We start from the raw sequence: 112,583 nt of genomic DNA on the forward strand, positions 1-112,583 counted from the left end.
AGCGATCGATTCCAGTCATGGCAAGTCCTCACTGAGTCCGGGAAAATTCGACTAACAGTGTGAAGCCTGCCACCCACATCACCCTCCATCAAGCCGCAGTGCGTGATTTAGCCAGAATTCAATCCACACCTGACATTCGCAACAAAGCTGTAACACCCGCCGCGCCCACCACCACCACGACGAAGGGCAACTTCCGCCACGCCAGCACGGCGCCAGCGAGCACCCCCGCCGGACGTGCCCAACCCGAGAAGCCCCCATTCGACGTCAGCGTGGCCGTGGCCACCAGCGCGGTGAGCAACGCAATGGCGGAGAGGGACAGCAGGCCCTGGACCCGCGCGGACACCTGCAGGCGCTGGCTCAGCAGCGGGCCCGCGAGCCGGAAGGCATAGGTGCCCGCCGCCAGAATCAGGATGGGGAGCAGCGTCATCGCAGCACCAGCCCGAGCGCCAGCAGCGAGAGCAGCACGGGCACCCCCGTGGGGAGGAACGGCGTGGTGGCGAGCGCGATGAGCGCCGCGCCCCCCGCCACCCAGCGCGCCCGGGCAGCCGCCGCGCGGGCTTCGTGGGCGCGTGCTGTCTCAGCCCCATCCTCCGCGGCACCGGGCTCGACGTGCGGAGGTTTGGATGGAGCCGTCAGAGCCGGCAGCAGCAGCGCCAGCAATCCGGCGGGAAACGCGGCATCGAGTCCCATCGCCTCCGGGTTGCCCAGCGCCGCTCCCGCCAGGGCGCCGATGATGACGCCCACGTTCCAGGCGATGAACAGCGCCCCACCGCACAGCCAGTACGCCGCCTTCCGGCGCTCCGGCGTGGGCTGCGCGAGGGCGAACGCTACGGACTCGTCCACCATCAGGTGCGTGCCCATCAGCCGCACGGGCCAGCGCTTTCCCAGCACGTCCGAAATCGCCAGGCCGAACGGCAGGTGCCTCGCGTTGAGCAGCAGCCCCGCGATGACCGCGGCCACGGGGCTGCCACCGCCCGCCACCACCCCCACGGCCATGAACTGCGAGCCGCCCGCGAAAACGAGCAGGGACATGGCCGACGCGACCCACACCGACAATCCCGACGCCACCGCGATGGCGCCGAACGAAGCCCCGATGACGCCAGAGGCGGCGGCAATCGCCGCGACATCCCGAACCAGACTTCGATCCACATGCCCCATGGCGCGCATCCATGGAACGGCGACACCGTCCGGTCAACGACGAACATCGGCACGGACCTCGCGGCTCCGGCATTCGAGCCGGCGAGCCCCCGCGTGCGCGCCGCGCCCACCCAGCGGCACATTTCTACTGCCCGTCGCCGCCCACCGCCGCCGCGGAGTGAAGCGATGAGCAACCGGGATTCAAGTGACCCACCCACGCTGTACTCGGGGGCGCTTTCAGGGGCTGAACGTGCCCACGGGACGTGGGAGAGTCAGCGGTGATGAGTACGGGCTCCATCCTCGGCATCGACTTCGGGACCACCAACACCGCCGCGGCCTTCTTCGACAAGGCCGGCAAGCTTCGCGTCGTTCCGGTGACGGACAAGAGCGTCACGCTGCCTTCCGTCGTCTGGTTCCACGCGGCGGACAAGGCCATCGTCGGCCACGCGGCGCGCCGGCAGATCATCGACGACCCTCGCCACACCGTCTTCGGCGCCAAGCGCTTCCTGGGCCGCCGCTTCCAGTCCGAGTACGTCACCCAGCACAAGGACAAGTACGCCTTCGGGCTCGTGGAGGCCGAGGACGGCTACACGGCCGTGACGATGTACGGGAAGCAGACGTCGCTGACCGACGTGGCGCACCTCATCATCAAGCAGATTCTCACGTTGGCGAACCACGCCGCCGGCACGCCCTTCCGCGAGTGCGTGCTCACCGTGCCCGCGCACGCCAGCAGCCGCCAGCGCGCGGCGGTCCGCCACGCCGCGGAGCAGGCCGGGCTCCAGGTCCGCGCCATCGTCAACGAGCCCACCGCCGCCGCGCTCTACTACGCCAACCTGCGCAACCCCGAACAGACGGTGATGGTGTTCGACCTGGGCGGCGGCACCTTCGACGCCACCCTGCTCGCGGTACAGAACAAGGTGGTGAAGGTGCTGGCCACCGGCGGTGACGCCTTCCTGGGCGGCGCCAACTTCGATGAGCGCATCGTGGAGATGCTGGTGGACGACTTCCAGCAGAAGCACGGCATCGACCTGCGCGGGAACAAGGTGGTGATGCAGCGGCTCGTCTTCGCCGCCGAGTCCGCGAAGATGTCGCTGAGCCAGCGCGATGCCACGGTGCTCCGCGTGCCGTGCATCGCGCAGAAGGACGGCGGCTTCATCGACTTCGACTACACGCTCACCCGCAAGCGCCTGGAGGAGATGGTCTTCCAGCTCATCGAGCGAACCGCGTCCGCCTGCGACGACGTGCTGGAGCGCGCGAAGCTGAAGCCCGACCAGGTTGACGAACTGGTCCTCGTCGGCGGCCAGACGCGCATGCCCGCCATCCGCCAACGCTTCTCCCACTTCAAGCGCCTGTCCTCCGACAAGGAGGTCAACCCGGAGCTCGGCGTCGCGGTGGGCGCGGCCATCCTCGGCCGGAACCTGGCGCGCGGCATCACCGGCCTGGCGGACGTGGTGCCCATGCCCATCAGCATCATGGTCCCTGGCGGCGCGCAGCACGAGGTCATCCCCGCAAACACCCCCGTGCCCGCGACGAAGTCCGTGACGCTGGAGCTGCCGATGATTCCCGGCCCGCTCTCCATCGCCCTGTTCGAGGCGCTGGACACCACCACCGTGGACCGCGAGCTGCTGGGCACCGTCCGCGTCGAGCTGGACTGGCGCACCACCCACAAGGGCCCCACCACGCTGGAGCTCCGCATGGGCCAGGACTTCATCCTCAGCGCCGCACTCGTCTCGCCTCAGGGCGCCCGGCATCCTCTGGTCATCAGCGACATGCGCGCGCCCAAGCGCTCCGCTTGAGTCGAGGCATTCGCCAGGAGTTCCCTTGGGTTCCCCGACCGCCGGGGGCTCGACTCCTGGCAGCACCGGTCTGCGCCTCAAACCTGTCTACCCTGAACGAGGCATGGCCATGGACGATCGGCTCCGGCGCATCCAATTCGTGACGCGGTACTACGACTGACTCCAGGGACTGCGGTTCCTTCCCTTTGGCGTCTTGATGTCTGGCTTCGCCCTGTGGCTGGCCTTGCTGCCTCCCTATGGAGGCACACCCGCAGCAGTGGGCGCCATCGCGCTGGGGGTGGGAACGGTGGCCACGCTGGTGCTCTATCCCCTGGTGGGCGGCTACTACCAACCAACGCCGGTTCGGTGAGGTGCGGCCGAGCCCGGCCATGAAACGGACCCGGCTTCGGCTGGTGTTGCTCTTCGCACTGGCGGGGCTGGCGTTGGGCTTCGAGCTGGGGGCGCTGGGAGTCCGCGGCGCGAGTCCCGGGGTGCCCATGAGTGGGGCACTCGCGCTCAGTGCGGGAACACTGGTGGCGTACTGGGCGGCCATTGGCCGCTTCGTTCCACATTACCCGCCCATCGCGGGTGCCGTGTTCCTCGTCGCGGCCACGGTGCGGTGTGACATGGTGACCTTCCATGCCGCATGGGGTGTGGCGCTCATCGTGCTGACGCTCATGGACCACCGCCTGCTTGTCCGGACGTTGGGCCCAGCGCCCACCGATGCGGCGGAGCTGGAGGCCACGGGATGAACGCCCCCTTCGAACAGTTGGCCACGTTGGATCGGCTCATCCACGAGCCCGCCCGGCTGTCGCTCCTCACGGCCCTGGCCGCCTGTGACAGCGCGGACTTCCTCTACCTTCAAGGCCTCACGGGCCTCTCCAAGGGCAACCTGTCCAGCCACCTGTCCAAGCTGGAGGAGGCCGGCCTCGTCACCGTGGAGAAACAGTTCAAGGGCAAGACGCCGCACACCCTGCTGCGCATCACTGACACGGGGCGTGAGGCCATCGAGCGCCATTGGGAGCAGCTCGAAAAGCTGCGCAACCGCGCCCAGCGCTGGGTCCCCGAAGAGGGCAGCGGGTAGGCCACCAGGGGCCCGCCCATCATCGCCACCGCGTGACGCACGCCGCCGTGCGAGGATGCGCGGGCAACCTGGGAGGTACACAGCATGGTGGGTAAGTCCGCGGTGGGTTTGACGCTGATCCGCGTGGTGTTCGGTCTCTCGCTAGCGCTGGGGCACGGCCTGCCCAAGCTCACTGGCGACATGAGTAGATTCGCGGCGGGCGTGGCGCAGCTCGGCTTCCCGTTCCCGACCTTCTTCGCCTGGTGCGCCACGCTGGCGGAGCTCGTGGGCGGGCTGCTGGTGGCCGTGGGCCTCTTCACGCGCCCGGCGGCGGCGATGGCGGGCTTCACCATGGTGGTGGCGCTCTATCGGCACCGCGCGGACCCCTTCGGCCGCATGGAAATGGCGCTGCTCTACCTCGCCGTCATGGCCGGAACCGCGCTCATCGGCGCGGGGCCGTGGAGCCTCGACGCGAAGGTCCGCCGTCGCGGCTGAGGCGCGCGGCTCAGGCGGCCACGCGCTCCACGCATGCCGGGGTGTCGTTCGCGGGGGAGTTCACCACGCGCGACACCTCGTAGGCGTCCAGTGACTCCTCGGCGAAGGGCACCAGCAGCGGGAGCAGCACCGAGGAATCCTGCGGCTCCGGACGCAGCCACACCTCCTGGGCCTCCGGTTCGAGGATGACGGGCATCCGGTCGTGGATGGGCGCCATCAGCGCGTTGGGCCCGGTGGTGATGATGGTGCAGGTGTTGAGCACCTCGCCCGTGTCAGGCGCGGTCCACTCCTCCCACAGCCCCGCGAGCGTCAGGAGCTGCCCGTCCTTGCGGTGGAAGTGGTACGGCGTTTTCGGCTTCGTGGACTGCTTCCACTCGTACCAGCCATCCACCACGACGAGGCACCGGCGCCGCTTGAGCGCGGAGCGGAAGCTGGGCTTCTCCGCCACCGTTTCGCCTCGGGCGTTGATGAGCTTGTTGCCAATGGCGGGGTCCTTCGCCCACGACGGGACGAGCCCCCATCGGAAGGCATCCAGCATCCGCGCGCCATCATTAGTCACCACGGGCATCAACTGCGTGGGACAGAGATTGAAGCGCGGCCGTTCCACGGCGGTACGGATGCCCGCGAGGCCCAGCCCGGTGACAATCTGCTCAGGAGAGGTTCGAACGGTGACACGGCCACACATGGGCAGGAAGTATCGCCCTGGCTGGCCGAATGCCCAAGAAGACGCCTTGCCGGTGCAGCCAAACAGGCGGGTGGCCGCTGCGGTAGCATGAGCGGCATGAGCGACGGCCCCAAGAAGAACCCAAAGGTGTTTGGCGTTCCGGTGAAGATCGACCCGTACACGTCGGTCCGGCCTGAGCACCCCACCGGCGAGTTCGGCATGCCGAGCGCGAAGAAGAAGGATGACAAGCCCTTCGACCCCTTCGCCGTCGTCATCGAGTCACCAAAAGGCGGCGGTTGAGCAGCGGAATCCGGAGCCTGCCGCCTGTCCGCTGGACTACAACGGGCGGGCCATGAACCGGACTTCTCTGCTTTCTCTCTGTGTTGCCGCCTCGCTCGTCGCCTGCACCGAGCGAACCCCGAGCCCTGCCGCCGGAGTCGACTCCGGTGTCGCCGCCGCGCCTGTCGCCCCTGCCGCACCGGGCAAGGGACAGACGCCCTCCCCCGCTCCGAGCACGGAGTCCCAGGGCGCGGGCAGCCCTGATGCCGTGGTGCCAGACTCGGCAACGGCCGAAGCGGCCAACGCCGATTCGGGCGTCGGCGAGTACACGGGAGCGCCGGCCGCGGAGAAGGGCACCTGCTCAGCGGCGAGCTTGTCTCCGCGCGTGGCACCAGCCTCTCCGGCGTTGCCAGCGCCCGTGGAGTCGATGCGTCAGCGCATCATCGCCGCAGCGGTGGCCTGTGACTACACGGCGCTCAACACCCTGGCGGACGAGAACGGCAAGGCCGTTCGGTTCACCTTCGGCGACGGCACCGACGCGGGAGAGTACTGGCGCGCCGCGGAGAAGCTAGGCAACCCGGAGTTGGCCCGCATCGTCAAGGTCCTGAAGCTGCCCTACGCGAAGCAGGACAATCTCTACTTCTGGCCGGCCGTCCACGTCACCGGCGCGACGTCCGACAAGGATTGGGGCGCGCTCAAGGGCATCTACCCGGATGAGGAAATCGCAGGGATGAAGGACCAGGGCAGCTACCTCGGCCTGCGCGTGGGCATCACCCCCGAAGGCGACTGGCAGATTGCCGTCGCCGGGGACTGAGGCACGCCACGCGAATCACGTCGGCAGCTTGATGCCTGACAGCCGTTGGAACAGCTCCACGGCGAAGCCGTCTGTCATGCCGGAGATGTAGTCCGTCACGCACAGCAGCCGCTGGTACTTCGACAGACGGGCCACCGCCTCGGTGATGGCTTCGTCCCGGGACGCGGGCTCTTCCGCCGTGTCCCGGACGTGCTCCGGACGCTGGAAGAGGTCCAGTGGCAGCAATTGCCGCAGCTTCTTCTCCTCGCGGTTCGGCGTGTCGGTGACGACCGCCATCGCGAACATGTCCAGCAATCCGCCCAGCGTCTTGAAACCCGCGCTCTCAATCTGGAGCACGCGTTCGCTTTCATAGCCGTAGCGCCGCGTGAGGTTGCGGATGGCATCCAGCGGCTTCTTCACGTCGTCGCGCGCGGAGGCCAACGGCTTCTCCCACCGCCCCTCCTCCATCGCCTCCACGTTCTCCAGGAACACCTTCACGCACGCCTGGATGAGCTCGCCAATCGCCCGCGCTCGCGCCTGCGCAAGCCGCGTTTCCGGATGCGACGGTGGCGGACGCACCGGCCCCTTCACCGGCTTTGGCAACACCGCGTCCAGCAACTCACACGCATCCTTGATGGGAATCAGCCCCAACTTCGCGGAGTCTTCCAGGTCGATGACCGCGTAGCAGATGTCATCCGCCGCCTCGACCAGGAACGCCAGAGGATGCCGGGAGAACACACCGGCCTCCCGCTCCACCAACCCCACCGCGCGGTACGCCTCCAGCGCAAGGGCCTCGTCGTCCTGGAAGTAACCGAACTTCTTCTCAGACACGCGCCCCTTGTCCCGCTCACGCCCGCCCGGCAGCACCGACGCGCGCGGGTACTTGCTCATGGCCCCCAACGTCGCCGCCGTGTAGCGCAGGCCGCCCCGCCGCTCGCGCGACTGGAGCCGGTTGAGAATGCGGAAGCCCTGCGCGTTGCCTTCGAAGGCCTCCAGGTCCTGCCACTGCTCCACCTTCTCGAAGGGGCTCTTCCGCCCGTCCACCTCGGCACCGGGCCGCGCCAGCCGCTGCGACACCCAATGCTGGATGGCCGCCTCCCCGGAGTGGCCGAAGGGCGGATTGCCAATGTCATGCGCCAGGCACGCCGCCGCGACGATGGTGCCCAGGTGCGAGGGATTCACCATGACGTCCCGCGCCCGCAGCCCCCGCCCCGCCAGATTCCCCAGCGAGCGCCCGACACAGGAAGCCTCGATGCTGTGGGTCAGCCGCGTGCGCGTGTAGTCGCTCGTGGACAGCGGAAACACCTGCGTCTTGTCGTGCAGGCAGCGGAACTCCGCGGAGAAGACGATGCGGTCATAGTCCCGGTCGTAGTCGGTCCGCTCGTCCTGGAGCAGCGCGTCCATGTCACTCAGGACGGGCGCCGGCTCCTCCACCGGCTTCTTCTCCGAGCCCACCCGGTAACCTGAAAGAAGCTGCCGCCAACGCTCCGTTCGACTGCTGCTGCTCACGCCTGCCTCGCTGTGCGAAGGGACCCGGAGCGACATGCTGCTCCCCTCACGCACCGAGGCAAGTTTTACCAGCCGGGCGGACGGGCCCCCGTCACCCTTCCCATGAGACACCGCGCCGCTGGACGAAGGCGCGGCCCCCGGGCAGCCTCCCGACCGGCGAACACCGCCCATCTGACGGAGGCGTCCTCACGTATGAAGCTCAAGGCCCTGTGCATCACCGTGTCGCTACTCACCCTTCCCGGCGTGGCCGCCGCGCAGGGCGGGTTCGGCGCCCTCACCAAGGCGGCGGGCGATGCCGGCAAGTCCGCCGTGGAGAAGCGCGTCAACACCAAGCTGATGGACGAGGGCCGGCAGAACCAGTGCAGCTTCAAGACAGGCACCGCTCAGCTCGATGCCGGCTGCGACGCCAAGCTCAAGAAGCTGACCAACGCGCTCGTCGACGCCAAGAAGCAGCTCGTCGCCGCCGGCGTGAAGTCCTACAAGTTCGAGGTCTCCGGCCACACCGACTCCACCGGTGACGCGGCCAAGAACAAGAAGCTCAGCGAGCAGCGCGCGGAGACCATCGTCAAGGAGCTCATCGCGCGCGGCATCCCCCGGAGCGAAATCGTCGCGGTGGGCTACGGCTCCGAGAAGCCGCTGGTGAAGCCCGACGACACCGCCGCCAAGAAGGCGAAGAACCGCCGCTACGAACTCCAGGTCCGGCTGTAGCCTCAGCCCGCGCGAGCGCCCGAGGACGCGGGCACCTCGGGCACTGCCACCTCGTCCCGCGGCGCCGTCCGGGCCGCGGGAATGAAGGTCATCGCGCGCTCGGCCAGCGCCGTAATCGTGAGCGACGGATTGACGCCCGGGTTGGCGGAGATGGCGGAGCCGTCCACCACATACAAACCCTCATGGCCGAACACGCGGTGCCGCGAATCAATGACGCCCGTCTCCGCCGAGTCGCCCATGCAGCAGCCGCCCAGGATGTGCGCCGTCGTCGGGATGCCCAGCAGGGTCTCGCTGACGATGGTCATCGGATAGCCATCCAGCTTGTCGGCCACGCGCCGGGCCAGGTCGAACGCCTCCGGCATGTTGGCGCTCGGCGCCGGGCCCTCCTGGAGCGCCGTGCTCAGCCCCAGCCTCCGGGAGCGCTTCATGCGCAGGTGCCCTTCCAGGGTGCGCATGTAGAGCAGAATCATCGTCCGCCGCGCGAAGTCAGGGACGAACCACGCCTTGAGGAAGCGCAGCGGATGCCGGACCAGCAGGCCCACCAGCCGCGCGAAGCGCTGGAGCATCGTGGCCCCGGACACCTGCGGCGCCATCAGAAGCCGGAAGAAGCCCGAGCCAGCCGAGTAGCGCACCGGCTCCAGGTGGGACTGGGCATCGGTGTGCAGGATGGAGCCGATGGCGATGCCCCGTGACAAATCCTGCCCCTTGCGGCCGCTCACCACACCCACGAGCGCCTCGGAGTTGGTGCGCACGCCGTCTCCCAGCCGGTCCGACAGGCGCGGCAGCCCGTCGGGGCTCGCCTTCAGCTTGAGCAGCAGGTCCAGGGTGCCCAGCACGCCCCCCGCGAAGACGACGTGCTTCGCGGTGAAGCGCACCTTCTTCCGGAAGAAGCGCCGCGCCCCTTGGAGCGCTTCGACCTCGTAGCCCCCTTCCGGCAGTGGCCGCACCCAGGTGACTTCGGTGTCCGCGTGCAGCGTGAGGCCGCGCCGCTCCGCCAGGTGGAGGTAGTTCTTGTCGAGCGTGTTCTTGGCGTCGAAGCGACACCCCAGCATGCACCCGCCACACGCGTTGCAACCCGTCCGGTCCGGTCCCTCTCCGTTGAAGTATGGGTCCTTCACGGTGACGCCCGGCTCGCCGAAGTACACGGCCACGGTGGTGGGCTGGAAGTCGGTGCGGCCCAGGTCCGTGCCCACGTCCTGGAGCACCTGGTCTGGGACGGTTCGCACTGGATTCGGCGTGGCGCCCAGCATCCTCCGCGCGGTGGTGTAGTGCGGCGCCAGCTCCTCCTTCCACGCAGCGAGATGGCCCCACGAGGAGGCCTGGAAGAAGTCGTCCCGGGGGATGGGGAGCGTGTTGGCGTACACGAGCGAGCCGCCGCCCACGCCCACGCCCGACAGCACGGTGACGTGGCGGAAGAACGTCATCTCGAACAGGCCCCGCCACCCCAGCGTGGGCATCCAGAGCCAGCGCTTCAGCTCCCAGTTCGTCTTCGGGAAGTCCGGGGCGCGCAAGCGCCGCCCCTTCTCCAGCACCACGACGCGGTAGCCCTTCTCGGTCAGCCGGAGCGCGCTGACGCTGCCGCCGAACCCCGAGCCGATGATGAGCCAGTCGCAGTCCATGGCCATCCTGCCTCCCGTCGGGCACCACGCCACACAGGTCACGCACCAGCGCATGCCGGCGGCGCCACTCTACGACAAAGGGATGCATCACCCCTGCGCGAGATTCAGGCGGTGCGGGGAACGAAGCGCCTGCCCGCCCAGCTCGACTTCACCCTGGGCATGTCTTCTTTTCCACACTCCAACCAGGACTCAGAAAGCCTTTATTTCTCGAAAAGCAGAGGCTCCTCCCCGCAGCCCGTCCCCCGTGCTGCGACGCAACGCCGTCTCCCTGGAGGAGCAATGCGGATGAAGACCTGGATGCCGGTCTCGCTGTTGCTGCTGAGTGCCCCGCTGGCCCTTGCCGAGCCGATCAAGGCAAAGCCAGATGACAAGACTGTGTGGATTGCGATTGGCACGGATGCCATCGCGCCCATGCAGGAGACCTTCGCGGCCGAAGGCTGGAACGTGCCCACCGCCCTCAAGCAGCAGGAGCACGCGGGCGTGTTCCAGATGAAGGAATCCCAGCTGTCGCGGCTGGCGCTGATGATGCACGAGAAGTTCGACCGGTGCGCGGGCTTCATCACCTACGAGACACAGGAGGAAGCACTGGCGTCCCTGGCGCCCGTAGCCCCCAAGGCGACCCAGAAGGCCGTCAGCTATACCCTCACCAACGCCGCGACCGTGAACACGCTGGTGGGCGCGCTCTCGGCCGCGAACATCCGCACCACCATCGCCGAGCTGTCCGCCTTCCCCACGCGCAGCCAGAGTTCGCAAGGGGGCGTGGACGCCGCGGCCATGCTCCTGACGAAGTGGCAGGGCTACGTCACCGGAGCGGGGCGCACGGACGTCACCGTGGCGTACTACCCGCACACGGGCTGGCGGCAGCCCTCGGTCATCCTCACCATCCCCGGTACCACCCTGGCCAACGAGGTCGTCGTGGTGGGCGGACACCTGGACTCCATCAGCTCCACCAGCGCCGCACCTGGCGCCGATGACGACGCGTCTGGCATCGCGACGTTCACCGAAGTCATCCGCGCCGCCATGGCCCACGGCTACCGGCCCGAGCGCACGGTGAAGTTCATGGCCTACGCCGCGGAGGAGACGGGCCTGCGCGGCTCACGGGAGATCGCCACCTTCCACAAGACCAACAACATCAACGTCGTGGGGGTGATGCAGCTCGACATGACGAACTACAAGCACCCCAACGCCACAAGGGATGTGGGCATCGTCACCGACAACACGAACGCCGCCCAGAACCAGTTCATCCGCAACCTGATAACGACGTACGTCGGCGTGCAGTTCACCGACACGACCTGCGGCTACGGGTGTTCGGACCACGCCTCCTGGCACAACCAGGGCTTCGCGGCCTCCATCCCCTTCGAGGGGACCGTCGTCCAGAAGAACCCCAACATCCACACCCCCAGGGACACCCTGGCGAACTCCGACAGCACCGCCGCGCACGCGCTCAAGTTCTCCAAGATTGCCGCCGCCTACGTCGCCGAACTGGCCAAGGGCACCGCGCAGTAGGCCCTGAAGCCCAGGGGCCCCGGCGCGAGACATGCGCCGGGCCCCTGCATCACCAGTTTTGTCGGGATTACAACTTTGGCGGCATCTGGACTAGCCTGCGTGCAATGGGCTTGATTCAGAATCCGCCGCTGAGCCACGCATCCCTTCGTCGCGTCCTGGCACTGGCTCGTCCCGAGTGGAGGCTGCTCTTGCTCGGTACGTGCTTCCTCTTCATCGGGAGCGCGGGAGGCCTGCTCTTCCCACAGGCCATCCGGGTCATCCTCGACGAAGCATTGACCACCGCCACGCTCGAGATGGTGAACGACACCACCCTGTGGATGCTGGGGGTGTGTCTCATCCAGTCGGTGGCCATCGGGCTGCGCTTCGCCTTCTTCAACATCGCGGGTGAGCGCATTGTCAGCGACCTGCGGGAGCTGCTGTATCGCAGCTTGCTGGAGCAGGAGATTGCGTTCTTCGACCAGCACCGCACTGGCGGCCTCACCAGCCGGCTGTCCACGGACACCGCCCTCATCCAGGGCGCCGTCAGTACGCACATCGCCATCATGCTCCGCAACGCGACCACGTTGATTGGAGGGCTGGCGCTGCTGCTCTACACCTCGCCCCGGTTGACGCTCGTCATGTTGGCGGTCGTCCCCCCCGTGACGCTGGGGGCGCTGTTCTACGGCCGCAAGGCCCGACAGCTCGCGCGAGACGCCCAGGCCGCGGTGGCCGAAGCCAATGAAATCGCCGCCGAGTCACTCTATGGCATTCAGACCGTCCAGGCCTTCGTCGCCGAAGACGCGGAGCGCCGGAGCTATGGCCGTGCCATCGGCAAGGCCCTGGCGCTGGCGCGCACGAGAATCGTCTCCTCGGGCTTCTTCATGGGAGGAACGGGCTTCACCGGCCTGGCGTCGACCCTGCTCGTCTTCTGGTACGGCACGCACATGGTCGTTTCGGGCGACATCACGGTGGGTGGACTGACCTCCTTCCTGATGTACACGCTGATGGTCGTCATGGCCGTCGGCGCCCTGAGCGAGCTGTGGGCGGAGTTCATGAAGGCAGGAGGCGCCACCGAGCGCGTCTTCGAGCTCATCGACCGTACGCCCGCCATCTCCGTCAACGGCGGCGAGCGGCCCGCGAGCATGGAAGGCCACCTGCGCGTCCGCGACGTCAGCTTCAGCTACCCCACGCGCCGGGACGTGCCCGTCCTCCAAGGCCTGGATCTGGACGTCGCCCCCGGTGAAGTCGTGGCGCTGGTGGGACACTCGGGCGCGGGCAAGTCGACTGTCGCCTCGATGTTGATGCGCTTCTACGATCCGGACAAGGGGGCCATCCTCGTCGATGGGACGGACCTGCGAACGCTCGACGTCCGCTGGCTCCGTCAGAACATCGGCATCGTGTCGCAGGAGCCCACGCTCTTCTCGGGCAGCATCGCCGACAACATCCGCTACGGACGCACCGACGCCACCGATGCGGAAGTGGAAGCCGCGGCCCGCGTCGCCAATGCCCACGACTTCGTGAGCCGGTTTCCAGAAGGCTACCGCACGCGCGTCGGCGAGCGGGGCATCCAGCTCTCGGGAGGACAGAAGCAGCGCGTCGCCATTGCCCGCGCGGTCCTCAAGGATCCACGGCTGCTCATCCTGGACGAAGCCACCAGCGCGCTGGACTCCGAAAGCGAGCACCTGGTCAAGGAGGCGCTGGACCGGCTCATGGTGGGACGCACCACCCTCATCATCGCCCACCGCCTGTCCACCGTGGCAGGCGTCGACCGCATCTTCGTGCTGGACCAGGGCCGCGTCGTCCAGCACGGAAACCACGAGGCGCTCATCACCCAGGACGGCCTCTACAAGCGCCTCGTGGAACGGCAGTTCATCGCCGCCTGAGCCCTCACTCCTCGCGCATGGCCATGCTGGGCGGGACGCGCGCGGCGCGCCAGGCGGGCACGTAGCCCGCCACCAGCGCCACGAAGAGCAGCACGCAAGCCGTCCCGAGGAAGACGAGCGGGTCCGCGGGGCTGACCTCGAAGAGCAACTTCGACAGGCCACGCGCCAGGACCAGCGCCAGCACGGAGCCGATGATGACCCCCAGCCCGGCGAGCCGCAGCGCCTGGCTCAATATCAACCAGAAGATGCTCCCCTCCCGCGCGCCCAGTGCCATGCGCACGCCAATCTCAGTGCGCCGCTGGGTGACGGAGTAGGCCATGATGCCGTAGACGCCCCCGGCGGCCAGCAGCAGCGCCACGCACGCGAAGAACCCCAGCAGCGCGGCCAGCAGGTGCCTGGAGCCGAACGACTCCGCGATGAGCTCCTCCAAAGGCCGCGGCGACGGCGGTGGTTGCTCGGGGTCCAACGACGCCATTCCCTCACGCAAGGACAGCGCCAGCGACGACGCCGCCGCCCCCGTCCCTCCCACGGTCACCATCATCACCATCGCGTCACGCGGGGCCTGCGCCAGCGGCAGGTAGAACTCCGGCACGGATGAACGCACCTGCCCGCGCCACAGCGTCCGGACGTCACCCACGACGCCAATGACCTCCCACGGCTCGGTGCCTCCCGTGAAGAAGCGCTTGCCCAGCGGCGACTCTCCGGGCCAGAAGCGCCGCGCCAGGGCCGAGTTGATCATCGCGACCCGGGGCGCATCCTCCACGTCCAACGCGTTGAAATCGCGCCCCTCGTGCAAGGGGATGCCCATGGTCCGGAAATAGCCCGGGGAGATGACGCGCTGACTGGCCTCGGGCAGTTGCCCGGGCAGCGGCTTCGGCTGCCCCTCCAGATAGATGTTCGAGCTCTGACTGCGACGGCTGATGGGCGGCAGGCTGGCCGCCGAGACGGCTTGGGCTCCCGGCATGGAGGACAACCGCTCCTGCAGCGCATGGAAGAAGCGAACCCGCTCGGCGTCCGTCGGATACTTGGTCTCCGGCAGCGTGACGTCGAAGTAGAACACGCGTTCGGCGGCGAAGCCGGGTGAGGTCCCCTGGAGTTGGTAGAGGCTCCGAAGCATCAGGCTCGCGCCGACGACCAGCATCAAGGCCAGGGCCACCTCCGCCGTCACCAGGGCCGAGCGGATGCTCTTTCGCCCCGCCGTGGCGCCCGCCCCCTCCCGCATCGCCTCCAGCGGGTTCTGCCGCGACATCTGGAACGCGGGCGCCAGACCAAACAGCACCCCGGTGATGGCGGACAGCCCGACACAGAACAGCAGCGCCCCTCCATCCACCTGGATGGATTGCCACCCAGGCAGGCGCTCCGCCAACCCGGGCGGCAGCATGGTTGCAATCATGTGCGTGCCCCACAGCGCGCCCAGGATTCCCAATCCCCCTCCCAGGAGCGACAGCAAGACGCTCTCGGTCAGGGCCTGGACCATCAGGCGCGTCGGGCTCGCCCCCAGTGCCCCACGAATGGCCAGCTCCCGCCGCCGGGCCGCCGCGCGCGCCAGCAGCAGGCTCGCGACGTTCGCGCACCCGATGAGCAATACGAAGCCCACCGCGCCCGCCAGGGTGATGAGCAGCGGCCTCAAGGGCCCCAGGTAGGCCTCGCGCACGGACGTCAGCCGCACGGTGCGCTCCGAATCCGTGTCGGGGTACCGCTCCGCCAGTTGCCCCGCGAGGACCCGCAGGGCGTCCTCCGCCATCGACACGGAGAAGCCAGGCTTGAGGCGGCCCACCACCCGCACCTTCCGGTCCCCGCGCGCATCCAGCTCCGCCTGCGTCGGCGCGAGCGGCACCCAGGCTTCGGCGCCAGGCGGGAAGTCGAAGCTCTTCGGCATCACGCCCACGACCGTGTAGGGCGCACCATCCAGCGTCACGGACTCACCCAGCACGGTGGGCGCGCCACCAAACCGGCGCCGCCACAACCCGTCCGACAGCACCACCACCGCCTCGCCACCCACGCGGTCTTCTTCCGCGGAGAACGCCCTGCCCAGCGAGGGCCTCGCCTCCAGCGCGGGGAACAGCGCGGCACCCACCCGAAACGCCTGAAGCCGCTCCGGCTGCAGCGCGCCGCCCAGGTTCAAGCTCCGCGGGACAATCCCCGCCACGTGCTCGAAGACCCCCGCCTGCGCGGTCCAGTCCTCCAGCGTCGCCAGGGACGTCTCGCTCCGCTCGACACCCGCCTTGGGAAGCGAGTCCCACACCATCACCAGACGCTCCTCATGCGGGAAACGCATGGGCTGCAGCCAGATGGAGTTGACCACGCTGAATATCGCCGTGCTCGCGCCAATCCCCAGCGCCAGCGTCATCATCGCGACCAGGGTGAACGTCGGACTCTTGAGCAACAACCTGGCGCCAAACCGGATGTCCTGACGAATTGTATCCATGACCCTCTCGCGCAAGAGCATGCCATGCGGCATGCACCTCGGCGACGCGCATCACCACGAAAGCCCAGGCCCGGCGCGCGAGAACACCCAAGTCCGCGAAATTCCACAGCTGGCAGACATTTCATTAAAAACATGTCTGAGTCTGGACATCCGTTCGAGGTTCGCCGTACTCTTGGAGATCCGAGCTGAAGGCATCAACTGGCGTCAGGCTCGGCACGTTCGGCGACAAGTTCGTGCCGCGCGTGTGTTTTGATTCACCTCCCCAGGAGTTCCTCATGGTTGAGAGCAACATCGTTCTGAAGCCCGAGGTGGTGACGTTCAAGCAGCTGGATCCCGCGAAGGTGGACGCGCTCCGCGGCCAGCTGAGCATGATCCTGGGCCGTGGCGATTTCGCCACGCTCTCCGCTCGCGCGGGCGCCGTCGTCGTCAAGGAGCCGCAGGATCACACCAGCCACACGTCTGACGGCTGGTTCTAGCAGGTTCCTGCTCCCCGGCGCTCATCCCTGGGCACCGGGGAGCAGGTTGTCTTGACGCAAGGATTGCCCCCTTCCCGCCGCAGGAGCATCACTCGCTCCGAGCCCCGGTGGTGTTCACCTGGATGGGATTGGAGACCGGCTCCTCGCCCTCCCCGACCCGCGACCCCTGAGTCAGCCGTACCCGGGTCAAGCGCGCCGAATCTCACGTGTAGCAGTTGTTTCAGCGAAAACACGTCTACGCCTGGACATTCGTTCGAGGGACGCCGTACTCTTTGGGATCCGAGCCGCTGACATCCACGGGTGTCAGGCTCGGCACGTTCGGCGACAAGCTCGTGCCGCGCGTGTGGTTTGATTCACCTCCCCTGGAGTTCCTCATGGTTGAGAGCAACATCGTTCTGAAGCCCGAGGTGGTGACGTTCAAGCAGCTGGATCCCGCGAAGGTGGACGCGCTCCGCGGCCAGCTGAGCATGATCCTGGGTCGTGGCGATTTCGCCCAGATCACCGCGCGCGCGGTCGGCCCCGTCAAGGACCAGGAGCCGCAGGATCACACCAGCCACACGTCTGACGGCTGGTTCTAGCAGGTTCCTGCTCCCCGGTGCGCATCCAGGGGCACCTGGGAGCAGGTTGTCTTGACGCAAGGATTGCCCCCTCCATGCAGCAAGAACTTCGTTCTGCCCAAGCCCCCGTCGTATTTCACCTGAATGGGATTGGGGACCGGCTCCTCGCCCTTCCCGCCCTGCGAGCCCTGAGTCAGCTGTACCCGGGTCGAATCAGACTGGTGGGTGCGCCAGGTGATTCAAGCCTGTTCTTCTATCAAGAGCTCGGGCTCATGAAGATTCACGAGGTCCGCGCGACCACGCAGGGCACGGAGCGGAGCATCGACGCCGAGACGCTCCGGCAGGCGGTGGGAGCCTGCGACTTGTTTGTCTGTTTCAACACCTGGCACGCGACAGGTGTCTCCGAGCTGCTCGAGGGGTTTCCGGCGGCCACCGAGACGGTGGGCCTGTATCGCCGTTACAAGCAATGGGTCCGGAGTGAAGAATCCCAGCATTCCGCGGACCGGCTCTTCTCGCTGGCCCAGCAGGTGGATCCCTCCCTGCGGCTGGAGGACTTCGCCCAGGCCCCCGTGCTGACGGCCGAGGCCACCGAGGCCGCCAGGCACTTTCGTGACAGCGTCCCCGATGGGGCCAAGGTGCTCGCGCTCCATACGGAGACCGGCGCCCGGAAACAGTGGCCCGTCGCCCGCTACCGTGCGGTGCTGGATGCCTTCCTGACAGCCCATCCCGAATGGCTCGTGCTCAACGTGGACTACAACGCCACGGAGCTGGCGCCCATGGTCCATGAGGGCCGCGTGCTGTCCGTCCCAGGCGCCCCACTCGATGTCGCCATGGCGCTGCTCGGCGCCTGTGATGGCTTCCTCGGCATCGACTCCTGCATGCTGCACGCGGCGGACTTCTTCCGGCTCCCATCGGTGGGCCTGTTCGGAACGACCTCCCCCCAGCAATGGGGCTTCCGTTTCACTCCGGCCTTCCGCGAGCCCACCGGGAACGGGAGCATGGACGACATCACCGAGGAAGAAGTCCTCGGCGCGCTCACGGACCTCGCCGCCGGGCGGCTGCGCCCCGCCTGAGCGGCGGCGAGGGCGCCAGCCCCGGCTGGCCTCAGCCGCTCTGCACGCTCAGCATCGGCGGCATGGCCTGCGAGGAAGGCTCTGTCGGCAGACCGTTGGCCATCTCCACCAGGGCGGCGTCCATTCCAGGCATCATCCGCAACAGGGGGATGGGGTCCTCCACGAGCTTGCGCAGGACCCACTCCACCACCGCCAACGTCTGCAGGCATTCCTCGGACGCATGGGGGCGCGGCGTCGCGTCCCCGGTCCGGGCATAGTCGAGCACCGGCAGCACGCCGCAGTAGGGATTGAAGGCGCACTCGCGGCACTGCGGGTCACGATCGCGCAGCGACAGGTTCATGGACCGGAACGTGGCCTTGTTGCGGATGAGCGCGTCATAGGTCGTCCCCTTCACGTTGCCCAAGCCGAACTCGGAGCGCATCGAACGGGCTTCGTCCGACGGCAGGATTTCGCCGTCATGGTCATAGGTGATGGCCGAACCGAAGTCCCCCACCGGGTTGCGCCAGTCCACGAAGCCCGTATCCGTCGACTGGAGAATCTTGGCCAGGACGACCCGGACCACGCGCTCGGAGTAGTTCTCGTTCTCCTGGCGGTTCTTCTCGTAGATGTAATCGAGCGCGTCCAGGTAGTAGTGGAGGAAGTCCTGGATGTCGAAGGGCAGCTTCTCCTTGCGGGCGTTGCCCAGGGCCTTGAGCTTCAGGATGGCGAGGTCCTTGAAGCCCTCCGAATGATAGAAGTCGATGGTGCGCTTCAACTCCTTGGCGTTGGAGGCCCCCACCACGCACAGGGGCGACGCGCTGAGCACGCCGGGGAATCGGTCGCGGAAGTGGGTCAACCGCTCCATGACCTTGCGGAAGCTGCCCGCCCCGCTCCGCGTGACTCGGAATGAGTCGTGAATGTCCTCGGGACCGTTCAACGAATACGACACGTTGATGCGGTTCTCCTTGCAGTACGCGATGTGCTCGTCGGTGGCGACCATGAGGTTGCTCACCACGGAGAAGCGGAGCCGCTTGCCCACGGCTTCGTTCTGCCTGCGGGCCTCCTCGACGAAGTACTTCATGCCCTCGAAGTTCAAGAAGGGCTCGCCGCCCTGGAACTCGAAGCCCAGGAAGGGGGCCGGAGAGCCGAGCGCGAAGCGGATGATGGCATCCGCGACGTCGGGCTGCATGTCGAAGCGCTTGGAATCCGCGGAGATGTTCTCCGGGTTCATGTGGCAGTAGGTGCAGTTGAGGTTGCACCGCTTGGACAGCACGACGATATGGAGCCCCGGCCCCGCGTAGGTCCGGTCATGCCAGCGCTTGAGGTCCTCCAGCACGCGCGACGAGTTCTGCGCGGTGATGAGGTGGCTGGTCTGCTCGAGCCGCTCGAACAGGGCCTCATCCATGGAGATTTCGTCGAGCTGGGCATTCTCCGCGCCGGACAGCAGCTGCATGGCGCCCGTCCGGGACAGCCGCACGAAGTGGTCCGGGCCCACCTGCTTCGCGGGGAAGAAGTTGGGCAGCCACTCGTCGCGATAACGCAACCCTGGGACCCTCATGCGGCACCTCCGGCGTGCTGGGTATAGCGGGCCGCGAGCACTGCCGTCTCGCGCCAGTCCATGTATGTCTCGGCGTCATTCACCACGGGGCCGCTGGCGGCCACCCGCGAGAAGTGCTGCTTCATCCAGGCATCGAAGGCCTGGTCCATGTCCGCATCCGCGACGCGCTCGATGAGCGGGTGCTGCTCGCTCAGGGCCTGGGCCATCTGCGCGAGGAGCACGCGCCCTGCGGGCGTGGGACGCTCGAAGTCCAGGAGGGTCCGGAAGGAGAGCAGGTTGCAGCGGTGTGATTTGAGCAACTGGAAGCGCCACTCCCGCTGCTTGAACTCGGGCCTGTCCAGCGCCAGCAGCCGGAGCCGGTTCACCGCCAGGAAGGAGTGCAGGCCCAGATGCAAGCCCCGGAGGGGGCGAGGGTCGGTGCGGTAGGCGGAGACGAACTCGGGACGTGAGTCGTCCCACCGCCCGAATGCGCGCGAGTCGAGCAGCAGGTACATGCGCTCGTGTTGCAGTTCGTGGACCAGGTCCTCCGCATGCTCCAGGCCGTTGGCCACGCGCGTGAGGAAGACGGGCGTGCCAGCCCCATACGAGGACGAGCAACGCACGCTTCGGTTCTCCGGGCCCCCCATGTCGACGAGCGCGGGGAGCAACACGCGGGCCCAGTCGAGCACCTCGGGCCACAGCTCCCTCAGGATGTGGAAGGCCTCCTCCGTGCTTCGCAGCAGGGGCATGGGCCGCCAGGTGCCCGTGCTCCCATCGTCCGGGATGCCCGCGTGCTCGCGCCGGCCGGTGATGCCGAGCATCTCGCTGTCGTCCAGCACCGGAACGTTCCAGGTCTCGGACCAGGGCAGCGGCTGGATGCTCACGGGCGCATCGCCCGTGAGCGGCAGCGGGATGCGCAGCCCGGGGCCGGCGTGCCCCTCGGCGGAGAGCAGACACTCCGCGCCAGAGAAGTGCCACACGAGGCGCCCCTCGCCGGGGCCGCGCACGTCGAGCCGCTCACCCCGAGGCAGGCAGTAGAGGGTCCGCGGCGTCACGAAGAAGGCTTCGCCGTGGGTCACCTCTCCCCGCAGCCGCTGGACGATGAGCAGGGACGCGAGGTTGCCCATCAGGCACTGAATCAAGCCAGGCCCGACGACGGCGGGCCCCAGCAAGCGGCCGAGCAGCACCGTCGTGCTCCAGTGCTCCAGGAACTCGCGCGCCAGCGCCGGCGCGCGCTCGACGAGTTCGAACGCCTCGGAGAGGAGGGACTGGAGCTCCGTGGCACATCCCCCCAACTTCCCGAGCCGCTCTGGCTGCTGGACCCAGCCCATGAGCAAATCGAGCTGCCCCATCTGCTGCGCACGCAACAGCTCCCGCGCCGAGGCTTCCGTCTCGGGGGACAACGGCGTCGGGAACGTGAATGCATCTTGGAATTGCATCAGTGACTCCAGTCGAGCACCAACGGCGACTCGTGCGTCAGATGGGACAGGAACGTGAAGATGGCTGACCGGACGTCGTCGTGAGGCAGGGAGAGGGCCGCGCTCACGTCGCCGACCATCTCGGCGACCGTGCGTCCGTCACATTGGTCCAGCAGGAGCGCCTCGAGCGTCGACAGCGGCTGATAGCGGATGCCCGCCGGGCTCGCGTAACAGAGGACCTCGGACGTCTCCGGCGACAGCGGGCGCGCGTCCAGCAGCCGCGCCAGGTCTCGCGTGACTCGCAGGTGGTAGGGCCCCAACACCGGGCGGCGCTGATGGAGGCTGTCACGCAGGACCGACAGGTGGCTCGCGCGAAGCGCCTCGGTGCGCTCGTCACGGCGGGCCAGTTCCTTCATCCGGCGTGACATGCACTGAATGTGGAACAGGCCCCGGTCCATCCACAGGCAGGCCGCCAGGTCCTCCCGCAGCGGATCCTCGAGCGCCGGCTCGCACTGAAGCGCGGCTTCGACAGCGGCGAAGTAGCCAGCATCCATGTCCGTGGGCTCCGAGACCTTCGACGGGAGGAGCGAGACCAGCCTCGCCGCGAGCTCGAAGGCCTTGCCCTCCACGAGGCAGCGGAGCGTCCGGGGCACCAGGACCGCCGCGGGGGTCTTGTTGACGGACACCTGGCACCGCTCCAGCAAGTAGCGCAGGTCGCGGGTGGATGCGCGAAGCACTTCCCGGATGGCCTCGAACGGCTCCAGCCAACGCACGAGGTCGTTGCTGTCTCCCCATCCCCAACGCTGAATGGGTTTGCCCGGGTGATATCCCGTGAAGAAGGTCGTCAACAGGGCCTGAGGGCGCCGCTGCCCCCGCGCCGGTTCGAAACGACGGCCGGGCTGCAGCAGCGCGCAGCGCTCCAGGACGTGCTCGCCATAGACGAGCCGATAAGGGGGCTTCCAGGGCAGGAGCGCCGAGTCATGAGCGCGCGTGACCGCGGCGGCCATCCAATGCGCCCGGTCGACCGGGTAGCGCTCCAGGCGGTCTTCCCGCGGCCGCCCCGCCATGGACAGCGTGCCCCCACAGGTCGCGATACGCGCTGGCTTCAACCAGTCGCAGAACGCGAGCGCTCCCACGGAGTCCATCTGATTCCAGAAGCCCTGCCACTGGACCGAGGCCCCCGTGGGAACGAAGGCGACATCAACCCGGCCCCGGAAGGCCTCCAGCGCTTCGCGCGTCCGGGGCGAATCCGTCACGTCCACCGCGTCCAGCGCCAGCACATCCGGCGTCTCCACCAGCAGGGCACATTGCTCCTCGCCCTCCCCGGAGCACTGCGCGGGAAGGATGTGGATGCGCAGGTCCTGGGCCAGTTCGACGACGTCCCCCTCCAGGAAGGGATGGAGATTGCGAAAGCCCAGCGCCGTGAGAATCGCGCGAGCGCTCGACTCGGGTGCCGCGCCCGGCTTCGGCCTGTCGAGGAAGTAGAGGGCGACGTCTTCGCGCAGCCCCAACAGGCTGGGTGGATGGAGATGGTCGTCGTGCGCGTGGGAGAAGAAAACCGCGTCCACCGACGACAGGTCATCGAAGAACCACGCGGGACACGCAGGCTGCCGAAACTCCAGCTCCCGCAGCACCAGCACCGGGTCGATGAGAACCCTCAGAGGACCGCGCTGAATGACAAAAGAGGTGTGGCCCAGGTGCTCGATGAAAGTCTGCACAGCCTGCCCATTATGAATATTCAGAATTCAACGTATCAATTCGTATCCCCGAGCGTCAATCCAGGCCACGGGGATGGCGACTCAGCGCGGCCGGAGCAGCTCGGACGTGCGGTGTGTGGCCAGATAGGCCTTGGCCTCAATCACCGGGGCCCCCGTCAAGCCCAGCTTGACGTGCGCGAGCCGCTTATCGAAGACACTCTCTCGCGTGGCCGAGCCAGCGGGCAGGTTGACCTGCGTGCGCCCCGGCCACGCCAGCAGCGCGTCACGCCGTGAGGGTGCGCAGAGCCCCCGCGTCACCAGTTCGTCGAGCAGGCGTTGCCACCGGGGCTCCTCGGCGGGCTGCGCACGTCCCTGGAATGAGCATTCAAGCCCCAGCGTCGGCAACAGCTGCGGCGCCAGGTCCAGGTTGAGCATGAAGCGATTGACGCCGAGCGGGAGGACCCACGCGAGGGTGTCCCGCAGCTGCTGGAAATCTCCTGGCCACGCCACGGCTTCCAGGTACGCCACCACGCGCTCGGGAGGCACGTTCTTGAGCGTGAAGCGCAGGTTCTTGCTGCGCCGCGACATCATCACGCAGGCCGCATAGAGGTGTGCACCGGGAGGCAGCGCCTCGATGCAGACATCCATTCCCCGCTGAAGCTCTGGCGTGAGCGGCGCCTCATCCCCACGCAAGAGTGGAAGCCCCGCGTGGAGCGTCGCGCGGTAGGTATCCGACTTCTGCCGGTGGAGTTCTTCGTTGACGGCGACAGGCTGGTCCCGTGTGCAGAGGAACACGATGGGCAGCGGAGGCGAGGCGACTGGCGCATCCAGGTCGAACTCCAGCCAGAACGCGTCGACTTCCCGGTCGAGCAGCCCGCCCGGCTCAGCCCACGCTCGTGCGAAGTCGCGAATGCGCCGCCACTCGGGAGCGGCGAACAAGGGCGATGGGAGTTCTGAGTGAGGATGCCTGCCAGCAAGCAGCGCCTGACCGTCGTGTTTGATCCCCAGGATGAAGTCCACCCGAGGCGTCCCCTCCAGCAGCCGGACCTCGAAGCCCCCATCCCCCTCCAGCGCCGCGGGCAGCCATTCACCCAGCGCGAGCAGGCGGGCTCGCGACTCGGGAGAAAACAGCGCGGGCGGATAATCATTGTCGAAGGCCGCCAACGTCTCCTTCCAGGTGCCCGACCGAGGCGGGAGCGCCCCCGGGAGGAAGTTGTCGGTCCGGTCCGCCGCGATGCGCGCGATTCGGACGTACCGGACGAGCGCTTCGACACACAGCGCCGCCGATGCCTCGAGCGAGCCGTAGACGACGTCCCCGGCCTCGTACAGCGGCGCCACGGGCCAGAGCCCCTCCTCGCTCTGCTCGCTCAGCAGCAGGGACGCCATGGAATCCAACGTCCGCTCGAAGAGGTTGACGTCCGTGGGGCGCCCCAGGTTCATCAGGGCGCTCATCGCGAGGGCGACATTCACCGCGCCGCGAACCTCCCCCTTCTCCCAGAGCGAAATGAGTTCTGCCCGAAGGGGCACCGCGAGCTGCCAGTGGTCACCCACGTTTCGAACCCAGCGCGTCAGCAGGTAGCCCAGCAGGAAAGGCGAAACCGCGGGCTCTCCGCGTGCGCAGCCCAGAAGCCCCTGGGTTCGAACCTTCTCGGAAACAAGCGCGGCGCGGCCCGGTAGCGACCGCCCTTCGTGCGCCGACAGGAGCAGGAGGTCCGCGGTCGTGGCGACGTCCGCTTCAGGAGGAACGCCCTCGATGGCCGCCGCCCCTGACTCGGACGATGTCTGGCCAGGCTCCCGCGCTGCGTCGCGCGACAGGAGTTCAGCGAGCGCCGGGGGTGGGTCCAGCGGGATGTTCCATTGCCTCAACGCCACCAGCGCGCGAGCCGACTCCCCCGCTGCCGACCGTTCCGAATCAGGGGAGAAACGCCAGAAGCCTGTCGACGCGCGACTGGAGAGCAGCCGCCGCACGCAGGACGCCCCATGCGAATGCCCAGCCCCCTCGCTCTCGGCCAGCGCGAGGAGGACCAGCGTTGCCGCCGCCGGGGAGTCCACCTGATGAACGCCCGCTCCCGTGGAGGCCAGCATCTCCGCAGCGGGAAGCTGCTCCAGTGCGGCAACCGCCGCGCCAATCGCGCCATCCAGCATCTCTGCCGTGGGCCGGATCGGCTCTCCTGGAATCTGAACAGACACGGCTTCCTCCGAGCGACGCTGGCGAATGGACGCAAAGCGTGCCCGAGCGCGAAGCCCAGGGTCAATCATCTCTCCATGTAAATTGATGAAATCACTTTAGACCCCCACTCCGTGTAAAATCGGCGAACTGATACTCTCGCGGCGCCACATCCTCCACCCGGCAGCGAAGGCCCGAAGCCCCGGCGCGAGACACGCACCGGTGCCCCCGGCGGGACTACGTGTCCGCCAGCGTGAAGCCGATGCGGGTGTTGCGCGCGGGCTTCCGACTGCTGCTGCACGGACTGTCCGCGGAGTCGCTCCACGGGTTCCTGGTGGAGTGCAAGCACGGCCGCATGCCGCGGCTGGCGAAGCGGGTGCCCCCCGCGCTCAACGTCCAGCGCCCCGCCATCACGGGGACGAACTGAGCGGCACCGTGTATTGCCTCACGCGGACCAGATGGCTTCCACGCGGGAGCGCACCCTGCGCCGCGCCTCCGCGAACCCGGGCTGCGCGCGCAGGGGCGTCAGCGCCGGGCAGCGGTCCATCCACTCCAGGTCGATGAGCGCCAGGTCCGCCGCCTGCTGGAGATAACGCAGCGCCTCGGCGGGCGCGCCCCGGATGCACATCAGCTCCGCAGCGAGCTGACACACCATCGACGCGAAGCGCGAGTTCACCTGCTGCCGGGTGAGCATTCCGTCCAGGGTGGCCATCGCGGCCTCCACCGACACCTCGCCCAGCGCCGCCGAGCAGTAGGTGGCCACGTAGGAGGCCATGTGACTCGGGTCTTCGTTCAACGCGTCCCTGCACTGGCGGACGTCGTCCATGTCGCCCTTCCAAGCCGCGACCCGCATGCGGAGGATGAGGACCGCCATGCCCAGCAGGGGCTGACTGTTCAGACGCCCCATGCACCACTGGTAGGTCGCATCGTCGCCACGCAGAGCACTGCAACGCGCCACCTCGACCAGGCAGATGGCCATGCCCGGCTCCAGTGCATAGGCCAGCTTCAAGCGCGGCAGGCCTTCGTCCGCGCGCCCCGCCTCACATTGGAGGTTGCCGAGGAGTTGGAGCGCGGGCGCGAACGTGGGGGCCGTGTCGAGCGCCATGCGCAAGGCCACCACCGCGTCCCGCCACCGGCCTTCGCGGGTGGCCAGGATGGCCTGGGCCAGCTTCGTCTCCACGAGCTCCGGCGCCACCTGCCGGGCCCGTTCCAGGCTCGTCCGCGCCAGGGCATCCCAGTCGACCTCGTCCGCCAGGGTGCGGATGAAGCCCGCCCGAAGCGTCGCCACCGCATGCTGCGCCGCCGCATGCGGGAAGCCAGGCGCCGAGTCGCGAAGTTGTTCGAGCGGCGTGATGACCTCGTCCTTCAACTCCCGCGTCATCGAGTGCGCGAGCATCCGGGAGAGCACCTGCCGGTAGAGGGCCAGCGCCTCCGCTGGCACCGTGGTGCGGTAGGCCAGGATGGTCAGCTCGCCGCGCAGGGCTTCCGCCAGCCGCTGTCCCAGCCGGTCCTGGAGCTGGAATGGGTCGTCATCCGCATCGTCGAAACGGCCGCTCCACAGCTGCGTGCCCGACGCGCCCTCCACCACCCGGAGCGTCACGCGCACCGTCTTGCCCGCGGCCTGGAGCGTCCCATCCACCAGCAACTCCACGCCCAGCTCGCGCGCCGCGACGCGAGGGTCCCGCTCCTGCCGGAAACGCTCCGTGGCCCCGCTGCTCTGAACCCGGAGGCCCCGCGTCCTCGACAGCACGTCGATGAGCGCCTCCGTCACGCCGTCGCCCAGGAACGCCTGGTCCGGAGCACCCAGGAAGCGCAGCGGCAACACCGCCAGCGATTGCTCATCCGGACGCAACGGCGTCCGAGAGACCAGCGCGCCCGAGGACATCGAGTCATGGCCGAAGCCGCTGGGCTGCGGCGTGGACGCGCCATGGGTAGCAGCCGAGCGCACCGAAACCTGGGAAGCGCCGCTGGACCTCGGCGTGGACGTGCCGTGAGTTCCCACCACGGAGGCCACGCTGTCGCGGCCCGCTGCGTGCCCACTCGCTCCGAGGTGCACGCCATGCGCATGTTCGGGCTCGATGGACTCACCGACAGAACCAAGCCACTGACTCAGTGCATCCGCCACACAGGCCGCGTCCTGCGGCCGGCCGGAGGGCTCACGTGACAAGCACGCGAGCACCAACTCCGCCAGCGCATCCGGCACCGCCGCCAGCAGGCGCGGATCGGGCGGCGACTGCCTCAGACGGGCCACGGCCACAGCCATGGGCGAATCACCGGCGAACGGAGGCGCTCCGGTGAGCAACTGGTAGAGCACCAGGCCCGTGGCGTAGAGGTCGGCGCGGGCATCCACCTCGCCACTCTCCAGTTGCTCGGGCGCCATGTACATGGGCGTGCCCACCAGTCCCTGCGTGCGCGAAGCCCCCTCGCCCGCCAATGCCCGGGCAATGCCGAAGTCGGTGAGCACCACGCGGCCACGGACATCCACCAGCACGTTGGCCGGCTTCAAGTCCCGGTGCACGACGCCCGCGGCATGCGCCGCCGCCAGGCCTTCACAGAGCGCCAGGACCAGCCGCGCCGCCCGCGCGGGAGGCACCGTGTGCTCGCGCTCCATCAACGTTTGAAGACTCTCTCCCTCCACGTACTCCATGGTCAGGTAGAGGCGGCCCGAGTGCTCGCCCAGGTCGAAGGTCCGCGCCACGTGACGGTGGGTGATGCGCCGGGCCAGACGGACCTCGCGGCGGAAGCGCTCCAGCCACTCCGGCGCGGGCGAAGCGCCCAACTCCAGCAACTTCAACGCCACCACGTCGCCCACCAGCGTGTCCCGCGCCCGGTACACCGCGCCCATTCCACCGCGCCCGGCCAACTCCTCGAGGACATAGCGCCCGGCGAACAGCGCGCCCTCCGTCACGTCGGTGATGGCGGGACGCGGGTGGGGCGATAGCAACGTCGCATCGGGCCCCTCGGGTGGCGCACTCCGGTTTTTCTCCTCGGACACAGCGCGGAATCTACCTTGCCGGGAGTCGGAGCGCCCGGCATTCAGGCTCGGCCCAGGATTCCTGGAATATCGAGACCGACCTCAACGGGACACCGGGGGCGTCTCCGGCGGCTTCGGCTTGAAGAGCGCGCACGCACGGACCGGCTGCGGCGGGTACTTCTGCGGCAGCAGCGGGCAGAGGATGAAGGTCGTGGTCCTCGACTGGACGTAGCGAGGTGGCGCGGCGCAGCGGTGGCAAAGGCTGTCGGGAAACGGCGGCGATTCGGGCGGGGGCGTCGTCATGGCCTTCGACCCTGGAGCATCGCACGAATCCCAAGAGCCATGTCCGCCCGGCTGCGAGAAGGTGATGGTGTCTCCCTCCCGCGTCATCGGAGAGCGGCCATGCAAGCGATGACATGGCCGCTCGCGAATACCGCTTCAGTCGCGCAGCTCGAGCCACACGGGAGCGTGGTCCGAGGGCTGCTTGCCCTTGCGCTCCTCGCGGTCCACGTCCACGACCGTCAGCCGCTCGGCCACGGGCGCTGTCACGTAGAGGTGGTCGATGCGCAGGCCCAGGTTCTTCGGGAAGCCGAGCATGCGGTAGTCCCACCAGGTGAACTTCTGCACGCCGGGGTGCAGCCTGCGGAAGGCATCCGAGAGCCCGAAGGCGCCCAGGTGCTGCAGGGCGTCCCGCTCCTTCAGCGTGAAGAGCGTCTGGCCCTCCCACAGCTTCGGGTCATAGGTGTCGATGTCCTCGGGCGCCACGTTCCAGTCCCCGCCCAGCACCAGGGGCTCGTCGGGCTTGTGCCGTGTGTCCAGGTAGCGCCGCAGCCGGCCGTACCACTCCAGCTTGTACTGGTACTGCGGCGAGTCCACCGACTGGCCATTGGGCGCGTATGCGCTCACCACGCGGATGCCGCCCACGGTCGCCGCGATGAGGCGCGCATGCGAGTCATCCACGCCGTCGGACAGACCCTTCACGACGTCCTTCGGCTCCTCCTTCGCGAGGATGGCGACGCCGTTGTACGTCTTCTGCCCGTGGACGGCGGCGTGGTAGCCCAACTCGCGCACGGCCTCCATGGGGAAGTCGTCGTCCACGCACTTGAGTTCCTGCAGGCAGAGGACATCCGGCTGGGCCTTCTTCAACCAGGCGAGCAGCCGTTCCTGACGGGCCCGCACCGAGTTCACGTTCCAGGTGGCGATCTTCATCGCGCGGACCGTCGCATGCCGCCCGCGCCCCCCGCCATGCTTTTCCCCGGCCCTGTGGCCACAGGGCCACACAGCCCCCTCCGTCCCTCTGGGAGCATGCGTGGCACGCCAGTCGCAATGACGCCGGGTGGGAGGCCGGCACACGGCGCCCCAGAGTCCCCGTCCCGGGAGCTCCGCCAGCAGTCGAGGTCGCCGCCATGCGCCGCAACCACACGAAGCCCACGTCCCACACCCGATTCCGCCTGCCGACCTCCGTGCGGCGCGCGCTGGTGCTGGCAAGCCTCGTGGTGCTCGGACTGACCCTGGCGTGGGCGGATGCGCCGCTGCCCCGGGCGCTGCGCGCGTGGCTGGCCACGGAGGAGCAGTCCACGTCCAACGCGGACGCCGCGGCACCGGATGCAGCCAGCCCTCGGGGTGACGCCGCCGCGTTCCCGCCGCCTTTCGAGCAGCGCGCGACGCGTGGAGACATCGGCATCGCGCACGTCGGCGCCGCGTCCGGAGCCGCGTCGGAAGGTTCGAACATCGCTCCGGACGCCGAGCTCGCGTTGCCACACAGGCATGGTCGGCGCGTGGACCACCTGAGCCGAGCCCACCTGTTGCGCGACTGGGACGACCTCGCTGGCGCGCTCACCGAGTGCCGCCGTGCGATTCATGACGCCCCCGACGACGTGGCCGCCTTGGCGCTGGCGGCGGAGCTCGCCGGGCTCACGGGCCGGACGGACCTGGCCGTGCGTGCCCATGGCCAGCTCGGCCGCCTGCTTCCCCTGGATGCCCGCCCCTTGGTGCGTCAGGCGCGGCTGCTGGTGTCCCTGGGCCGCCACGCTGAAGCAGTGTCCGTGGGCGAAGAGGCCGTGCTGCGCAATCCCGAGTACGTGGAGGCCTATCAGGTGCTCGGGCGCGCGCACCTGGCGCAGGGTGAGCTGGCGAAAGCGATGCTGCGCTTCGAGCAGGCCGTCCACCTCCACCCCGAGCACGGCTACGCCCTCAACAACCTGGGCCTCACCTACCTGCGTGCCGGAGAGGCCCAGAAGGCCGCGGACGTGCTCGTCCGGGCGGCGGAGCTGCTCCCGCACGTGGCTTATGTGCACAACAACCTGGGCGTGGCCTACGAGCGGCTCGGACAGGTGGAGGAGGCCCGGGCGGCCTATGCCGCCGCCATGCACCTGTCACCGCGCTACGTCCAGGCCCGCGTCAACGCGGACCGGATGCGCCGCACGGCCCACGCCGAAATGGCCGGCGCCCGGACGGAGCGTGGGCAGCAGCGACCCACCCAGGGTGAGGCGCCTGCTTCCCGGTAGCGCCTTCCTGCCTGGAAGCCCTGCGCCGGGCGGGCCTCCAGAGCGGTTCCCGTTCGGTGTCCCCCGGTCTAACCTGCGGACTTTCTTCCAGCGCAATGACCACGGCTCCCCAGATGCCCTCTTCGCCCGATTCCTCCACACCCACTCCCCCCGCGCCGCTTTCGCGACCGGGGTTCGGTGCCCGGCTGTGGCGCTGGACGAAGCGGCTGCTCATCACCGGCCTCGTGTGCCTGGTGCTCGTCGCCATCACCGTGGCGGGCGGCTACGCGTACTACAGCCAGGACCTGCCCTCCGTGGACGCGCTGCGCAACTACCAGCCGCCGCAGGTGACGAAGGTGACGTGCGGTGACGGCACGCTCTGCGCCGAGTTCGCGCACGAGCGGCGCACATTGATTCGCGTGGAGGACCTGCCGCCCCACGTCCGCAACGCCTTCCTGGCCGCCGAGGACGCGGACTTCTACAAGCACGAGGGCCTGGACTTCTTCGGCATCACCCGCGCGGCCATCAAGAACCTCATCCCCAACAGCCGCAAGTCCGGCGCGTCCACCATCACCCAGCAGGTGGTGAAGAACCTGCTGCTGTCCCCTGAGCGCAGCTTCTCCCGCAAGGCGCGCGAGTGGATTCTCACGCCACGCGTGGAGGAAGCGCTCACCAAGGACCAGATTCTCTCGCTCTACATCAACCAGTCCTACTACGGGCAGCGCCGCTACGGCATGGAGGAGGCGGCGCTCTTCTACTTCGGCAAGCACGCCAAGGACTTGAACGTGGGCGAGGCCGCCGTGCTCGCGGGCACGGTGCAGCTCCCGCACCGCATCAACCCGGTGACGAACATCACGCGGGCGAAGTCGCGTCAGCGCTACGTGCTGGGCCAGATGGCGCGCAACGGCTTCGTGTCCGCGGACGTGGGGGAGGCGGAGAAGGAGAAGCCCATCGTCCTGGCTCCCCGGCGGGGCAAGGTGGTGGGGCCGTATTACACGGAGGAGATTCGCCGCACGCTCATCGCGCGCTACGGCGAGCAGGCGGTGATGGAGGGCGGGCTGCGCGTGGACATCGCCATGGTGCCCAAGCTCCAGCTCGTGGCGGAGCAGTCGGTGCGCGACGGTCTGGAGGCGGTGGACCGGCGACAAGGCTACCGCGGCCCCCGTGGCTCGCTGGAGAAGGGCCAGTGGGAGCGCTACCGGGCCCTCATCGTCACGCGCATCGAGGAGGCGGGCCGCCGGCAGAAGGACCAGGGCTACGTCGCGGACCTGTCCTCGCTGGCGAAGGTGGAGAAGGAAGAGCCGAAGACGCCCGAGACCGCGGGATCGCCCCTGGACCCGCTGGAAGAGGAAGGCACCGAGGAGCAGCGGCCGGACCTGTCGCCCGAAGACGAGGCGCCCCTCTCCGCGGACCAACTCCTGGCGCAGTCGGTGCGCCTCAAGCCCATGGAGGAAGGCCTGCGCCTCACGGGCTACGTCATGCAGGTAGACGACAAGCGCAATGTGGCGCGCGTGGACCTGGTGGGCCGCACGGCCGAGGTGGCCTTCGCGGCCGTCTCCTGGGCACGGCAGAAGGGCAAGAGCGCGCCGAAGAAGATTTCCGACGTCTTCACGGAGGGACAGCTCGTCTTCGTGCGCGTGCTCAAGGCACCGCCCGCGCCAGCCTTCGTGGAAGCGACGCTGGATCAGGTTCCCGAGGTGCAGGGCGGGCTGGTGGTCATCCGTCCGGAGAACCGGCACGTGGTGGCGCTGGTGGGCGGCTACGACGCGGAGCGCTCGTCCTTCAACCGCGCCACGCAGGCGAAGCGGCAGCCTGGCTCGTCCTTCAAGCCGTTCCTCTACGCCGCCGCCATGGGCAGTGGCCGCTACACGCCGCTGTCCAAGGTCAATGACGCGCCCGAAGCCGTCCGCGACCCGTACACGGGCAAGACGTGGAAGCCGCAGAACTACGACCGCCAGTTCCATGGGCCGATGACGCTGCGCGAGGCGCTCACCAAGTCGAAGAACACGGTGTCCGTGCGCCTCATCGAGGCGCTCACCCCGGCCACCACCATCGACTTCGCGCGCCGGGCTGGCATCCACTCCCCGCTGCCGGAGAACCTCACGCTGGCCCTGGGCACCGGTGAAGTGACGATGCTGGAGGCCGCCAACGCCTACGCCACGCTCCAGGCCAGTGGCCGCTATGCGGAGCCCTTGATGCTGCTGCGCGTGCGCGACGCGCGCGGCAAGGTGCTGGAGGAGCATCAGCCGGCCTTCGAGGAGACGCTGCCGCCCGCGGTGGCCTACCTCACCACGTCGCTGATGCGCAGCGTGGTGGAGGACGGCTCGGGCCGGGCCGTGCTCGCGCTGGAGCGCCCCGCCGCTGGCAAGACGGGCACCACGCAGCAGTCCCGCGACACGTGGTTCTCCGGCTACACGGCGGACTGGGTGGCCAGCGCGTGGGTGGGCTTCGACAACAACGCGCCGCTGGGCGGCAGTGAGACGGGTGGCCGCGCCGCGCTGCCCATCTGGCTCCAGTTCATGCGCGTGGCCCACGAAGGGCTGCCCACGCGGGAGTTCGAGGTGCCCCCCGGTGTCGTGCAAGTGCGCATCGACCCCATCAGCGGACTGCTGGCGGGCAACTCCGTCCCGGGCCGGCTGGAGCCCTTTCTCGAAGGCACGCAGCCCACCGCGGAGGCGCCGCCGCCGGGGCAGGTGACCACCGACCAGTTCTTCCTCGACGAAGGCAACAGGCGGGGATTGTGAGCCCTGCCCGAGCCCTGCTGCTCGCCCCCGTGCTGGCCACACTCGCGGCGCGGGCGGCGCCTGCGTCCGACACCACCGCCGCCATTCCCCGGCTCGCCCGGCAGGTGACGGGGGCCGTGCGCGCGCAGCGCGGTGTGGAGTCGCCGGTGGCGGTGAATGTCACGGGCGGCTCGGCCGAGCTCCGCCGCGCGGTGAGCACGATGCTCGCCTCGCAGCTTTCCTCCGCGGACCTGTCGCCCGTGGTGCTGGATGCACCCACGGCCGATGCCGCCGAGACGCTGGCGCGCGCGCAAGGTGCACGGACGCTGGTGCGACTCTCGCTGAACGTCGAAGGCGGCGAACTGCGCGCCCGAGGTGATGTGATTGGCACCTGGGTGAACTTCTGGTCCGGCCGCACGCCCACGCGGCCGCCCAAGCCCGCCGCCACGCTGGTGGAGACGGTGCCCGCGGACCCGACCGTACTGGCGCTCGCGCTGGAGGGCGGAGGCACTTCGCCCACGTCGCCCCCGGAAACGGGCCCTCAAGGCATCCGGCTGCTGGGCGCGGCGCTGGCGCGGCTGGAGCATCCCCTGGCGGCGCTCGCCGCCGGGGACCTGGACGGAGATGGCCGCGATGAAGTGGTGGCCCTGACGGAGCATGACGTCTCCGTCTTCGACGCGGAGGGGCGGCTCGTCGCGCGCAAGGAGCTGGACTCCCTGCCCGCTGGAAGCGCCACCACCCGGGAGCCCTTTGGCGCGTTGGCGTTCCTGCCAGGGCCACCCCGGCTGGCCGCGTGGAGCACCCGCCATGCGCACGGCGAGCTGCTGGCGCTGGACAAGGCCCGCGCCACCCTGCGCGCCGTGGGGACGCTGGACACGGCGCCGCTGGGTGCCACCGAGCGAGGCACTTTCGTTCCGGGACAGACAGCCTTCGCGCCCACCCTGAAGCTGGCGGAGGGCCGCGCGCTGACGGTCCCCGCGCCCTTCACCACCGCGAGCATGGATGCCCAGCGGATGCTGTTCGTCCACCCGGATGGCACCGCGGCCTTCTACGCGCACGCGGGCGCGGCACCGGCGCGCTGGACGAACCTGGGCGCCGGCAGCGCGCTGGGAGACCTGGACGGGGACGGCGTGCCGGAGCTCATCACCACCTCGACTCAGCTCACCCCCACCCCCGATGTGCTGCGCGTGCACGGCACCTCCGGGGACGACCCCGGCACGCACGAACCGCTGTGGCAGGGCGCCCTGCCCACGGGCCGCGCGCTGTACGTGGTGACGGCCCGCCTGGACGGCGACAAGCGCCGCGAGGTCATCGTGGGCCTCTGGAAGCCGGACGGCACCAGCGAGCTGTTCCTCCTGCGCCAGGGGGCGCCATGAGACTCCGCTCCACCCTTGCTTGCCTCGCGTTGCTCGCGTCCGCGTCCGCGCAGGCGGCCGGCCGTCCTCGTTACGGGGGTGAGCTGCGCGTCGCCCATGGCGGCCCGCCGGAAGTGGCCGAGCCCGCGCTGGCCGACACGCCCCTGGAAGCCACGCTGCTGGGGCTGCTCTCCCCACCGGTGTGCCGTGCCACGCGGGACGGCGGCTTCGAGCCCGCGCTCGCGCGGGAGCTGTCACGCCCCACGCCCCAGTCCCTGCGCATCACCCTGCCCGGCCCCGCGTCCGCCACCGCGCTCGCGCGTGCATGGATGCGGCTGGCGAGCAACGACGGTGCATCACCGTACCGGGCCCTCTTCCATCCGCTGCGCGGTGAGGCGCGGCAGGTGACGCCCCAGGGCGCCACGCTGGAGCTGACGCTGGCCTACCCCTGGCCGGACCTCGAGCGCGCGTTGTGCCACCCGGCGCTGGCGCCGCCCGCCTCCGCCAACGCGCTTGGCCCCTTCACCGCAGCGGGACGCGGGGCCCTGGAAGCGCAGACGGCGTGGCCGCAGGGGCGCCCGTACCTGGACCGGCTGCTGCTCACCGCCACGGACCAGCGCGGCCTCTCTCGGCTGTGGTCGTCCCGGCAGGTCCAGGTGGAGCTGGGCGTCGCGTCGGAGACGGACACCACGGCCGGCGCGCCGCTCTACGCCACCTTCCTGGCGTTCTCCCCACGGCGGCTGCCCCCGGACTTCCGGCAGGCCGTGGAGAGCGCCATCGACCGCGAGGACCTGACCCGCCTCTTCGTCCAGGCGCCCGCGCAGCCCATGCCGCACCTGCTCCCGCCGGTGATGCTGGACGCGCCCGCGCGCCCCCGGCCGGCCGCGCCGCCGGCGAGCCCCGCGAGGACGGTGACGCTGCGCTACGATGCATCGGTGGAGGACCAGCGCGCGGTGGCGGAGCGCATCCAGGTGAAGCTGCACGAGCGCGGCTACACCGTGGCGTTGGAGGCGCTCCCACGCGCGGCCCTGCGCGCCCGCTGGGCCCAGGGTGACTTCGAGCTGATGCTGCACGCGCTGCTGCTGCCCCCCATCCCCGGTCCCGCGCTGGCGGTGGTGCTGGACGCGGGTGGGCGCAAGGACTTGCTGGGCGTGGAGTTGCCCGCCATCGGCGCGCTCCCGTCCTCCGCGGCGCGTGACGCGCGGGCACGCGAGCGGGCCCTGGCCCTGGCCGCGTCCGTGCCCCTGGTGCCCCTGTACGCGCAGGGGCTGGGAATGCGCTTCGCTCCGGACGTGGGCGGGGTGATGATGGACGCACAAGGCCTGCCCTCGCTGGACGGACTGCACGTGCTTCCAGCGGAGGGGACGGCGATGGGAGGACGTCCTTGAGGAGAACGGCATGCGCTTGAGGACGCGGCTGGCGCTCGCCTTCGCCCTGCTGGCCCTGGTTCCGCTCGCGGTCGTCGTGCCCCCCACCCTCACCCGCCTGCGCGACACGTTGTCGCGCGAGTTGGACGCGCGCATGGAGGCCGCCACCGCCTCCGCGCAGGAGTCACTGGAACGCTCCGGCGCCACGGCCCGCCGCGCGGTGGAGGAGCTGGTGGACAGCACCAGCATGGAGGACCTGGCCCGCGAGGCCCGCGACCGCCCCACCCGCGCCATCCAGGCCGGCACCGCCGAGGCCCTGATGAAGAGCCGCGGCCTGAGCGTGCTGGCCCTCTTCGACCGCGAAGGAAGAGTGCTCTCCTCCGGCCACCTGCCCGCGCGCCGGGGAGACCCGGACCCGGCCCTCTTCGCCGTCACCCGGCTGAAGTCACCCCGTCCCGTGCCAGTGCGCGTGGAGGTGCGCACGGCCTCCGGACTCCGTCAGCTCCCGGCGCTCGTCACCGCGCGCCCGGTGGACTTCGGGGACTTTCGGATGTGGGCCGTGGGCGGCGTGCTGCTCGATGAGAGCCTGGCGCAGCACCTGGCCCGCCTCACCCAGACGCAGGTGACACTGCTTGCGGGTGACACGCCCCTGGCCAGCGCGGGCACCGCCGAACCGCCGACGGTGACGAAGGCGCTGCCGCTGGGAGAAGCGGCCACGGTGCAGCTCGTCTTCAGCCGCGCGGCCGCGCGTGAAGCGGAACAGGGCGTCATGCGCGCCTTCCTCCTGCTGGCGGCGCTGGGCGGCACTTTCGCGGTGCTGCTGGGCCTGCTGGTGTCCCGGTGGATGACGCGGCCAGTGGAGGCCCTCACCGAGGGCGCCCGGCGCGTGGCCGAAGGCGCGCTGGAGTCCCAGGTGACGGTGGAGGCCAGCGGCGAGGTGGGCGAGCTCGTGCGGACGTTCAACCGCATGACATCCGAGCTGAAGGCCACCACCGAGCGGCTGATGGCCAGCGAGCGCATCGCCGCGTGGCAGGAAGTGGCGCGGCGACTGGCCCACGAAATCAAGAACCCGCTGACGCCCATCCGCATGTCGCTGGAGACGCTCCAGGCCGCGCAAGAAGCGAAGCACCCACGCTTCCCAGACATGTTCAAGGAGAGCGCGGGCGTGGTGCTGGAGGAAGTGGACCGGCTGCGCCGCATCGTCGACGAGTTCAGCCACTTCGCGCGGATGCCCAAGCCGCAGCTGGCGCCCGTGGACCTGGGCGAGCTGGCGCAGAGCGTGCTGGCGCTGTACGCCACGCCTCCGGCCGGCATCCAGATTCTGCCCACGCTCCAGACGGGCGTGGTGGCGCGGGCGGACCGCGACCAGCTCACCCAGGTGCTGGTGAACCTGGTGAAGAACGCCGAGGAGGCCATGGCGTCCACGGGCGGCACCCTGCGCGTGCGCGTACGCTCCACCGAAGCCGACGCCATCGTCGAGGTGGAGGACAGCGGCCCCGGCATTCCCCTGGAGCACCGCGCTCGCGTTTTCGAGCCCTACTTCACCACCAAGGACGGCGGCACCGGCCTGGGGCTGGCCATCGCCTCGCGCATCCTCCAGGAGCACGGCGGCAAGCTGGAGCTTGGCGGAGAGCCCGGCCACGGCGCGCGCTTCAGCCTCGTGCTGCCGCGCGCGGCCTGACTCAGACGCCGCGCTCCGCGAAGCGGACGTGGACCAGCGCGGGCAACCGCTCCTTCACCCAGGGCAGCACGTTGAGGCCGTTGTAACCGTACCGGAAGAAGCCCCGCGGGAAGGTGTAGGGCTTCAATTCCACCTGGCGGATTCGCGGCTCCCACCGCCGCAGCGTCGCCTCCAGCGCGTCGCGGTTGATGCCCCAGGGCATGGGTGGCACCTGGTACGCGCGGGTGCGGCGCAGCCCCTTGAGCGTGCGCCGCGAGAACCAGCGGGGAATCGAGTCGAAGAGGAGCTCGGCGCCCGGGAAGCGCTCGGCGATGTCCACGATGAGCCGACGGACATCGTCTTCCTCGAAGTACATGAAGAGGCCCTGGGCGACGATGAACACGCCCTTGCTGGCGTCCACGCGGTTCATCCATGCGTGGTCCAGGGCGCTCACCGGGAAGTGCATCAGCCGCTCGTTCGGCGTGAGGAAGCGCTCCCGGATGGCCACGGCTTCCGGAAGGTCCACGCTCAGCCAGCGCAGCTGCCCGTTGTCCAGCCGCTGCGCCTGCGTCTCCAGCCCTTCTCCCAGCGACACCACGAAGCCGTCAGGGTGCGTGGCCAGCCACGCGCGAATGCCCCGGTCCATCGCCACCGCGCGAATCGCGAGGGACGGCTCCGCACGGCCAAAGGACTTCTCGAAGTCGTAGTCGATGGCGCCGTAGATGCGCAGCGCCTCCGCGTCCTTCAGGACGCCGTCCGGCCGCTTCGCCTCCCCTGCCCGGCAGTGCAGCGTCCAGAGCATCGTCTCCGGAATCCCCGTGAGGTTCGGCACGTACCGCGTCTGCATCGTCGTCCTCCTGGCAGGTTGCCCCGGATCAATGACGCCTCCCCAGAAGGAAACCCGCCAGGCGCCTCAGTGCGCCGCCGACTTGGAGAAGGTGTTGATGACGATGACGCCCGCCAGGATGAGCCCGATGCCTACGAGCGCGGGGACGTCCAACCGCTGGCCATGAAGGAGCCACGCCACGCCGGAGACGAGGACGATGCCCGCCCCGGACCAGATGGCGTAGGCGATGCCCGTGGGAATGGTCCGCAGCGCGAAGGACAGACAGAAGAAGGCCACGCCGTAGCCCAGCACCACGAGGATGGACGGCCCCAGCCGCGTGAAGCCGTTGGAGCTCTTGAGCGCCGAGGTCGCCACCACCTCGGCCACGATGGCAATCCCCAGATAGACCGCGTTGTGCATGAGCCGCCTCCGCGGGCCTCTATAACCACCGGCTCCGAAGGCGGCCCGCGCGAACGTCCGAAACGAGAAGGCCCGCGGTCTCTCAAGGAGACCACGGGCCTTCGGAACTTCAGCAGCGGCCAGGGCCGCGCTCGGGCTCAGTCCTTGACGGGCGTGGCCTTGAGGGCCGCCTTGCCTTCCTTCACGTAGACCTGGAAGCGCACCGTCTTGCACGCGTACTTCTGGACGAGCTGCTCCTTGTTCTTGCGGAGCTTCTGCACGAACTTGTCGTACGTCAGGCCGTCCGCCGCCTCGCCACACCGCTCACGGGTGGTGAGGAACTCACGGAAGACCTCCTGGAAGTGCTGCTCGTCGGTGAGCGCCACCGCGGAGTTGCCCAGGCCCGGCAGCGGAATCGCGGCGGGCTGAGGGGCGGAGCGCGGCGGCGGCATGGGAATGGCGTCCGACGTCGGGGGCCGCGCGCTGGCCTGGAGCAGCTCGCGCGGAATCGCCGCCACGCGCGTCGTCTCCGGGCTGTCCGGTGCGGCCTGGGAGGCCGCCAGGGCGAAGGGGTCCGCCGCCTGCTGCAGCGAGTACGCCGCCGTGGGCTGGTCCTCGAAGGCGAACGCACCCCGGCGAGGGGATGCGGGCGACAGCGGCTCGGGCCCACCGAAGGCCTCGGACGAGGACTCGAACGGCATCGCCCCCGCGTGCGCGGGCGGATGCTGCGGCGGCGCGGGGAACGGGAACGCCTCGGCCGAGCCGAAGGGGTCCGCTGCGGGCGCGGGCGCCGGAGGGGCAAAGGCGAACGGGGCCGCCGCGGGGGCAGGAGGCGGCGGGGCGAACGCGAACGGATCGCCCAGGGGCGCCTGCGCCGGGGGCGACATCGCGAACGGGTCTCCCGACGGCGGCGGCGCCTGCAGCGCGAACGGGTCGGCGGCGGGCGCGGGGGCCGGGGGGGCAAAGGCGAACGGGTCGGCGGCGGGCGCGGGGGCCGGGGGGGCAAAGGCGAACGGGTCGGCGGCGGGCGCCGGAGCGGCCGGCGGCGGCGCGAAAGCGAACGGGTCCGCGGCGGGCGCCGGAGCCGCGGGCGGCGGGGCGAAGGCGAACGGGTCCGCGGCAGGCGCCGGAGCGGCCGGCGGCTGCGTGACAGCGGCCGGAGCAGGCACCGCGGCCATGGCGGCCGACAGGCTCAGCGTGTCGGAGCTGCCACTGGACGCCTCCGCGTCAGCCGCCTTGCGGCCGGAGCCCATCATCAGCGTCCACAGGAGGCTCAGGCCCAGCAGGCCCGCCAGGGCGAACAGCGCGTTCTGCTGATACGCGGCCAGCGTGCCCAGCACCGGCTGCGTGCTGGCGATGGCGAGCACCTCCAGCGGCGTGCTGGCCAGCGCTCGGCGCGAGCCCACCATCAACGGCGCGCTCCCGCCCAGGGGATCATCCTGGGTGAAGACGGGCAGCGCCACCGGGCCCAGCTCCAGGAACTTGCCGGTGCTCAGCACCACACCCGAGGCATCCGCGGCGACCTTCGTCAGCGAGCCTTCCGCCAGCAGCTTCTGCGGACCGGCGACGCCTGCCAGCGCGTCGCCCTTCACCAGCGCCAGCGCGGCCACGCCCGACGCCTGGACGGCGGCCTCCAGCCCGCCCTCGTCCAGCAGCGGCGCCCCCAGCACCAGCGTCACCGCCGGCGACCCGGCGGTCCACGCCAGCGGCACCGCGGCGAACGCATGCGGCGCACCGAAGGCATCCACCACGCTGGCCCCGGACTTGACGAGGCTCACCACGTCCAGCTTCGCCGCGTCCGAGGACGGCTCGGCCCCGGCCACCGCGTGGAACTGCATGTCCTGGGCGACCACGGCCACCACCGCGCCCTTGAGTTCCTGGGGAATCAAGGCTTCGACGGCGCTGCGCACCGCGGCGAAGCGCTCGGCGGTAAAGGCGCGGGCGGCGCCAGCTTCCGCCTCGGCGCGCTCACGCTCGCGCTGGTTGCGCGGCGCGGGCTGCTCCGGAAGCGGCGGCGCGGCGGCGGACACCACTTCCGGCATGGCCGCGAGCTTCAGCGCCAGCGACTGCACTTCGGCACGACGAGAATCCACACGGCGCGCCACCTCGGCGGCGCCCGCGGAAGCCTGGGCCGATGCTCCGGCGACGGCGCGCTCGCGCAGCGGTCCCGACAGCATCGGCAGATGAGCAACGCCCAGTCCGATGACCAGGAATGCGAAGACGAGGAACTTGAGGCGGACCATCGCCGTCCTTTTAGCCCGAGGTTGAAGGGTTCCGCTTATAGCGTTCACCGTTCGGCCCCAGCAAGATTCGGGCACTGGACAAGACAAGCCCGGCCGCCAGGTGTACGACCTGGAAGGCCGGGCTCTTGCCGCCGCCAACCGCGATTAGTAGGTGGGAACGTCGGCCGCCACGTCCTCGGGCAGGCCGTTGGTGTGGACATCGCGCCGCTTCCCCAGCATGCGCTTGAGGCTCGTCTCCAACCGGTCACGCGATGCGTCGATGGCGGGGAACAACGAGTCCGCCGTCTCCGTCACATGCACCGAGGAGAGCCCGGGCAGTCGCACCGTAACCCGGCATTCCTTGTCCATGCCGCCCTTGGGCCCATTGGTGTCCACCAGCGAGATGTCGATTTCCGCTGCCTCGTCATCCGCGAACCGTTCGATATGGCGCACCAGGTGTTCGTCGACATACGACTTGAGAGCATCCGACAGGTTCAGGTGCACTCCACGCAGCAACACCTTCATGGCATTTCCTCCGAGCCCAAAGATGGGCAGCCTGACGCCCGGTGGTGAGCCACCCCCTCCCTATTCATGGAGCCCCCATGGCGCTCCCCTGCTCTCCGGCCGGCTGGGCAGCGAAGCGCTCGCATCCGGGAAGGACGAATCCCCACCGCCGCGCGGGTTTCTCAAGGGCATGGGCGCCGAACGAATCAAGGTCTTGCTGGTCGAGGACGACGGGGACAGCCGGGAGCTGCTGGCGGAGCTGCTGGAGTCGGAGTTCGACGTGAAGACGGCCACGGATGGCCTGGCCGGCCTCAAGATGTTCGAGGCCGAGCACCCGGACGTGGTGGTGACGGACGAATCCCTCCCAGGCATGTGCGGCACCGAACTCGCGCAGAAGGTCAAGGAGCGCGAACCCCGGGCCCGCGTCATCCTCGTGTCCGGTTACACACAGGTGCAGGGCTCCGAACACTGTGACGTGGTGCTGCGCAAGCCCATCGACGTAGAGCGCCTCAGCGCCGCGGTGTGCAGGCTGGGCGACGAAGCGCGACACTGAACAAAGTGACGGGCCCTGGGTGCCGTCCACGGAACCCAGACCTACTATTTCCCTCCAGACACCCACGGGCAGGAGGGACGGCGATGAAATACTGTGCGAGGTGCGGCTCCGAGTATCAGGACGGCGTCAACGCGTGCGCTGACTGTCCAGGCAACCCGCTCCTCGTGAGCGCGGAGGAGATGCGCAGCAGGGGGCTGCCGCTCCCGCATGAGCTGGATACCCGCGTCTTCGTCCGGGCCGGCTCCGCGGAGGACCCCTTCACCGCCGAGGTCTACACGCAGCTCCTCCAGGACGCGCACATCCCCGTCCTGGTACGCGCTGGCCGCTCGGGCGTCGTAGACAAGCTGACCACCGGCAACGTGCTGCCCTGGTGGGAAATCCACGTCCCCGCCGACCAGCAGGTCCGGGCCACGACGCTGATTGAGCAGGAGCGCCTGCGGGAGCTGGCCACCAACGACGAGGCCGCGGCCGCCGCCGAGGCCGAGGAGCGGGAGACCGAATCCCCCGCCGCCGAGGCCGAGGAGCGGGAGACCGAATCCCCCGCCGCGCCGCCACCGGCCTACTGAACGCGCTCAGGGCACCGGGCGCGCCACCGAGCCGCCGCTCGCCATATCGGGGCGGCGCGGCTCGAAGAGGCTGACGCCCGTCACCTTCCACTTCGAGTAGCGGCCGTTGCGGGCCAGGAACGTCTCCAGGTCCTCGTCCACCACGCGGTTGTAGCCGCCGCGTGAGGCGTGGCGAAGGTACGTGCGCTTCTTGCGCTGCACCACGAAGCCCAGGTGGGTGATGCGGGTGGCCTTCAGCGGCAGGTCCTCGCGCATCACCACCAGGATGGTGCCCGAGGGGATGTCGCGCGCGTGCGCCATCACCCGCTCCAGGGGCAGCATGTTCAGCGGGTACGTGCCCACCACCTGCTGCGCCTTGGGCAGGCCCAGCGCCTGCGACGAGCGCGACTGCCAGGTGACCTTCGTCAGTGACTTCGTCACCGTGACGGCGTCATCCCCCGCGTAGCGCCGCGTCACGTCCGACAGGAAGCCCTTGCGGATGTTGTTGGGCAGCCACTGCGCCTCCATGAGGTGGTTGCGGTCCTCATAGGTGGGCGCGCTCGCGTAGCGGATGCGCTCGAGCAGCGACGCCACCTCGTCCTCGCTGCCCGCGAGGCTCAGCGCCATCGACTGCTCCACGAAGGTGAGACAGTCCACCGCGTCCAGCCGGAAGGTGGGGTCGGGGTCCACGCCCTGGCCCTCGCCCAGCGGCGACAGGACATAGGGCGTGTTGATGAAGCGCTCGCTCATCCGCAGCAGCCGCCCCGCCAGCGGCGCGTCCGCGTCCTCCGACACGAGCGCGGCGCGCGCCTCCGCGCTGAGCCCCACCCAGCCATTGGGCTTCACCGGCCGGGCCGTGGCGAGCTGCTTGGACGCCGAGGGCGATTCCAGAAGCGCCTCGGCACCGGGCCGGGCGTCCACGTCCTCCGAGGGCGTGGGGGCCGCGGGCGCCTGCGACAGCAGGGCCGCGGCCAGGACCGCGACGACGTTCATTGCGCGACACCCGCCTTGCGGAGGATGGCCTTGCGCCGGTCGTCACGCAGTTGGAGCGTCTCCAGCTCCCGCTCGTACGCGAGCTTCTCGTCGGACTTCGCGTTCCACGACGCCAGCACCAGCCACTCCAGCATCGACGCGTCCCCGCCCTCGTGGAGGATGCGGGCGGCGCTGGCGGCCAGCGCGCGGTCCTTGTCCTCCAGCAGCGGCTTGAGCGCGGGCGAAGCCTTCTTCGCGCTGACGCCTTCGTAGAGCTCCAGGCCCTGCCGGCGCACGAAGCGGTCGTCCGAGCCGAGCAGCTTGCCCGCGAAGGCGAAGCCCTCCGGCGAGCCCAGCCGGCACAGGCCGCGCGCCGCCGCGAAGCGGGTGCTCTCCGAATCGCTGGCGAGGAACTCCTTGAGGGCCGGCGCCTGCTTGGCGTCCCCGGCCTCCCCCGCGGCGGCGAGCAGGGCCGCGCGCACCTCCAACTCCGGCTCCTTCCGGGCGGTCTTCACCAGCAGGACGCCCATCTTCGGATTTCGCGAGGCGCCCAGGGCCCGCGCCGCCTCGCGGCGGACCCCGCTGCTCTTGTCCTCCAGCAGCGGCACCAGCACCTGGGTGAGCCGGCTGTTGAGCTTCGCCAGGCCCTGCGCGGCGTACATCCGCACCGCGCTGTCCTCGTCCGACGCCAGACCCGCGAGGGTGGGCTCGGCGGCGCGCGTTCCCAGCCCCGCCAGCACCGCGGTGAGGTTGCGGCGCAGCCGCTCCTCGTGGACGGTGCGCAGCGTGGTGGCGATTTCCCGGGCCGCGTAGGCCTCCTCGCGCAGGAAACGCAAGCGGGAGACGGCCGCGGGGACGGCGCCCCCCTGCACCACGGTCTGGATGACCGCGTCCGTGTCCGCGCGCCGGGAGTTCCGCTTGGCGGCGGACGCCGGTCCGGACAGGGCGGTCCAGGGGAGGAGCAGCGAGAGCAGGAGGACGAGGCGGACGGACGGAGGCACGGGCCCCCGACGATGGCAAGGGCGGCGCCGGCCGTCAAAGTCCCGCCACATGCCCGGTCCCCCGGCCGGCACGTCTGCCCGATTCTTGACCCTCCAGGGGGCGATTGATACGACCGCGAGGTTTCACCTCTCTCTCAAGGCGCCACCCTATGAAGAAGCTGATGGCGTTGGTGGCGGTGTCGGGGACGCTCACCGCGTGCGGCCCCGTGAAGTCCACCGCGAATATCCTGGACGCTGAAGTGCAGATTCAGGCCGCGCGCACCGCCGGGGCGGAGAAGCTCGCGCCCTACGAGTGGACCGCCGCCAACCTGTACATCGGCAAGGCCCGCGAGGAGGTGGGGTACTCCGACTATCAAGCCGGCGTTGACTTCGCCGTGAAGGCCTCCCGCTACGCCAACGAGGCCCGCGAGAAGGCCATGGCCGTGGCCGGAAGCACCGAGCCCGGCGGCCGTACTCCGAACCCGTGATGACCGAGCGCTTCCCGATGACGCGTCCTTCCCTGGTCACGCTGCTTCCCCTCCTCTTCTCCCTCTCCTGTGTCAGCGGCAGCAAGATTCGCGCGGACACGGAGGTGCTCTCGGCCAACGTGGAGCGCGCCCGCCGTAGCGGCGCCCTGCGCTGCGCGCCCGTGGAGTTGGCCACCGCCGAGGCCCACCTCGACTTCGCCCGTGGCGAGCTGAGCCAGGGCAACAGCGGCCGCGCCGACACCCACGCGCGCACCGCCGACGCCGCGGTGAACCGCGCGCTGGAGCTCTCCAAGAACTGTGGCCCGCGCCAGGTGCTGGTCCGCGACCGGCCGGAGGCCTCGCAGCCGCAACAGCCCCAGCAGCCGCAACAGCCGCAGGTGGTGGTCCGTATCGAGGAGACGGACAGCGACGGCGACGGCATCCTGGACAAGGACGACCCCTGCCCCGACCAGGCCGAGGACATGGACGGGTTCCAGGACGAGGACGGCTGCCCCGACCCGGACAACGACAACGACGGCGTGCTGGACGGCAACGACAAGTGCCCGCTCACCCCTGGCGTGCCGGAGAATCAGGGCTGCCCGGCCGAGGCGCCCAAGGACCGCGACGGCGACGGCATCCCCGATAACGAGGACAAGTGCCCCGACCAGGCCGAGGACAAGGACGGCTTCCAGGACGAGGACGGCTGCCCCGACCTGGACAATGACGGCGACGGCATCGTCGACACGGCCGACAAGTGCCCCAACGAGGCCGGCCCCATGCAGAACCTGGGCTGCCCCATCGTCGACAAGGACGGTGACGGCATCCTCGACGTGGACGACAAGTGCCCGGACGAGCCCGAGGACAAGGACGGCTTCCAGGACGAGGACGGCTGCCCCGACCTGGACAATGACGGCGACGGTACGCCGGACGTCCAGGACAAGTGCCCGAACGACGCCGGCCCGGCGGAGAATGGCGGCTGCCCGGACAAGGACACCGACGGTGACGGCATCGTGGACCGGCTGGATGCGTGCCCCGAGGAGCCGGGCGTCCAGGAGGAGCGCGGCTGCGCCAAGCAGTACAAGATGGTCGTCATCAAGCGCGACCGGATTGAAATCAAGAAGCAGATCCTCTTCAGCTCCGGCTCGCACAAGATCTACGGCAAGCAGAGCACCGCGGTGCTCGACGACGTGGCGCAGGCCCTGCGCGACGCGCCGTGGATCAAGCGCATCCGCATCGAGGGCCACACCGACTCGATGGGCAATGACGCCTCCAACCTGCGGCTGTCCCAGCGCCGTGCGGACGCGGTCATGGCGCAGCTCATCCGCCGCGGCATCGACCCGGGCCGCGTCCAGGCCGTGGGCTTTGGCGAGACGCAGCCCATTGCCCCCAACAGCACCAAGACGGGCCGCGCGATGAACCGCCGGACCGAGTTCAAGGTGGCGGAGTAGCAGCCGCCCTGCCCCGGCCGCACCTGGCCGGGGCACGACGCACCAGACGCCTCCGGGGCCTCGCGCCCGCGGAGGCGTCGTCGTTTCGGGGCTCAGCCGTCCTTGAGCAGCTCGTGGAGGACCTCGGTGGCATACGCACCCCGAGGCAGCTCGAAGGTGAGCCAGAGGTCCTCGCCGTCCGCCGTCTTCTCCACGGTCAGCTCGGGCGAGCCCAGGCGGACGCGGTAGGGGCGGCGGCTGCCTTCCGTCTCACCACCGCCGCGCTTGAAGTCCTCCGGCGTGACGCCCGCTTCCGTCAGCAGCCGCGCCTCGAGCTCGGCCACGGCTCCGGCGGAGGCCGTCATCTTCGGCCCGAAGAGCGGGCCTGCCGGGCTCACCTCGAAGGCGGCCACGCGGGGGCCGTCCACCTCGGGTGACTCGCACACGAAGAGGCCGCCCGTCTCCTCCTTGCGCAGCACGTCGCCGGCGAGCGCGGTGGCCAGCGTCCCCGCGTGCAGCCGCGCCGCCAGCGCCTGGTTGAAGAGGCGCGACTGGAAGGCGGACAGGTACAGCTTGCGCTGGAAACGGTCCGGCCGCTTCGGCAGCCGCTGGCCCAGCACCAGCAACCGGCCCAGGTCGGCGTTGTCCCCTGCCCGGCCGAAGCGCTGCTCGCCGAAGTAGTTGGGCACGCCCTGCGCCACCAGCCGGGAGAACGTCTCCCGCGCCGCGCCGGAATCCTTCACGTCGCGCAGGCGCAGGCGGAAGCGGTTGCCCCGCAGGTGCCCGGTGCGGAGCTTGTTGCCGTGGCGCTTCGTCCACAGAACCTGGACGCCGTCCAGGGCGAACTCCGGCACCTTCGGCTCGGCGCGCGCGGGCACGGACACCAACTGACGGGTGATGGCGTGCCGGTCCTTCATCCCCGCCACGCCGATGTCGTCCTCGGACACGCCCAGCGCCGCGGCCAGCGCGCGCACCAGCTCGCGCGTGTCACGGCCCCGCTTCTCCACCCAGAGGTAGAGGTGCTCGCCCTCGCCGGAAGGCAGGTAGGCGGGAACCTCCTCGACCTCGAAGTCCTCGGGAACCAGCTTGAAGGCGCCCCCACAGCCGGGCACCTCCGCCGTCAGGCGCGGCCAACCAGAATCCGTCACGATGCCTCGAGCGTGGACAACAGTTCCTTCACGCGGCGGGCCAGGTCCTCGTCCGCGCGAGACTCCAGCAACTCACCGGCCTGGAAGAGCAGGAAGAACATCATGTCGCTGAGCGCCTGCCTGAAGGTCGCCAGGGGCTCACTGCCCAGCTGCGCGCGGTGGCGCTCGAAGCTCTCGATGAGCTTGTTCTCAGGGAGGCTGCCGTCCGGAGCGAAGGCCAGCCCCTCCAGCACCGGCGACGACGACAGGCCCTGACCGGAGAGGGCCGCGTTGGCCGCGGCGATGAACTCGCGATCCATGCCCTGCTTGGCCACCTCGTCGCGAATCTCCCGGAAGATGAAGTTGAAGACGCGGGCCACCGGGCGCGGATCCACCGTCACCACCGGACGCGCGGGCGAGCGGGCCGGAGCCTGCGCCGTGCGCTCGGCCGGCTGGGGAATCGGCGTCGGGACGCCCGGGCCAGGAACCATCAGCGGCTTGTCCGTCACCGAGGCGAAGCCGCCCTCCAGCAGGCGGAAGACCACCTTGGTGATGTCGAACTCCGACAGGCGCGCTGCGTGCCCCAGCTCCAGAATCGTGCGCCGGCCGTCGAGCAGGCCCAGCACCCGGTCCTCGTCCTCCTCCAGCTTGCCGTCCGAGGCGCGCTTGCGCGTCACGTACAGCCGGCCGTGGGGGATGCGCTTCCGGAAGTGCGCCATCTCGTCAATCTTCCGGATGCTGTCCATCAGCAGGCTCTGCGTGGACAGCTGGATGATGTGACCGGACTTGTCCTCCACCGGCTGGTCGATGAGGAAGAAGTTCCCCTCCCGGCACAGGACGATGGCGTGGAAGATTTCGCTCACCTGGTGGGTGACGCACTTGAAGAGGTCGTGCGACTTGAGCAGCCCCTTCTCCACCAGCGAGCGCCCCACCTTGGAGGGCGGTTGCTCGCGCAGCGCCGCCTCCACCTGGGCGCGCTCCACGTAGCCCATCCGTACCAGCACCTCGCCCAGCCGGTCGGCCGGGTCGTCGGAGGAGGCGCCGCGCACCTCACCCTCGCGCAGGGTGACGGAGCGCTCTCCGCCCGGCGAGTGGACGCGCACCACGCCGCTCCAGCGCGACTGGCTGAGGAAGGCGATGAGGTCCGACAGCGGGAAGCCGCCCGCGTCCCCCGCCAGCACCACGCGCGGCGCCGGGATGGAGCCGCCCTCCGCGGGCGTGCGGGAGAACACCAGCAGGTCGGGCGCCGTCGCCATCAGCGCGTACGTCCCCGAGCGTCCCGCCAGCGGTGAGGGCACATGCCGGTCCTCGGGGACGAGCTGCGCCGACGCGTCGATGCGGAAGCGGGGTGTCATGGCGGCGTCAGTCAGCCGCCCAGGCGTTCTTGTTGGCGGACCACTCCAGCTCGTCTTCCAGGCTGTGCGACAGCATCTCCGCCTCCACGAAGGACAGGTCCAGCGCGCGTCCGTTGAAGTACACGGAGGGCGTGCCGCCAATGCCCGCCGCGCGGCCCTGGCCGCGGTAGCCGTCCAGCTCTTCCTTATACGCGTCCGTCTTCAGCAACGCCGCCAGCTTCGCGCCATCCAGGCCCAGCGACGTCGCCAGGGCGGCAATCGCATCTGGCTTGAGGTTGGACTGGTGCTCGAAGAGCGCGTCGTGCATCTGCCAGAACTTGCCCTGGTCCCGCGCCCACAGCGCCGCCTGGGCGGCCGCCTTCGCGTTGGGGTGCATGGACAGGGGGAACGGCAGGTAGCAGAAGCGCACCTGCTGCGCGTGCTTCTTGGCGAAGGCCTCCAGCACCGGGCGGGCCTTGGCGCAATACGGGCACTCGAAGTCGGAGAACTCCACCACCGTCACCGGCGCGCCGGCCGGGCCCATGCACATCCGGTCATCCACCTTGAACTGCGCCCGCGGGTCGCGGAAGGCGGAGTAGTACGTCGACAGGGAGAGGATGACCTCGGTGGCCGGGCTTCCCTCCGACACCCTGCGCGCGGCCAGCTGCGCCATGCGCCGGGCGTGCTTGCAGGGAGTGTGCGACTTCAGACAGGCGCCCAGCGTGTGGGGGCAGCCGCAGTAGCAGAACTCGTCATTGAAGACCGTGCCCAACTCCCGCTTCGCCGTGGGAGACAGCGAGGAGAAGTCCATGCCCGGGATGCCCGACACGGCGGCGGCCGGGTCCATGGGCGCGGCGGCCGGCTCGGCCGGGGCCGGAGCGGCGGGAGCCTGCGGGGCCGGGGCGGGCGACGCCGACTGCCCCCCCGTTGGGGCCGCGCTCTCGGGATTCTTGCACCCCGTGGCCGTCAGGACCGCGGCGGCCAGCAGGGGAACGACACGCTTCCAGCAGGAAAGGAGCACGCGGCGGGTCTTAGCGATGCGCGCGGGGCTTGTAAAGCAACGCCAGCCTTGGCAGGGAAGCGCCTGTTCATCATGCCCAGAGTCCTGCTGTTGCATACCGGGGGTACGCTCGGAATGGCCGGGGGGCGCCCGTCCGCCCTGAAGCCCGCGGCCTTCTTCAAGACACTCAAGGCCCGCGTGCCGGAGCTGTTCGAGCTGGCTGACATCGAGCTGGAGCTGTTCAGCAACCTGGACAGCTCGGAGATGCAGCCGGAGCTCTGGAGCCGGATGGCCGCGCACCTCCATGCGCGCCTGCCCCACTTCGACGGGGCCGTGGTGACCCATGGCACGGACACGCTCGCATACACCGCGAGCGCCCTCTCCTTCATGTTGCGCAACCCGCCCTGCCCCGTGGTGTTGACGGGGTCGCAGCGGCCGCTGGGCAAGATTCGCTCGGACGCGCGGCTCAACCTCATCGACGCGGTGCTGTCGGCACTGCAGGGCCCCCGCGAGGTCACCATCTGCTTCGACTCGCGCCTGTACCGGGGCAACCGCGCCCGCAAGGTGAAGGTGTCCGAGTACGACGCCTTCGACAGCCCCAACTTCCCCGTGCTGGGCACCCTGGGCGTGGACACCACCTTCGAGCCGGGCCTCAAGCCCCGCGGGGCCTTCCGCCTCTATGAGCGGTTGGACCCCAAGGTCTTCCTCCTCAAGGTATACCCGGGGCTGGACCCGGCGCTGCCTCTCCAGTTGCTACCGCACGTCCGGGGACTGGTGCTGGAGGCCTACGGGGCGGGCAACTTCCCCATCGCCCCGGAGCTGGGGCGCTCGCTGAAGCCCCTCTTCCTCCAGGCGCGCGAGCGGGGCGTCCCGGTGGTGGTGGTGAGCCAGGCGCACCGGAATGGCGTGGACCTCTCCCTGTATGAGTCCGGGGCGGCGGCATTGGAGGCCGGGGCGATGGGCGGCGCGGACATGACGCCGTCGGCGGCCCTGGTGAAGCTGATGCAGGGGCTGGCCTACCACTCCGGCGCGTCCGGGGCCCTGGCACGCTACATCCAGGGCCCGGTGGCCGGAGAATTGACCGTCGGAAGGCCGACAGTCGCCCCGGAGGCCCCCGCCGGCCCCCCCGCCACCCGGCGGTCCCGAGGAGAGTAGTGGAGAGTCGGGCAGTATGCTTGCCGCCGCGAAAAGGCGGCCCGTAAGATGGGTGCCGCGATGTCCGAGGAGAAAACTTCCGTCCATTCGATTTCGGACCTGCTGGGCAGTGCCCAGCAGCAGAGTGCCTATCTGATCGTCATCAGCGCCAAGTCCGCGGCGGGCATCGGGCGCATGTTCAAGCTGGACCGCTCCGAGGTCGTCCTGGGGCGCAGCTCCGAGGCGCAATTCCAGGTCGAGGATGACGGCATCTCCCGCAAGCACGCCAAGGTGGTGGCGCTGGGAGACGGCCGGTTCCAGCTGGTGGACCTGGCCAGCACCAACGGGACGTACCTCAACGGCCTGAAGGTCAACGCCGCCCCGCTCTACGACGGCGACAAGATCCAGATCGGCTCCAACACCGTCCTCAAGTTCTCCATCCAGGACGCGCTGGAGGAGCAGTACCAGCGCAGCATCTATGAATCCGCCACGCGTGACGGCCTCACCCGCGTCTACAACAAGAAGTACTTCCTGGAGACGGTGCGCAAGGAGTTCAGCTACTGCCTGCGCCACCGGGTGCCGCTGTCGCTGGTCCTCTTCGACGTGGACCACTTCAAGAAGATCAACGACGCGTATGGCCACCCGGCCGGTGACTACGTGCTGACGCGCATCGCCCAGCGGGTGAGCGACACGGTGCGCACCGAGGACCTGCTCGCGCGCTACGGCGGCGAGGAGTTCGCGCTGATGCTGCGCGAGTCCGCCGAGGACCAGGCCCTGGCGTGCGCGGAGCGCTGCCGGTACGCCGTGGACAAGGCCGACTTCGTCTTCAGTGGCACGCCCATCAAGGTGACCATCAGCCTGGGCGTGGCCACGCTGCTGGACTCGGACTTCTCCCAGCCCGAGGACCTCATCGCCGCGGCGGACAAGTACCTGTACCGGGCCAAGCGCGCGGGCCGGAACCGCGTGGATGCGAAGGCCATCAGCGGGCTCTGAGTTTCGGGCGCGGGCCCTCCCCGCCCCCTACTGACCGAAGCCCAGCCTCCGCAGCGCCTCGCGCGACACGTGCTTCACATGGGAGTCCGGATCGCGCGCCGCTGCGTCCGACAGCGCGGCCGCGGCCTGCGCTCCACCAATCCGGCCCAGGGCCGTTGCCGCGGCCACCCGCACAGCGGCCTCCGCATCCGCCCGCAGGCACCCCGCCAGCGCCTTCACGTGCGAAGCGCGCCCAATCTGCTCCAGCGCCTCGGCGGCAGCGGCGCGCACCACCGCATGGTCCGACTCCAGCAGCATCGCGGCATCATCGCCCCGGGACGTCTGCCGCTGAAGCGTCAGCAACTCCAGTGCAGCGCTCACCACCTCGGGAGCCCCATCCCCCAGCGCACGCGAGGTGGCCTCTGACACGCCTGGGTGCCGCGTCGTCAAACCGCTCAAGGCCCGCACGGCCCCCGCGCGAAGCAGCGGCTGCTCATCTGCAAGGAACGGCTCCACCGAGGACACCCTATCCCGAGCCCCCTCGCTACAGTCCGCCAGCTGTGCCAACGCAGCGCCTCGGACGGACGCGGCCAGCGCCTGGTCCCGAGCCATCCCCAGGAAGAAGGCCGCACACCCCTTCTCCCTCGCCATGGCCTCCAGCCACGGCCGCGCCTGCATCGCGTCACTCGACTCGATGCGCCGCTCCGCCGCCGTGCGCAGCGGGACGCCTTCCGCATCGGCCAGCGCCCGCGCCGCATCCCGGCGCACCCACCGGTCGGAATCGCCGAGCGCCCGCTCCAGCTCCCGCATCGCCAGCGGCCCATACACCCGCAACGACTCCACCGCGCGTCGGCGCTGGAGTGGATCCGCCACGGTCAGCTCCGGCTGCATCCCCTCCAGCTCCTTCGAATACACAGCGAAGAGCCGGTTGATGCGCGCCTCCTCCGCGGGCTTCGCCTCGTCCAGCAGCATCCGCCCCACCGACGACCGGCTGCGCCCCGCCACCACCTTGAGCGCGCTGGCGCTGACCGCATCCACGCTCTCCGGCCGCGTCGCCATGGCGTCCAGAAGAACGCGTGCGGGCTTGCGGCCCAGGAACCCGGCCAGGTGGGCCAGCGCCGAGCTCCGAACCGCCAGGTCCTCCGCGTACAGCTCCAGCTCCAGCGCTTCGCGAATGGCCTCCCGCCGCCCCCACACGCGGGCCGCGGCATTGGCGCCGCGAGGTCCGGCATCTCGCAGGAACTTCGCGGAGGAAGCCCCGGCCTCCGCCGCGGCGCGAGCCGCCGTCAGACACGCAGTCAGGTTGGACGACACCGGCTCCGCCATGACCCAATCCGCCAGGGCCCGGCGATCCGTGACGCCCTGACGCCTGGCATCCGCGCGCACCGCCGCCCACCTCACCCGCCAGTCCGGATCCTTCATGGCGGAGACGAGCGGCGCACGAGGAATGGGCCGCTGCCCCGCCAGGCCCTGCACCCAGGAATCCACGCGGCCTCCCGGCAGGCAGCTGCCGCAGGTCCGAGCGCGCAAGGCCGCGTCCGTCACGTGCCGCTGGCAGGACATCCAGCATTCTCGGGTCGGGGTCCCACCTTGCTGCTGGCCGGTCGTCAGGAGTACCACCAGGAGGAGGGCTGGGCTCACGAGGCGGACAGTGTAGTTCATCCGACTTAGCGTTTTCGTCCAGCGTCCTTGCGTTTTCCCTCCCAGTGGGTCATACCCGCTGCCCCTTTTGATCTACACCCACATCTACGTACGGCGGAAGGAGGTGACTGCATGCCCGGTATCCGAGTGAAGGAAGGAGAGTCCATCGAGAGCGCCCTCAAGCGTTTCAAGAAGGCCACCGAGAAGGCTGGAATCCTTTCCGAGATCCGTAAGCGCGAGCACTACGAGAAGCCTTCCGTGAAGCGGAAGAAGAAGGCCCTCGCCGCCAAGAAGCGCGCTGTGAAGAAGGCCCGCAAGTCGTTCTAGGCGCGTGCCTCGCGCGTGGAGCCGGGGCGCCACCGATGTCAGGTGCCCTGGCTCCCGCCGTCGAAGTCCCCCTGAACAACGTCTTACCCTCCGGAGCTGCGACCATGGCCACCCTGAAGGAGCGGATCGACGCGGACCTGAAGGACGCGATGCGGTCCAAGAGCGAGCTGACGCTGAGCGTGCTGCGGATGCTCAAGAGCGCGGTGAAGTACAAGGAAGTGGAGCCCGGCGCCTCCGCCCTGGATGACGCGGGAGTCCTCACTGTCATCGCCGGCCTCATCAAGCAGCGCCGTGATTCCGTGGAGCAGTTCAAGACGGGTGGCCGCCCGGAGCTGGCGGAGAAGGAAGAGGCTGAAATCAGCATCCTCCAGAACTACCTGCCCAAGCAGCTGACCGCCGACGAGCTGGCCGCCGAGGTCCGCGCCGCCATCGCCGAGACGAGCGCCAAGGGACCCAAGGACATGGGCGCGGTGATGAAGAACCTCAACGCCAAGATTCACGGCAAGGCGGAAGGCCGAGCCATCTCCGAGGCAGTGAAGTCGGAGCTCGCGAAGCTCTCCTGAGCCCTCCACCGTTCTGAGGTCAGCGCTGGCGCTGTCGGGAAACCGGCGGCGCCTTTGCATTGAAGGGCTGGACAGGGATGCGGAAACTTGCTCCCTCGGCCCCCCGTCATTAAGTGCCTGGGTCAGTCCCGCCGCGCCACCCGCTCACCCCAGCGGAAGTCGCGTGCAGGGGCCTCAGGAGTCCACCCCATGCCGCAAACACCCCCTGCCTTCGCGAGCGCTCCGGCTTCCGCCCCCATGGGGATGATCCGCCAGGTCGGCGGGTGGGCAGGCGACGTCAGCCCTGTCAGACACGATGCAGGCGCTGGGCCCGCCCAGGGGTGGGCCAGGGGGTGGGAGTCGTGATTCCTGAGCACAAGATCCAGGAGGTCCTCGAACGGGTGGACCTCGTCGGGCTCATCTCCCGGCATGTCGACCTGAAGAAGGCCGGGCGCGAATGGAAGGCCTGCTGTCCCTTCCATCAGGAGAAGACGCCCTCTTTCTACGTGGTGCCGGAGAAGCGCTTCTATTTCTGCCATGGCTGCCGCGCGAGCGGCGACGCGGTGTCATTCGTCCAGCGCTACCTGGGCAAGACGTTCCTGGACGCGGTGCGGGACCTGGCGCGCGACCTCGGCGTGGACCTGGAGGCCGAGCAGGACCCCAGCATGCGGGAGCGGCAGCAAATCAAGGAGGCCACGGACCAGGCCGCCGAGCACTTCCGCGCCATGCTGTGGCAGCAGGACGAAGGCCGCTCCGCCCGCGCCTACATCGCCAGCCGCGGCGTCTCCGAAGAGACGGCCATTGCGTTCGGCCTGGGCTGGGCGCCCCTCGAATGGGCCTCACTGACGGAGCGCTTCCAGAAGCTGGGCATGCTGGAGTGGGCGGCGAAGGCCGGCCTGGTCCTCAAGCGCAACAGCGGCGACGGCTACTACGACTTCTTCCGCAGCCGAGTCATGGTGCCCATCCGCGCGCCGGAGGGCCGCCCCATCGCCTTCGGTGGCCGTCTGGTTGGCGCGGATGAAGGGCCCAAGTACCTCAACTCGCGCGAGTCCCGGCTCTACAACAAGAGCGAGACGCTCTTCGGCATGGACCAGTCCCGCGACGAGATTCGCAAGCGCAAGGCCGCCGTGCTGGTAGAGGGCTACTTCGACGCCATTGGCCTGCACCAGGTGGGCGTGCGGCACGCGGTGGCGCTGTGCTCCACCAACCTCACCGCCGGACACATGCAGGTGCTGAAGCGCGCCGAGGCCCGCGAGCTGATTCTGCTGTTGGACGGCGACTCGGCCGGCCTTGCCGCTGTCGAACGGCTTTCCGGTCCCCTGCTCGCCGCAGGGGCGACCGCGCGAGTTGCCCTGCTGCCGCAAGGGGATGATCCAGACACCTTCGCGCGTCGAGAGGGCCAGGAGGGCGTGGAACGGCTGCTGGAAGGCGCCCACCCGCTCACCGGCCACCTGTTCGCCTCGCTCCTCCCGGAGGGCAAGGCCGCGAGCTTCGAGGAGAAGATGGCAGCGCTCGATCGGCTCAAGCCGGTGGTGGGACAGGTCCCCGTCGGCCTGGTGCGCGCCACCCTCTTCAGCGCGGTGGCCGAGCACTTCGGCTGGCGGCCTGCGGACGTGGAGGCGGCCCTGCGCAGCAAGGTGCCCCTGCCCAAGCCCGCCGGCGGGGACGCACCTCCTTCGAGCCCCAACCGCCCCGCCCCGCCCCTGGAGAAGCCTCCCCCCGCGCTGGAGTGCTTCTACGTGGGCGCGGTGTTGAAAGAGCCACGGTTGATGGCGCGGGACACCTTCCGCGTGTGTGACGAGCTGTCCCACATGGGCCTGCGCATGGCGCTGGCGCATGCGACGTCGGGGCACGGCGCAAACGATGCGCTCTTTGAATCCTCGGAAGCCGTGAAGCGCGGCATTGAAAGCGCGCTGCGGCAGCTCCCCTCGGAGCCTGTTCCCCTGGAGGCGGCGTTCCTCTCCATCTGCAGGGAAATCATGGTGCGGCGCATCGACGAGCGGCTCGTTTATATAAAGCGGGCGACAGAGCAGACCCCGGGGGCGTTCGACCTGACAGAGGAGACGCGCCAGCTCCTGGCGGAGCGCGTGGAACTGTTGGCGCTCAAGAAGCGTGTCCTGGAGGAGCTCAAGCCTGCCTCCTCGGGAACAAAGGCGCCCATGCAACCGGTTTGAGTTCGCGTTTGTAAGAAACCCTGACTTTGCGGTAGATCGGCCGGCTCGCCCAGGCCTCAAGCCCCTGAATTTGCTCAAGGAGAAGTACCCGAATGCCGACGCAGAAGCCCTCGAAGGCGTCCGTGAAGCCGACCAAGAAGAAGGTGGATCCGGTGATCCGCAAGAAGAAGGCTCCGGACGGTGCCGCGGCGAAGGGGGCCAAGACGGGCGCCGAGGAGAAGGAAGAACTCGTCGCGAGGGACGTCGTCGCCGAGGCGACGGAGAAGCTCAAGAAGAAGAAGAAGGGCGTGGCGCCGGCCATGGGCGATGACGTGGACCCGGAGGAGGCCGCGGAAGAGGCCGCCGCCGCCGTCCAGGTGGACCCCGACGCCGTCGAGGACGACATCGAGGAGGATCCGGTCGCCGAGCGCAAGGAGGTCAAGGACCTGCTCGCCGCGGGCCGTGAGAAGGGCTTCCTCACGTACGACGAGGTCAATGACGCGCTCCCCGCCGACATCGTGTCGTCCGATCAGATCGACGACGTGATGAGCATGTTCGGCGACAACGACATCGAGATTGTCGACGCGCAGAAGGCCGCTCAGAACAACGAAATCAAGCCCACCGTCACCGTCGAGGAAGAGAAGGAAGACGCCGACGAGGACGAGAAGGACGAGGACGACGAGCCGGGCGGCAAGTCGAACGACCCGGTGCGCCTGTACCTGCGCAAGATGGGCAGCGTCAGCCTGCTCACCCGCGAGGGCGAGGTCGAAATCGCCAAGCGCATCGAGGACGGCGAGAAGGAAGTCCTCCGCGCGCTGCTGGCGTGCAAGGTGGCCGTCGAGGAGATCCTCGACATCGGCAACAAGCTGAAGACGGCCAAGCTGCGCGTGCGCGACGTCATCAAGGACGCGCCGGAAGAGGCGCAGTCCGAAGGTGCCGAAGAGGCGCCCGAGGAAGTCGGCGAGGGCGACGCTCCGGCGCAACTGGCGCAGAGCGAGCTCAACAAGATCGAGCAGATCTGCAAGCAGATCGAGCGCTTCCGCAAGTTCGCCCAGGACTGCGACGTCCTGGAGGAGGAGCTGTCCTCCAAGAAGAAGCTGACCGAGGTCCGCAAGAAGGAAGTGAAGCAGGAGATCAAGGACCTCCGGACCAAGATGATGGAAGTCCTGGAGGAGATGCGGCTCAACAAGAAGCAGGTGGACCGCATCGTCATCAACCTCAAGGCCCTCATCGAGCGCGTCGACAAGGCCGAGGACGAGCTGCGGGATTTGGAGCGCCGCTACGACTGCTCCATGAAGGAGCTGCGCCCGCAGTTGAAGGAGTCGCGGGAGAACCCCAACATCGGCAAGAAGCTGCAGAAGCAGCTCAACCTCACGCCGGAGCAGTTGGAGGTCCTGGACCGCGACGTGCGCACGGCGGTGCGGAAGATCAAGAAGGTCGAGGAGGAGGCCAACCTCCCCGTCGAGTCGCTGCGCCGCAACTACGACGCCATCCGACTGGGTGAGCGCCGCGCCGAGCGCGCCAAGAGCGAGCTGGTGGAGGCCAACCTGCGCCTCGTGGTGTCCATCGCGAAGAAGTACACGAACCGCGGCCTGCAGTTCCTGGACCTCATCCAGGAGGGCAACATCGGCCTGATGAAGGCCGTGGACAAGTTCGAGTACAAGCGCGGCTACAAGTTCTCGACCTACGCCACCTGGTGGATTCGTCAGGCCATCACCCGCGCCATCGCGGACCAGGCCCGCACCATCCGCATCCCGGTGCACATGATCGAGACCATCAACAAGCTCATCCGCACCAGCCGCTACCTGGTGCAGGAGATTGGCCGCGAGCCGACGCCGGAGGAGATCGCGGAGAAGATGGAGCTGCCGCTCGACAAGGTCCGCAAGGTCCTCAAGATTGCGAAGGAGCCCATCTCCCTCGAGACGCCGATTGGCGAGGAAGAGGACAGCCACCTGGGCGACTTCATCGAGGACAAGAGCCTCGTGTCGCCGGCCGACGCCGTCATCAACATGAACCTGGCGGAGCAGACCCGGAAGGTGCTCGCCACGCTGACGCCGCGTGAGGAGAAGGTGCTCCGCATGCGCTTCGGCATCGGCGAGAAGTCCGACCACACGCTGGAAGAGGTGGGTCAGGACTTCGAGGTGACGCGCGAGCGCATCCGTCAGATTGAGGCCAAGGCGCTGCGCAAGCTGCGCCACCCGAGCCGCTCCAAGCGCCTGCGCTCCTTCGTGGAGAGCTGAACCGCGCCTGAGCTGAGCTGAAACGTGGGCCCCCGCTCCATTCGTGGACCGGGGGCCTTCGTGTTTCTAGAGTCCGAGGCCGTGGCGCTCCGAGCGAAGACGAAGACAGCGAAGGCCGAAGCGAAGAAGGCTTCCCTCCCCTTCTCCAAGGCGGTGTGGCAGGCGGTCCGGGCCATTCCGCGCGGGCAGGTGCGCTCCTATGCCCAGGTGGCGCTCTACGCGGGCCGTCCTGGGGCGGCGAGGGGCGTGGGCCGGGAGATGGCCACCCTGCCCCAGAAGCCCGAGCTGCCGCTGCCCTGGTGGCGCGTCACGCGCTCGGACGGAACGCTGGCGCCCCAGGTGGCGCAGGAGCAGGCACGGCGCCTGAGGGCCGAGGGCATGGAAGTGGCACAGCGTGGGGACACCTTCCGCGTGAAGGTGCCCCGCGAGGCACCGGCCCCTGGACTGGCAACGAAGCGGAAGCGCTGAGGGTGGGTTGAACGAGGCCCCTTGCCAGGACTGCGCGCCCAGGGATATTCAATCCGTTACGCGGTTGGTTGGCGCATGAGGGCCCTTAGCTCAGCGGTTAGAGCTGTCGGCTCATAACCGATTGGTCCCTGGTTCGAATCCAGGAGGGCCCACTCCCCTCAATGCCTTGCAATTTCTCGGGAATCTCTCCGGGGGGGGTCTGTCCATTGAGCGGCATCCGCTGAGTTCCGCACCACCGGCGCCTAAAGCGGACCGCCCACCAATAAGCGAGAGCACCTGTGCAAGGGACACATTGGACCACAGGAATAGCTGCGCTGGCCCAGACCCGCACGCATGACCTCCATAACGAGGTGCCCATAGGCACCTGCTGTGACGGTGGGCGAGCATGTGGAGAACGGCGCGGACGTAGCGGCTCTGCTGCTCTTGCAAGGGCGTCCCAGTGGCGAACCCGTCATCCACTACGGCCCGTTCGCGATGAACTCGCGGCAAGAAATCCAGCAGCTTCGTCAGCTGCCCGTGGCCGAGCAACAACCCCGTCAACCCGCTCAAGGAAGGCAGCTTCGCGCGGCACTCCAACGGCCGCCTCGAACGGCTGGCTTGACGGGCATGAGGGGAATCCGCCGCAGAATCCCCCCCTCAACCGGGCTAGTGACACGTCCGACCGGCAAAAAATCGCACAAGCCCTTGATTATATTGGACTTTTCGAACGCAAAGCCGCTCCTGATGTGTTGTTTAAAAACAGAGCAGTGTGACACCGTCTGGAGGTCCCGCGATGGCTTCTTCGCTCCAGGAGTTCCTGCGCCAGTCAGGCCCCACCCTGTCGTCCCACCTCTGCACGTTGCTCCAGGGACAAGGCATTCCAGCCGCCACGGCTCGCAAGCGCATTGAGCGCGCACCTCCGGAGGTTCAGAAGATCAAGAACCTCCGATTTCCCCACAACGAGCGCTTCGTCTACCTGAAGGAGCAATGGAACACGGAGGAGTTCTGGCAAGCCCTCCTCAAGGCGCTGGACGACACCGGCTCCGTCTACGGGCTTGCGCTCCACGCGCTGAAGGCGAGGGGAGGCCTCGTCCCCAGGAAGCACTTCAGCATCATCTGTGGCAGCCCGGAGTTCCTGAAGAAGCATGTCCCTGCCCAGGGCGTGCTGGAGCGTGGGCTCGATCTCCGCCTGTTCCGTCTCCAGACACACGCCCGGCTCGGAGAGTGCGTGACCTTTGGGGAGCGCCTCCCGCTTCCGTCAATTCCCCTGAACGCGGTTCGCGCCCGGCGACTGACCGAGGATCTGCTCCTCAATGCACTAAAGGAGTGGCTCCGGAACCTCGGCCTGGGCAGCTACGAGTCGGTGAAGCTCCGGAGCGATGAGGCTCCGGCGGAGGAGCAGCCTCGCTTCGGGCAGTTCCGATGGGACCTGACCGCCCCTTCCTACATGCATCCGCTGCTCACATTCGACCGCCGGAGCAAGTCGGGCGGGAACCCGGGATTCATCGTGGCAGACGTCGTCCTCGGAACGACGCTGACCGAGCAGCAGGTCGAGGTTTTCCTCCACAAGTGCGAGGTGATGCGTTACCAGAGGAAGACCCGGCCATTCCTCGCCTTCTTAATTGCCGACCACTTTGAGCGGCAGGCATTCGCGCTTGGCAGGAACCGGGGGCTGGTCCTAGCCACGCCGGGGGCCGTGCTGGGGGAGGACGTGGGGACCGCGCTGCAGACCCTCCTCTCCACGCTTACCCATGCCACCGACGCGGTGGTCCAGAATCCGCTCGTGGTCATCGACCTAGTGAACCGACTCAGCAAGATCGAAGGCGCAGCGGGAAATCTTCGCGGCGCACTTTTCGAGATGATCATCGCGCACCTAGTCCGTGTGAACGAGGGAAATGAGACCCAGCTAGGCGTGGGAATCACCGATCCGACCACGGGTGCACGGGCCGAAATTGATGTCCTGCGCACCAAAGGAAGCCAAGAAGTAGCGGTCTACGAGTGCAAGGGCAAGTCGCCGAACACGCGAGTCTCCCGTGAGGAGGTCGAGAAGTGGCTCAAGATCAGCGTGCCGCGCATTGACGCATATCTGCACGCCCACCCGAACCATCACGCCTGCCGAGTCCGCAAGTTCGAGTTCTGGACCAGCGGCACCTTCGTCCCGGAGGCGCGCCAGCTACTGCAGCAGGCCAAGGCGTCAACAAGAAAGTATCAGATCGACTTCCGCGACGGCGAGGGCGTGCTGGAGTACGCGCGCGACATCCGGGACACGCACTTCCTCGAGCTGCTCAGTCAGCACTTCCTGAAGCATCCGCTCGCCCAATTGGAACCCGTGCCCTCGAACAATGCCACTGCCCCATCGGCGCCTCCTCCGGCCAACGCTCCGCAGATGCCGCCCCCCACCGCGCCTGTGAGTTCCGTCGCCTTATCGAATGAGGTGCGCGCCCCGTGAAGCATCAGGTGAGCGTCACCCGCTTCCGTGGACACCCCCGATGTGATGGAAGGGTGTTCGATGTCGGAGCGCGAGAAGAAGAGGCGGCAGCGACGTAGCTTCACCCCGGAGTTCAGGTCCGGAGCGGTGAAGTTGGTGCTTGAGGAGGGCAAGTCCGTCGCGGAGGTGGCGAGGGACTTGGACCTGACAGAGACGGCCTTCCGGCGGTGGGTGGAGCAGGCCCGGACGGACCGGGGCGAGGGCAAGCCGGGTGCCCTCACCAGCGAGGAGCGGGCGGAACTCTCCCAGCTGCGCAAACGCGTGCGGCAGCTGGAAATGGAGAAGGAGCTACTAAAAAACGCGGCGGCCTTCTTCGCGAAGGAGATGAAGTGAAGTTCCGCTTCATCCACGTGGAGAAGGCCTCCCTGTCAGTCGCATTCCTGTGCCGCCAGTTGGGCGTCTCCCGCTCCGGATACTACGCCTGGGCGAAGCGGCCTGAGCCCCAGCGCCGACAGCGCGACCGCGAGCTGTCCGTGGAAGTGGCGGCCATTCACCAGCAAAGCCGAGGTACCTACGGCAGCCCCTGAGCTGCCCCCGGTCGTCGGAGAAGGCGCGGCGCGGCTTCTGCTCGACGTGCGGGGCCTCCCTCTTCTTGGACCCGCTCGACACGCGCATGCACGACTGGATCGGCATCGCGATGGGCGCCTTCGAGGGACCCACGAACACGACGGTGAAAATGCACATCTTCGTCGAAGAGAACGGCGACTCCTACGAAATCACCGATGGGTTGCCGCAGCATGAGAGGTGATTGTTATTTGTCACTTCTCTGCCGAGCGCATATCGCGAATCGATCGCTTCACCGTCGGCCGGACGCGTCGCGCTCGCGATCGGCTGGGGCGAGCAGCCCCGCGACCGCGAGCGCGCGTAGCGCCAGGGCGCTTACGGGGTCGGCGGCACGATCTCGCGTGCCGAGGGGTAGGCGAAGTCGACCCGCCGCCAGCCGTCCACGCGGAACGTCGTCTCCCAGCCGGCCCACGTGGCCGCCCGATCGTAGTGACCGGTGCTCTCGCCGTCGCGGTCGTGCCATTCGGTGAAGAGGCGGAACTCGTTACGCGGCGTGCCGGAGGCGTCGAAGGGATTGGTGTCGAGGAACAGCAGGTTCCGGGTGCCGCCCTCGACCAGATACGAAACCACCTTCACGCCGAGCCAGCGACCTTCCTGCAGTTGGTAGTCGAAGGAGGGTGTGAGCGAGAGGTGGTCGTAGGTCGGGTGGTCGAGCTCGCGGTAGGCCTGGGGCGAGGCGCCGCCGAACGGGACGTCCATGCCGACGCAGCTCGAGCGCGCCACCTCGGGCTTCGTGTGCTGGCCGCCGCGCATCTTCCAGGACATGGAGTGGTGCGTGCCGTTGTCCTCGTGGACGCGCACGTAGACGGTGGCCTCGAAGTTCAGGAGATCGTCGGGGCTGCCGATGAAGCCGTTCTCGAGGGCGCCGTCACGCCAGGTGAAGGACTGCTCGCCGCCGCCGGGACGGAGGTGGAGCCGCACCGTCTTTCCGGCGGGCTTGCCGCTCGCGTACGTGACGCGGTGGCCGGTGGTCGACCAGTAGGGGACGCCGGATTCGAGGCCGGGCGTGGCCTCGTCGCCTTCCATGTCGAAGAATGGCTCGGAGTCGGTGGGGTCGCCGTCGCCGAGGTGGAAGCTGCTGCCGGAGGGCTCGGAGGGGAACAGCATCCCCACTCCGTGCGGACCGACCTCCGCCACGGGAGCGGGAGGAGTGGCCGGGGCGGCGAGCGCAGGAGCGGCGGTGCCAATGACAAGCGCGGAGATGAACGAAGCTCTGAAGAAGTTTGGGATCGTCATGGACGGCGCGAACCGCGTGCGGTGACGAGATCATCCCGAACGGGGGGGCGGCGAAGCGTGCGGGTAGGCGAGCACGCGGCTCTATGCGCGGAGCCCGTTCGACTGCCTTCCCGGGTGCGTGCGTGCTCCGTACAGCCGACGAGCCGAGCTTCTCACTCGGGGAAGTCCTTCAGCCGCGGCGGCTCACCCAGAGGAACGCTGCTCCTGGACGAGAGGAGCACGGAGCTCTCGTGGTCGGCGCGCGCACCGCGCTCCGACCACGAAGGTAGCGGAAGCGCCGCCTGCGACGCTGCCGATGATGTCGATGGTGGGCACGAAGACGAGCGGACCGAGGGGAACGGGAACGAGGGAGATGGAGGCGACGTAGAAGTCCCGCTCGGAGTCGAGCGTGGCGGCGCCGCGGGCCTCGATGTCCGCCCAGAGCGATGGGCTGACAGCGAACTCCGCCCGCGCCTCGGGGAGCAGAGCCTGGATCGCGCAGTTGGGGGACTTCGCCGGAGCTCAGCCGGGGGTTCTCCACCGGCGACGAGAACGACTCGCCGCTCTTCGACACCGGCGTCGGGACGCTGCTCTTCAGCGCGGACGGCGGCGGGACGGGGTTGGAGCCCTGGGTGACGGACGGCACGCCCGGACGGACGGGGCTGGTCGCGGACCTCTCTCCGTTGGGGGGCTCCAACCCACAGGCCTTCACCCGAGTGGGCAGCACCCTCTTCTTCCGGGCCCGCTCTGACACGCGAGGCGACGCGCTGTGGGCCATGCCCGTCACCGTGGACTTGCCCCACGCAGGAAGTCCACGCCCGCTGATGCACCGCGATGTGCGAGGCTGGGGCCATGTCCCCGGAGGTCCTCGCGCTCCTGCTCCAGAACCGCCAGCGCTTCCTCGCCTTCCTGACACCCCACGTCGGGAGCGTCGAGGCGGCGGAGGAGGTGCTCCAGGCCGCGCTGCTCAAGAGCGTGGAGCGCGGGAGCACCCTGCGTGAGGAGGAGCGGGCGGTGGCCTGGTTCTACCGCCTGCTTCGCAACGCGCTCATCGACCGCTACCGGCACGAGCAGCGCCAGGGGCGCGCCCTGCGGGCCTTCGCCGAGGAGAGCCCCCTGTCCACCGCAGACGCGGCGGAGCTGGAGCGGACCGTCTGCGCCTGTGTCTCCACGCTCACCACCACCCTGAAGCCGGAGTACTCCGACGCGCTCCAGCGGGTGGACCTGGACGGGCAGACCCTGGCGGAGTTCGCGGAGGCGGCCGGCATCACCCACACCAACGCGAAGGTGCGCCTCCACCGGGCCCGGCAGGCGCTGGGCCGGAGGCTGGAGCAGTCGTGCGGAACCACTTGCTGCCGCAAGGGCTGCGTGGACTGCCCCTGCGAGGAGGCGGGCGGACTGTAACCGGGGCCCAGGCGCGTCGTCAGGAGGGAGAACTGGAACGAAGGAGCCGTTCTCCATGGCGGGACACTCGCACTCGCACTCGCACTCCCACTCCCACTCGCACTCTCACGGGCACGCGCACGCCGCGCCCGACTCGCACAGCCGTGCCTTCATGCTCGGCATCGGTCTCAACCTGGCCTTCGTCGGCGTCGAAGCCACGTATGGCATCCTGTCCGGCTCGCTCGCCCTGCTGGCGGATGCGGGGCACAACCTGAGTGACGTGCTGGGGCTCGTCCTCGCCTGGGGGGCGAGCGCCCTGGGCCGGCGCAAGGCGACGGAGCGCCATACCTACGGCTTCCGGAGCGCCACCATCCTGGCCGCGCTGCTCAACGCCTTGCTGCTGCTGGTCGCGGTGGGCGGCATGGGCTGGGAGGCGGTGCGGCGGCTGGGGCAGCCCGCCACCGTGTCCAGCTTCACCATCATGTCGGTGGCGGGCGTGGGCATCGTCGTCAACGCGGCCACGGCGCTGCTCTTCTGGAAGGGCCGCGAGCGCGACCTCAACATCCGAGGCGCCTTCCTCCACCTGGCAGCTGACGCGGCCGTGTCGCTGGGCGTCGTCCTGGCGGGTCTCCTCATCTACTACACGGGTTGGGCGTGGCTGGACCCGGTGGTGACACTGGTCATCGCGGGCCTCATCTTCGTGGGGACGTGGGGGCTGCTCAAGGACTCCGTCAACCTCGCGCTCCAGGCCGTGCCGGGACACATCGACGTGCGTCAGGTGCGCGAGCGGCTCATTCAGACTCCAGGGGTGTCCGAGGTCCATGACCTGCACGTCTGGGCCATGAGCACCACCGAGGCCGCGCTCACCGCGCACCTCGTCATGCGGGAGCCGCGGCTGGACGACGCCTTCCTCGACGACGTGAAGCGGCGGCTCCATGACGAGTTCGGCATCGAGCACATCACGCTCCAGGTGGAGGAGGGGGCGCTCACGGGTTGCTGCCAGCTCGCGTTCGAGCCTGCCTGACGCGGCGGCGCGGAGCCGGCCGTGGTGCGTGGCGAAGGCCTCGTAGGTCTCTGGGATGTCCCGGATGCACATGTGGCGGCCCATGGCTTGGAGATGTCGTAGGCGCATAGCGCATAAGACGAATAGGGACTCAGTTGAGGGTGGCGGGCAAGCTGACGGAGATCGCCACCGCGTATATACGCCTGCCCATGCCGCCTGCGCGGCGAGCCGTGACCTGGTCAGAGCACAGCCATGGCCGCCTTGAACGTCAGTCCGAACAGCACCAGTGACGACAGCACGAAGAGCGCGAAGCGCAGCTCGATCTTGTTGATGAGCGCCTGCACCAGGCTATGCACCACGCGCAGGCCCACATAGCTCCAGGCCAGTAGCAGGTTGAGGCCAGTTCCTTCGCCCAGCAGGGCCAGTGCCAGGGTGATGGCGTAGAAGATCGTCGGCTGCTCCATCAGGTGGTTGTAGTTGTCGGCCTTCCAGCGCACCTTGGCCGGCAGTTGGCTCATCTGCTCGCCGCGCGGTGCATACGGGTCGGGTTTCATGCTGACCTTGAACATGGCCGGCAAGCGAGTGGCATACATCCATGCCCACATGACCATGGACCAGGACACGAGCGCGACGATGGGAGCGAGAATGGGGCTGTGCATGGTTCCTTCCCTGCCCCATGCCGCGGCACGGCGCAACTCGTGGCTGGCCACCTGAATCCGGCACACTTGCCTCCGGGTACGCGGGGGGCCATTCGACAGAGGGTGGAACGCTGGCTGACGACCACGCTTCTCGCTCTCAGGGCTAGCTGACCCGCCTGCAGTGAGACACCTCGCCGAAGGTGCAGGTCGTCGAAGCAATCGAAGTGGCGAAGACATGGACCAGTCGACCCGTGGGCCATGTTCGAGGCTGAGCCCGGGCGCACCGGGAACGGAATAGTCCCCGGAAATATCCGGCGCGGGCTCCGTTCCCATCGCTGACAGCCTTCACGACCCCGCCGAGGGCCCTCGCTCCTGCCAGAGCCTGGGCCCGCGCGGTGCACCTTCACGCTGACCCAGTGGCCCACGTACATCGCCAAGGCAGACGCGGCCTGTGGTGCGTCCACGGGCCCCCCCCGTGCCCCGACCCGTCCAAGCCCATCTCCACCACGAGCCGTCACAACAACTTCGGCAATGACGTGGCCACCGCCTGCAACGCGAACCCGCTGTTCCACCCCGCGGACACCTCACTGAACTCCGTGAAGCTGGCGGCAGCCGCGAAGTGGGCGACGATGACGCCGAAGAACTACGAGCCCTCGCCGCTCTATGTGCAGCAGCCGCTCTGCCGCGCGTGTGACGACCTGGCGCTCACTGCCGCATCTGCCGCCGTGCAGGTCACCGCCAAGTACGACTGTCTGGTGAAGCAAGGGCTCGCCTCGGGTCTCCCTGCCGGAGCCGGTGGCGCGCAGCTTCGCACGGAGGTCGTCTCCCGGCTGAAGCTGCTCTTCGAGGCGCACGGGCACCAACTGACGCCCGCGCAGGTGCAGTTCATCCGTGGTCTGTACCTGTCCGACCCGTCCGCCAACACGAACTGCAGCGCGGGCTTCATCCCGCCGTCCACGCCCGGCTGCGGCACGAGCCTGACGGCGCTCACCGCCCCCCTCCTTCATGTGCGCCAGCACCCACCGCCAAAGCCGCCCGGGAGGCAGGAGGGGGACAGCGGGGCGGTCAGCTTGGAATGCAACGGGCGAGCGTGTCGCAGATTCGCGTAAGCTCGTCCGGCGTGTGCGCGGCGAACCCGAGCCGAACGGCGTCCAGGCGCCCCTTGGGAAGATAGGTGGAGCCTGGGGCCATCAGCAGGTGCTCCTCACGCGCCCTTGCCACCAACGAGTCGATGCTCCCCCTGCGCAGGGTCAGCCACAGCGCCAACCCACCCGCCGGCACGGAGTAGTCGAAGCACTCGTCGAGCGCAGGCGTCGCGCGGAGCCGCGAGAGGAGGTGATCTCGGCGTGCTTTGTATTCTCGACGGGCTCGCCTCGCGTGACGCTGGAGTGTCCCGTCTTCGAAGAGCTCCGCGATGGCGTGCTCGAGGACGACGTCACCTTGTCGTTCGAGCAGCTCACGCGTTTCCTTCAGCTTGCGAATGCACTCCTCCGACGCGACGAGGTAGCCGAGCCGCACGGTCGGCGCGAGCAGCTTGGACAGCGACGCGATGTAGACGACGCGCCGCGAGCCTCCGGTCGCGTGGAGCGGCAGCAGCGGCTCACCTTCGAAGTGGTACTCGTAGTCGTAGTCGTCCTCGACGATGGTGAAGTCGAAGTGCTCGGCAAGCTGCAGCAGCTTTATCCGTCGTTCCGGCGTCATGGAGACCGACGTCGGGTACTGATGATGCGGCGTCACGTAGACAGCCTTCAACTTGCCCGACAACCTCCGCGCCGTCTTCTCGAGGACGTCGGTCCTCAAGCCCTCGCCATCGATGGGGATGTACGAGACCTTAGCCCCCGCAAACTCGAACGCGCGCCACGCAGGTGCGTAACCTGGCACCTCCACAGCGACCACGTCGCCACGTTCGAGCATCGCCAGTGCGTAGAGACCGAGCGCGCCCTGCGCTCCACGAGCGAGGAAGATCTCATCGATGGTTGTGGAGAGCCCGCGAGCCTGATTGACGAAGCTCGAAATCACTTCGCGGAGGCTCGGATCTCCTGCTGCGTCGCCGTAGCCCGCCGCCGCTCGGCTGAGTGAGCGAAGCGCCCGCGCGTATGCGCGCGCCAACTCCGCCTGCGGCGCGAGCCGAGGGTCCGGCAACCCATCGGTTATCGACACGAGGGAGGTGTCCCGACGGGGCCAGGCCGTCTTGCGCTGCGTGGGCAACTCGACGTCAGCGATCGCCGAGCGCGGTAGGGAGGCCGCCACGCGCGTTCCAGAGGCGGGGCGCGTCTCGAGCCATCCCTGGGCGACGAGCTCGTCAACCGCCGCGACGACCACCTTCCGATTCACCCCGAGCTGGTCTGCGAGGGTTCGGCTTCCTGGTAGCATCGAGCCCGGAGGGAGCCTCCCGCGCTGGATCTCGTGGATGAGCGCTCGGGTGAGCTGCGTCTGCTGCGTTACGGACGTGTCCCGTTCGAGGGTGAAGTCGAAGCGCCACGGTCGCCTAACTGGACCCTCGCCATTATTGACTCTGGGGCTGTCCATGGGGCCAGTCTCCCGCTACTCACGAACTCGCGCAAGGACGTGCGCGCTCCAGGAGGTAGCCATCAGCACCCCGGCATATTCACCTGCGTACAGCGTCGAGGACTTTCGGCGCAACCTGGCGACTGTTCGCGGGCGCATCGCCGCTGCGTGCGCGCGCGTCGGTCGCGATCCGGTCGAGGTCCGTCTCCTGCCGGTCAGCAAGACCATGCCCAAGGCCCGCATCCGCATGGCCTACGCGGCTGGCTGCCGCGAATTCGGCGAGAACAAGGTCCAGGAGGCGTTGGGTAAGGCCGAGGCGATGGCAGATCTCACCGACCTGCGGTGGTCGGTGATCGGGCACCTCCAGACGAACAAAGCGAAGGTCGTCGCGCGCTTCGCCAGCGAGTTTCAGGCGCTGGACAGCCTTCGCGTCGCGGAGGCGCTCGATCGACGCTTGCAGGTGGAAGGGCGCGCGCTCGACGTGTTGGTGCAGGTCAACACGTCCGGTGAGGCCAGCAAGTTCGGCCTGCCGCCGGATGAGGTCGCCCGCTTCGTCCGCGAGTTGCCCGCCTTCTCCTCGCTGCGCGTCCGTGGGCTGATGACTCTCGCGCTGCTGTCGGCCGATCCGACGCGTGTGCGTCCGTGCTTCACGCTGCTTCGGGAGCTGCGCGCGCGGCTGCGTGAGGAGGCGCCGGCTGGCATCACGATGAACGAGCTCTCGATGGGGATGTCCGGCGACTTCGAGTTGGCTGTCGAGGAGGGAGCTACCATCGTGCGCGTGGGGCAGGCGATCTTCGGCCCTCGCGAGCTGCCCGACAGCCACTATTGGCCTGAGCCGAACGCGACCTCAGACCACACGTCGTAACGACCGCCGAAGCCCCCGCCTCATCCATGCCGAGGGCCTCAAGCACAGCCGAGACGCGCTTCGACGGTCATCTGTCGATCAAGCGAGCGACATCCGATATTCGATCACACCAGGCTTCTCTCCGATCCAATCGTAGAGTCGTTGCGCCGTGAGATTGGTTTCTTGAGTATGCCAGTAGAGACGCCCGCAATCCTTTGCGCGGGCGCGCTGCTGTACGAACTCGATGAGCTTCTTGCCTACTTGGCGTCCCCGTGTCTCTGGAGCGACGAAGAGGTCTTCGAGGTAGCAGAAGTCATTCTGCGCCCACGTCGAACGGTGGAAGAGATAGTTGACAAACCCAACGATTCGTTCGCCGTCCACCGCGACGGCCGAGTGCATTGGCTCGCGGTCGTCGAAGAATCGCTCCCAGGTCGCCTGGGTCACTTCCTCCGGCAAAGTGATCTTGTAGAATTCCAGGTAGCTCTTCCAGTACGGCAGCCATTGTTCAAAGTCGCCCCTCTCAACGGGGCGAACGATCGTGTGATTCTTCTCGCTCATTCCAGCGCTCCTTGTCGTTGGTTCTTGTCAATTTCAAACGTGAAGGCGCGCGATGCTGGGCATTGCCCTCGTCGCTCGCCTGCGGGAATCGAACCTTCCACGGTCGGGGCTATTACCCTGTCGCAAGTCCCGTGACATGCTCCAGAATTGAGAACTGGACGGGTCCAGATGGACGGGCGCTCCAATGGCTCGCCGCCGGGGTGTTCTCATTCTGGAGTCTCCCTCGATCCGACACGTTCTCCACGCGCACGACAACGGCATACGTGCGGCAGCACGGCCTCACCCGATTCCTCGAGGACGCGCGCATTCCGCTGGGCTCCAACCCTGTGGAGAGAGCGCTCCGCGGCGTTGTCCTCGGTCGCAAGAACCACTACGGGAGCCGCTCGCATCGGGGCACCGAGGTGACCGCCGTGTTCTACTCCCTGCTTGAGTTCGCGAAGCTGTGCGACATTGAGCCCAAGGACTACCTCCTGTCCCGTCTTCTTCTCGAAGGCGGCGCTCGCAACAGTCAGGAGTGCCTCGAACTCGATCCCCTTGGGGACTTCGCGCATGAGACGAATAGGGACTCAGTTGAGGGTGGCGGGCAGGAGCAGAGGGGACGAGGAGGGCAGCTGACGGGGGCGTCCGAGCTGTGAGCCAGGCCGGTGGAGAGGCCGCTTGAGCCCCCTTGGGGTACACGCCTGTCCAAGCCGCCCTCCCACGAGGGACGCGGCAGCGCGTCGCGGTTGATGCTCGCGTCGCCGGTGAGCATGCCCACGCTCTCCAGCGCCTTCTAGAGCAGCCACCGATTCGAGTCCGCTGGGAAATCCGACACTCGTGCCTCACGGACGGTCCGGGCCCCGACGAAGGCGCTGGGGCTCGGTCCACCCCGCGTCATTGTCCACGCACGCCAGAACGATGTGGCTCGCAAGGGCCGTGTGCCTACCGTTGCGCGACCTTTCAACCAACAAAGGGGCAGCCTGATGTTCCATCCGTGGCGTCTTGCCTTTCTCGCTGCCTGGGCCTCGTTATCGGTCGCCCAGGCACAACCAGCCTCCGTGGGACAATGGACCCCCGTCCAGAAGTGGCCGTACTCCGCGGTCCACACCCACGTGCTCCCCACCGGGAAAGTGATGTTCTTCTCCGAGTTCGGGGACGGAGACACCCCCACGCTCTGGGACCCGCAGACCAACGTCCTCACCACGCTGCCCAAGGCGGGCTTCAACATCTTCTGCGCGGGCCATGCCTTCATGCCGGATGGCCGGCTGCTCGTGGCCGGTGGCCACATCACGGATGACTCCGGCCTGCCCTACGCCGCCATCTTCGACCCCTTCAAGCTCACCTGGACGCGGCTGCCGAACATGAACGCCGGCCGCTGGTACCCCACCGTCACCACGCTCCCCAATGGGGACATGCTGGTGATTGGCGGCGCCAAGGAAGACAGGACCAAGAACCTGATTCCCCAAGTCTGGCAGACGTCGAAGAACTCCTGGCGCAACCTGACGGGCGCGAGCTTGGAGCTCATGTACTACCCGTGGATGTTCGTGACTAGCACGGGAAAGACGCTCATGGCGGGGTACTGGAAGCCCGCGCGGTACCTCGACACGAATGGCACCGGCGCCTGGACCTCCGGGCCTCGCACCAACTACGCCCGCAGCCGCAACGCGGGCAGCGCGGTGATGTATGACGACGGCAAGGTGCTGATCACCGGTGGCGACAATCCCCCCACCAACAACGTGGAGGTTCTCGACCTCAACGCCGCGAAGCCCGCCTGGCGCACCGTGCGGCCCATGCGCTACGTGCGCCGCCAGCACAACAGCACCGTGCTCCCGGACGGCACGGTGCTCGTCACCGGCGGCCACAGCGGCCCCGGCACCGACAACCCCAAGTTCCCCCGCCTGGAGACGGAGCTGTGGAACCCCGTCACCGAGCAGTGGTCGGTGCTGGCGCCCGCGTCGGCCTATCGCGGCTATCACTCCACCACCGTGCTGTTGCCGGACGGACGCGTGCTGTCCGCGGGCAGCCGCAACGTCAAGACGATGCAGGTCTTCTCCCCGCCGTATCTCTTCAATGGCCCGCGCCCCACCATCTCCTCCGCGCCCGCGTCCATCGCCTATGGAGAGACCTTCCGCGTCAACACCCCCGAGGCGGCCAGCATCACCATGGCGTCCTGGGTTCGCCTGGGCTCCGTCACCCACGCCTTCGACGAGAACCAGCGCTTCATGAAGCTGCGCTTCACCGCCAGCGGCGGGGGGCTCAACGTCGTCGCGCCGCCCAACCCGAACGTGGCGCCGCCCGGCCACTACATGCTGTTCCTGCTCAACTCGAAGAAGGTGCCGTCGGTCGCGAAGATCATCCGCATCGGCGGAGGAGGCACGACGCCGCTCCCGACCGAACCTCCTCCCAACACCGGCTTCACCGCGGTGGCCTTCGGCTCCGAGTGGAAGTACGACGACCGCAACGTCGACCCGGGCTCCGCCTGGACGTCTTCTGGCTTCAGCGACGCGTCCTGGAAGAAGGGCCCGGCCCAGCTCGGCTATGGCGAGACGGACGAGGAGACGGTGCTGACGAAGACGACGCCGGCGCAGCCCACCGTCTACTTCCGCCGCAAGTTCACCGTCCACGGCATGGTGGAGCAGGCCACGCTCCAGGTGATTCACGACGATGGCGTGGCGGTGTTCCTCAATGGCACCCAGGTGTTCTCCAAGTATGTCGGCTCAACCGCGCACTCGGCCTATGCCTCCGGCACAGCTTCCGACAACACCTTGAGCCAGACGCCCGTCTCCGGCGCCCGCTTCGTGATGGGTGAGAACACGCTGGCCGTCATGGTGAAGCAGGCGAACGCCACCTCCAGTGACCTGTCCTTCGACCTGGAGCTGAAGGTGACCACCGACGGCATGCAGCACGATGCCCTCTTCATGGAGAGCCCCAACGGCGGCGAGACGCTGCGCCCGGGCAACGTCCAGATGCTCCAGTGGATGACCCACGGCGCGGGCGTCGACAACGTGCGGGTGGAGTTCTCGCCCGACGACGGGGCCAACTGGACCCTGGTCGACCAGGGTGTCCCCAACATCGGCTTCTATGAGTGGACGGTGCCGAACACCGAGACGTCCAAGGGCGTGCTGCGAATCTCGGACGCCTCGCGTCCGGACATCAGCGACCGCACGGACCTGCCCTTCACCATCTCCCGGACGCCCCAGTTCCAGGCCATCGCCTTCGGCGAGTACTGGAAGTTCGATGACAGCAACGTGAACCCGGGCACGCAGTGGACGTCGGTCAACTTCGACGACGACGCATGGCGCTCGGGCCCCGCGAAGCTCGGCTATGGGGACGGGGACGAGCACACCGTGCTCAACAAGACGAAGCCCCTTCAGCCGAGCGTCTACTTCCGCAGGAAGCTCACGCTCGGCGAGGCCATCCGCACCGCCAACCTCCGCGTGCTGCATGACGACGGCGTGGCCATCTGGGTGAACGGGACGCTCGTCTACTCGCGGTACGCCGACGACGGCCTCGGCCATGGCACCTTCGCCAGCCGCGTGTTGAAGAACGCCGTCATCAGCACGGCCCGCTTCGACGGCTCTGCCTTCGTCGTGGGGGAGAACATCATCGCGGTGATGGTGAAGCAGGCCAACGCGGAGTCGAGCGACGTGGCGTTCGACCTCGAACTGAACCTCGAAGCGAAGTAGCCACCTCGCGGCCCCGGATGTGACTCAGAGCACCTTCACCGCTTTGACCATGTCCGGGGCCAGCTCCTCGTGGGGAGGATGGAGAACCCCAGCCGCTCGTGCGCCACGCGCGTGCTCAACTGCATCAGCCCCGCGTAGCGCAGGAACACCGTCTGCTCGGAGAGCGTCCGGAGGAAGCGCTCCATCTTCGGCTCGTCCTCCGGACGGATGGGCCGCAGCAGCTCCTCGCCACTCTTCATCTTGAACGGGGACACGTACTGCTGCGGATAGGGCTCGATGGCGAGCCTGGGCAACTCCGCTTCCGTCACGTCGGGCGCATCAGACGAATAGGGACTCTGTTGAAGGTGGCGGGCAGGAGCAGAGGGGACGAGGAGGGCAGCTGACGGGGGGCGTCCGAGCTGTGTGCCAGGCCGGTGGAGAGGCCGCTTGAGCCCCCTTGGGGTACACGCCTGTCCAGGCCGCCCTCCCAGCCTCGGGAGTCGATGTTGCTCGACGCGGCGGAGATGCTGATGGCGCGGCATGGGCTGTGGGGACATGACCCCGCGCGCAAGGAGGAGCAGCTGGCGCTGTTGCGAGCACTGATTGGAGAGGACGCCACCGCGCGGGATGCGGCGCTGCGGCGCGTCCTCGCCGAGCCCGTCAAGCCCTGGCCCTGAGCGGAGACGGCCGCTCTCGGATGTCTGCAATCACTCCGTCAGGACGAACTCGACGCGCTCCTGCTTCTCGGGGTTCTCCTTCAAGAAGTCTTCGAGGAATCCACGGACGACCGCGTCGTCCGCATGCCCGAGCCGAGCAACCCGGTACGCCCTCGTGAACTCATCCGAGCTGAAGATGCGCCAGTGGATGACCTCCAACCAATCCCGGGCCCGTCCCCGCAGGACGCCGAGCATCCCGATGACCGCTGAAACATAGTCATCGGCGCCGAACGACTCCGCCATGCCGATGATCACCTTCATCACGTCGCCCGCTTCCGCGTCATCATCGAGATACGACAGCATCACGGGCAGGTAGCGCCGGTCCTTGCTGCGCGCCATGTCTCCCAGGACGCGCGAGAAGGCATCGACCTCCGAAGGCGTACTCAACTTCGAACAGGACTCCAGCTCCTTGATCCACTCCACCGTGCCTCCATCCCACCGCGTGGCGCGTCCCGCTCGCAGGGTCAGCGCGCCCGCTTCACCGCGACGAGTCAGCCCGGGCTCGAAGGTCTCTCGCGTGTCATCCGGCGCCACCAACGCCACGCCGCCAGGCGCCACGTGCTCGGCCGCCGTCGCCAGCGCGGCGCGCAGGTCCTCTTCCGACGCCATGTACTCGATGGCGTCGTGGATGAAGACGGCGTCGAAGGTCCGCCCCAGCCGCACGGTGCGCATGTCTCCCAGCAGATGCTCGCACTCGGGGTTGAGCGCGATGCTGTGCGCGCGCATCCCCTCCGAGGGCTCCACCAGGGTCATCCTGAAGTCCCGTTTGAGGTGGCTCGCGTTGTTGCCACCACCACTGCCCAGCTCGAGCACCGTCTCCAAGGGCTTCGTCGCCGCGGCGCGCAGCAGCCGCAGATACTCGGCGGCCTCCTCGGCGTAGTCCGAGGGGGGCGACACCAGGGGCCACCAGTCGGCCAGCTCGTCATAGAGATTCATTCAGCCTCCCAGGAATGGCGGTGCCATCTCGTTTCGAGAGCGCTACGGCGAACACCAGAGCCGGACCGTCCGGTCCGCCCCCAGCGTGGCGAGCTGCCCGGTTCGAGCAAAAACGACTCCGATGATGGATTGAGGCCACTGCTCTTGCGCGATGGAGGTCCCATGCCCCGACAACCGCTCGCGAACCGTGAAGTCGGAGGTCTTCCACAACAGCACCTCGGACTCGACATTCCCCAGGGCCAGCACGGAGCTGTCGGGCGAAAACGCCGAGGCGAAGCCGCGCGGGAGCGACGCGCTCACCCAGCCCTGGAGCCCGAGGACTTCGACCGACGAGAAGCCAGTTCCATCCGCGCTGCCAAGCCACCGCCCATTGGGCGAGAACGAGAGGTCAGGCCCCCCCGCATTGAACCCCTGGTCGAACGTTTCGCTCACCGTGCCCGTTGCTACGTCCCGGAGCCAGATTCGGTTACGCCCGGAGAATTGGTTGGTGGCGATGAAGCGCCCATCCGGAGAGAACCCGATCACCTGATCCTCCTCCACGTCGACGTCCCGCAGGAACCTGCCTGTGGCGACATCGTTCAGGAAGAGCTTGCGCCCCTCGATTCTCGCCGACACCGAGAAGTCCGCGGAGAGCGCCTGGTCCAGGAACGGCTGGAGCCGCTGGCCGGTGACACTGTCGTAGATCGCCGCGTCCACGCGGACCTTTCTGAGGTCCGGACTGAACTGGATGCGCCAGGGGTTCGCGACAGCAGGCGCCTCGACGGCGCTCAGGTCCGCCGTCCTCCACACCCCCAGGACTCCATCCGCGTTGCCCGCGAGGAGTGAGCCATCTGGGGAGAACGCCACTCGCCCTCGCATCTGCGGGCCCAGGGAGAGGGTCCGTACGAGCCCCAGGTCCTGAAGCGACTGGATGACGACCTCGTTGCCCCAGGGACCACAGCTCTGCCCAGAGCCATTGCACCAGAAGGAATCGACCCCCAGGTCCAGGATGAGCTCCGTGCCGTCGCGGCTGAACCCGAGACGACTCACGCGGGACGCGCCCTGTCTGGGAAAGACGTGCAGCTTCGTCCAGTCCTCCACGCGGTAGACCGTCACACCAGCCTCGGCCGCCTCCGCATAGAACCGACCGTCTGGGGAGAAGGCGCTCGCGTCGAGGAGCAGCGAGTTCTCCGAGGGCTTGACCACCACGCCGGTGTCAGCGCGAACCACCCTGCCCCCCGACGCCAGGAGCGCGCCATCCGCGGACCAGGAGACCTGCCCTCCCGACAGATTGGGCAGGCTCCTCGGCTCGCCCGCGGCCGGAACACCGACGACCCACACGGAGTGGCGCAGGGCGATGGCCAGCCCTGCTCCATCCGGAGAGAAGCTCAGGGATTGGACGACCTGCTCGTACTGTCGCTGCCAGGAGCCCAGCATGCCGCCATCCGCCACGCTCCATATCTTCACGATGGCGGTCTCGCTCGTCGGGCTGTCGAACCCACCCGTCGCGATGAACGCGCCGTCCGCGGAGAGCGCCACGCTCGTCGTCCGCCCCGCGTGCGGGTGCGCGAAGGTCCGGACAGGAGCCAGGTCCGGAAAGCTCCAGACCCGAGTCTGCGTGCGGCTCGCCGCCGCGAGGATGCGCCCGTCCTTGGAGAACGCCACCCCCACCTGTTGCCCCGGGAGGTCCCAGAGCGTGCTCAGCCGGCTTCCATCCCGCCGGTAGAGGACCAGTTGACCCGACAAGGTGGCCGCGGCCAGCACCGTGCCGTCAGGCGACATCGCGGACGCGACCAGCGCGCCGGCCCCGATGGCTCCACAGGGCCGGAAGGGCGCGGCGCTCGACACCGGGGGAACCGGGATGGGGTCGGGCGTCGAGGGCGGACTCCCTTCCGAGCAGGCGCCAAGAACCACCAGGGCCAGGACAGCGGAATGGCCGATGCGCATCACCGTGAGACTCCTGTGCGAAAGACGGGCGCGGGAGGCTCTTCGGTTCATTCCAGGAAGGCAAGCGACAGTCAGTCGGCGCGCGTCCGTCCCGGAGCGCGTCTCAGGTCCGCAGGACGGCGACCGCTTCCACCTCGAAGAGCATCCCGTCCAGCGCCAGCCGGGGGACGGGAATCAGTGTGCAGGTCGGCTTCATGCCGCCACCCCAGGCCGCGTCCAGTTCGGGGCCGATGATGCGGAGCTTCTCCTCCGTGTGGTCCACTACGAGCATCGTGAGCTTGGCGACGTCGCCGACGCCCGCGCCCACGGACTCCAGGGCCGTGCGGACGTTCTGGAACGCTTGTCGCACCTGGAGGCGGAAGTCGGGCTCGAGCGCCCCGTTCTCACGCTCCCCTCCCTGCCCCGCCAGGTAGACGAGCCGGGTGCCGGGCGCCACCTGCGCCACGTGTGAGAAGCCATAGGGCGCTGGGTCGAACAGGCCCTTGGGGTTCGTCAGGAGCAGCGGCGACGTCTTCGAGGGTTCAGCGGTCTGTCCCATGATTCACCTGGATAGCGGAGGGAGGCCGCGACGGCGCTCCACCATCACGTGGCGCGTGATTCCGTCCCCACTCCGACAACGTGTGCACGGCATTGCTGAGCTCCGCGCCTGTTTGAGTGAGCGAGTATTCCACCTTGGGTGGCACCGAATCGAACACCGCGCGACCGACCACGCCGGCGGCCTCCAGCTCCCGCAGCTGCTCGAACAGAACCTTCTCGCTGATGCCGAGAACCTGGCGATTCAGCTCTCCGAAGCGCGTGGGCCCCAGATGCAGCGCCCATTCAAGGGTCGGCTTCCACTTGCCACCGATGACCGTCAGCGCCGTGCCGAGCCCGCAATCCGCAGCGCGCTGCTTTTTCGCCATGCTCCCACCTCCTCCTCATCCGGCACTTACAATCTTGTAAATACTTATCCTGAAACGCAATTCATCCGAATGACAGACGCACGCATCCAGCGCAGCGCACCAAGGGGCAGCGAACATGAGCAATCCACAGAGCGACGTGACGGTCATCGGTTTGGGCAAGATGGGCTCGGCTCTCGCGGGAGCCTTTCTGCGAGCCGGGCATCGGGTGACGGTCTGGAACCGCACCGCGAGTCGCGCCGGGGCCAGCCTTGCACTCGCCGTGGGCAGTCCCAGCTGCTCCAGTATCGCTCGCACCCCTCCCGCCTCCTTCTCGTACGCCAGCACCCGCCGCATGCCTCCACACCTCACGCAGGCGCATACGTCGAAGTCGAACGTCCTCCTCAGCAGTTCTGCCCTGTCCACACGCGCCGTCCTCTCCTTCATCGGCTCCTTCCTGCCCGCTGCCTGGGGTGCCACCCTCCCCTCCTCACCTCCTGCTTGGGGGAACGGGGCCTCCGCACCTGGGCGAGGTGCTGTCCCAGCGGCCCCGGGCCGCGCGCCTTCGCGGCGCTCGGCAAGACGCGCCATCCTGGAGGTCGTGTCGACGCGCACGCGGATGGACCACCCGAACGGGGTCTCGCCTGCTCCGCATGGCCCCCCGGGAGCTGCCACCCCCGGAGGGTCATGTCCGCGACCAGGACCCGATAGCGTCCGCTACCGACCCGGTCGCCAGACGCCGACGGGCTGATTACGGGCTGAGGGAGATGCTCCCCGACCAGTAGCCGTAGGAGTACGTGGTGACGCCATTGCGGGTGGTGCTCGCGTAGCTGCCCTGGGCCGGCTGGATGGTGACGGAGACCTGTCCGCCGGTGGCGGGAATCGCGCCCGCGTGCACGGCCGCCGCGCAGACATCCGAGTCATCGGTGTAGAGGTCCGTGCCCCATACCGACGCCCCGAGACTCACCGTCGGGCAGTTGCACCGGATGCTCGATCCGTTCTGCCCGCGGTAGGACATGATGTTGAAGCTCGAGCAGAGCGGCGGCGGCTGCGGCACCTGCGCCCCGATGAAGCGGAAGCTCCCCCCCAGGCGCCGTAGGAGCTCGTGGTGACGCCGTTGCGGTTGGTTCCGATGAAGGTGCTCTGGGCCGGCTGGACCTCGAGGACCACCGCCCCGCCGCTGGTGGTCATCACCCCCGCGTGCACCGCGGCGGTGCAGATGTTCGAGTCATCGGTGTAGAGGTTCGTCCCCCAGACCGAGCCCCCGCCCCCCGAGGAGCAGGTGCAGCGAATCTGCGCCCCCGTCTGCCCGCGGTAGGCCGCGACGTTGACGTTCGAGCAGCTCTGGGTGGCGCTCTGGCCATAGAGGATGTTCAGCGCGGTGATGTCCGCGCTGGTGAACTCGCCGGTACTGCCGATGTGGGGGCAGGCGTTCATGACGGACCCGTCCCAGACGGCGGTGGTCGGCGTTCCCGGGATGTGGATGATGCCCACGTCCTCGTCCCCTTCGACGCCGGTGTAAGGTGGCACGCAGCTGATGCTGCGATCATAGTAGTCCGTGTGGCGCAGGCCGAGGGTGTGGCCGAGCTCGTGAGTGATGATGTGCTCGTTGATGTCGAGGGGCTGGTCGTTCATCGCGGGGATCATGTTGATGGACCCGTAGGGCAGGCCGTCCGAAGGGAATCCCGCCCAGTTTTCTGGTCGGATGGTGGAGATCTCCGCAGCGATGGTCGCGGAGCAGCCGGTCGTCGGACCGCGCGCGAAGGTGAATCGCAGACCGAGCGCATTGTAGTTGCCGATGGCCAGGTCGAGTCCCTGGCTCAAGTTGGGAGAGCTGCTGAACGCGGCCGAGGGGTTGATGCAGATCTTCGTCACCTGGGCGCCGACGAGGTTGGTTGAGCGGTAGTGCTCGGCGCTCCCCGGGGGAGTCTGAATCATCTCGCGGGACGCCTGGAGCGTCACATGCGCGTCGCCGCTCACGAACACGGCCTCGTCGATGACGCGGATGTCATTGGCCGGATAGCCGGCCTCGATGAGGTTGGAGATGATCTCCTCGTTCTCCATCCGCGGGTCCATACCGCCGCAGCCGACCAGCAATCCGACACCGGTCACCGCGAGGACTGCTGTCTGCTTGAACATGGATGCTCGTCTATCTGACTGCGGGGAATGCGCGCCGTCCGGCGTGGGCTTCACGCCGTGGCCGCGCGACGCCTCATAGCGCGCATTCGCCGGGTCGACAGCTCAAAGGCTCGCGACACAGCGTTCCTCGGCATGTGACCCCCCCCGGGTATTTCAACGGCGTTCTTGTTCTCCCTCGCGTTGAGACTCCGCGGGTTCGGCCCCCTGGGGTGGACCTGTCCGCTTCTTCCTTCGTGCCGGGCGGCGCTTCACAATTAATTGCATGGGCACTGACACCGCTCGGATTCCAAGGGACCAGGAGAAGACTCACGGCTCCAGGCCGGGACCGGAGCGGGAAGGGGCCCGGCTCGCGTGGCGGCGGGCGCCTCGCGTCAGGTGCGTCAGCTGCGCGCCCTCCAGGACGCCGTCACCCGGAGCCCTCTCTGACGCGTCAACCCCCATGTCAGCCCATGCCTCCTGACGTGTCAGGCCCGCGCTGGCGACAGCGCCTCGAGCCCCATTCCATCCGATGGCAGAGCAAACGCGCTGAGCAGTGAAGACTCTCTCCTCCTGGTCCCTCGCTTGCACTCCCACGACTCGCGGAGAAGCTCCCGAGCATCCGCAGTCCCCGTTCGAGACAATGGAGAGAGAGCATGAGAGGATTTTTGCAACTGACCGCGCGTTGTGCTGGGTTGTGGGTGTTGGCCGCCGCCCCCGCGTGGGCGCAGCAGCAGGAAGAGGTCTGGCTCGACACCCGGAGCGCCGCTCCCGTGATGAGCCAGACGGTGCTGAAGCAGGGATGGCCGCATCTCGTCACCCTGCAGGGCACCTTCAACGTGTGGGGGAACAACATCGCCCCGGGCCCGCAGTCAGGCCAGCCCGAGCCCGCGCCGATGTTCCCAAGCCCGGGCGTCACCAACCGCAACGTCGGCCTCGACCCTGAGTTCGTCTTCGCGGGCGTGAAGCCCCCGGCGGCCGCTCCGCTCAGGGCGAGCGCCATTCAGCTCAGCCTCGACGGAGGAAAGACCTGGGCGCATCCGGCCTCCACGGCGGCCTTCAACGCGGCCGAGCACAAGTATGGCTATGAGGTGACGGGCGGGGAGTCCGCGCTGCAGGTGCGCATCGCCGACAAGCCCGTCACCGACAACTCCGGGCGCTTGAAGATTGTCGTGGTGCCCGCCGAGGAGCTGTGGCTGAACACCCGGAGCGCCGCCCCCGTTCCCAGCAAGCAGGTGCTCCAGAAGGGCAAGCCCTACCGTGTCACGATGCAGGGCACCTTCAACGTGTGGGGGAACAACATCGTCCCAGGCCCACAGTCCGGTCAACCCGAGCCCGCGCCGATGTTCCCGAGCCCGGGCGTCACCAATCGCAACGTCGGCTTCGACCCTGAGTTCGCCTTCGCGGGCGTGAAGCCCCCGGCGGCCGCTCCGCTCAGGATGAGCCTCGTCCAGGTCAGCGTCGACGGAGGAAAGACCTGGAAGCACCCGGCATCCACGGCGGACTTCAACGCGGCCGAGCACAAGTACACCTACGACCTGACGGGAGAGGACGCGCCCCTGCAGGTGCGCTTCGCGGACGCGCCTGTCAACGACAACTCCGGGCTCGTGCGAATTCTCGTGCTGCCCGGAGCCTGATGCGCCCGCTCCAGGAATGACGCGAAGCCGCCCGGACAACCCAAGGGCGGCTTCGCGGCGAATCAGGCGAGCGCCCTACGGAACCCGGGCCCAGGTCGAAGTCGAGCCCTGGCAATACTGCGTCAGCCAATTCCCATCCCCGCTGACCGTGATGGAAACAGGCCCCCATACCACGCTGGAGCCAGAGCAAACTCCACACTCACCTGAATAGGTGTTGGTCCCGGTCTTCACCAGGTTGCGGAAGCACTTCATACCCACCGACCAACAGTCAAAACCAGACCCCCTCTGGGCAATAAAGCCATCCCCCATCGAGTTGATGCTCTCCTTCCACCCCCCAAGCTCCCACGTCGCGACAACAGGCTCACCGACCAGCGACTTCTGTTCGACCGTGGAGAGGTCCTGTCCCTCCCCCCCACCCTCGGGCCCTGCGCAAGCGACGAACAGAAGCGAGGCAAAGGCCACAACAACAGACTGTGACTTCATTCTTGAACTCCTCAACTTAGGGGTGACGAGGTCCCAGACCTCAAGAACAAGCTACACTTTCAAACCAAACAGCGAAATCAACTTCCAGACCCCAGACATCAATACAACGACGCTGAAGACATCCATCTCACGGGCAGCGGGAGACCGCCCATGAGACGAACGCTCGGGCAGCCTCGTCTGGTTTGTAGATGCGAGACGGCTGCCGCATCGGGCTTGCGCGTGCGCGCCGCTCCCTTCTTCGAGCCCATCTTGCTCAACGACTGCACAGCGACCGCCGTCCCCTCAGCGGATGGCTGACCTGGCAAGCCCGGCCCTGACACCGGGGCCCGTCGAAAAACGGAGCGAGGGCCGAGGCGCATGGGCCCACCCCTCCACGTCATGCCTGTCTCAGCCTCGAGGAAGAGAGCTTCAGCGCGGCATCACGAGATGCAGGTGAACCACACATACAGGACCCACGCCGTTCCCGAGGTCGCAGCTCCGCGCGCGAAGCCCGTCTCGAACCCATGATGCTGACACACCTGGTTCGCGACACTGCGCACAGCCGGCCATGGCGAAGTCAAGCTGAAGCCAGTGGACATGGCGGGGAAGGCCGTGTCGTTCGTGTAGGCACCTTTCTGCTGCGAGTTGGAGGCATTGATGCAAACCAGCCCCATGTTGTCCGTCACACTGTTGTGGTGTCCGGTAAGGAACCCCGTGTCATAGGGCATGCCCCACGTGCCGGTGCCGCATTCCTCGTGCGCGGCAGCCTCGGCCCGGAAGGACTTCTGCGCACCAATCGGCGTGACGGTGCTTTCCCACCATGCCGACAGACCCACGTCGTAGGGGATGTCCTGCCATCCCACCATGTCCTCGGTGAAGCAATGAATCCCCATCAACTCACCCAACTGCGCCCCCGTGTAGACACCTCGCGCATACCCGGCCCAGGCACACACCGCTTCCGCGCTTCGGTTCGCGTACGCCCAGTCCACGTCCATGGTGTTCGTAATGGGGTACCCCGCCGCGCTGCGCATCGACGCCGTCGTATCGAAGAAGACGATTCCCGCGAAGGCCGGAGCCGCGGTCAGTGTGACGATAGCGGTCGCGAGGGCTGAAACGAGCTGGGAAATTCGTACGGCTCCGAACATTCTCTCTCCTGATGGAAAATCGGCCAGAATAGCCAAACGCAATACGACCCCCAGTGTGATTCCTGGTCGTCACCAATCGCAATCCAGACATGCTGCAAGATTCGCCCGTCACTTCATCCTTTTCCAGGTGCAGCAAGGCGCATCCCCGCCTCGCCTCGGCCTGAGTTCCTTGATGCGCTCAAGCGGTTCGAGGCGGCGCAAGGGGCTGCGCGGCCTGTCCACCGGACGGGAGCTTCGCTCGGGCGACCCCGTCAGCGACCCTCCGACGTCACGATTCTTCATGTCGGCGTCGAAGCGTTCGCGCTCCATCCCGCCCAGGTCGACCCGCGAATCTCACGGGAGATTTCGGCGGCTCTGAAGTCGCTGCACTCCACCCGTGGACAACGCCGGATGGGGGCGGGACACGGCCGCTCGTCTACATCAGATTGCCATTACCGCTCACCACAGGAGAGCCTCATGTCCGTTCGGAGAATAGTGAAGCACCTTCCATTCGCCGCAGTGGTTGCTTCGACCGTGGCATTGCTTGGAGCCTGCGGGGAGCCACTTGCCGCCGACGAAGATGGAGTCGACTCGGGAGACACCATTACCGCTCTCGAAACACCACCTCCAGCAGCGACTATGAGCTGCACACACAATCGCGACACAACCGTCATTACATGCACCGGAGGTGCAAGCAATGGCGTGTCACCGTATACCTATCAGTGGCAAATGGCGTACGACCTAGATGCCGATCCTTCTCCAGAAAACTGGCCCTGGGATAACGGCACCACCACCTACACCGAGTGGTGCACAACGGGCTTACAGCAAGGCGGAAGGTTCTTCTATCTCTACATCCGCTTCCGGGTCCTCGACGCCAACAACTACGTATCAAACTACGTAGAGAAGAGATATCGGTGTTGGACTCCGAATCCGTAGGCCGTCAGGCTCAATTGGGCATGTAGAGCGCATTTCAGATGCGCACCCAGTCCCAAAATCTGTGTGGGCCTGATTGAGCCACTCCCGAAAGACGCACTCCTTTAGGGAAGGTGACGCCTCCCGTCGACTTCCCAAAGCACGGCCCCTCGGTGATTGCCGGGGCCATCCAGCGACTGAGCGTCTCTCAGCGCAAGCGCCACAAGCTGTGCCCGCGCGCATGGTTCTTTCAAAATGTCCCAGCTCCAGAGCTCATTGGGCTTCGACGCGTGCAATTGGGGCACCGGGTGGTTCGGGTGGCGCAGCTGGTTGCGGCGCTCACGCACCTCGTGACTCTCAGCCAGCACCCGGTACATGGTGCGCTCGGAGCACAGGTAGCGCCCCTCATCGAGCAACTGCGCGTAGACTTCCGCTGGCGCCACATCCTGGAATCTCGGCTCATGCAGCGTCGCGAGCACCTCGGCCCGCGGCTCGGGGGCCAGCGCCCGCGGCGAGCGGCTTCTGCGCACCGGCCCGTGCTTGGGCCGTGCTCGTCGGTAGTAGGTGGCACGCGGCAGTCCCAGTGCCTGGCACACCAGCGCCCCAACCTCACCAGGCTGCGTGCAGCGGTCTGCCTCCGCCAGCACCCGCAACTTGTCCTCCGCCGTGAAGCCTCGCCGCCTGGCCTTCTCCTCCACCTCGGTCTCCCTGACCCGGGCCGCGTCCACCACTGCGCTCATCGTTCCTGCCTGGGTCGCCCTGCACACTGAACTGCTGGGTACGAACTGTCTCACTCACGTTGGCAGAGAGGGGCTGCGCGAGGCTTCATTCAGAAGCACGCCGCCAGAAGAGCCCTTCTCGCACGAAGTGCTCATGAACCCAGCGCTCGCTGGCGGAGGACAGCTGCCATTCGCCACGTCCCTCAAGGACCAGGATGTCACAGCGCGCAAGCATGGGGAGCATGGTCCGCTGCGAGCGCTCATCCTCGAAAGCAGCGCCTGCGTGAGCGAAGCGCCCGGGTGTGCCCAGTGCATCGTTCAGCATGAGGCCGTAGGGGTCGACGAGGACGGGCGCCCCCTCTGGGATTCCGGGAAGTCGCCCGGCGGCGATTGCCCAAGCCGGTTCGAAGGTGCAAAGGGCTGAATCCGGGGGGACGGAGGCCCGGAGTGAGCTCCCGAGCGTGAGCAGGAAACGGTCTCCCTGATTCGCAGAGCGGATGGCCGCCGGCAGCGGTGAGAGTGCGATGAGCATCACCGTGGCGGCGACGAGCGCGGCTTGCGTGCGCGAGCGTGTGTCCGCCCAACGTAACACCACGGAGGCCCCCAACCCCGCGAGGACCGCCATGGTAGGCGCCAAGTGAGCGTTGTACTGGGCCCAATAGCTCTTCGATGACAAGAAAGTCACGAGCGTCAGAACCCAGGCGGCCGCGAAGAGTCGCTCGGCGACGGCCTCCCTTCGACGAGTTCGGGCCAGGGCCACGACCAAGGCCCATGCACAGAGGACGGAGAAGCCCATGCGCCCGTCGCCCAGAATCATGAGAAGCCGGTGCCAGACATCCGGCTCGCCATCGGGAGGGCGGAGCAACTGGAACCGAAGAAGGCCATCGAGCATCGCGGCGGGGGCGAGTGCGAAGAAGGGGCCCAGCCAGACCAGTCCCACGGCTGCCGCGACAAGCACGACCCGTAGGGCACGCCGTCCCTGGCCCTCCATGCCGCGAGCCCACACCGCGGCGATGACCCAGGCGCCGGCTGTCAGTTTGATGGCGCACGCGGTGGCAAGCAGGGCTCCGGCCAGGAGGTCCCTCTTCCACCGTGAGTCATCAGCCCCATGCCGCAGCCAGACCCATGCCATGCCAAGACAGGTGAGGTTGAGCAGTGGCTCCAGGAAGGGCCCGCGCTCGGTTGCGGCCGCTTCTGGAAAGACGGCATAGGCGAGCGCGGCCACGACGCCTGCCCTGACGCCCCATTGCTCCTGAGCAATGCGTCCGCACAGGAGCGTGCTCAGTGCCCCGATCCCAGGGACGAGCCAACGGACCACCGTGAATGCCAGCGCTGCGTCGAAGCCACGTGCGAGCGCGGCCACCGGCGCCAGCAACATGGCAATCCCAGGAGGGTGGACGAAGAAGTAGTCACGATAGGGCAATACACCATGGGAGAGAAGTGCGGCGGCACTGAAATAGACGCCCTCGTCGTAGTCCACGGGATGCCCGAAAGCGCCTCCCCGGTGGAAGAAGCCCGCGATGCGCAGCAGCCATGCACCTGAAGCGATGAGCACCAGGGGCCACCAGGGCAGGTGGGGACGGGGGGTAGAGAGATTCGAAGAACGCACCCGGACACGCGTACTAAAGGCGTCCCGGTGTGTCGAGAAGGCGCAAGTCAGTTCACGCGGCGTGGAGTTGCCCCCGTCAAACCGGACAGCTCAGGCTTTGGAATTAGCAATACGAAATTCGCAGGGTGACATCATGCTCACCCCCCTTTGGTCGAGGTGTCGTCAGCGCAACCCATGCCGCTCCAGATTGAAACCACAAGGAAGTTCCTCGAATCGCAGGATGCGGCTCCTGGCGAGTCCATCGTGGTCCTCGCTGACGCGCCCTCCCGCAGCCACTTCCCATCACCCAGCCGGTCCGAAACGAGCCCTGGCTCCATCAACCACCGTGCTCAGCAACAAGGAGCCAGCGGATTCGCAGCCGCTGGTGGCTGGCCCACCGCGCCCAGGCGTCTGTTTCCTGAGCGAGTTTGTCGAGGGTTGGGATGCGCCGACTGCCCAGGCACTGACGTGAGAGCAGGGAAATCTCTACCTCCGCCTGATTGAGCCAACTGCCATACACGGGCGTGAAATGCACGGTGAAGCAACGCCAGAGCCGACGTCCTGCTCGCACCCCGTATCGTATCTCCAAGGCGCGGCAGGAGTGGGTGCTGAGGTTGTCGAGCACCATGTGAATGGTTTCTACGTCCGGGTAGTGATTGGCGATGTCCTGAGGTGCTCCAGAATCGCGCGTCCCCCTCCCCTCCTTCGCGTACGCCAGCACCCACCTCCTGCATCCACACCTCACGCAGCCCGGAGGATGACACAGCGAGTCCCCGTGCTGCGGACCCTCCCGTGCCTGGCGCTGCCGGCGCCCGAGCCGGGGCTGCTCCGCCTTCGCGAGCACTCGCATCCCTCCGGAACGTCCCCGCCCTGGACGCTGTCGCTCCCGCCGTGGCCGCGCGCGAAGGGGCCGCAGTGGCGGAGCCGCAGGAGCGGCTGGCCGCGCTTCAGGTTCAGCGGATCGCCGCCTGCGGAACGTTGTACTGAGCCCCATGCGGACGTCCCCCGGAGCTTGCCCATCTGAAGGGAGCTCCGAGGGACGTCTTCAAACCGAGGGACGTCTTCAAGCGCAGGGCCGCACCACGGGCTCAGAGCATGTTGGCGATGTCCTTCACCGGCTGCGGCGCGGCCTCGGTGCTCCCCAGCGCGCCCATGGCGCCTCCGAAGATCATGGACGCCGGGTTGACGCGGCCCTTGCCAATAGCCCCAATGACCCCCTCCGCGGCGCCCTTCAAGGTGTTGAAGTAGCCCTTCGCGGCGCCCTCGAAGACGCCCTTGACGCCGCCCTCCGAGTTGCCGATTCCCGTCAGGACGTTGCTGACTCCCGGCAGGAACCACAGGTGCTTGCCCGCCTCACCCGCGAACCACTGGAAGTTGTCCTTGTTGCTTCCGTCCGCCTTGACGTGGGTGTCCTTCGTGGTTGGCAGTTGGTGCTCACCCAGGAAGGAGTACCCCTTCTCTGCGAAGTCCTTCACCATGCCGGCCTCGGTGCCGTGCCGCGCATCGCCACTCTTGGTGATGCCCTCGATGTTGCCGTCGCCCTGGCCATTCTGGACCTTCTTCGACCGGTCCTCGCCATTGGAGGCCTTCGCGCTGTCGATGAATTCCAGCACCTTGGCCAGGCGGTAGACGGCGTCGGGGTTCTGCTTCGCGTCCTTCAGGTCGAGCTTGGGGTCGATGCCCGTCTGCTTGCAGAGCTGGTCGAACTTGATGTCCTTCTGGCGGCCCAGGTTCTTCAGCGCTGGAGTGTCATCGACGATCTGCGCCGCCGTCCGCTTGTCTCCAGCCGGGCGCTTGTCCTTGGCGCTCGGGACGCCGGAACCGGAGGCCTCGGGAGCCGGCTTGAGGTGCTGCAGGTTCTCGAGGTTCTTGGGAAGCCCGCGGGGCGCGAAGGTGGCGGGTTCGTTGACCGGCCCCTGCGCCCCCTGCAGCATCGGTGCGTTGAAGGACCGCGGGTGGGTGATGGCGCCCGTCTCGAACCCATCCATCGGGTTGACGTGGCCCATGGGCACGCCACCGGCATGGAGCGGCGACACAGGACCGAAGCCGCCCATGGGTGGAAGCGCGGACACCGGACCGAAGCTGTCCATCGGTGGGAGCGCGGACGCCGGACCAAAGCCACCCATGGGAGGGAGCGCGGCCGCCGGACCGAAGCCACCCACGGCTTGGAGCGCCGCGGGACCGAAGTCGGCCACGGTCTGGAGCGCCGCGGGACCGAAGTCGGCCATGGCCTGGAGCGCCGCCTCACGGCCGGAGGTCCGTCCGGGCGCGCCCGCGGGCTGGGGCGTCGCCGCCGGGCTGGAGGGCCGTGCGGGCGCACCCGCGGACTGGAACGAATCCACCGGGCCGGAGGGCCGCGCGGGGAGGTTCGCGGGGTTCTGGGGGACGCGCCCGCCCATGTTCGGAACGGGCCCCGCCGACGGCGACGGCTTCGGGGCCGTGGGAGAGGACTGCGCAGCACCCGTACGCTTGGAGGAGAAGGAGGGGGCCTTGGCCTTGACGCCGATCATGGGGATCACCTGGTTTCTGACAGCGAAGGAGGTTTGCTGCGGCGAGTCTGTCCCGCCCATGCGCTGTCTCACTGCAGCGCCCATGCCATCTTGGGCATTCAACGTAACGTGCTGATTTCACATGACTGTGATGGCTTTGGGGCTCCCGTGTGAGGCGTTGGGCCGGTGACCGCAGTCACCAAGCGGATGGCGCCAGTCACCACCGAGGGGCCGTCACCCCAAGCGCCTCCACATCAGCGTCATCCACCGAGGTGTCGCGAGCTCCGGGGATGCCCTGGCTGCAGCCCATGGACCTCTACTGGAGCGTATCGGCGGCATGAAAGCCATGTCGTGGGCAGGCCCAGGTGCTCCAGCATCGCGCGCCCCCTCCCGCATCCATCGACATCACCTCAAAGCTGACGACCTGAGCCGCCGACGCCGCACCAGTCCCAGGCTTCGATAAACGCCCGCGACAGGCCCGTCCCCGAGACTTCCGGGGGCGGGCCTTTTCGTGTCAAGATTGAATGAGCAACCGGTGCACGCGTCGATGCGCCACTCCGCCGGGATTCACCAGCGCGGACCCATTCCCCTCCTATGGAGCAAACCTCATGAAGCGGCTCATCCAGGGACTGTCCCTGACGTCTCTGTGTCTCTCGCTGGCGGCTTGTGGTGCCAACAAGTTCTACACGCTGCCCGTCGACTCGAATGACGCCTCGACGACCAAGACGTCCATCGGCGTCTGCGCCCTGGAGAGCGGTCTCGAGTCGCAGTCCATGGACAACACGGCCATCGCCGTCACCTACGATGCGACCTCCACGATGTATTACCGTTACAATGGGAAGGACGCGTACACCTTCCAGGTCTCCGTGGACGACAAGCAGGTTCCTCCGGCGGAGCTGGAGGCGAAGCTCGCCACGGTGCGCAAGAAGGGCGAGGAGCTGTACCTCTGCGCCCAGGACCGCATCAACCCGCGCTACGTCGCCGCCCCTACCCACGCGCCCGCGCAGACGAACGTCACCATCAACTTGAACGCCCCGGGCGCGAACTCGCGGGACTCCCTGTCCGCTGGCGCGTCGGTGTCGACGAACACGAACACGGCCTCTGCCTCGACAACGTCCTCCTCCGCGTCGGTGGACCTGGGCGAGGGCACCTGCGCCCGCGCCGTGGACTGCTATGCGCGGCTGGCCAAGACGGTCTGCGAGGGCGCGCAGGACTGCAGCTTCAAGGTGGAGATGTCCGGCAACGACGAGGCGGGCTGCCGTGACGCGCTGCTCCGCGTCCCGGACCTGATTCAGCCGTTCAAGATGATTCGCCCCAACCTCTCCGCGCCGGCCGTCTGCCGCGCCGAGTAGTCCGCTGGAACAGCCCGCCTCCGGTGCCGTGCCGGAGCGCGGGGGTCAGCGGCCTCCGGTTTCCCGGCCCGTGAGGCAGGCGAAGTGGGCGACCTTGGGCCCTCTCGCCGTGAGCCAGGGCGGGACGGGGTGGAGCCATGAGAGCGACACGCGGACATGTGCTGCTGGGCCTTCTGGTGTTGGTGGGGCTGACGGCCGCGGTCGTGCTGGGCATCTGGATGGTGGCCTCCTCCGATTTCAGCGGGCTTCCACCGTGGCTCGCGCTGGGCTGAGAGAGAGACGACGGTTCACCTGGAGGCTGGAGAAGTGGGCCTGCTCATCGTGCCGCTCTTCCCGGTGCCTGGGGCGCAGGCACCCGGCAAGCGCTCCCTGCGGCCCAGCGCCAGGGGGCCCGCGGCGCCACGAGGGCCCCATCCATCCCCCGATGCGCGTCCTGGGACTGTTCGCGGGCATCCTCGCCTGGGGTGGCGGGGTGCACGTCGAGGTGGAGGGGGTGTCGGAGGTGAAGCCTCCTCCACCCCAGCTCCCCGAGGCGCGCTGGGAGGTGCTGTGGCGGCCGAGCGCGGAGGAGACTCAGCAGGCCCGCGCCGCGGCCTGAGCGCCAGGCGCAGTGGATGCGCAGGGCCAGGAGGAGCCGAGAAGGGCCGCTCAGTACCCCACATGCAGGCGGCCGGGGGGCAGCGCCGCCTCGAGCCGCTTCACCTCCGCCTCGGGGACGCGGTCCAGCCCCAGCTTGAACTGCTTGAGCCGGGCGAGTGGAGCGAGGCCCCCGGGCAGCGCGGACAACTCCCCCTGGAAGAACCCGGCATGCGTCAGCTTCGGCATCCGGCCCAGGCCGTCCACCAGGAGCTGGACCTGGCCCGGCGTCGTCTTGAAGAAGCGCCACCACCAGAGCTTCTTGAGTCGCGGCAGCCGGGTCAGCACCTCGGGAAAGCCCTCCAGGGTCATGGCGTCGAGATACAGCTCCTCCAGCGACTCCAGCTCACCGAACGCGTCCGGGAGTCGGGTGAGGTTGTTGCAGTACCGCAGGCTCAGCTTCTTGAGCGCGGGGAGCCGGCACAGCTCCACGGGCAGGGTCTTCAGCGGGAGGGACTCCAGACTGAGGCTCTTCAGCTCCCGCAGCTCGCCAATCCGGGGGGAGAGCTCCGCGACGTCATTCGAGTCCAGCGTGAGACTCTCCAGCCAGGTGAGGGAGAAGACCTCCTCGGGAACGGCCTTCAGCTTCTTCTGCGTGAGCCCGAGCCGCGTGGCCTTCTCGCCTCGCGCCGCCTTCTCCTTCACGGCGGCAATCGCCTTCTCGACGGGGCCGAGCCGGGTGTCTCCCAGCACGGGCTTTCCCGCGCGCAGCTTCGCGAGGAGTCCCTTCCGGTCGAGCGTCGAATCGCTGACGCCGTCCTCGTCTTCATCCTCCGCGCTCCAGGCTCCCGGAAGGAGCGCCTCGTGCGGCTGGAGCGTCTGGCGAGGGCGGCCCACCGGGGCGGTGAGCTTGCTGCCCACGAGCACCTCCACGTCGAGCGCGCCGTGGACCTCGATGTGGTGGTGCTCCTCGACGAGGGTGCGCGCCGTCAGCGCCCCACCGACCCAGAAGATGTCATCACCGAGCGAGTCACCAAAGAGGAGGCCTCGAATCCGGACGTTGCCCGCGACGAACATGGCCGAGAAGGTCGCGACGTTCTCCACCTCCAGGTCTCCCAGCACCACCAGGAGCGTGTGGTCCGCCGCGTGTCCGTCCTCGAGCAGGCCCTTCAGCCGGACGCTCCCGGAGACGACGAGCGGCCTCGGCCCGACGACGAGCGAGTCCGCCTCCAGGTCTCCCTCGTGGAAGAGGACACCTTCCCCGGTGACGCCCTGCCACCACGAGGCCAGATTCTCCCGCCACCCGGGCGTCGCCACCGCCTCCAGGCGGGGCCACAGCTCCTGCGCGGAAACCTCATGCCCCCAGACCTTCACCCCGTCCTGTTTCACAGCCATGTCCCTGAAGCTCCCATCGACTTCACCCGCCTTCAACCTGGAGCAGCGCCGCGAGGAACAGCGAGCAGGTCATCTCGGCGTATAGGGGGCCTACTCCTGGAACGCCTGGGTGAGCTTCGCGATGGCCCCTGGAAGGCCCCGCACGCGCAGCCGGCTGCCGCTCTCGTCGTAGGCCTGGGACACCACCGTGGTGTGCTCGTACACCTCGCTGATGCGCCCCTGCCGGGAGTAGGGAATCACCAGGTCCGCCTCCACCATCGAGGACTCGAAGAAGGCGATGATGTTCTTGCGCAGCATCGCCACGTCGTCCGGCAGGTGCGCGGAGAGCATCAGGGCGTCCGGGTGCTTCGCGAGCAGCGCTTCCTTCGCCGCCGCGTCCAGCCGGTCCACCTTGTTGAAGAGCAGCTTGCTCGGTACGGCGTCCGCGCCGATATCCCGGAGCACCGTGCGGGTGACCTCCAGCTGCGCGGCCCACGTGGGGTCCGACGCATCCACCACGTAGAGCAGCAGTGACGCTTCCAGGGCCTCGTCCAGCGTGGAGCGGAAGGACGCGACCAGGTCGTGCGGCAGCTTCTGGATGAAGCCCACCGTGTCGGAGACCAGGATGCGCGGACGGGTCTCCGGCTGCATCGCGCGCACCGTGGTGTCGAGCGTGGCGAAGAGCTGGTCCGCGACCAGCACCGTGCTGCCCGTCAACGCACGCATCAGCGAGGACTTGCCCGCGTTCGTGTAGCCCACCAGCGCCACCCGCAGCAGGTCCCTTCGCGCGTAGCGGCGGTGGTCCTGGTCCTTCTGGATGGCCGCCAGTCCCTCGCGCAGCTCCGCCAGCCGGTCGCGAATCTTGCGGCGGTCCAGCTCCAGCGCCGAGTCACCCGAGCCACGCCCCTGCTGCCGCTCGCGGCCTCCGGTGGATTCGCGCAGCCGGGGAGCCAGGTAGTTGAGCCGGGCGATCTCCACCTGCATCCGCGCTTCGTGGCTCTTCGCGTGCCGGTGGAAGATGTCGACAATCACGCCCGCGCGGTCCAGCACCATCGCGCCGGTGGCCTTCTCCAGGTTGCGCAGCTGGCCGGGCGACAGCTCGTGGTCCACGACCACCACGGTGGGCCGGGGTTCCGCCTTGTCGTCTTCTTCCGAAGGCGGAGGCAGCAGCGCGTCCTCCGGCTCCCCGTCGTCGGCCTCCTCTTCGACGGCCTCGTCCTCGGGGCCAGGCTCCGTGTTGGCGGCGGCCTCCCACTTCTCGCGAGCCTTCGACGTCCGGTCGCTCGCCCCGGACGCAATCACGCCCTTGCCTCCGGTGAGGGCCGCCAGCTCCTTGAGCTTGCCCGTCCCGAGCACCGTGCCCGTGGCCAGCCGCGTCCGCTTCTGGGACACGGTCGCCACCGTGTCATACCCCAGCGTGTGCACCAGCCGGCGCAGCTCCGCGAAGTCCGCGGCGTGCTCTTCGTCGGAGACGCCCGGAAGCTGGACACCGACGAGGACGGCACGCGGACGTTCAGGGAGGGTGGATATCGTCATGCGCATGCTCGTAGCACGTCGCGCCTTCCCGTGACGGGGCGAGTCCACGCCCCCCGCCCCCCCACCGGGTCCGGGCGACACCTTGCCTGGATGGGGAGGGGGCAGGAATACCGGGAGCGGACCTCCCGGGCAGGGTAGGCTTCCGCCTCCTCGCGCCACCCAAGGCTTCCTTCCCATGACATTCGCTTCGCTCGGCCTGTCGGACGCGCTCACCCGCGCCGTGGTCGGACTCGGATACGACGAACCCACGCCGGTGCAGCGCGCGACCATCCCCGTGGTCCTGCGAGGTGGCGACGTCTGGGCTTCGGCGAAGACGGGCTCGGGGAAGACCGCCGCGTTCCTGCTGCCCATCCTGGAAGCCCTGCGGGCGCGTCCCGGTGGGTCGGTCCGACCGGTGCGGGCCTTCATCCTGGTGCCCACGCGGGAGCTCGCCGCGCAGATCGTCGATTCCATCCAGCGGTACGGCCAACACCTGAAGAAGCCGCTGAAGACCTGCCTCGCGGTCGGTGGCGTCTCCGCCAACCCGCAGATGCTGGCGCTGCGGGGCGGCGCGGACATCGTCGTGGCCACGCCCGGCCGCGCGCTGGACCTGGTGCATCAGAACGCGCTCCGGCTGGACGAGGTGGAGACGCTGGTGCTCGACGAGGCCGACCGGCTGTTCTCGTTGGGCTTCGCCGATGAGCTCAACAGCCTGCTGGCGCTGCTGCCCGCGCGCCGCCAGAACCTGTTGTTCTCCGCCACCTTCCCACCCGCGGTGCGGAAGTTCGCGGAGCAACTGCTGCACGAGCCCACGCGCATCGACGTCGATGACGGGGAGCTGCCCTCGACGGAGTTCATCCTCCAGCGGGCCCTCCAGGTGGATGTGCCCCGGCGCACGATGCTGCTGCGGCACCTGTTGGAAACACATGCGTGGAGCCACGTGCTCACGTTCGTGGCCAGTCGCTACACGGCGGACCATGTCGCGCTGAAGCTGAACCGCGCCGGCATCGTCGCGACGTCATTGCATGGGGAACTCAGCCAGGGCGCGCGCACGAAGGCGCTCGCGGACTTCAAGGCGAAGCGCGTGCGCGTACTCGTGGCCACGGACGTCGCCGCTCGCGGCCTGGACATCGCGCAGCTGCCGGCGGTCGTGAACTACGACCTGCCCCGCTCGACCGCGGACTACGTGCATCGCATCGGCCGCACGGGGCGCGCGGGCGACAAGGGCGTGGCGATCAGCTTCGTCAGCGCGAACACCGAAGCCCACTTCCGACTCATTGAGAAACGCCACCAACTCGACCTCCCGCGCGAGCAGGTGCCGGGCTTCGAGCCGACGGAAGAGGTCTCGACGACCACGCCGCCCCTGGATCCGAACGGCGGCGTGAAGGGTCGGCGCAAGAGCAAGAAGGACAAGCTGCGCGAAGCCGCCGCTGCCGCCGCTGCCGCCGCTGCCGCCGCCACTCGCCCTCCGAAGCGCGGGCCGTAGCGGCTCCTGCTCCCCCGTGTCCAGCAGGGCCACGTGCGGGTGAGTCCCCCCCGGGGTGCCACCCCCTTCGTAGGCGGTGAGCCAGACGCGGAGTACGGCGACGGGAGGCGGAGTGCCTCCCACCGCGAGCCCACGCGGTGTAGGGTGCGCGAGTGCTGCTCAACGACGGCTATGTGTATCGCGAGAAGCTCGGGAGCCGACCGGGCAGCAGCGCGCTCGCCCATCTGACGGACAAGTATCGTCACTCCTCGGAGGAGGAGTGGCGGGCACGCTTCGCTCGGGGCGAGGTGCGACTCGACGACGTCATCGCCGACGGCTCGGAGCCGCTGAGGCCGGGGCAGTGGCTGTGCTGGCACCGCCCGCCGTGGGAAGAGGCGGACACTCCGCAGTCCTTCGAGCTCGTGTACGAGGACGCGGAGTTGGTCGTCGTGGTGAAGCCGAGCGGACTGCCGACCCTGCCCTCGGGAGGCTTCCTGAAGAACACCCTGCTCTCCTTCGTCCAGGCACGATGGCCCGAGGCGGTTCCCATGCACCGCCTGGGACGCGCGACGTCGGGCCTCGTGCTCTTTACCCGCACCCGCGACGCAGCCGCGCGCCTGGCGAGCGATTGGCGCGAGGGCCGCGTGCACAAGCGCTACCGCGCACTCTCCCAGGGACTCGCCGCCCAGGAGTCCTACGACATCCGCGCGCCCATCGGGTTGGTGCCCCATCCGCGGCTGGGCGAAGTCCATGGTGCCAGTGCGCGGGGAAAGCCCTCACACAGCACGGCCCGGGTGCTGGAGCGGCGCACCGAGCACACCCTCTTCGAGGTAGACATCCACACGGGGCGCTCCGAGCAGATCCGCATCCACCTCGCCTTCATCGGCCACCCGCTCGTGGGGGACCCGCTCTTCGCCGCGGGCGGCCTGCCGCTGGCGGAGCACCCCGGCCTGCCCGGAGACGGCGGCTACCTGCTGCACGCGGAGTCGCTCACCTTCCTGCATCCGCGCTCGGGCGAGCACGTTCAGCTTCAGGCGCCCCCCCCGCTCGAGCTCCGCGTCCAGGACTCCTAGCGGTAGCGCCCGGACTCATCCCTCGAGCCACGCGTGCGCGCCGGCCACCGGGTGCCGCTCGATGACCTGTTCGGCAGGTCGCCACAGGCCCGTGACGATGTCCTCGTTGCGGCTCAGGCCCACATGGGTCGTCGCGAGCAGATGCTCGGTGCCGCAATCGTCCCTCGGGGAGAGAGGCCGTGGCCGCCTACGGGAGCACGACGCGGATGAGGCGGTGTGCAATCAAGTTGCCGAGCAGCGGCGCGGGAAGCAGAACCCAGACGACCGCCGCCACGTAGATGAGGCGGAGTCGGAGCGGGGAGCGCCCGGACAGGTCTTCGTCCGGGATGGAGCGGAAGACACGGTCCCCCATCTTCCGGAGGCCCACCGTGAACAGAACGCCCAGCCCGAGTCCCAGCACCACGCCCAATCCTAGACGGGCGCCGCCTCCGCCCGCGAGCGCGGCGCCGCTCGCGGCCCCTCCGAGGGTGGAGACAATCGACAACAGGCTCAGCATGTCCCACAGGCTCACCATGAAAACCTCGTCGCTGCTGGTCATGGCCCCTGCCCAGGGGTTAGTGCAACCGGCGGCGTGAGTGAAGTGGCACGAGCAGGGGCTTTTGCCTTTGTGCAGGGAATGGGCAGTCGTGCCTTGACCTTCACAGTCCCTGTGCCACGCGCTGCACGCCTCGCGGGCGGACTTCCGAGCTGTGCCTCACGACGCCTGGGGCATATGGTTTGCCTTTACAGGCCGCGCATGGCCGGCCGGAGCCAACTGACCAGGGATGGATGATGCTTCAGGTGCATGAGCGCGGCCTCGTTGCCGCACTGTTGATGGGACTCCTCGCGGCGTGCTCCGGTTCCAGCTCGGAGGGTGGGGACAAGGACCCTCCGCCGAGGCCGGAGCCCGAAGTGACGACTCCAGAGCCACCGATGGACGTCCAGGCCACGCCAGGCATCCGGTCCGCGCAGGTGAGCTGGCAGGCGCCCACCTCGAACGGCGGCGGCGCCATCGTGAAGTACACGGTGACGGGCTCCGGAGGCATCACCGCCACGACGACAGGCGCCACGCAGGTGGTGGTGTCCGGCCTCTCCGACGGCACGAGCTATACCTTCCAGGTTCGCGCCACCAACGCGGCCGGAGATGGGCCTGAGTCAGGCGCTTCGGTCGCCGTGACGACCCACGACCTGCCGAGCGCCCCGCGAATCATCGATGTCGTCTCCCTCAACACGGCGCTACAGGTGAGCTGGGAGCCTCCGACCTCGGACGGCAGGGCGATGGTTCACTCCTATTCCGTCGAGCTCCTCGCGGGGACCGTCCAGCGCTCCGTGTCGGCGAAGGGCACGAGCGTGGAGCTCACGGGGCTGAGGCCGGATACGGAGTACCAGGTTGTGGTCCGGGCGGTGAATGCAGTGGGAATGGGGCCGCCCTCGGCGCCGCGACTGTCGAAGACACGCTGTGACAATGTCGGACTGACGAAGCTCCCCCAGGTCTCCGTGGAGGCCGAACTCCGGGGATTGGTGGCGGGGGACTTCGACAAGGACGGGAAGCTGGACCTCGCCGGGACGCGGATGGCCGAGAGGACCGTCGCCACCTTTCTCGGGCAGGGGGATGGGAGCTTCCGCAGGCATGGGGAGTTCGCGGTGGGCGCGGACCCGAAGAGCGTCCTCACGGGGGACTTCGACGGCGACACGCTGCTGGACCTGGTGGTGCTCAACACCCGGAGTCAGTCGGTGAGCGTGCTGCCCGGCCTGGGGAATGGCGACTTCGGGGCGGGACGCGGCATCCTCACGGGCGCGGGCCCCTGGGCGATGACGACGGCGGACTTCGATGGAGATGGGAACCGGGATGTCTTCACCGTCAATACGAGCCTCGCGACGGGGTCCTCGACGCTGAGCTGGATGAAAGGCAACGGGATGGGCTCACTCACCCGGCTGGATTTCCCCCTGTCCTTCGCTGCGCTCACCGTCACCACGGCGGACTTCGATGGGGACGGTCACCTGGACGTGGTGATGCCCGCCTCGCTCGTCTCCGAGTTCTATATCTACTTTGGCGCGGGCGAGGGCTCGTTCCTCGCGGCGTTCCGGTATTCCGCCCAGAACGAGCCCAGGCATGTGGCCGCGGCGGACTTCAACAACGATGGCAGAGCGGACCTGTTGGTGACCAGCAAGGGAGATTCCTTCAACGAGCCCGCGGTGAGCGTGAGACTGGGACGCGGCGACGGCACGTTCGAGGCCGCGAAGGACTTCGACGTGCTGGGGGAGGTGGGTGAGCTGGCCGTGGCGGACTTCGACCAGGACGGGTGGTTGGACGTCGCCGTGACGAATACGGCCAAGAACAGGGTCAGCTTCCTGCGTGGCCTGGGCGATGGTTCGCTCTCGGCGAGACAAGACGTACTCCTGGACGGCGCGCCGCTGGGGCTCGCGGCTGGGAACTTCAGCGGCGGTGACAAGCTCGAGCTGATGGTGAGCCAGGAAGGCAGCGCATCCCTCACGATGCTGACGACGAGCTGCCTGCCCTGAAGCGTCCTCGGGTACGGACCCCGCTTCGGTGGTGTCACCGAAGCGGGGGATGCGCGAGAGCGGGGCTCAGCCCATGTGCGCACCCGAGGACTCCTGGTCCAGCTCCCGCTGGCCGGGCGAGGTGCCGGTGGGCGAGCACCCCCGCGATGGAGTCGGCGTAACATGCCCTCGAGCAGGGCGCTCACCCGCGCCCATGGGGTGTCGAAGCCCTCCTTCGACATCACGGCTCGTGGCGTCCTGGATGGGCGATGACAGTTGCCCTCGGTTAGACGCTGTCGCCGGAGTTCACATCAGGAGCGTGTGTGCGAATCCAGGGGTTGCGGGGGCTGGCGGCTCGAATCGATGCCGCTGGGGCCTCTCGGAAGAAGTGGTCCGCCGGTCGATTGGAAGGGCAGTCCCTCCCGGTAGGAGAGCTCCTCCAAGAGCTGCAGCGGCGTCCCTTGTTCGACGTGTCGACCCTCATCTGCCCTATCGAGCTGAGCTGCGCCGTGCCGGAGGCGGACGCTCCGGCGCAGCGCGCGATGCTCGAGGCGCTGCTCGATTGGACCCTGCGGCTCGGGGGGCGTGGGGAGCTGGCGGAGTTCACCCTCGACGGCGAGGTGCGGTGCTTCCTCTGGGAGGGAAAGAAGCGCGCGCTCCCGGTGGCTCACTCCGACCGCCGCGTGAAGACCGACTTCGTCATGCTGCAGAAGCACCGCCGGGAAGCGGCGCTGAAGTACGTGCCACGCAAGGCTCCCGTGTTGCGCTGCGCGTGTGGCACGGCCACCGCTCCGACCGCCGTGGCCTGCTCGAGCTGCGAGCGGGACTTCACCGCGCCGATTGGCATCGAGTCACGTCCCAAAGACGATGAGTCCCTGCGGCCGCTGCGCACCCGGCTGGTGAAGCTGAACGTTCCGCTTCCCAAGAACGACGTCTACTTCGCCAACGTGTTCCGGCCGCGCAACGCGTTCGAGGCGCTGACGTACGAGGAGCTGCTGCCCAGGTTCGAGTTCGAGACGACGGACCCTCGCGAGCTGCGCCGTCGCATCGAGCTGCTCACGGAGGTGGAGACCTGGCCGAAGCGCTACTCGCCGCCGGGGCTGCTGGATGAGTCGAGCTTCGCCTCGTGGTGCGCGTCCCTGCGGACGCTGACGAAGCCCTCGACGCGCAAGCCCCTGGAGCGGCTGGCTCGGGAGCAAGGGCATCGGTTCAAGGAGATAGCGGCCGTGGCGCCCTGGGCTCCCGGGTGGCTCGCGGCGAGGGATGTGAGCGGGAGCTCGGTTCCAGGTTCGTACAGGTTCGAGCAGGTCAAGCAGGCCCTGGATTTCCTCCGGCGCCTCGCGGGGGCGAAGGTGGCGCTATCCGCCGAGTTCCTGGGGGTGCTCCAGCACGTCGCGCCTGACCTTGTCACCGCGAAGGAACAGAAGCTGCACGAGCAGGAGTTGGACCGCCGAGCCCTGAGTGACGGCACGGGCTTCGGGGACTACCTGAAGCGGCGGAGCGCGAAGGCGAAGTCGCAAGCCCATGCGCTCGCGGCGGTGCTCGCGGAGGCGGGGAGTCCGGACGCGAAGGGCTCCGCGCCGAGCGCACGCGTGAACCTGGCGCGCGCCGTCGTCGAATGGCTGGTGGAGGGGCGCCGGCCCGAGTTGAAGGACATCGAGGGCGACTGGCTGGTGGAGCAGTTCGAGGCGCTGAAGCGCGCGAAGCGCTTGCCGAAGGCCATCCTCGAGAGCGCGGAGCGAGCCCGCCTCCACCCCGCGCCCTTCGGGCTCACGGGCGCGCGCTGCTGGGACGTCCAGCCGGGTCGACTCTCCGCCGCGGACCTGAAGGCCCGGGCCGCCTGCCCCGAGTGCAACCGGCGGGTGAAGCCGAGCCGCGTACTGCACATTCCCTCGCTCGACGCTGGCATGGAGGCGCGCACCGTGCGCCTCTACGAGTGCGAGCCCTGTGACAGGTCCCTGCTGTTCGCCCGCGCGGTGAAGCCAGCCCGCGCCCCGAAGACGCCCGCGCGTGTCTTCGTCGAGTACCGGGACGCCGCCGCGCTGAAGAAGCCGTTTCCCAAGGGCTTCGTGCCGTGGCGGTACGAGCGCTTCCTCTCGCGTCAACACGAGGGACATTCGCTCGCGCTTCAAATCGGCGGGCTGCCGCTGCTCCCGGAGGAGCATGACCCTGCGCTGGACATGGACCTGCGCTGTGGCCATCCCTTCGTCCGCGTGCGCATCCACACGCGTGCGTTGGACCTTCAGCCGGGGTTCGGCGGCGGTGCCGTCGTGGGCGGGGTGTGCCTGACGCCCGGATGCAAGAAGCCGGATGTCCGGAACGTGCGCGACGACTGAATTCCCGCGGGAAGACGGGACGAAATCCGGCCCGGTCGTCCTGGATGGACATGAAGACCTCAAGGAAGTCGGGTGTCGCGTCCACGCGCTCCAACTCGTGGAGGCGGCGCTGGAGGAGGGCCGGGGCCCTCTCGCCGGGCCCGCATCGCACCTGCCGTGGGCAGGCCAGGTGCTTCAGAATCGCTCGCCCCCTCCCACCTCCTTCACATACGCCAGCCCCCGCCTCCTGCCTCCACACCTCCCGCAGGCCAATACGTCGAAGTCGAAGGTCCTCCTCAGTAGTTCTGCCCAGTTCACTCACGGCGTCCTCTCCTCATCGGCTCATTCCTGGCCGCGGCCTCGAGCGCTACCCTCCCCTCCTCCTCTCCTGCTTGGGGGAGCAACTCCGTGTCGAAGGCGACCACCGGCGCGCGCAACAGGGCGAACCGTCCATCACCGCGTGTCAGCTCCGGACCCCACATCGCATCGCCCTGGCCCGTGGCCACCAGCAGCGCATCCAGATGTCCATCCTCGTTCTGCCGGAAGGAGAACGGGTCGATGGGAGCACCACGCGTGCGAAGCGCCCCAGGCGCTCCTCCGCACGTGTCAGGGGGCGTTCACGACGCGGCCCAGCGCCTCGTGCAAGTGGGCGCCGAGGCCCGGCTTGTCCTGGCCGAGCCAGACGTAGCCGTCGACGACGATGGCCTCCAACGGCTCCGTCACGAGGGCGCGGACGCGCAGCAGATGGGGCAGCTCGCGGCGGAAGAACTGGCCGGGCTCGTACTCGGCCGCGCGCGGGCCACCGTCCACATGGTGCGTGGCCTCCGAGGCATCCACCCACTCGCGAAACAGGACACACGCGGCCACAGTGAGGTCTTCGCGGTAGTCCACATCCACGCAGGCGAGCATCGTCATCTCCTCCAGGCAGGCGGCCCCCGGCTGACGCGGAGGCCTCCGGCCCGCTGACTTCGGGGACGGCTCAGGGGTCCGTGAAGCTGTTGAAGTCCACCTGGGCCGCGCGCAGCTGCTCGATGACCGAGTCCGCGGGCCACCCGGCGGTGCGGTGGCGCGGGGGCCACATCTTCGGCACGGGCGCGAGGCAGGACGTGGCGAGCCGCTTCACCTCGCGGAAGGGAACCATCAAGAAGTCCTTCTCGCCCACCTGGAGGGCCACCACGTCGGTCTCCGGGAGCAGCGAGTCCACCTCCTTGCCCCAGCTGCACCAGGTGATGGGCCGGTCGTCCGTCTTGCGCACTAAAGCGCCGAAGCTGGCGACGAACACGTCCACGTCGTTCGCCTCGTTCCAGGCCTCGAGCTGCTCCTTCTGCGTGGCGTACTCACCCATGGCGAAGCGCACGTGGGCGCGGCGCACGCGCTGCGCGAGCTCGTCGTCGCCCCGGCGGTGGTAGGGCACCACGCGGCCCGCGTCGTCCACTGTGTAGAGGGCCGGAGTGATGCCGCGAGGGCTCGCCTCGAACTCCCGCTCGGCGAACTCGCACAGACGACTCAACTGGTCCGGGTCCCCGTCACCGGTGATGACGAGCGCCGCGCGCGTGGGAATGGCGGCAACGGGACGCCCCTTCACGCGGCCGGAGAAGGACGCGAGGAAGCCCGGGTGCAAGAGGCGCGAGGCCTCATACGTGTCGTTGGAGTCCACGGACCACAGCGGGCTGGGCTTCTCGTCCTGGAGCTCCACGCCCACCTCGTGGATGAGGTCCAGGTTGGCGAAGGCCGAGGTGAAGGCCTCCTCCTCGGTGACGCCCCATTCCTTCAGGTGGTCCTGCTGCACGTACATGGACGCGTCGGGCAGGTCCAACACCAGCAGCTCGCGCAGGAAGGGGATGGTGCGGCGCTCCACCATGTGTTTCGCGGAGCCGTCCACTCCCGCGGGCAGCACGGTGCCGAATGTCGCCGAGCGCACCACGGGCAACAGCTTCTCCTGCGCCTCCTCCCACGTGACCTGGCTCGCGCCGCCTCCCTGGAATGCACCCAGGAAGCGACGGATGGTCTCGGCGCGATGCTCGGGAGACAGCTCACGCGTCTCCGCGAAGAGGTTGTCCAGGAACATCTGGATCTCCTCTCCGTTCTTCTTGAAGCGCAGCCCGTACTCCTCTGGCAGCCGCGCCACTTCGCTCACGGTGGAGTCGGCTCCGAGCGCTGACTCCACCTCGCGCAGCAGGTACTCCCGAGGACTCACCGACTCCTGTTCGTCCGACTTCTCCAGACCGAATAGCTTCTTCAAGAAACCCATGCGGGATTCCTACTACAGCCCCAGGTACGCGAGCAGCACTCCCATGTCCGCGGAGAGCGCCTCGGCGTATAGGCGGGATAGAAGCCATGTTGAGGGTGAGGGCTGGAGCGGAGGAGCCGAGAATGCCGCTGACGGGGGCCGCCCAAGCAGTGCGCCCGGCCTGTACACAGGCCGCTTGAGCCCCCTTGGGGACACGCCAACCCTGGCCGCCCTCCCATCAGGTGCGCGGCAGGGGCTTGGCTCTCTTGTCCCGGGCGGCTTGGACCTCAACACCACGCAGCCTGGGGGACCTCTCGCCGGGGCCCGCCTCGCACCTGCCGTGGGCAGGCTCAGGTGCTTCAGAATCGCTCGCCCCCTCCCGCCTCCTTCACGTACGCCAGCACCCGCCTCCTGCCTCCACACCTCACGCAGGCCCGGCCAGTTCCTGGAAGGCCTTCGTTGGGGCGCCCGCCATTGCCAGCCGCGAGCAAAGCTGTGGGAGCGGCAAGAAGCCGCTCTTGCGCGCAGCCTTCAGTCGTTGCGCTCCCTTGGAAGCAGGGGCGAGAGGGAGCCGTGGAACGGGGAGTTCTACGTCTCTTTCGGCGATGCGAGTTCGCGGAGCTGGGAGGATGCACGGCAGTATGGCTACGTGAGCGGCGGCGGTGGAAGCTGGTACAGCCAGACACTCAAGCTGCTGTCCCCTGGGGACCGCGTCTGGGTCAAGGTTCCCAAGAAGGGTTATGTCGGCGTCGGTCGGGTGGTGGAATCTGCCCGCCCCGCCAGTGAGTTCAACGTCCCCACAGCGCAAGGGCTACAGTCCGCACTCGAGGTGCTAAGGCACAGCGAGAAGTACAGGGCGACAGCCAACGACCCTGAGAAGGCGGAGTATTTCGTCCGAGTGAAGTGGCTCGACACCGTTCCGGAGTCGCGCGCGATCAACGAGGTCGGGCTGTTCGGCAACCAGAACACGGTTTGTCAGCCGACCACGCCGAAGTGGCGCTTTACCGTCGAGAAGCTAAAGACCCGCTTCCGTCATTGGAATGCCCCGGCCGATACCGTTGGCCCGTGATCGCCGGAGGAGGTCATGCTCAGCAGCGATACCGCGCGACCACTGACTCAACTCATGGAGTTGACGACATACGTCGGAGCTTACGGAAGGACTCCGCGTCAGCGCATGGCGAGATTCGCATGGGCAACAACGTGAAGCTGAACGAGGATGCCCAGCATGCCACGCCCCGAAGACATCATGCGGCATTACGATGCCGACCCAGACGAGGACCCCTGGGTCAAAGGAAAGCCCGCTCCTGAGAAAGTTGCAGTCGTTCCCTATGATGCCGGATGGCCGACGCGCTACGCGGAGCTTGCCGTGGCCATCCAGGGTGTGATGGGCGCATCGGCCATGCAGGTCGAGCACGTCGGCTCGACCGCCGTGCCGGGCCTTCCCGCCAAGCCCATCATCGACATCGACCTCATCGTCGCCGACCCCACGCGCGAGGACGACTATGTGCCTGCCCTCGAGAGCCTGGGCTACGACCTCATCATCCGCGAGCCGTCCTGGCATCAGCACCGCTGCCTGCGGCTCGCCGCGCCACGCGTGAACCTGCATGTGTTCGGCCCGGACTGCCCCGAGGTGATTCGCCACGTCATGTTCCGCGACTGGCTGCGCGAGCACGACGACGACCGGCAGCGCTACGCGGCGGTCAAGTACACATCCGCCGAAGGCATGGACGATGTGGTGGAATACAACCGCCGAAAGGAGCCGGTGATCCGCGACCTCTACGCGCGGATCTTTCGCGCGGCGGGCTGGATTCGCTGAGGCGCGGCGCGTGCCGGTCGTCGTCGTGATCGCCAGGCTCCGCCGGCTCCCCCAAACAGTCTCCGTAGAGGAACTGCGTCTCATCCGCATCGCGGAGGCTCAGAAGTGTCCCGTCACCCCGACGAGCCCACCCCCTTGAGTCAGGCCCAGCACCGGAGCGCCCCGGGCGTCCGGCAGCTCAGCGCGCGCGGTCCCGTGCGAAGAGCTCGGCGATCGTGAAAGCCAGTAGCCCGTGAACGAACCGATGAGAGGAGTGACCAGCATCCCGGCGGTGCCAATCCTCGCCACGCGATCGTGGCGGCTGGTCGTGAGCAAGGCGAATGGAACCGCTCCCAGTGCGGCGCCCAGGAAGGTGGGGCCGAAGTTGCCCCTCCCGTTGAACTTGTCCCCCGTGAGGTAGATGGCAAGCGACGTTCCGAGCGCGGTCCCCAGGCTCATGGGAATCGCGAACGCGAATGTGTCTCCGCAGCGCGTCAGCGAGCAGTTGCGATCCAGCACTGCGCCGACCAATCCTCCCACCAGCGTGCCAGTGAAGAGCCCGACGCCGCCCAGGAGCGTCCCGACAACCAGATGCCCTCCAAGCGAATAGTCGTCATCCGGCGCCACCCCGGAGCCCTGCGTCGGCGAGGCTGTGGACGGTGACGCGGTGGAGGACGGTGACGCCATGTCCACGGGAGGCTCGCGGACTTCCGCTTTGGAAAGACCCTGCCCTCGCGCCAGCATCAGGCGCAGAGGGGGCAGTCGTAGACGTGCGGCGCGATGACCGCTCCACGGGAGGGACAATGTCCGGCTCCTGGCACGCCATGGGTGAGTCCGCACATGGAGAGGCACAAGTGTCGCTCTGGGTGAAACCCGAAGGCTCCCCCAAACAATCCAAGAATCTTGGAAGGGTGAAGCAACTCCACCGGGGAAGTCGCGAGAATGGGGGCAGGAGCTTCCATGTCCAACTACCGCATCCGTCCCAACGATACCCTCTCCGGCCTGGCGGCCCGTTTCGGCACCACGGTGGAGAAGCTGGCCCGTGACAACAACATCGCGAACCCCGACCTCATCTACGCGGGGAACACGCTGCGCATCGGGCACTCCGGTCGCGACAGCTTCGACGCCGGTGGCGGCCGTCAGGGCGTTCGCGGTGGAGGCCCCTCGGGTGACGTAAGCGGTGGAGCGGACGTGGGCGGACCGACGGGCGCGGGGCCCAGCAACGCGTCTGCCGCGATGCGGCGGCTGGCGGATGCAGCCCGCTCGGCGGCCATGGGCATGGGCGGCTACAACAGCCAGGGCCTGTGCGCCACGGGCGTCAGCCGGGCCATCCGCAACGCCCTGGGCATTGGCGTGTCGGGCAACGGCAACCAGATTGACAACAACCTGCCGCGCGACAAGTTCAAGCAGGTCAACATGTCGCTGGAGGAGGCGCTGAAGATTCCGGGCCTCGTCCTCACCTGGGAGAGCACCTCCACGCGCCTGGGCAGCATCTACGGCCACACGGCCGTCACCCTGGGTGATGGTCATTCGTCCGCGAGCGACTTCATCGAGCGCAACACGACCAACAGCGGGCGCACGGGCTTCAAGGTCTTCATGCCCATCGCATAGTGCCTGCTGCGCAGATGACATCCCTGGAAGCCCCTGGCCCTGTAGAGGGTCGGGGGCTTCGTCGTTTCCAGCGGAGGGAAAACGCGGGAGCGAGCACGTCCGGAAGGGCCGCCCCCTTCGCCTCCGCCCACAGGGACTCAAGAGGGAGCAGTGTTGGCGGACAGAGCGCCCTCTTCCCAGGCTACGGCCGATGAAGGGCGGCGGGAGAGCGGTGCGCGGCGCAGGACTTGAGCAGCCAGGAAATTGGCGCGGTTGCGCGTGTTGGTGCTGGACTCAGAACGGTAGACGTCCTCGTTGACAGACAACGGCCGCCTAGCGAAGTCAGCGGTGGTTCGCATCCTTCGCTGGAACCATGCTCACCGCGGTGATGGCCCCGCGTTCACCAGCGGATTGCCCGCGGGCGGCTTGTAGCGAACGTAGGCGCGCTGGAGTGCCGCCCTCGCCTCTGTCGCTGAGACCTCGTCACTCTGTCGGGACGCCTGTCGATTTGAGACCTCAGGTGGCTCAGAACGGGCGGCGCCTGGCCCCCAAAAATAGACATATCACACAGGCGAGCGCCTCTGCGCCCCTTCCCATCTTCGTCCCCGGATGCTTCGACATGGAATGCCCTCCATTGCGTGCAGGTCCACCCTGGGGATGCGGGGTGACGTCCGGCAACGAGTGCCGCCGAGCCGAGTGAGCGCAAGCTCCGCTTCCCGCCCGTCCCGGGAGACCGATGGCGACACCATCCACGAGAACCATCTCAATCCATGAACAAAGGCCACCTGCTTATCAAGGAACATTTATGACAATTCGAGGGAGAGAAGAAATCCGCGCCCGCATCAATGACGACGTGTACGCGTCGCCTGACCTCTCCATCGCGATGCCCAAGTTCCGCATCCCGGACGAGGAGCACAGCGCAGACCACGCCTACGCAGTGGTGCACGACGAGTTGCTGCTCGATGGCAACGCGCGGCAGAACCTGGCGACCTTCTGTCAGACGTGGTCCGAGCCTCAAGTGCACCGCCTGATGGATGAGTGCCTTGTCAAGAACATGATTGACAAGGATGAGTATCCGCAGATAGCGGAAATTGAAACGCGCTGCGTAAACATGCTCGCCGACCTCTGGCGCTCTCCTGTCGCGCACGACACAATCGGCACCTCCACCACGGGCTCCAGCGAGGCCGCCATGTTGGGAGGCCTTGCACTGAAGTGGCGCTGGCGCAAGCAGCGCGCTGCCGAAGGGAAGCCCACGGACAGGCCCAACCTCGTCTGCGGTCCAGTGCAAATCTGCTGGCACAAATTCGCGCGCTATTTCGACGTGGAACTAAGGCAGGTTCCGCTTGCTCCCGGGCGGATGACAATGACGCCGCAGGAGGTGCTCAAGCACTGCGACGAAAACACCATTGGCGTGGTTCCCACCCTGGGCATCACCTACAACCTGCTCTACGAACCGGTAAAGGAAATTGCCGACGCCTTGGATGACCTCCAGCGCCGAACGGGCCTGGACATCCCCATCCATGTAGACGCGGCGAGCGGAGGCTTCATCGCTCCGTTCATCCACCCAGACGTGGTGTGGGACTTCCGCCTGGATCGAGTAAAGTCCATCAACGCTTCCGGTCACAAGTTCGGGCTGACGCCCCTGGGCTGCGGCTGGGTCGTTTGGCGTGACAAGAGTGACCTGCCGGAAGAGCTGATATTCCGCGTGGACTACCTGGGCGGGAACATGCCGACGTTCGCATTGAACTTCTCACGGCCAGGCGGGCAGATTGCCATTCAGTATTACAACTTCCTGCGGCTGGGGAAAACAGGCTACCAGCGCGTCCAGCAGGCATGCTCGGACACCGCGAACTTCATTGCGAAGGCGGTCGAACAGCTGGGTATCTTCGAGATCATCTACGACGGCCGGGGGGGAGTACCGGGAGTGTGCTGGAGGATGAAAGACGGCGTGAGCCCACGCTTCACGCTCTACGACCTCGCAGACCGGATGCGTGAGCGCGGCTGGCTGGTACCCGCCTATCCCATGCCCGCGGATTTGGAAGACATGGTGGTGCAGCGGGTATTGGTCCGTCATGGCGTGAGCCGGGACCTGGCCACGCTGCTGGTACACGACCTTCACGCCAGCATCGATCATTTCCACCGCCACCCAGTGAGTACGCCAATGTCGAGGGAGGAAGCCTCCGGTTACCACCACTGAGTCGGGTGAACGGGGCGGAGCCAGGTGGAACGCCAACAGCGAGGGCACCTCATGGCGGAACAACCAACGAAGGGCCCGCCCGCGCGGCGGGCGACGATGAGCATCTGGGCGGTCAGCGCGCTCGGCATCGGCTCCATGGTGGGAGCCGGCATCTTCGCGCTGCTGGGACAGGCCGCGCTGCTCGTCGGCCCAAAGACCTGGCTCTCGTTCGCGCTCGCGGGAGTCGTCACCCTCTTGTCTGGCTACTCCTACGCCAAGCTCGGCTCGCGCTACCCCAGCTCCGGCGGCATCACCCTCTTCTTCGAGGAAGGCTTCGGGCGAGGGCTCGTCTCAGGGACCCTCTCGCTCATCTACCTCATCACCCTGGCCATCAGCATCGCCATGGTGGCCAAGACGTTCGGAGCCTACGCCACCCGACTCTTCCTCCCGAGCGGAGGACACCTCTGGTTCAGCATCTTCGGCTCGGTCATCGTCATCCTGCTCTCGGTCCTGAATGCCGTCGGCTCTGGCGCGGTGGGCAAGGCGGAGGTCGCCCTCGTGTCCATCAAGCTCATCATCCTGGGCGGCCTGCTCGCCGTGGGCATCGACTCCATGGCCCAGAGCGGAACGCAGCACCTGAACACGCACCACAACCTGGGGCTCACCGGCCTCATCTCGAGCGTGGGGCTGTGCTTCTTCGCCTACTCGGGCTTCGGCATGATGGCCAACGCCGCGTCGGATGTGGCCAATCCCAAGAAGACCATTCCCCAGGCCATCTTCCTGGCCATCGGCGTGGTGACGGTGCTGTACGTGGGGCTCTCCGTGACAGTCCTGTCCCTGGTATCACCCGCGGAGCTCGCCCGTAACGCGGACACCGCCGTGGCCCAGGCGGCCCGGCCCGTGCTCGGCTCCGCGGGGTTCACCATCGTCGCGCTCGGGGCCTTGCTCGCCACCGCGTCGGCCATCAACGCCACGCTCTTCGCCGCCCTCAACGTGTCGACCGCACAGGCTCGCGCCGGCCAACTCCCCCAAGCCTTCAGCACGCCCCTCAAGGGCAAGAGCACGAAGGGTTTCATGTGGGGCGTGGTCGCCATCCTGGTGATGGTCAACACCATGAGCCTGGGCGCCATCGCCAATGTCGCCAGCGCGACCTTCCTCATCAGCTACATGGCGGTCCACGTCGCGTGCTGGAAGCTCGCGCGCCAGACGGGAGCCTCGCGCGCCGTCATTGGCGTGGGCGCGGCACTGATGGGTGTCGTCCTCATCACCTTCCTCGCCAGCTCCGCGAAAACCCAGCCGCTCTCGCTCGTCCTCACCGTGGTCGCCGTCGCGGGCAGCGCGCTCGTCCAGTGGCTCATCCAATCGCATCACCACGGCCTGCCGCACTCCCGCGCGCGCTGACAGTCCCGCACGCGCGACTTCCGCACGGGCAGGAGGGAAGCCCGCTTTCCAACGTCGGGTAAGACTCCCTGGCTGGGATGACTGGCACCAATGGGTCCCTACGCTTTCAGCCACTTCGCCGTGGTGGCAACGGACCCGATGACTTCTTCAGCCCCTTCTCAGCAGCTCCCTGTTCGCGGCGTCGCCATCGCGCTGATGGCTGCGCTGAGCACCCCCGCCTGGGACGCCCAGGCCCAGGAGCCCTCCACGGAAGGCTCCTCTCGACCCGAGTCCTCCACGAGCCAGGACGCGAAGACAGACACGTCCCCCGCGCCCCTGTCGCCCGCTGAGGAGCTGGCACTCCTGGAGCTGCCCTTCCTCGACCTGATGCTCCCCTCCAACACCCAGGCCTTCGCTCCACGGCCCGACCACGGGGTGTTCGACACCAGGCTGCCCGGTTACTTCCGGATTCCGGCCACGAAGGTCTTCCTGAAAATCGGCATCGGCGCCACCACCGCGTTCACGGTCAGCTCCAAGCGTCTGGGCACGCCCACCTGGTTCACCACGTCCGCCATCCCCGTGCGCGGCCAACCCTTCTTCCACTCACCGGGCACCCATTCGACGGCCACCGCCAACCCGTCCGACATCTCCTTGGAGATGCGCAGCAAGACTGAGCTGGGCCCGATGAAGCTGCTCTTCAACACGAGCTTCGCCCAGGGCAAACCCACCTTCGGCTTCCATCCGAACTACGCCTACGCGCAGTTGGGCGGCGTGCTGGCGGGCTTCACCGATTCGACCTTCGCGGACGTCGATGCCTACCCGAGCACCCTCGACTTCGAGGGCCCCAACGCGCTCGTCTTCACCAAGCGCGCCGTGGCGCGCTACAGCCACTCGCTGTCTCACGACAAGCACCGACGGATGTTCCTCCACGTCGCCCTGGAACAGCCTGGCTCCAACGTGCCCACGTCCGCGGGAGAGCCGCGCGACATGCTCCCCGACGGCGTCGTCGCCTGGCGCAGCGAGGGAGGCTGGGGCCACCTGCAGTTCGCCGGCCTGGTGCGCGCGGTGGGCATCCAGTCCAAGGACAGCAAGGACAGCAAGACGGTGCTGGGCATCGGCGGCAACCTGACCGGCGCCTACCACTTCGCCCACAAGCACACGCTGCTCGCCGGCATCTCCGGCGGACAGGGCCTGGGCGCGTACCTCAACGACACGGGCGGCGCGCAGTACGACGCCGCGCTGAATACAGCGGGCTCGCTCAAGGCCATCCCCCTGCTCGGGGCCTACGCGGGCTTCACCTACGCGTGGACCCACATGCTCAGCTCCACGGCGACCTATGGGTGGCTCAAGCTCTGGGACCGGGACCTCGAAGCCTCGCTCGATGCGAAGAGCTTCCGGCGGTCGCAATACGCGTCCCTGAACCTGGTGGCCAAACCCATGAAGGGCGTCCTGGCCGGCGTCGAGGGGCTGTGGGGCTACAACCGCGCCATCGACAGCCAGTCCGGACAGGCCGTCCGCGGACAGCTCACCCTCCAGTACCGCTACTGAAACACCACACGAACCAGGACGGAGGGAAGACTCCATGGAGTCGGGGACGACCAGAAAACCCATTGCCGCCAGTGCGGCGCCCAAGCTGGGCGTGCTCACGCTGGCCATCATGAACGTCACGGCCGTCGTCAGCCTTCGCGGCATGCCCGCGGAAGCCGAATACGGACTGACCTCCATCTTCTATTACACCTTCGCCGCGGTGTTCTTCCTCATCCCGGTGTCGCTGGTGGCGGCGGAGCTGGCCACG

101 protein-coding genes, 1 tRNA gene and 2 pseudogenes (2 of these 104 running past the window's edge) are annotated in these 112,583 nt (G+C 68.2%); 58 read left to right on the forward strand and 46 right to left on the reverse strand.

All coding sequences use genetic code 11. From position 1 onward, the window contains the following. The 3 genes from BHS09_RS26420 to BHS09_RS26430 all read right to left on the reverse strand — a co-directional run. Nucleotides 1–19, reverse strand: the start of a protein-coding gene (locus BHS09_RS26420) for a pesticin C-terminus-like muramidase (RefSeq protein WP_140799451.1). Its footprint begins 824 nt before the window's first position; only the first 19 of its 843 coding nucleotides appear in the window; it begins with the start codon at nucleotides 17–19; the stop codon falls past the left edge of the window. A 99-nt stretch (nucleotides 20–118) separates the two neighbouring features. Further along, nucleotides 119–427 carry an AzlD domain-containing protein gene (locus BHS09_RS26425; RefSeq protein ID WP_140794285.1) on the reverse strand — a complete coding sequence of 103 codons (309 nt, stop codon included), beginning with the start codon at nucleotides 425–427 and terminating at the stop codon, nucleotides 119–121. Continuing rightward, entirely contained in the window at nucleotides 424–1,158 is a 735-nt protein-coding gene (locus BHS09_RS26430; protein WP_237077440.1) for an AzlC family ABC transporter permease, read from the reverse strand. Before BHS09_RS26430 ends, BHS09_RS26425 begins: the two co-directional genes overlap by 4 nt. A 260-nt stretch (nucleotides 1,159–1,418) precedes the next feature. Here BHS09_RS26430 and BHS09_RS26435 point away from each other — a divergent pair, with 260 nt between their 5' ends. From BHS09_RS26435 to BHS09_RS26450, 5 genes are all read left to right on the forward strand, one after another. Beyond that, the gene (locus BHS09_RS26435; RefSeq protein ID WP_140794287.1) at nucleotides 1,419–2,933 is read left to right on the forward strand and encodes an Hsp70 family protein; all 1,515 of its coding nucleotides are present in this window, start codon (nucleotides 1,419–1,421) and stop codon (nucleotides 2,931–2,933) included. 196 nt (nucleotides 2,934–3,129) lie between these two features. Continuing rightward, nucleotides 3,130–3,282, forward strand: a complete 153-nt coding sequence (locus BHS09_RS39535) for a hypothetical protein (RefSeq protein WP_237079837.1) — start codon at nucleotides 3,130–3,132, stop codon at nucleotides 3,280–3,282. 19 nt (nucleotides 3,283–3,301) lie between these two features. Continuing rightward, nucleotides 3,302–3,664, forward strand: coding sequence for a hypothetical protein (locus tag BHS09_RS39540; protein WP_237079838.1), 363 nt, complete (start codon nucleotides 3,302–3,304; stop codon nucleotides 3,662–3,664). Further along, nucleotides 3,661–3,996 carry a winged helix-turn-helix domain-containing protein gene (locus BHS09_RS26445; RefSeq protein WP_140799452.1) on the forward strand — a complete coding sequence of 112 codons (336 nt, stop codon included), beginning with the start codon at nucleotides 3,661–3,663 and terminating at the stop codon, nucleotides 3,994–3,996. Before BHS09_RS39540 ends, BHS09_RS26445 begins: the two co-directional genes overlap by 4 nt. 84 nt (nucleotides 3,997–4,080) lie before the next feature. Beyond that, the gene (locus BHS09_RS26450; RefSeq protein WP_140799453.1) at nucleotides 4,081–4,470 is read left to right on the forward strand and encodes a DoxX family protein; all 390 of its coding nucleotides are present in this window, start codon (nucleotides 4,081–4,083) and stop codon (nucleotides 4,468–4,470) included. A 10-nt stretch (nucleotides 4,471–4,480) separates the two neighbouring features. Here the strand turns inward: BHS09_RS26450 and BHS09_RS26455 are convergent, their stop codons facing one another. Beyond that, nucleotides 4,481–5,155, reverse strand: coding sequence for an SOS response-associated peptidase (locus tag BHS09_RS26455; protein ID WP_140794289.1), 675 nt, complete (start codon nucleotides 5,153–5,155; stop codon nucleotides 4,481–4,483). Nucleotides 5,156–5,251: 96 nt separating this feature from the next. On the opposite strand from BHS09_RS26455, the gene BHS09_RS26460 reads away from it, so the two are divergent. Both BHS09_RS26460 and BHS09_RS39545 read left to right on the forward strand, forming a co-directional pair. Further along, entirely contained in the window at nucleotides 5,252–5,434 is a 183-nt protein-coding gene (locus BHS09_RS26460; protein ID WP_090491820.1) for a hypothetical protein, read from the forward strand. Nucleotides 5,435–5,486: 52 nt separating this feature from the next. Further along, a complete protein-coding gene (locus tag BHS09_RS39545; RefSeq protein ID WP_237077441.1) occupies nucleotides 5,487–6,227 on the forward strand; it encodes a hypothetical protein in 741 nt (246 codons plus the stop codon). 15 nt (nucleotides 6,228–6,242) lie between these two features. Here the strand turns inward: BHS09_RS39545 and dgt are convergent, their stop codons facing one another. Then, nucleotides 6,243–7,661: a dGTP triphosphohydrolase gene (gene dgt / locus BHS09_RS26470; protein WP_140796603.1), complete on the reverse strand. Its 1,419-nt coding sequence runs from the start codon at nucleotides 7,659–7,661 to the stop codon at nucleotides 6,243–6,245. A gap of 246 nt (nucleotides 7,662–7,907) precedes the next feature. On the opposite strand from dgt, the gene BHS09_RS26475 reads away from it, so the two are divergent. Next, entirely contained in the window at nucleotides 7,908–8,423 is a 516-nt protein-coding gene (locus BHS09_RS26475; RefSeq protein ID WP_140799454.1) for an OmpA family protein, read from the forward strand. 2 nt (nucleotides 8,424–8,425) lie between these two features. On the opposite strand, the gene BHS09_RS26480 is transcribed toward BHS09_RS26475, so the two are convergent. Next, nucleotides 8,426–10,042, reverse strand: a complete 1,617-nt coding sequence (locus tag BHS09_RS26480) for a GMC family oxidoreductase (RefSeq protein ID WP_174260164.1) — start codon at nucleotides 10,040–10,042, stop codon at nucleotides 8,426–8,428. Nucleotides 10,043–10,327: 285 nt separating this feature from the next. On the opposite strand from BHS09_RS26480, the gene BHS09_RS26485 reads away from it, so the two are divergent. Both BHS09_RS26485 and BHS09_RS26490 read left to right on the forward strand, forming a co-directional pair. Further along, complete coding sequence (locus BHS09_RS26485) at nucleotides 10,328–11,548, forward strand: M20/M25/M40 family metallo-hydrolase (RefSeq protein ID WP_140794292.1); 1,221 nt, start codon at nucleotides 10,328–10,330, stop codon at nucleotides 11,546–11,548. A gap of 104 nt (nucleotides 11,549–11,652) precedes the next feature. After that, on the forward strand, nucleotides 11,653–13,410 hold the full coding sequence (locus tag BHS09_RS26490) for an ABC transporter ATP-binding protein (RefSeq protein ID WP_140799455.1): 1,758 nt from the start codon (nucleotides 11,653–11,655) through the stop codon (nucleotides 13,408–13,410). Nucleotides 13,411–13,414: 4 nt separating this feature from the next. Here the strand turns inward: BHS09_RS26490 and BHS09_RS26495 are convergent, their stop codons facing one another. Continuing rightward, nucleotides 13,415–15,838, reverse strand: coding sequence for an ABC transporter permease (locus tag BHS09_RS26495; RefSeq protein ID WP_140799456.1), 2,424 nt, complete (start codon nucleotides 15,836–15,838; stop codon nucleotides 13,415–13,417). Between the two features lie 275 nt (nucleotides 15,839–16,113). Between BHS09_RS26495 and BHS09_RS26500 the strand changes: the two genes are divergently transcribed. From BHS09_RS26500 to BHS09_RS26510, 3 genes are all read left to right on the forward strand, one after another. Continuing rightward, nucleotides 16,114–16,314 (forward strand): hypothetical protein, encoded by a 201-nt coding sequence (locus BHS09_RS26500; RefSeq protein WP_013941731.1) that lies wholly within the window; start codon nucleotides 16,114–16,116, stop codon nucleotides 16,312–16,314. A gap of 374 nt (nucleotides 16,315–16,688) precedes the next feature. Then, nucleotides 16,689–16,892: a hypothetical protein gene (locus BHS09_RS26505; RefSeq protein ID WP_237077443.1), complete on the forward strand. Its 204-nt coding sequence runs from the start codon at nucleotides 16,689–16,691 to the stop codon at nucleotides 16,890–16,892. Between the two features lie 251 nt (nucleotides 16,893–17,143). Beyond that, entirely contained in the window at nucleotides 17,144–17,944 is an 801-nt protein-coding gene (locus tag BHS09_RS26510) for a glycosyltransferase family 9 protein (RefSeq protein ID WP_237077444.1), read from the forward strand. 31 nt (nucleotides 17,945–17,975) lie between these two features. Here the strand turns inward: BHS09_RS26510 and BHS09_RS26515 are convergent, their stop codons facing one another. The 4 genes from BHS09_RS26515 to BHS09_RS26530 all read right to left on the reverse strand — a co-directional run bounded on the left by BHS09_RS26515 (nucleotide 17,976) and on the right by BHS09_RS26530 (nucleotide 24,765). After that, nucleotides 17,976–19,481 carry a radical SAM protein gene (locus tag BHS09_RS26515; protein WP_140794297.1) on the reverse strand — a complete coding sequence of 502 codons (1,506 nt, stop codon included), beginning with the start codon at nucleotides 19,479–19,481 and terminating at the stop codon, nucleotides 17,976–17,978. Then, the gene (locus BHS09_RS26520; protein ID WP_140799457.1) at nucleotides 19,478–20,899 is read right to left on the reverse strand and encodes an aKG-HExxH-type peptide beta-hydroxylase; all 1,422 of its coding nucleotides are present in this window, start codon (nucleotides 20,897–20,899) and stop codon (nucleotides 19,478–19,480) included. The genes BHS09_RS26515 and BHS09_RS26520 overlap by 4 nt, the downstream gene beginning before the upstream one ends. Beyond that, nucleotides 20,899–22,596: an MBL fold metallo-hydrolase gene (locus BHS09_RS26525; protein WP_140799458.1), complete on the reverse strand. Its 1,698-nt coding sequence runs from the start codon at nucleotides 22,594–22,596 to the stop codon at nucleotides 20,899–20,901. The genes BHS09_RS26520 and BHS09_RS26525 overlap by 1 nt, the downstream gene beginning before the upstream one ends. Nucleotides 22,597–22,677: 81 nt before the next feature. Further along, entirely contained in the window at nucleotides 22,678–24,765 is a 2,088-nt protein-coding gene (locus BHS09_RS26530; RefSeq protein ID WP_140799459.1) for a hypothetical protein, read from the reverse strand. Nucleotides 24,766–24,983: 218 nt separating this feature from the next. On the opposite strand from BHS09_RS26530, the gene BHS09_RS26535 reads away from it, so the two are divergent. Continuing rightward, the gene (locus BHS09_RS26535; protein WP_140794301.1) at nucleotides 24,984–25,169 is read left to right on the forward strand and encodes a hypothetical protein; all 186 of its coding nucleotides are present in this window, start codon (nucleotides 24,984–24,986) and stop codon (nucleotides 25,167–25,169) included. Between the two features lie 18 nt (nucleotides 25,170–25,187). Here BHS09_RS26535 and BHS09_RS26540 read toward each other — a convergent pair whose 3' ends face one another. The 3 genes from BHS09_RS26540 to BHS09_RS26550 form a co-directional block, all read right to left on the reverse strand. Further along, complete coding sequence (locus BHS09_RS26540; protein ID WP_140799460.1) at nucleotides 25,188–27,737, reverse strand: serine/threonine-protein kinase; 2,550 nt, start codon at nucleotides 27,735–27,737, stop codon at nucleotides 25,188–25,190. Between the two features lie 81 nt (nucleotides 27,738–27,818). Further along, entirely contained in the window at nucleotides 27,819–28,019 is a 201-nt protein-coding gene (locus BHS09_RS26545) for a hypothetical protein (RefSeq protein WP_140794303.1), read from the reverse strand. Between the two features lie 135 nt (nucleotides 28,020–28,154). Further along, entirely contained in the window at nucleotides 28,155–28,925 is a 771-nt protein-coding gene (locus tag BHS09_RS26550; protein ID WP_140794304.1) for an exodeoxyribonuclease III, read from the reverse strand. Nucleotides 28,926–29,122: 197 nt separating this feature from the next. On the opposite strand from BHS09_RS26550, the gene BHS09_RS26555 reads away from it, so the two are divergent. The 5 genes from BHS09_RS26555 to BHS09_RS26580 all read left to right on the forward strand — a co-directional run bounded on the left by BHS09_RS26555 (nucleotide 29,123) and on the right by BHS09_RS26580 (nucleotide 37,328). Continuing rightward, nucleotides 29,123–30,223: a tetratricopeptide repeat protein gene (locus BHS09_RS26555; RefSeq protein WP_140799461.1), complete on the forward strand. Its 1,101-nt coding sequence runs from the start codon at nucleotides 29,123–29,125 to the stop codon at nucleotides 30,221–30,223. Between the two features lie 95 nt (nucleotides 30,224–30,318). Further along, nucleotides 30,319–32,946, forward strand: a complete 2,628-nt coding sequence (locus BHS09_RS26565) for a penicillin-binding protein 1A (protein WP_237079839.1) — start codon at nucleotides 30,319–30,321, stop codon at nucleotides 32,944–32,946. Further along, the gene (locus BHS09_RS26570; protein WP_140799464.1) at nucleotides 32,943–34,301 is read left to right on the forward strand and encodes an FG-GAP repeat domain-containing protein; all 1,359 of its coding nucleotides are present in this window, start codon (nucleotides 32,943–32,945) and stop codon (nucleotides 34,299–34,301) included. The genes BHS09_RS26565 and BHS09_RS26570 overlap by 4 nt, the downstream gene beginning before the upstream one ends. Then, nucleotides 34,298–35,668 carry a periplasmic substrate-binding domain-containing protein gene (locus BHS09_RS26575; RefSeq protein ID WP_140799465.1) on the forward strand — a complete coding sequence of 457 codons (1,371 nt, stop codon included), beginning with the start codon at nucleotides 34,298–34,300 and terminating at the stop codon, nucleotides 35,666–35,668. The genes BHS09_RS26570 and BHS09_RS26575 overlap by 4 nt, the downstream gene beginning before the upstream one ends. 10 nt (nucleotides 35,669–35,678) lie before the next feature. Continuing rightward, complete coding sequence (locus tag BHS09_RS26580) at nucleotides 35,679–37,328, forward strand: ATP-binding protein (RefSeq protein WP_140799466.1); 1,650 nt, start codon at nucleotides 35,679–35,681, stop codon at nucleotides 37,326–37,328. 1 nt (nucleotide 37,329) lies between these two features. On the opposite strand, the gene BHS09_RS26585 is transcribed toward BHS09_RS26580, so the two are convergent. The 4 genes from BHS09_RS26585 to hpf all read right to left on the reverse strand — a co-directional run bounded on the left by BHS09_RS26585 (nucleotide 37,330) and on the right by hpf (nucleotide 41,279). Then, on the reverse strand, nucleotides 37,330–38,154 hold the full coding sequence (locus BHS09_RS26585) for a class I SAM-dependent methyltransferase (RefSeq protein ID WP_140799467.1): 825 nt from the start codon (nucleotides 38,152–38,154) through the stop codon (nucleotides 37,330–37,332). Between the two features lie 66 nt (nucleotides 38,155–38,220). Further along, nucleotides 38,221–38,553, reverse strand: a complete 333-nt coding sequence (locus tag BHS09_RS26590) for an SMR family transporter (protein WP_140794312.1) — start codon at nucleotides 38,551–38,553, stop codon at nucleotides 38,221–38,223. A gap of 137 nt (nucleotides 38,554–38,690) precedes the next feature. Further along, nucleotides 38,691–40,775 (reverse strand): MXAN_5187 family protein, encoded by a 2,085-nt coding sequence (locus BHS09_RS26595; RefSeq protein WP_140799468.1) that lies wholly within the window; start codon nucleotides 40,773–40,775, stop codon nucleotides 38,691–38,693. Nucleotides 40,776–40,919: 144 nt separating this feature from the next. Then, entirely contained in the window at nucleotides 40,920–41,279 is a 360-nt protein-coding gene (hpf, locus tag BHS09_RS26600) for a ribosome hibernation-promoting factor, HPF/YfiA family (RefSeq protein ID WP_090491726.1), read from the reverse strand. A 169-nt stretch (nucleotides 41,280–41,448) separates the two neighbouring features. Between hpf and BHS09_RS26605 the strand changes: the two genes are divergently transcribed. Continuing rightward, nucleotides 41,449–41,811, forward strand: coding sequence for a response regulator (locus BHS09_RS26605; RefSeq protein ID WP_163884322.1), 363 nt, complete (start codon nucleotides 41,449–41,451; stop codon nucleotides 41,809–41,811). 83 nt (nucleotides 41,812–41,894) lie between these two features. Beyond that, nucleotides 41,895–42,377 carry a putative signal transducing protein gene (locus tag BHS09_RS26610; protein ID WP_140794314.1) on the forward strand — a complete coding sequence of 161 codons (483 nt, stop codon included), beginning with the start codon at nucleotides 41,895–41,897 and terminating at the stop codon, nucleotides 42,375–42,377. A gap of 6 nt (nucleotides 42,378–42,383) precedes the next feature. Here BHS09_RS26610 and BHS09_RS26615 read toward each other — a convergent pair whose 3' ends face one another. Both BHS09_RS26615 and BHS09_RS26620 read right to left on the reverse strand, forming a co-directional pair. After that, a complete protein-coding gene (locus tag BHS09_RS26615) occupies nucleotides 42,384–43,349 on the reverse strand; it encodes an N-acetylmuramoyl-L-alanine amidase-like domain-containing protein (RefSeq protein ID WP_140794315.1) in 966 nt (321 codons plus the stop codon). Beyond that, nucleotides 43,346–44,401 (reverse strand): HEAT repeat domain-containing protein, encoded by a 1,056-nt coding sequence (locus tag BHS09_RS26620; RefSeq protein ID WP_140794316.1) that lies wholly within the window; start codon nucleotides 44,399–44,401, stop codon nucleotides 43,346–43,348. Before BHS09_RS26620 ends, BHS09_RS26615 begins: the two co-directional genes overlap by 4 nt. A 77-nt stretch (nucleotides 44,402–44,478) precedes the next feature. Here BHS09_RS26620 and BHS09_RS26625 point away from each other — a divergent pair, with 77 nt between their 5' ends. Both BHS09_RS26625 and BHS09_RS26630 read left to right on the forward strand, forming a co-directional pair. Further along, nucleotides 44,479–44,796 carry a DUF4398 domain-containing protein gene (locus BHS09_RS26625; RefSeq protein ID WP_011555164.1) on the forward strand — a complete coding sequence of 106 codons (318 nt, stop codon included), beginning with the start codon at nucleotides 44,479–44,481 and terminating at the stop codon, nucleotides 44,794–44,796. A gap of 17 nt (nucleotides 44,797–44,813) precedes the next feature. After that, on the forward strand, nucleotides 44,814–46,223 hold the full coding sequence (locus BHS09_RS26630) for an OmpA family protein (protein ID WP_174258902.1): 1,410 nt from the start codon (nucleotides 44,814–44,816) through the stop codon (nucleotides 46,221–46,223). Between the two features lie 92 nt (nucleotides 46,224–46,315). Here BHS09_RS26630 and truD read toward each other — a convergent pair whose 3' ends face one another. From truD to BHS09_RS26645, 3 genes are read right to left on the reverse strand one after another with little or no spacing between them, the layout of a single operon-like run. Then, nucleotides 46,316–47,350 (reverse strand): tRNA pseudouridine(13) synthase TruD, encoded by a 1,035-nt coding sequence (gene truD / locus BHS09_RS26635; RefSeq protein WP_140794318.1) that lies wholly within the window; start codon nucleotides 47,348–47,350, stop codon nucleotides 46,316–46,318. Further along, nucleotides 47,347–48,684, reverse strand: a complete 1,338-nt coding sequence (locus BHS09_RS26640; RefSeq protein WP_140799469.1) for a DUF4388 domain-containing protein — start codon at nucleotides 48,682–48,684, stop codon at nucleotides 47,347–47,349. Before BHS09_RS26640 ends, truD begins: the two co-directional genes overlap by 4 nt. Nucleotides 48,685–48,691: 7 nt before the next feature. Then, a complete protein-coding gene (locus tag BHS09_RS26645; protein WP_140794320.1) occupies nucleotides 48,692–49,684 on the reverse strand; it encodes a DsbA family protein in 993 nt (330 codons plus the stop codon). Between the two features lie 72 nt (nucleotides 49,685–49,756). Here BHS09_RS26645 and BHS09_RS26650 point away from each other — a divergent pair, with 72 nt between their 5' ends. Together BHS09_RS26650 and BHS09_RS26655 are read left to right on the forward strand one after the other, a co-directional pair. Beyond that, nucleotides 49,757–50,818 (forward strand): asparaginase, encoded by a 1,062-nt coding sequence (locus tag BHS09_RS26650; RefSeq protein ID WP_140794321.1) that lies wholly within the window; start codon nucleotides 49,757–49,759, stop codon nucleotides 50,816–50,818. Between the two features lie 60 nt (nucleotides 50,819–50,878). Further along, nucleotides 50,879–51,790 (forward strand): GGDEF domain-containing protein, encoded by a 912-nt coding sequence (locus BHS09_RS26655; RefSeq protein ID WP_026114337.1) that lies wholly within the window; start codon nucleotides 50,879–50,881, stop codon nucleotides 51,788–51,790. A 27-nt stretch (nucleotides 51,791–51,817) separates the two neighbouring features. On the opposite strand, the gene BHS09_RS26660 is transcribed toward BHS09_RS26655, so the two are convergent. After that, nucleotides 51,818–53,431, reverse strand: coding sequence for a HEAT repeat domain-containing protein (locus BHS09_RS26660; RefSeq protein ID WP_140794322.1), 1,614 nt, complete (start codon nucleotides 53,429–53,431; stop codon nucleotides 51,818–51,820). A gap of 111 nt (nucleotides 53,432–53,542) precedes the next feature. Between BHS09_RS26660 and rpsU the strand changes: the two genes are divergently transcribed. The 10 genes and pseudogenes from rpsU to BHS09_RS26715 all read left to right on the forward strand — a co-directional run bounded on the left by rpsU (nucleotide 53,543) and on the right by BHS09_RS26715 (nucleotide 62,355). Then, complete coding sequence (rpsU, locus tag BHS09_RS26665; protein WP_002614080.1) at nucleotides 53,543–53,737, forward strand: 30S ribosomal protein S21; 195 nt, start codon at nucleotides 53,543–53,545, stop codon at nucleotides 53,735–53,737. Between the two features lie 104 nt (nucleotides 53,738–53,841). Further along, nucleotides 53,842–54,300, forward strand: coding sequence for a GatB/YqeY domain-containing protein (locus BHS09_RS26670; protein ID WP_174259341.1), 459 nt, complete (start codon nucleotides 53,842–53,844; stop codon nucleotides 54,298–54,300). A gap of 332 nt (nucleotides 54,301–54,632) precedes the next feature. Then, nucleotides 54,633–56,453, forward strand: a complete 1,821-nt coding sequence (gene dnaG, locus BHS09_RS26675; protein WP_174260593.1) for a DNA primase — start codon at nucleotides 54,633–54,635, stop codon at nucleotides 56,451–56,453. 92 nt (nucleotides 56,454–56,545) lie between these two features. Next, nucleotides 56,546–58,672, forward strand: coding sequence for an RNA polymerase sigma factor RpoD (gene rpoD / locus BHS09_RS26680; RefSeq protein ID WP_140794325.1), 2,127 nt, complete (start codon nucleotides 56,546–56,548; stop codon nucleotides 58,670–58,672). A gap of 81 nt (nucleotides 58,673–58,753) precedes the next feature. Then, on the forward strand, nucleotides 58,754–59,140 hold the full coding sequence (locus BHS09_RS26685) for an MGMT family protein (protein WP_237077446.1): 387 nt from the start codon (nucleotides 58,754–58,756) through the stop codon (nucleotides 59,138–59,140). A gap of 79 nt (nucleotides 59,141–59,219) precedes the next feature. After that, nucleotides 59,220–59,292 (forward strand) — tRNA-Ile (locus BHS09_RS26690). 235 nt (nucleotides 59,293–59,527) lie between these two features. Then, nucleotides 59,528–60,028, forward strand: coding sequence for a pirin-like C-terminal cupin domain-containing protein (locus BHS09_RS39550; RefSeq protein ID WP_237078458.1), 501 nt, complete (start codon nucleotides 59,528–59,530; stop codon nucleotides 60,026–60,028). Next, a complete protein-coding gene (locus BHS09_RS26700) occupies nucleotides 59,913–61,568 on the forward strand; it encodes a hypothetical protein (protein WP_140794328.1) in 1,656 nt (551 codons plus the stop codon). Before BHS09_RS39550 ends, BHS09_RS26700 begins: the two co-directional genes overlap by 116 nt. Nucleotides 61,569–61,628: 60 nt before the next feature. Further along, nucleotides 61,629–62,131 (forward strand): annotated as a pseudogene (locus tag BHS09_RS40350) (transposase); the annotation flags it as partial. After that, entirely contained in the window at nucleotides 62,131–62,355 is a 225-nt protein-coding gene (locus tag BHS09_RS26715) for a GFA family protein (RefSeq protein ID WP_140794331.1), read from the forward strand. The pseudogene BHS09_RS40350 and the gene BHS09_RS26715, both read left to right, overlap by 1 nt. A gap of 131 nt (nucleotides 62,356–62,486) precedes the next feature. Here the strand turns inward: BHS09_RS26715 and BHS09_RS26720 are convergent, their stop codons facing one another. Then, nucleotides 62,487–63,278 (reverse strand): hypothetical protein, encoded by a 792-nt coding sequence (locus BHS09_RS26720; RefSeq protein ID WP_237077448.1) that lies wholly within the window; start codon nucleotides 63,276–63,278, stop codon nucleotides 62,487–62,489. Nucleotides 63,279–64,220: 942 nt separating this feature from the next. On the opposite strand from BHS09_RS26720, the gene BHS09_RS26730 reads away from it, so the two are divergent. After that, the gene (locus BHS09_RS26730) at nucleotides 64,221–64,790 is read left to right on the forward strand and encodes an RNA polymerase sigma factor (protein WP_140794333.1); all 570 of its coding nucleotides are present in this window, start codon (nucleotides 64,221–64,223) and stop codon (nucleotides 64,788–64,790) included. A 151-nt stretch (nucleotides 64,791–64,941) separates the two neighbouring features. Beyond that, complete coding sequence (locus BHS09_RS26735; RefSeq protein WP_237079840.1) at nucleotides 64,942–65,793, forward strand: cation diffusion facilitator family transporter; 852 nt, start codon at nucleotides 64,942–64,944, stop codon at nucleotides 65,791–65,793. A gap of 218 nt (nucleotides 65,794–66,011) precedes the next feature. Here the strand turns inward: BHS09_RS26735 and BHS09_RS26740 are convergent, their stop codons facing one another. Then, entirely contained in the window at nucleotides 66,012–66,431 is a 420-nt protein-coding gene (locus tag BHS09_RS26740; protein WP_140794335.1) for an MAPEG family protein, read from the reverse strand. Nucleotides 66,432–66,946: 515 nt separating this feature from the next. Here BHS09_RS26740 and BHS09_RS26745 point away from each other — a divergent pair. Further along, nucleotides 66,947–67,519, forward strand: coding sequence for a hypothetical protein (locus BHS09_RS26745; RefSeq protein WP_140799473.1), 573 nt, complete (start codon nucleotides 66,947–66,949; stop codon nucleotides 67,517–67,519). On the opposite strand, the gene pdxR is transcribed toward BHS09_RS26745, so the two are convergent. Beyond that, nucleotides 67,476–68,939, reverse strand: coding sequence for a MocR-like pyridoxine biosynthesis transcription factor PdxR (pdxR, locus tag BHS09_RS26750; protein WP_140799474.1), 1,464 nt, complete (start codon nucleotides 68,937–68,939; stop codon nucleotides 67,476–67,478). The genes BHS09_RS26745 and pdxR overlap by 44 nt on opposite strands. Nucleotides 68,940–69,000: 61 nt before the next feature. On the opposite strand from pdxR, the gene BHS09_RS26755 reads away from it, so the two are divergent. Beyond that, nucleotides 69,001–69,783: a YggS family pyridoxal phosphate-dependent enzyme gene (locus tag BHS09_RS26755; RefSeq protein ID WP_335929705.1), complete on the forward strand. Its 783-nt coding sequence runs from the start codon at nucleotides 69,001–69,003 to the stop codon at nucleotides 69,781–69,783. A gap of 78 nt (nucleotides 69,784–69,861) precedes the next feature. Here BHS09_RS26755 and BHS09_RS26760 read toward each other — a convergent pair whose 3' ends face one another. Then, nucleotides 69,862–70,320 (reverse strand): GNAT family N-acetyltransferase, encoded by a 459-nt coding sequence (locus tag BHS09_RS26760; RefSeq protein ID WP_140794339.1) that lies wholly within the window; start codon nucleotides 70,318–70,320, stop codon nucleotides 69,862–69,864. Nucleotides 70,321–70,520: 200 nt separating this feature from the next. Between BHS09_RS26760 and BHS09_RS38645 the strand changes: the two genes are divergently transcribed. Both BHS09_RS38645 and BHS09_RS26770 read left to right on the forward strand, forming a co-directional pair. Further along, nucleotides 70,521–70,955 (forward strand): IS66 family transposase, encoded by a 435-nt coding sequence (locus BHS09_RS38645; protein ID WP_257792118.1) that lies wholly within the window; start codon nucleotides 70,521–70,523, stop codon nucleotides 70,953–70,955. Nucleotides 70,956–71,357: 402 nt separating this feature from the next. Then, the gene (locus BHS09_RS26770; RefSeq protein WP_237079841.1) at nucleotides 71,358–73,985 is read left to right on the forward strand and encodes a galactose oxidase-like domain-containing protein; all 2,628 of its coding nucleotides are present in this window, start codon (nucleotides 71,358–71,360) and stop codon (nucleotides 73,983–73,985) included. Between the two features lie 35 nt (nucleotides 73,986–74,020). Here the strand turns inward: BHS09_RS26770 and BHS09_RS26775 are convergent, their stop codons facing one another. Beyond that, nucleotides 74,021–74,293, reverse strand: a complete 273-nt coding sequence (locus tag BHS09_RS26775) for a hypothetical protein (RefSeq protein WP_140799477.1) — start codon at nucleotides 74,291–74,293, stop codon at nucleotides 74,021–74,023. A gap of 174 nt (nucleotides 74,294–74,467) precedes the next feature. Here BHS09_RS26775 and BHS09_RS38650 point away from each other — a divergent pair, with 174 nt between their 5' ends. After that, nucleotides 74,468–74,641, forward strand: coding sequence for a hypothetical protein (locus BHS09_RS38650; RefSeq protein ID WP_161605173.1), 174 nt, complete (start codon nucleotides 74,468–74,470; stop codon nucleotides 74,639–74,641). A 30-nt stretch (nucleotides 74,642–74,671) separates the two neighbouring features. Here the strand turns inward: BHS09_RS38650 and BHS09_RS26780 are convergent, their stop codons facing one another. The 4 genes from BHS09_RS26780 to BHS09_RS26795 form a co-directional block, all read right to left on the reverse strand. After that, nucleotides 74,672–75,616 (reverse strand): class I SAM-dependent methyltransferase, encoded by a 945-nt coding sequence (locus BHS09_RS26780; RefSeq protein WP_140799478.1) that lies wholly within the window; start codon nucleotides 75,614–75,616, stop codon nucleotides 74,672–74,674. 42 nt (nucleotides 75,617–75,658) lie between these two features. Further along, a complete protein-coding gene (locus tag BHS09_RS26785; RefSeq protein ID WP_140799479.1) occupies nucleotides 75,659–77,542 on the reverse strand; it encodes a WD40 repeat domain-containing protein in 1,884 nt (627 codons plus the stop codon). Between the two features lie 103 nt (nucleotides 77,543–77,645). After that, on the reverse strand, nucleotides 77,646–78,080 hold the full coding sequence (locus tag BHS09_RS26790) for a RidA family protein (RefSeq protein ID WP_140799480.1): 435 nt from the start codon (nucleotides 78,078–78,080) through the stop codon (nucleotides 77,646–77,648). Continuing rightward, nucleotides 78,064–78,444: a winged helix-turn-helix transcriptional regulator gene (locus tag BHS09_RS26795; protein ID WP_140799481.1), complete on the reverse strand. Its 381-nt coding sequence runs from the start codon at nucleotides 78,442–78,444 to the stop codon at nucleotides 78,064–78,066. The genes BHS09_RS26790 and BHS09_RS26795 overlap by 17 nt, the downstream gene beginning before the upstream one ends. A gap of 160 nt (nucleotides 78,445–78,604) precedes the next feature. Here BHS09_RS26795 and BHS09_RS38655 point away from each other — a divergent pair, with 160 nt between their 5' ends. Beyond that, the gene (locus tag BHS09_RS38655; RefSeq protein ID WP_237080467.1) at nucleotides 78,605–79,171 is read left to right on the forward strand and encodes an NAD(P)-binding domain-containing protein; all 567 of its coding nucleotides are present in this window, start codon (nucleotides 78,605–78,607) and stop codon (nucleotides 79,169–79,171) included. Here the strand turns inward: BHS09_RS38655 and BHS09_RS26805 are convergent, their stop codons facing one another. Next, the gene (locus BHS09_RS26805; RefSeq protein WP_237079842.1) at nucleotides 79,172–79,387 is read right to left on the reverse strand and encodes an LCCL domain-containing protein; all 216 of its coding nucleotides are present in this window, start codon (nucleotides 79,385–79,387) and stop codon (nucleotides 79,172–79,174) included. Then, on the reverse strand, nucleotides 79,384–80,559 hold the full coding sequence (locus BHS09_RS26810; protein WP_140799483.1) for a M57 family metalloprotease: 1,176 nt from the start codon (nucleotides 80,557–80,559) through the stop codon (nucleotides 79,384–79,386). The genes BHS09_RS26805 and BHS09_RS26810 overlap by 4 nt, the downstream gene beginning before the upstream one ends. A gap of 632 nt (nucleotides 80,560–81,191) precedes the next feature. On the opposite strand from BHS09_RS26810, the gene BHS09_RS26815 reads away from it, so the two are divergent. Continuing rightward, entirely contained in the window at nucleotides 81,192–82,172 is a 981-nt protein-coding gene (locus tag BHS09_RS26815) for a hypothetical protein (RefSeq protein WP_140794342.1), read from the forward strand. 902 nt (nucleotides 82,173–83,074) lie between these two features. Here BHS09_RS26815 and BHS09_RS26820 read toward each other — a convergent pair. The 5 genes and pseudogenes from BHS09_RS26820 to BHS09_RS26845 form a co-directional block, all read right to left on the reverse strand. Continuing rightward, nucleotides 83,075–83,779, reverse strand: a complete 705-nt coding sequence (locus BHS09_RS26820; protein WP_140794343.1) for a hypothetical protein — start codon at nucleotides 83,777–83,779, stop codon at nucleotides 83,075–83,077. Nucleotides 83,780–84,924: 1,145 nt separating this feature from the next. After that, nucleotides 84,925–85,410: pseudogene (locus BHS09_RS26825) on the reverse strand (IS3 family transposase); the annotation flags it as partial. Nucleotides 85,411–85,495: 85 nt separating this feature from the next. Beyond that, nucleotides 85,496–86,869: a glycosyltransferase family 39 protein gene (locus BHS09_RS26830; protein WP_237077451.1), complete on the reverse strand. Its 1,374-nt coding sequence runs from the start codon at nucleotides 86,867–86,869 to the stop codon at nucleotides 85,496–85,498. A 445-nt stretch (nucleotides 86,870–87,314) separates the two neighbouring features. Then, the gene (locus BHS09_RS40355; RefSeq protein WP_418763966.1) at nucleotides 87,315–87,971 is read right to left on the reverse strand and encodes a transposase; all 657 of its coding nucleotides are present in this window, start codon (nucleotides 87,969–87,971) and stop codon (nucleotides 87,315–87,317) included. Nucleotides 87,972–88,065: 94 nt separating this feature from the next. Next, a complete protein-coding gene (locus BHS09_RS26845; RefSeq protein ID WP_140794346.1) occupies nucleotides 88,066–89,487 on the reverse strand; it encodes a hypothetical protein in 1,422 nt (473 codons plus the stop codon). 587 nt (nucleotides 89,488–90,074) lie between these two features. Between BHS09_RS26845 and BHS09_RS26850 the strand changes: the two genes are divergently transcribed. The 3 genes from BHS09_RS26850 to BHS09_RS38660 all read left to right on the forward strand — a co-directional run bounded on the left by BHS09_RS26850 (nucleotide 90,075) and on the right by BHS09_RS38660 (nucleotide 91,416). Beyond that, nucleotides 90,075–90,818, forward strand: a complete 744-nt coding sequence (locus BHS09_RS26850; RefSeq protein ID WP_237077452.1) for a hypothetical protein — start codon at nucleotides 90,075–90,077, stop codon at nucleotides 90,816–90,818. Nucleotides 90,819–90,955: 137 nt separating this feature from the next. Next, nucleotides 90,956–91,090 carry a hypothetical protein gene (locus BHS09_RS39955; protein WP_257792119.1) on the forward strand — a complete coding sequence of 45 codons (135 nt, stop codon included), beginning with the start codon at nucleotides 90,956–90,958 and terminating at the stop codon, nucleotides 91,088–91,090. 152 nt (nucleotides 91,091–91,242) lie between these two features. Continuing rightward, a complete protein-coding gene (locus BHS09_RS38660; protein ID WP_161605176.1) occupies nucleotides 91,243–91,416 on the forward strand; it encodes a hypothetical protein in 174 nt (57 codons plus the stop codon). A gap of 50 nt (nucleotides 91,417–91,466) precedes the next feature. Here the strand turns inward: BHS09_RS38660 and BHS09_RS26855 are convergent, their stop codons facing one another. Both BHS09_RS26855 and hflX read right to left on the reverse strand, forming a co-directional pair. Next, a complete protein-coding gene (locus tag BHS09_RS26855; protein ID WP_140799484.1) occupies nucleotides 91,467–92,789 on the reverse strand; it encodes a leucine-rich repeat domain-containing protein in 1,323 nt (440 codons plus the stop codon). Nucleotides 92,790–92,879: 90 nt separating this feature from the next. Next, nucleotides 92,880–94,310: a GTPase HflX gene (hflX, locus tag BHS09_RS26860; RefSeq protein ID WP_140794350.1), complete on the reverse strand. Its 1,431-nt coding sequence runs from the start codon at nucleotides 94,308–94,310 to the stop codon at nucleotides 92,880–92,882. Nucleotides 94,311–94,479: 169 nt separating this feature from the next. Here hflX and BHS09_RS26865 point away from each other — a divergent pair, with 169 nt between their 5' ends. Together BHS09_RS26865 and BHS09_RS26870 are read left to right on the forward strand one after the other, a co-directional pair. Beyond that, the gene (locus BHS09_RS26865) at nucleotides 94,480–95,769 is read left to right on the forward strand and encodes a DEAD/DEAH box helicase (protein WP_140799485.1); all 1,290 of its coding nucleotides are present in this window, start codon (nucleotides 94,480–94,482) and stop codon (nucleotides 95,767–95,769) included. Between the two features lie 152 nt (nucleotides 95,770–95,921). Then, nucleotides 95,922–96,821 (forward strand): RluA family pseudouridine synthase, encoded by a 900-nt coding sequence (locus tag BHS09_RS26870; protein WP_140794352.1) that lies wholly within the window; start codon nucleotides 95,922–95,924, stop codon nucleotides 96,819–96,821. Between the two features lie 187 nt (nucleotides 96,822–97,008). On the opposite strand, the gene BHS09_RS26875 is transcribed toward BHS09_RS26870, so the two are convergent. Continuing rightward, nucleotides 97,009–97,359 (reverse strand): hypothetical protein, encoded by a 351-nt coding sequence (locus tag BHS09_RS26875; protein WP_140794353.1) that lies wholly within the window; start codon nucleotides 97,357–97,359, stop codon nucleotides 97,009–97,011. 353 nt (nucleotides 97,360–97,712) lie between these two features. On the opposite strand from BHS09_RS26875, the gene BHS09_RS26880 reads away from it, so the two are divergent. Next, a complete protein-coding gene (locus tag BHS09_RS26880; protein ID WP_161604920.1) occupies nucleotides 97,713–99,323 on the forward strand; it encodes an FG-GAP-like repeat-containing protein in 1,611 nt (536 codons plus the stop codon). 449 nt (nucleotides 99,324–99,772) lie between these two features. Continuing rightward, nucleotides 99,773–101,638: a hypothetical protein gene (locus tag BHS09_RS26885; protein WP_237078461.1), complete on the forward strand. Its 1,866-nt coding sequence runs from the start codon at nucleotides 99,773–99,775 to the stop codon at nucleotides 101,636–101,638. A 585-nt stretch (nucleotides 101,639–102,223) separates the two neighbouring features. Here BHS09_RS26885 and BHS09_RS26895 read toward each other — a convergent pair. Further along, complete coding sequence (locus BHS09_RS26895) at nucleotides 102,224–102,532, reverse strand: endonuclease V (protein ID WP_237077453.1); 309 nt, start codon at nucleotides 102,530–102,532, stop codon at nucleotides 102,224–102,226. 64 nt (nucleotides 102,533–102,596) lie between these two features. Continuing rightward, entirely contained in the window at nucleotides 102,597–103,868 is a 1,272-nt protein-coding gene (locus tag BHS09_RS26900) for a DUF1444 family protein (RefSeq protein WP_140794355.1), read from the reverse strand. Nucleotides 103,869–104,496: 628 nt separating this feature from the next. Here BHS09_RS26900 and BHS09_RS26910 point away from each other — a divergent pair. Together BHS09_RS26910 and BHS09_RS26915 are read left to right on the forward strand one after the other, a co-directional pair. Next, nucleotides 104,497–104,916 (forward strand): hypothetical protein, encoded by a 420-nt coding sequence (locus tag BHS09_RS26910; protein WP_201800540.1) that lies wholly within the window; start codon nucleotides 104,497–104,499, stop codon nucleotides 104,914–104,916. Nucleotides 104,917–105,072: 156 nt separating this feature from the next. Next, entirely contained in the window at nucleotides 105,073–105,663 is a 591-nt protein-coding gene (locus BHS09_RS26915; protein ID WP_174259342.1) for a GrpB family protein, read from the forward strand. 99 nt (nucleotides 105,664–105,762) lie between these two features. On the opposite strand, the gene BHS09_RS26920 is transcribed toward BHS09_RS26915, so the two are convergent. Continuing rightward, on the reverse strand, nucleotides 105,763–106,329 hold the full coding sequence (locus tag BHS09_RS26920) for a hypothetical protein (protein ID WP_237077454.1): 567 nt from the start codon (nucleotides 106,327–106,329) through the stop codon (nucleotides 105,763–105,765). A 273-nt stretch (nucleotides 106,330–106,602) separates the two neighbouring features. On the opposite strand from BHS09_RS26920, the gene BHS09_RS26925 reads away from it, so the two are divergent. The 5 genes from BHS09_RS26925 to gadC all read left to right on the forward strand — a co-directional run. Next, on the forward strand, nucleotides 106,603–107,253 hold the full coding sequence (locus tag BHS09_RS26925; RefSeq protein WP_237077455.1) for a LysM peptidoglycan-binding domain-containing protein: 651 nt from the start codon (nucleotides 106,603–106,605) through the stop codon (nucleotides 107,251–107,253). A gap of 715 nt (nucleotides 107,254–107,968) precedes the next feature. After that, a complete protein-coding gene (locus BHS09_RS26930; RefSeq protein WP_237077456.1) occupies nucleotides 107,969–109,429 on the forward strand; it encodes a glutamate decarboxylase in 1,461 nt (486 codons plus the stop codon). Between the two features lie 51 nt (nucleotides 109,430–109,480). Then, on the forward strand, nucleotides 109,481–110,809 hold the full coding sequence (locus BHS09_RS26935; RefSeq protein WP_140794358.1) for an APC family permease: 1,329 nt from the start codon (nucleotides 109,481–109,483) through the stop codon (nucleotides 110,807–110,809). Between the two features lie 90 nt (nucleotides 110,810–110,899). After that, nucleotides 110,900–112,336, forward strand: coding sequence for a hypothetical protein (locus tag BHS09_RS26940; protein WP_140794359.1), 1,437 nt, complete (start codon nucleotides 110,900–110,902; stop codon nucleotides 112,334–112,336). 34 nt (nucleotides 112,337–112,370) lie between these two features. Then, nucleotides 112,371–112,583, forward strand: the 5' portion of a protein-coding gene (gene gadC / locus BHS09_RS26945) for a glutamine/gamma-aminobutyrate antiporter GadC (protein ID WP_140794360.1). Its footprint extends 1,401 nt past the window's final position; 213 of the gene's 1,614 nt are visible here — the first part of the coding sequence; its start codon is at nucleotides 112,371–112,373; its stop codon lies beyond the right edge, outside the window.

Source organism: Myxococcus xanthus (assembly GCF_006402735.1).
Classification (GTDB): domain Bacteria; phylum Myxococcota; class Myxococcia; order Myxococcales; family Myxococcaceae; genus Myxococcus; species Myxococcus xanthus_A.

What these genes read in the sequence shown, in the direction of transcription:
- BHS09_RS26425 (WP_140794285.1), bottom strand. Translation starts at nt 427, where the DNA reads ATGACGCTGCTCCCCATCCTGATTCTGGCGGCGGGCACCTATGCCTTC.
- BHS09_RS26430 (WP_237077440.1), bottom strand. Translation starts at nt 1,158, where the DNA reads ATGGGGCATGTGGATCGAAGTCTGGTTCGGGATGTCGCGGCGATTGCC.
- BHS09_RS26435 (WP_140794287.1), top strand. Translation starts at nt 1,419, where the DNA reads ATGAGTACGGGCTCCATCCTCGGCATCGACTTCGGGACCACCAACACC.
- BHS09_RS39535 (WP_237079837.1), top strand. Translation starts at nt 3,130, where the DNA reads ATGTCTGGCTTCGCCCTGTGGCTGGCCTTGCTGCCTCCCTATGGAGGC.
- BHS09_RS39540 (WP_237079838.1), top strand. Translation starts at nt 3,302, where the DNA reads ATGAAACGGACCCGGCTTCGGCTGGTGTTGCTCTTCGCACTGGCGGGG.
- BHS09_RS26445 (WP_140799452.1), top strand. Translation starts at nt 3,661, where the DNA reads ATGAACGCCCCCTTCGAACAGTTGGCCACGTTGGATCGGCTCATCCAC.
- BHS09_RS26450 (WP_140799453.1), top strand. Translation starts at nt 4,081, where the DNA reads ATGGTGGGTAAGTCCGCGGTGGGTTTGACGCTGATCCGCGTGGTGTTC.
- BHS09_RS26455 (WP_140794289.1), bottom strand. Translation starts at nt 5,155, where the DNA reads ATGTGTGGCCGTGTCACCGTTCGAACCTCTCCTGAGCAGATTGTCACC.
- BHS09_RS26460 (WP_090491820.1), top strand. Translation starts at nt 5,252, where the DNA reads ATGAGCGACGGCCCCAAGAAGAACCCAAAGGTGTTTGGCGTTCCGGTG.
- BHS09_RS39545 (WP_237077441.1), top strand. Translation starts at nt 5,487, where the DNA reads ATGAACCGGACTTCTCTGCTTTCTCTCTGTGTTGCCGCCTCGCTCGTC.
- BHS09_RS26475 (WP_140799454.1), top strand. Translation starts at nt 7,908, where the DNA reads ATGAAGCTCAAGGCCCTGTGCATCACCGTGTCGCTACTCACCCTTCCC.
- BHS09_RS26480 (WP_174260164.1), bottom strand. Translation starts at nt 10,042, where the DNA reads ATGGACTGCGACTGGCTCATCATCGGCTCGGGGTTCGGCGGCAGCGTC.
- BHS09_RS26485 (WP_140794292.1), top strand. Translation starts at nt 10,328, where the DNA reads ATGAAGACCTGGATGCCGGTCTCGCTGTTGCTGCTGAGTGCCCCGCTG.
- BHS09_RS26490 (WP_140799455.1), top strand. Translation starts at nt 11,653, where the DNA reads ATGGGCTTGATTCAGAATCCGCCGCTGAGCCACGCATCCCTTCGTCGC.
- BHS09_RS26495 (WP_140799456.1), bottom strand. Translation starts at nt 15,838, where the DNA reads ATGGATACAATTCGTCAGGACATCCGGTTTGGCGCCAGGTTGTTGCTC.
- BHS09_RS26500 (WP_013941731.1), top strand. Translation starts at nt 16,114, where the DNA reads ATGGTTGAGAGCAACATCGTTCTGAAGCCCGAGGTGGTGACGTTCAAG.
- BHS09_RS26505 (WP_237077443.1), top strand. Translation starts at nt 16,689, where the DNA reads ATGGTTGAGAGCAACATCGTTCTGAAGCCCGAGGTGGTGACGTTCAAG.
- BHS09_RS26510 (WP_237077444.1), top strand. Translation starts at nt 17,144, where the DNA reads ATGAAGATTCACGAGGTCCGCGCGACCACGCAGGGCACGGAGCGGAGC.
- BHS09_RS26515 (WP_140794297.1), bottom strand. Translation starts at nt 19,481, where the DNA reads ATGAGGGTCCCAGGGTTGCGTTATCGCGACGAGTGGCTGCCCAACTTC.
- BHS09_RS26520 (WP_140799457.1), bottom strand. Translation starts at nt 20,899, where the DNA reads ATGCAATTCCAAGATGCATTCACGTTCCCGACGCCGTTGTCCCCCGAG.
- BHS09_RS26545 (WP_140794303.1), bottom strand. Translation starts at nt 28,019, where the DNA reads ATGACGACGCCCCCGCCCGAATCGCCGCCGTTTCCCGACAGCCTTTGC.
- BHS09_RS26550 (WP_140794304.1), bottom strand. Translation starts at nt 28,925, where the DNA reads ATGAAGATCGCCACCTGGAACGTGAACTCGGTGCGGGCCCGTCAGGAA.
- BHS09_RS26555 (WP_140799461.1), top strand. Translation starts at nt 29,123, where the DNA reads ATGCGCCGCAACCACACGAAGCCCACGTCCCACACCCGATTCCGCCTG.
- BHS09_RS26565 (WP_237079839.1), top strand. Translation starts at nt 30,319, where the DNA reads ATGACCACGGCTCCCCAGATGCCCTCTTCGCCCGATTCCTCCACACCC.
- BHS09_RS26575 (WP_140799465.1), top strand. Translation starts at nt 34,298, where the DNA reads ATGAGACTCCGCTCCACCCTTGCTTGCCTCGCGTTGCTCGCGTCCGCG.
- BHS09_RS26580 (WP_140799466.1), top strand. Translation starts at nt 35,679, where the DNA reads ATGCGCTTGAGGACGCGGCTGGCGCTCGCCTTCGCCCTGCTGGCCCTG.
- BHS09_RS26585 (WP_140799467.1), bottom strand. Translation starts at nt 38,154, where the DNA reads ATGCAGACGCGGTACGTGCCGAACCTCACGGGGATTCCGGAGACGATG.
- BHS09_RS26590 (WP_140794312.1), bottom strand. Translation starts at nt 38,553, where the DNA reads ATGCACAACGCGGTCTATCTGGGGATTGCCATCGTGGCCGAGGTGGTG.
- BHS09_RS26595 (WP_140799468.1), bottom strand. Translation starts at nt 40,775, where the DNA reads ATGGTCCGCCTCAAGTTCCTCGTCTTCGCATTCCTGGTCATCGGACTG.
- hpf (WP_090491726.1), bottom strand. Translation starts at nt 41,279, where the DNA reads ATGAAGGTGTTGCTGCGTGGAGTGCACCTGAACCTGTCGGATGCTCTC.
- BHS09_RS26605 (WP_163884322.1), top strand. Translation starts at nt 41,449, where the DNA reads ATGGGCGCCGAACGAATCAAGGTCTTGCTGGTCGAGGACGACGGGGAC.
- BHS09_RS26610 (WP_140794314.1), top strand. Translation starts at nt 41,895, where the DNA reads ATGAAATACTGTGCGAGGTGCGGCTCCGAGTATCAGGACGGCGTCAAC.
- BHS09_RS26615 (WP_140794315.1), bottom strand. Translation starts at nt 43,349, where the DNA reads ATGAACGTCGTCGCGGTCCTGGCCGCGGCCCTGCTGTCGCAGGCGCCC.
- BHS09_RS26625 (WP_011555164.1), top strand. Translation starts at nt 44,479, where the DNA reads ATGAAGAAGCTGATGGCGTTGGTGGCGGTGTCGGGGACGCTCACCGCG.
- BHS09_RS26630 (WP_174258902.1), top strand. Translation starts at nt 44,814, where the DNA reads ATGACGCGTCCTTCCCTGGTCACGCTGCTTCCCCTCCTCTTCTCCCTC.
- BHS09_RS26640 (WP_140799469.1), bottom strand. Translation starts at nt 48,684, where the DNA reads ATGACACCCCGCTTCCGCATCGACGCGTCGGCGCAGCTCGTCCCCGAG.
- BHS09_RS26650 (WP_140794321.1), top strand. Translation starts at nt 49,757, where the DNA reads ATGCCCAGAGTCCTGCTGTTGCATACCGGGGGTACGCTCGGAATGGCC.
- BHS09_RS26655 (WP_026114337.1), top strand. Translation starts at nt 50,879, where the DNA reads ATGTCCGAGGAGAAAACTTCCGTCCATTCGATTTCGGACCTGCTGGGC.
- BHS09_RS26660 (WP_140794322.1), bottom strand. Translation starts at nt 53,431, where the DNA reads ATGAACTACACTGTCCGCCTCGTGAGCCCAGCCCTCCTCCTGGTGGTA.
- rpsU (WP_002614080.1), top strand. Translation starts at nt 53,543, where the DNA reads ATGCCCGGTATCCGAGTGAAGGAAGGAGAGTCCATCGAGAGCGCCCTC.
- BHS09_RS26670 (WP_174259341.1), top strand. Translation starts at nt 53,842, where the DNA reads ATGGCCACCCTGAAGGAGCGGATCGACGCGGACCTGAAGGACGCGATG.
- rpoD (WP_140794325.1), top strand. Translation starts at nt 56,546, where the DNA reads ATGCCGACGCAGAAGCCCTCGAAGGCGTCCGTGAAGCCGACCAAGAAG.
- BHS09_RS26700 (WP_140794328.1), top strand. Translation starts at nt 59,913, where the DNA reads ATGGCTTCTTCGCTCCAGGAGTTCCTGCGCCAGTCAGGCCCCACCCTG.
- BHS09_RS26720 (WP_237077448.1), bottom strand. Translation starts at nt 63,278, where the DNA reads ATGCTGTTCCCCTCCGAGCCCTCCGGCAGCAGCTTCCACCTCGGCGAC.
- BHS09_RS26730 (WP_140794333.1), top strand. Translation starts at nt 64,221, where the DNA reads ATGTGCGAGGCTGGGGCCATGTCCCCGGAGGTCCTCGCGCTCCTGCTC.
- BHS09_RS26735 (WP_237079840.1), top strand. Translation starts at nt 64,942, where the DNA reads ATGCTCGGCATCGGTCTCAACCTGGCCTTCGTCGGCGTCGAAGCCACG.
- BHS09_RS26740 (WP_140794335.1), bottom strand. Translation starts at nt 66,431, where the DNA reads ATGCACAGCCCCATTCTCGCTCCCATCGTCGCGCTCGTGTCCTGGTCC.
- pdxR (WP_140799474.1), bottom strand. Translation starts at nt 68,939, where the DNA reads ATGGACAGCCCCAGAGTCAATAATGGCGAGGGTCCAGTTAGGCGACCG.
- BHS09_RS26760 (WP_140794339.1), bottom strand. Translation starts at nt 70,320, where the DNA reads ATGAGCGAGAAGAATCACACGATCGTTCGCCCCGTTGAGAGGGGCGAC.
- BHS09_RS38650 (WP_161605173.1), top strand. Translation starts at nt 74,468, where the DNA reads ATGTTGCTCGACGCGGCGGAGATGCTGATGGCGCGGCATGGGCTGTGG.
- BHS09_RS26780 (WP_140799478.1), bottom strand. Translation starts at nt 75,616, where the DNA reads ATGAATCTCTATGACGAGCTGGCCGACTGGTGGCCCCTGGTGTCGCCC.
- BHS09_RS26785 (WP_140799479.1), bottom strand. Translation starts at nt 77,542, where the DNA reads ATGCGCATCGGCCATTCCGCTGTCCTGGCCCTGGTGGTTCTTGGCGCC.
- BHS09_RS26790 (WP_140799480.1), bottom strand. Translation starts at nt 78,080, where the DNA reads ATGGGACAGACCGCTGAACCCTCGAAGACGTCGCCGCTGCTCCTGACG.
- BHS09_RS26795 (WP_140799481.1), bottom strand. Translation starts at nt 78,444, where the DNA reads ATGGCGAAAAAGCAGCGCGCTGCGGATTGCGGGCTCGGCACGGCGCTG.
- BHS09_RS38655 (WP_237080467.1), top strand. Translation starts at nt 78,605, where the DNA reads ATGGGCTCGGCTCTCGCGGGAGCCTTTCTGCGAGCCGGGCATCGGGTG.
- BHS09_RS26810 (WP_140799483.1), bottom strand. Translation starts at nt 80,559, where the DNA reads ATGTTCAAGCAGACAGCAGTCCTCGCGGTGACCGGTGTCGGATTGCTG.
- BHS09_RS26815 (WP_140794342.1), top strand. Translation starts at nt 81,192, where the DNA reads ATGAGAGGATTTTTGCAACTGACCGCGCGTTGTGCTGGGTTGTGGGTG.
- BHS09_RS26820 (WP_140794343.1), bottom strand. Translation starts at nt 83,779, where the DNA reads ATGTTCGGAGCCGTACGAATTTCCCAGCTCGTTTCAGCCCTCGCGACC.
- BHS09_RS40355 (WP_418763966.1), bottom strand. Translation starts at nt 87,971, where the DNA reads ATGGGGCTCAGTACAACGTTCCGCAGGCGGCGATCCGCTGAACCTGAA.
- BHS09_RS26845 (WP_140794346.1), bottom strand. Translation starts at nt 89,487, where the DNA reads ATGATCGGCGTCAAGGCCAAGGCCCCCTCCTTCTCCTCCAAGCGTACG.
- BHS09_RS26850 (WP_237077452.1), top strand. Translation starts at nt 90,075, where the DNA reads ATGAAGCGGCTCATCCAGGGACTGTCCCTGACGTCTCTGTGTCTCTCG.
- BHS09_RS39955 (WP_257792119.1), top strand. Translation starts at nt 90,956, where the DNA reads ATGAGAGCGACACGCGGACATGTGCTGCTGGGCCTTCTGGTGTTGGTG.
- BHS09_RS38660 (WP_161605176.1), top strand. Translation starts at nt 91,243, where the DNA reads ATGCGCGTCCTGGGACTGTTCGCGGGCATCCTCGCCTGGGGTGGCGGG.
- BHS09_RS26855 (WP_140799484.1), bottom strand. Translation starts at nt 92,789, where the DNA reads ATGGCTGTGAAACAGGACGGGGTGAAGGTCTGGGGGCATGAGGTTTCC.
- hflX (WP_140794350.1), bottom strand. Translation starts at nt 94,310, where the DNA reads ATGCGCATGACGATATCCACCCTCCCTGAACGTCCGCGTGCCGTCCTC.
- BHS09_RS26865 (WP_140799485.1), top strand. Translation starts at nt 94,480, where the DNA reads ATGACATTCGCTTCGCTCGGCCTGTCGGACGCGCTCACCCGCGCCGTG.
- BHS09_RS26875 (WP_140794353.1), bottom strand. Translation starts at nt 97,359, where the DNA reads ATGACCAGCAGCGACGAGGTTTTCATGGTGAGCCTGTGGGACATGCTG.
- BHS09_RS26895 (WP_237077453.1), bottom strand. Translation starts at nt 102,532, where the DNA reads ATGACGATGCTCGCCTGCGTGGATGTGGACTACCGCGAAGACCTCACT.
- BHS09_RS26900 (WP_140794355.1), bottom strand. Translation starts at nt 103,868, where the DNA reads ATGGGTTTCTTGAAGAAGCTATTCGGTCTGGAGAAGTCGGACGAACAG.
- BHS09_RS26915 (WP_174259342.1), top strand. Translation starts at nt 105,073, where the DNA reads ATGCCACGCCCCGAAGACATCATGCGGCATTACGATGCCGACCCAGAC.
- BHS09_RS26920 (WP_237077454.1), bottom strand. Translation starts at nt 106,329, where the DNA reads ATGGCGTCACCGTCCTCCACCGCGTCACCGTCCACAGCCTCGCCGACG.
- BHS09_RS26925 (WP_237077455.1), top strand. Translation starts at nt 106,603, where the DNA reads ATGTCCAACTACCGCATCCGTCCCAACGATACCCTCTCCGGCCTGGCG.
- BHS09_RS26930 (WP_237077456.1), top strand. Translation starts at nt 107,969, where the DNA reads ATGGCGACACCATCCACGAGAACCATCTCAATCCATGAACAAAGGCCA.
- BHS09_RS26935 (WP_140794358.1), top strand. Translation starts at nt 109,481, where the DNA reads ATGGCGGAACAACCAACGAAGGGCCCGCCCGCGCGGCGGGCGACGATG.
- BHS09_RS26940 (WP_140794359.1), top strand. Translation starts at nt 110,900, where the DNA reads ATGGGTCCCTACGCTTTCAGCCACTTCGCCGTGGTGGCAACGGACCCG.